We start from the raw sequence: 115,343 nt of genomic DNA, 5'->3' as shown, positions 1-115,343 counted from the left end.
GGCGCGCAGCACGACGACATTGGGGTGGTCATCGAGAAGGGTGAGCCCGTCCACAGCGCTGGCGCCACGGTTGAAATGGCAATACGCCTCGTCCATGACGGCGATCACGTCCTCCGGCACCCTCGCTAAGAACTCCTCCACCTCATCGGTGTGCAAGACGGTTCCGGTCGGGTTGTTGGGGGTACATAGGAAGATCACGCGGGTAAGATCGGTGATCGCGTCGGCCATGGCGCGTCAAGGTCATGACGCAGGTCGACGGTCAGCGGCACCTGGATCGGGGTGGCCCCGGCAACTTTGGTGAGGATCGGGTAGGCCTCGAAGGACCGCCACGGAAAGATGATCTCGTCACCGGCACCGGCGAAGGCATGCATGAGCTGGCTGGCTACCTCCGTCGATCCAGCCCCCACCGCCACCTGGCTCACGTCGACGCCGAAGTGACCAGCGATGGTCGAACGTACTTCCTCAGCACTCATCGACGGGTAACGGTTGAACCTCGGCAGCGTACGAGTGACAGCCTCGACCACACTCGGCAGTGGTTCGAAAGGATTCTCGTTGGATGACAGCTTCACAGCGTTCTCGCCGTGACTTGCCCCTTGCTTGTAGAGCGGTAGTCCTCGAACAACATCACGTCGGTCCTGACTCACGTCATCCTCCCATTCAACGTTCGCTAGGACTCCTTCACACTCCCCCGACAGTCGCTGTCGCGATGCTCTACCACATCTGGCACAGACCAGCCACGCTTTACTTGGCCCCGATCCTTCGTCCGACTCCCTCGGGTGATACGAGTTGTTCATGTATCAAAAATCCACTGCAGCCCTGCTGGCGCTGAAGCTTGCCTTAGCAGTGCCTGCTACCGCATCCGCCTCCCCAACCACATCTCCATCCCCCACTGCTAGTGGCAACAGTGACTTGAGACCCGAACAGGGTTCCGCCAAAGTCGCATCCAAAGCCGCTCCCTTCATATCGAAAATAGACAATCCTCACTATTCATCCAGTCATGCTGGAAGTGTCAATGTCCATGGATGGTGGCTAGATGATCATGGCAACTTCAGCGGAATGAAGGCCCGAGTTACGGTTTATCTGTGGGCCAAAAAGGGGTCACAGTGGGTCCAAGTGAACAAGATTCCTAGCAAGAAGAATCCGGTGACTGTCTATGCCGGTGGAGGCGGCGGCAAACGAGCCTCAGGATCAGTATCCTGTCGCAGCCACACACCTACATGGTATCATGGTCAGGTCGATGTGGACATTATTGGCGCCATCGACACACCCAACCGACCCAACTCACAAGACGTGAAATTAAACTGCCGACCATGGTAAAAGAACAACCCTCATGCATCATCGGCAACGTAGCCATCAGCACAACGCTCCACCTCGCACCCAATGACATCGGAGCATTCACCGACACCGATGAACTACGCATCCTCATGGAATCAGCTCGATCCCACGGCTACTTCAGCCCACCCCCACTAGAAAACCGAGAATACCTCATAGAAGAACCCATCGGAGTAGTCGTATCCGACACCAGCCAACCCGAATACCTCACCCTACGCCTAGACTGCCACCCTGAACACCACATCATCGGACGACCCGGCATGAAAATCATGCTCGTCCTCGCCGACGCCCTCCGACTCATAGGGTTATCCACCCCCCAAAGCATCGACGTCGAATGCGTCTATTTCAACCCCCACGACTGGGACCTCCTCAATCCAGACCCCGATAACCACATGCATATGATCGGGACCCTCAGCAACGAGATCTGCCGGTGGATGTCTCCCCACCTCACCTACACCTGGCACGCCACCACCACAAACCCCAACCTCGACCCTCAACTCACACGAAACACCATCAACCGCTGGTTCCCACCAGACTTCGAATACCCCTGGCTAGGACACACACCCCAAGCCCACCAAGAAACCCTCACCTGGCACATGCCCGACGACATCACAGCCCTAGGCTGGCTATTTGACCTCATCACCCTCCTCCAAGGCCAACCACCACAACACATCCACGCCACCCCAAATGAACAAAAAATCCGACCCTGGTAAACCCATCACAAACACAGATATAAATCAGGGAACTCGAAAATCCTCTACACAATCACAAGTACCTCACATCTCTTCACACGGTGAATAGGAACACTCTCTTTAATAGTCATACCCTCTATTAACCTTCTAGCAGCATGACCTACTCGAGAACGAAAAGGAGCCCCCGGCCTCCACAAAAGTTTCCCCGCCCCAACAGGACGCGATTGAACAATCGATACCCCCCTCAATCACGAAGGTGGTCTGGGCGCGACGGTAGTAACCCGGCCGCCCATGCTCACGGTCTCCTGAGCATCCCTGATCTCGATCGTGACGCTGCGTTTGCGGGGATCTACCCCATTTATGACCGGATCTAGAGCGGTCTACTCCTTAGTTCGTTTGCGTTGCACGATGATGGTGGGCGTAAGAGGGTATAGCTTCTTTGGGCGGCGCATTCCTCTCTTGAGCCTCTCCCGATCTGGCAGAACCAGGATCGCGCAGACCAAGTGAGAGCCTGACCGGCCGGGGTGGGTGACCGAATAGGGAGCGAGGGTTCTAGTCCCCTAAGACTCGACGTGGCCGAGCCGGATCTTGCAAGAGATCCTCTAAGTAGCCGAGAATTGCGCGTTTCCCGGTGGTGGTTAGTCGGTGACGTGGACCTTGCTTCCGGCGGCCCGGAAGGCGTCAAGCGTTGCCTGAGGCGCATCTTGCATGGTGACCAAGTCGTCGATGTCTTCGATGCCTCCGAAGCGAAAACTCGAGGTCCGTGAAAGCTTGTCGCTCGTAGCAGCCAGAATAACCCGGGCCGAGGATGCGAGGATGGCGCGTTTCACCAGGGCGTCTTGATGTGTCGTGACCGTCAGGCCCATGGCAGGAGAGGCAGAACATGTGCCGATGATGGCGACATCGGCCCGGAACGCACCTAACGCGCGTAAGCATGAAGCAGCCTCGTAGCGCAGGCTTTCGGGCATGAGCGTTCCGTCCGGCGTGCTTACGGTGGCTACGCCGCCTTCACCCAGGGACAGCGCGGCACGCAACGAGAGACACAAGGCCGTGATGGGACGTTCCTGAAGAGCCTGTGCCACGGCGACCATGGTCGAGCCATTGTCGATGATCACGGACATGTCGTCGGTCACGAGGCGGGAGACCAGCTGGGCTATGGCCGCCTTGCCGGCAGCGTTCTCGTCCGACCGCAAGGAGTAGGGCATAGGCATACCGCGCAGGTTCACCGTCACCGCCCCGCCATGCACCTTGCGTAACTGTCCGTGGCCTTCGAGCTCGGTCAAATCGCGGCGGATCGTCGCCGGCGAAGCGCCGGTAAGCTCTACGAGTGCATCCACCGAAGTCGGTGAGGCTCCGAGAGAGTTGATGATCATTTTCTGACGAAATAATCGTTGCATATGATTATTCAATCATACATGCTAGTTGCATGTTTCATACGTGGCAGCGAATTTGGGCCATCCTCAGTACCAAGGGCCTGGTCGTCACCGCAAGCGTGTGCCGCCAGGTGGCCGGGCAGGATGGAGGCGGCAATAACACGCACTGATTCACGACTGGCTGGTATCCAGGCGGTCCTGTTCGACATGGACGGGACGCTGGTGGACTCCAGCGCAGCGGTCGAATCTATTTGGTCAGCCTGGGCTGAACGGAATAGCATCCCCATTGCTGATGTCCTGGCCTGGTGCCATGGCCGGGATGTGGCCGCAACCATCACCCATTTCTTGCCGCATATCGACTCAGAGATCCTTCAGAGCATAGTGAATGCCCAGCTAGACCAGGAGTGCATACAGCTCGACAGCATCAAGCCGGCGGCAGGTGCCCTGGAACTCCTCATCTGGCTCGAGGCCCACCACATCCCCTGGGGCGTCGTCACCAACGCGCCGCGACGACTCGCGCTCGCCCGGCTCAGCGCTGCCACCATCGACCCACCGCTCTTGGTCACCCTCGAAGACGTCGCGCATGGCAAGCCAGCGCCCGACGGCTACCTCCACGCAGTCCGCTCCTGCGGTGCCACGCCAGCCCGAACGCTGGCCGTGGAGGACTCTGCGTCCGGCCTCGCAGCTGCACGCAGCGCCGGCACCGTGGTCGTTGCCGTGGGAGGACGCAGTGATGCTGACATCGTGTGTCACGACCTTGTCGACCTGCACCGCCTGCTCGCTCAGCCATACTTCGAATAGCTCGATCGAGAGAGCAGAAAACCGTGAACGTCACGACCTTGCAAACTCAGGGCGAGCAAGCGGTGGCCACCAGAACCAACGCCATCGAACCGTCAGCCCGCGACGGGGCGGCACGCTGGCCACTGAGCATCATCCTGCTGCCCCCACCGCCAGCAGAGAACATGCTGGCCGCCCTGACACAGGAAGCCGTCGGCCTCGCCGGGACAGACCACCTGCACAGCGGGGCTACGGACTGTGCACACGTCACCGTCCGAGCGCTGGAAAACCGGCGGCCGGTACCGCAGCAAGACCCGTTCGCGACCAGATGCGCGAGCGCGCTCGACCGAGCCTGTGCCCGTCACGCACCCTTGTCCATGAAACTCGAGCGCCTCCTGATAACCCCCGGAGGTGTTCTTGCGCTCCTGCACCCCACCAGCCCAGACGCCGACGAATTCCGCACCCACACGCTCGGCCAGGAACTCGGGCCGGACGCCTACCGGGAAGGTATCCTCAGTCCCCGGGATCTCTGGTACGTGTCCCTGCTCCACTTCCGCGGCCCCGTCGAACACCCCGAAAACCTCGTCACCTGGAGCCACCAACAACTCGCTCCGACCGTATGGACTTTCCCTGTCGCAACGCTGTGTACCTACGAAACCACCACCACGGCGATGCGTCCCAACATCTACCACACGGCCACGTTCGGGCGGACGATCCGACCGCACTACTTTGACGCGACCAATGGGGTGGGCGGTAGGCAGGTTAGTCGGTGACCCAACCACGTTTCCCACGGGGAGATCCTCGTGTCTTGACGAAGGCAAGTCTTTTTCCCCGACGTGAAAGAGGAACTCCATATCTTCTGGGAGAGATCCCTAACGATAACCTGAGGATTATGTTTTCAGTAGTAAAAAGTCGTTCCTCGTTCAAGCAACTAAAACTCGCTGGTCTGGTGCAGCACCTGGGGGCAATAGGTCGGGTCGCCCTGTTACAGATCACATATGGTAGTGCACAGACAGTATCCGTAGCTTAGATATACTCGGCTGTGACGCCGTGGGCGCGGGCTACGCCGTGCGCAACTTCTGGGATGAGTTTAAAAAGGCGGTCGCGAGCTTGCGGGGAGAAGGCGCGTAAGGTCGACTCGACGGTGGCGTCCTCAGGGATGACGTTGCGGGCCGTTCCGGCAATGATATGTCCCGACGTGACGACGACAGGGTCGAAAACATCGAAGCGCCGGGCGACCATCGTCTGCAACGCCAATACGAGCTCAGCTGCCGCTGGTACCGGGTCGTGAGAAAGATGCGGGGCTGACCCGTGTCCGCCGCAGCCTTCAAAAACGACGGTCGAGTTGTCGTTAGAGGCCATGACGGTGCCTGATCGACAGTGGTAGGTGCCGGCGTCGTCCATGCCCGACCACACGTGTAGAGCGTAGACGGCGTCGACTCGGCGTCCAGAAGCCTCTAAGACGCCTTCATCGATCATCCATTGAGCGCCACCTTCGCCCTCCTCACCCGGTTGAAACATGAAGACGACGTCGCCGGGGAGCTCATCGACCCGCTCACACAGCTCACGGACGGCCCCAACCAGACAGGTCATGTGGCAATCGTAGCCACACGTGTGCATATTGCCATTCGTGCTAGCCCATTCCAGCCCGGTGCGCTCCACCACCGGCAGAGCGTCCATATCGGCGCGCAATAACACTGCGCGACGTTCCCCAGTCGGGGTGCCACGTCTCCGCAACACCGCGGCGATTGAGCTCAACTCCTTGCCGGTGCTGATCTCCAGCGGAAGCCCCTCGAGCTCCTGCAAAATCCGTGCCTGGGTATGAGGCAGATTGAGGCCGAGCTCCGGTATGCCGTGGAACTCATGTCGCAGTGCGACGAGATCGTCTTTGAGGGTGTTGAGAAACCCGCTGCCCATGTGTCCTCGCTCTCTGTTAGGTTTCTTAACCTTCTCGAACCTCGAACAACGAGACGAAATATAAGATTGTTCACATATTGGACACAGGTAGAGTGCTGGGAAGATAGCCATTAATACTTCAAAGGAATAATGGCCCAAGTTCTCACAATACGCGATATTAAACTGCCAACCATGGTAGAAGAACAACCCCCATGCATCACTGGCAATGTAGCCATCAGCACAACGGTTCACCTCGCACCCAACGACATCGGAGCCTTCACCGACACCGATGAACTACGAATTCTTATGGAATCAGCTCGATCCCACGGATACCTCAGCCAACCCCAGTTAGAAAGCCGGAAATACCTCATAGAAGAACCCATCGGGGTAGTCATATCCGACATAAGTCAAGCCGAGTATCTCACCCTCCGCCTGGATTCCTACCCGGGGCACCATCTCATCGGAAGACCCGGCATGAAAACTATGCTCGTCCTCGCCGACGCCCTCCGGCTCATTGGGTTATCCACACCCCAAAGTATCGACGTCGAATGCATTGACTTCGACCCCCACGGCTGGGATCTCCTCAATCCGGACCCCGACACGCACATGCATATGATCTGGACCCTCAGCACCGAAATCTGCCGGTGGATGTCTCCCCATCTCACCCATACCTGGCACGCCACCGTCGCGAATCTCGCCCTCGACCCTGAGCTCTCGCGCGACACCAGTCAGTCGCTGGTTCCCACCGGACCCCGAATATCCGTGGTTAGGGCACACACCCCGCGGCGACAAAGAAACCCTCACCTGGCACATGCCTGACGACATCACAGCCCTTGGATGGCTATTTGACCTCATCACCCTCCTCCAAGGCCAACCGCCACAGCGCATTCACGCCACCCCAGGAGAACAAAGAATCCGGCCATGGTGAGCCCGTCACGAAACGCCGATGTCAGCGACATGTGGAGTAACACCGACAGAGTCGCCCATTGATTGATCTCGCATTGGGATCGGCAATCGTAAAACTGGCTTAGTCCCGCCGAATCATCACTTCTGACGCGAACTATACGTGGATCACGCGGCGACTACTGTTTACTAAATACCCTCTGACTAGGGCTTTCCTGGGTGGGCCTAACTGGACTTGAACCAGTGACCTCCGCCTTATCAGGGCGGCGCTCTAACCGACTGAGCTATAGGCCCAAAACCTCGACCAATTTCCCGGTTACGAGTGAAAACTCTACTGGACCACACGCCTAGAACCAAATCGGGATCTGATCGAGGTGCCGCGCCCGTATTAAAACGGCACTCCACAACGCACGATAACGTTCGAATGCGGGGTCGTCTCTCCCGTCCGTACCACGAAGGAGACACTGGGCAGCGTCTTCTTGAGGTCCTCATGACTGACCGTGTGAACCTCTTCGATCCGGTTTTTTACCCAAGATTCCGGCTCATGACCAAGGGCCTCATGAGCAATCGTGGCCCCTTCGACGACGACCTCGTCAAGGATGGCATCGAAAACCTCCTGAAACCTTGGGACTCCCAGTATCAGAGCAAGATCAATCACCGGGACGTCGCGAGGAATCAGCAATCCAGCGTCAGCCACCGCGAATGTCTGAGTATACCCCAGCCTGGCCACCGCCGCACATAAATGTGGATTGAGCAGTCCATTCTTTTTCATGCATGTTCTCCTCGACGAATATCCTCTACCTCCGCAGTACTGGGGTAAGAGGCCTGAGCTCCCGGCTTAGTTACCGTCGCAGTCGCCACCGCGGGCGCAAAGCGGCAACCCTTGAGAAGAGTACGGCCACGAGCCAGTTCCGCAGCCAACGCACCGACGAACGCATCGCCGGCACCGACGGTGTCAACAGCTTCTACTCTCGCCGCGGCTACGGAATCAAACCCTTCTGGCCCACCGACGATGCACCCCGCCGATCCCAAGGTGATGACGACGCTACGACACCCCAGACCCAGCAGCTCCCGCAAGGCGACATCGGGGTCGTCCTCCAAATGAGGAGTTGTTGACCCCAACGCGGCAGCGACCAAGGCCGCTTCATGCTCATTAACCACCAGCGGATCAGCCATACGAATCACGTCAGAATCGACGTCAATAACCGGGGCTAAATTGAACACGAACCGCTTCGCACGACGAGCCGCCTCGGCAATTCCGTCAGATGGGATCTCGCCTTGGCATACCACGATGTTAGCGCTCTCGACCCGCTCGGCTTGAGCACGGACGCTCGCAGAGTCAACGGTCCCATTGGCAGCAGAGATCACGATAATCGAATTCTCCCCCGAATCCGCCACCATAACGATTGCGGTGCCAGTCAGAATGTCCCTACGCACGACACCGCCAAGACCAACGCACTCCGAGAGTAAGGAGAGCGCCGTATCAGCCGTCGGATCCTTGCCCACAGCTCCGACCATCTCCACCCGAACGCCGCAGCGCGCCGCCGCCAGGGCTTGGTTCGCTCCCTTCCCGCCAGGGGTCAGCGTGGCCTTTCCCCCAGCCAGAGTCTCCCCCGGCCCCGGAAACCTCTCCACACCGACCCTCATGTCGGCATTAATTGACCCGACAACGACGACTTTCGCTGCCGCGGACTGGTCACTCATTCGTAATCCTTTGCGTTGTCCTTAGTCACCAGCAAGACCTTAATCGGGGTTGTCTTTGACACTTCTTTGCCATCCAGGATTTCGGCTGCCTGGTCCACTGCGGTCTTGCCCAACAAACCGGGCTGCTGAGCAATCGTCGCTCCGAGAGTCCCGGCCTTAACGGCTTTAATTCCATCGGCAGTGCCGTCGAATCCCACGACCTTGACACTCTTACCAGCCTTCGAACCGAGGGCGGAAATCGCACCGATAGCCATCTCGTCATTCTCAGCGAAGATGCCGGTTACCTTTGGGTGGGCCTGCACGAGGTTGGTCGTCACGTCGAGAGCCTTAGAGCGATCAAAATTGGCGGTCTGCTTGGCAACCACCTTGATGCCCGAGTGCTTAGCAATCTCGTCACTGAACCCCTTGCCACGGTCACGCGACGCTGAGGCACCTGGAGTCCCTTGCAGGTGGATGATTTCGCCCTTATCACTCATAATTCTTGCAAGCTCCTTGGCCGCCTCGGCACCACCGGCGACGTTGTCGGAAGCGATAAAGGATGCGACATCCCCGCTCGAGGAGCTGCAATCGACCGCAATAACTGGAATTTTCGCCTTGTTAGCGCAGCACGAGCCTGATCCCGCATCGGGCCCCAGCTAACCAGTCCACCACGGCTGGGGGTACGTCCCAGCATGATGTTCTCAGCGACTGACATCTGCGGAACGAGGTTGAGTTCCTGATGAATCGTCGCGACGCCCTGAGCTTCCGCGGCCTTGACGGTAGGCAATTCGACGAGGTTACCGTCAATAATAACCGAGCCAGAATCGGGGTGGTAAATGCCGCTCATCATCTTGATGAGGGTGGACTTTCCGGCTCTGTTCTCACCGAGCAGGACGCGCACCTTTCCCGGGATGACGTCCACCGACACGTCTTGAATGACCTTGACGGGTCCGAATGCCTTGTTGACGTGGTCGAGTCGAAGTACTGGTGTCACTGGTCCTCCTTGACCATTCGGGTTGACGCCCTGACGATGAGGTGGGTGTCCAAGCGAATAGAGCTAGTTGGCTCGCCTGACATAGCACGGTTGAGTAGGTCGACGGCGACCTTCCCCATGGCGTCGATATCCTGGGCAACCACGGTGAGGGCTGGGTTAGTGAGGCTAAACACCGGCAAGTCGTCAAAACCGACCAAGTCAATCTCGTCACCGATGCGGATCCCCTGGTCAATGCATGTTCGCAGCGCCCCCATCGACATGAGAGAGTCAGAGGCAAAAATGGCAGTTACACCACCGTCAAGTAGTCGTCGAGCACCCACGCGTCCCGATTCTTCCTGAAAGTCACCTTCGACAACGAGGTCCCTGTCGACCCCGTGCTCAGCCAACAGTTGACGATAGGCCTGGTAGCGTTCCAAGCCCGTCGAGGTTTGCTGAGGCCCGGTAATAAAACCGATCCTGCAATGCCCACGATCCACCAGGTGATCGACGGCCTCTCTCATGCCATTCTAGGGATCAGAAGTAACGGCTGACAGCGAAGACCTCGTGATTTCGCGGTCCACGCACACTACCTGGACACCGTCGTCAACTAATTCCGTGACGGCCCGCCCGCCACTGCTAGTCGGCGTCACAATCGCCCCGTCAACTCTCTGACGACGTAAAGTATCGACGTACCGGTTGAACTGGTCGGGAGACTCGTCGGCATTGCACAGCAACGTTGCCCAACCATGAGCGAGACACGCGTTCTCAACGACGGACGCCAACTCAGCAAAGTACGGGTTGCGGATATCTGGTACGACCAACCCGATGACGCCACTGTGGGCAGACCGCAACGACCTAGTATGAGCGTTCGACAGGTAGCCCAGCTCCTGGGCGGCGCTCCGCACCGCACTGCGTGATGCTTCCGAGGTCGCGGAATTGCCATTGAGAACCCTTGACGCCGTCCCCACTGACACTCCTGCCAGCCGCGCGACATCCTTGATCGTCGGTTTGCGATTCACCTTCCCCTCCTCTCATCGTCGAGTGCGAGGTGCCGGGGATCATTCCCCTGATTCACCTTATGGAAACGTTTCCATAAGTACGTGATTTAATGGAATCACATTGGACAACCAGTGCCAAGGGGCACTACGAAATCTGCACCGCGTCCCCGACAATCCTGCGGGTTCCTCATCAACCGTGGTTTTCGAGGCTGTGGCAATCCTGCGCACACCGCAGGGTTGTGCCATGCGAAGTGGCAACTAATCCGAAGACGAACACGTTTGCCACACCAAGTCCGCAGCTCTTGGCCGCCACAACGCACGCGCACTCAAACACACTGGTACACGACGCGGTTACAGCACCTACCAGTAGGCATATATGCATCGTCATAGCAAGCGCCACTAAGCATGGGATTCCGTGGCAATGCGCCGTATCGAAAGGTGCGAAGGATAAGTGGACGCGCGAGGCCTTGGGCACTGATGCATTCTGACTTGCGATCAAACCACTGATCCTCAAGGAGTTTCACGAGAGCGCCGCCGAGGTGCCCGCCGGTGCGGAAGCAGAACCTATACATCCATTGCAACACTGTTTCAGTTCGTTGCAGTACGTGCTAAGTAAGAGTACAGAAGCCTCACGATCTCACTGTCAAAGACGACTGAGGCACTAAGTGAGACGATGAAGACCAACGGAAGGATATCTATGTCAATCGCACCGCACCTCGTCGTCATTGGGATCGGCCACGTCGGCTCAGATGTCGTCACCAATGCCGCCGCCCTGGGACTCTTCTCGCGCATATCCCTTATCGACGTCGACGATAAGGTCCGTGAAGGCCAAGCACTTGACAACCACCAAGCCACCGCCGTCGCTCCCGTCACGACAACCACCATCACGGCAGCCGACTATGACGCATGCCGCAGCGCCGACGCCATCATCGTCTCCGCCGGGCCTTCCGTCTTACCCGACACCTATGGCGGCGATCATGACTCCCGCAATTCGCTGGCCCAGATCAACTCGAAGATCATCCGGGAGGTGATGGAAAACATCTGCCGCTACACCCACAGCGCCCCGGTCATCCTCATCACCAACCCCCTGGACGTCAACGTCCACATCGCAGCGACCGAGTTCGACTACCCAACAAACCTCGTATTGGGCACCGGTACCGCCCTCGACTCAGCCCGACTGCGCCGTCATCTAGCCGACTGGGCTGGGGTCAGTCCCGACCCGGTGCAAGCCTTCATGTTGGGCGAGCACGGCGCAACGGCGTTCCCTTATCTCTCGCACGCGACAATCGGTGGCCTCACCCTAGCCGAGGTGACGACCACTCTAGGTCTGCCGCCATTGTCTGCCGAGCAGGTGGGCCACGACGTCGTCCAATCGGCCTTCGACGTGCTCGAAGGCAAGGGATGGACCTCCTCGGGGATTTCAAAGGCGGCAGTGAGTCTGGCACGGGCCATGCTGCTCGACCAGCGGTCTATTCATCCGGTGTGCACGCTGGCCGACGGGGTCATGGGGTTCCACGGCGAAGTGTCTTTGTCCCTACCGACGGTGATCGGTGGTCGCGGGGTAGAGCACCACCTCGACATCGCCCTCAACGACTGGGAACAGCAGAAACTGCTAGCCTCGGCCAAAGCAGTGCGTGGGGTGTACGACTCGGTACGACCCACCTGAGTCCACCTCCCCACATCAGGGGATCCTCAATCACGGCAACGAGTTCGGTACGCCATGACGACACCGACTTCAGTCCTCAGCGAGGGTAACCTCCAAACCACCCATGACCTGAGCAGCAAGATTGTAAAGGAAGCTAAACAAGGTCGAGATCGCGGTAAACAGCACCGCATTGATGGCTCCAATAAGGGCTGTCAAACCTAGCACACGCCCGGTATTAACGTAATCAGATAGCTGGAACTTTGACGTCGAACTTGGCGAGCTGATGAGGTCGTTGACAACCTTATTCATGGAATCGAAGGCACCCGAAGCACCAATGATGCCCCAGATAATCCAAGTTGCGATGAAGAGAATCACCGCGCCTGCCACACCGAATAGCAGAGAGGTCTTCATGACCGACCACGGGTCGACGCGGGTCAGACGCAACCGGGCCTTGCGCGTGCGTCTCGCAGCGCGTGTCGGCCGATGCGCCTGGGGCGAACGATGTGGTTCTCGCCGGTTCGGGGCCTTCTCCCCCTGGGTAGTCCGCGAATTGGCACGCCTTACCGGGGTAGACGCCGTCGTCCGCTTGCGATCAGACTCCTGACGCGGATCAGGGCGTTGCTCGCCCTTCCCCTGGAAGGTACGGAGGGCATCACCGGCGGTCCAATGGGTTGCCTCCGGGTCGTCGGGACCGGGATGCGTCACCTTCGTCTCGTCACTCACCGTTGTCCTCCGGCTTCATGTCGTTTTCCGCCGTATCGGCGGCACGGTCGTCGTCCACAGTATCGCTTTGCAGCAGTACATCCCTGGATTCGGCCTGCGTGGCATCGCCTTCACCAGTTTCCACTAATTCTTCAGTAACTTTTTCCTCGACAGCGTGCTCGGGGTTGAGAGCAATAATCGAAACAGCGTCCTTCCCGCGCACGGAGACGAACTTGACCCCCATTGTGGAGCGTCCCTTGGCGGGAACTTCAGACACGGCCGACCTAGTGATTTGCCCTGACGTCTTAATCGCGATGATCTCGTCAGCCTCGCTCACCACCAGGCCACCAACGAGAGAGCCACGCTCCTCACTAAGGGCCATCGCCTTGATGCCGAGCCCTCCACGCCCCTGCTGACGGTACTCCGAGACGGCAGTGCGCTTGGCGTAGCCACCGCCGGTCGCAGTGAACACGAACCGATCGTCTTCAGGCATGTCGGAGTGGATGATCGACATCGACAGCAACTCGTCGTCGCCACGGAACTTCATGCCGGTAACACCCGAAGTAGCACGCCCCATTGATCGCAGCTGGTCGTCGCCGGCGGAGAATCGGATCGCCTGACCCTTGCGGCTGATAAGCAGCACGTCGTCGCCGGCGGAACACTGCTCAGCACCGATGAGCTCATCGTCCTCGGTACGGAAGTTGATGGCGATGACGCCAGCCTGCCGAGACGAGTCATAAGCCTTGAGAGCTGTCTTCTTAACCATACCCTTGCGAGTGGCCAGGAGGAGATATTCGGCATCCTCATAGGACCGCAGGGTCATAACCTGGGCGATCTTTTCGTCGGGTAGAAAGCTCAGCAGCCCAGCGACATGACCACCCTTGGCGTCCCGACCAGCTTCCGGTAGTTGCCACACCTTGGTGCGATACACCCGGCCCATATTCGTGAAGAAGAGGATCCACTGATGGTTGGTGGTGGTGAACAGCTGGGCCACCTCGTCGTCAGCACGCAAGCTGGCGCCGCGAACGCCCTTGCCACCGCGCTTCTGAACCCGATACAGGTCGGTGCGGGTGCGCTTGGCATAGCCGCCCCGGGTAATGGTGACGACGACGTCATCGTCGGGGATAAAGTCCTCTTCGGAGAAGTCCCCATCGGCCGCGATAATGCGGGTGCGACGCTCGTCACCGTACTTATCAACAATCTCGGCAAGCTCGGTGGAGATGATCTCACGCTGACGATCATCGCTAGCCAGAATTGCCTTGTAATCGGCGATAAGGCGCTCGAGTTCCTCAAGTCGGTCAATGATCTTTTGACGCTCCAGGGCGGCCAGGCGACGCAACTGCATATCGAGGATGGCGCGAGCCTGGATCTCGTCGATATCGAGCAACTCCTGCAACCCGGTGCTGGCGGCCTCGGTATTTGGGGAGCGACGGATGAGCGCGATGACCTCGTCGAGCATGTCGAGGGCCTTGACGAGTGCCCGCTGGATGTGGGCGTCCTTCTCGGCCTGAGCTAAGCGGTACTCGGTACGTCTGCGGATGACCTCCATTTGGTGATCAATCCAGTAACTGATGAACTGATCCAGTCTCAGAGTACGCGGCACATTGTCGACCAGGGCCAGCATGTTGCAGCCGAAAGTGTCCTGTAGCGCGGTGTGTTTGTAGAGGTTATTCATGACGACGCGCGGCTGAGCATCGCGCTTGAGGACGATAACCAGACGTTGTCCGGTACGAGCCGAGGAGTCGTCACGTATGTCGGCGATGCCGTTTATACGGCCGGAATTCACCAGTTCTGCGATCTTGGTGGCGAGATTGTCCGGGTTGCACATGTAGGGCAACTCAGTGACGACCAGGCACTGACGTCCCTTTTTATCCTCTTCCATATCGATGACGGCACGCATCGTCACCGAACCACGGCCAGTACGGTAGGCGTCTTCGATCCCCTGTCGACCCACGATGAGGGCGCCGCCGGGGAAGTCCGGGCCTTTAATGCGCTCCATGCATGCCTCGAGCAGCTCCTCGGAGGAGGCGTCAGGGTGGGCCAGCGACCACTGCACGGCCCTGTTGACCTCACGCAGGTTGTGGGTCGGGATGTTGGTGGCCATACCCACCGCAATACCCGAAGAACCGTTGACCAGCAGGTTGGGGAACCTCGACGGCAGGACAACCGGCTCGGTCTCCTTGTTGTCGTAGTTGGGCTGGAAGTCGACGGTGTCCTGGTCGATATCGCGCACCATTTCCATGGCCAGCGGAGCCATCTTGCACTCGGTGTACCGCATAGCCGCGGCGCCGTCGTTGCCTTGGGAGCCAAAGTTGCCCTGGCCTTGCACTAGCTTGTACCGCATGGCCCACGGCTGGGCTAACCGCACCAAGGTATCGTAGATGGCCGAGTCGCCGTGCGGGTGGTACTTGCCCATAACGTCGCCGACGACGCGCGAGCACTTGTTCCAGCCGCGGTCGGGGCGGTACCCGCCGTCATACATCGCGTAGATGACGCGACGGTGGACGGGTTTGAGGCCGTCACGCACGTCGGGCAGGGCTCGCCCGACGATGACGCTCATCGCGTAGTCGAGGTAGGCGTTCTGGATTTCGTCACGAATCTCGACCGGCTGGATCCCAACGTGACGGCCGGTCACCAATTCTTGACGGTCCGCCTGGTTCTGCTCGTCGGGCTTCTCGTCGTCAGCCATGGAGTGTCCTTTGAATAATCAGTGGATGAGGGAATGAATGCTCAGATGTCGAGGAAGCGAACATCCTTGGCATTGCGCTGAATGAACGATCGGCGCTGTTCGACATCCTCACCCATGAGGATGGAGAACATCTGGTCGGCCAAGGCGGCGTCCTCAAGGGTCACCTGAAGCAGCAGACGCTTGTCAGGGTCCATGGTGGTGTCCCACAGATCCTCGGCGTCCATCTCCCCCAGACCCTTGTACCGCTGGATCGGGTTGATCTGAGGCAGCTTTTTAGCGTGAGCTAGACCGTCGGCACGCAGTAGGTCACGCTCCTCGTCAGAGTAGGCCAACTCGTGAGGAGAGTTCGTCCAGCGCAGCCGGAACAACGGTGGCTGAGCTAGGTAGACGTGGCCAGCGTCAATGACCGGGCGCATGAACCGGAACAACAGGGTCAACAGCAGGGTGCGGATATGGGCGCCGTCAACGTCGGCGTCGGCCATGAGGATGATCTTGTGGTACCGCAGCTTGTCCAGATCGAAGTCCTCGTGGACGCCGGTTCCCAGCGCGTTAATAATCGACTCAATAGTCTCTGAACCCAGCGCGCGGTCGAGGCGGGCTTTCTCAACATTAAGAATCTTTCCTCGCAGCGGCAGGATCGCCTGGATGCGTGGATCACGGCCCTGAGAGGCCGAGCCACCGGCGGAGTCTCCCTCCACAATGAAAATCTCACACTCCTCCGGGCTAGTCGAGGAGCAGTCCTTCAATTTGCCGGGTAACGACGTCGACCCCAGCAGGCCTTTCCGGTTACGGGCCAGGTCACGAGCTTTGCGAGCGGCTACGCGAGCCTGGGCGGCGGCTTGGGACTTTCGGACGATGTTCTTGCCCTCATTAGGATTCTCTTCGAACCAGTCCGAGAGCTTCTCGTTGAGGGTTTTCTGGACGAAAGACTTGGCCTCGGCGTTGCCAAGCTTGGTCTTCGTCTGGCCCTCGAACTGCGGCTCAGTGAGCTTGATAGAGACGACGGCTGTCAGACCCTCACGGATATCGTCACCAGAAACGCGATCTTCACGCTTCTTAATGAGCCCCCAGGTCTCACCCCACCGGTTGACGGTGTTGGTGAGTGCGGCACGGAAGCCCTCCTCGTGAGCGCCACCCTCGATGGTGTTAATGGCGTTAGCGAAGGTATGGACGCTAGTGGTGTATGAGGTGTTCCACTGCATCGCAATTTCCAGGCCCATGCCCTCTTCGGGACGGTGGGACTCCAAGGAGATGATGGTGGGATTGATGACGTCGCGGGTACCAGTGAGGAAACGGACGTAGTCCTTGAGACCCTCTTTGTAAAGGAAATCCTCGTGGACCGGGTTACCCTCCTCGTCGGCGTGGTCGGCGCGACGGTCGGTGAGCACGATACGCAGGCCCTTGTTGAGGAAAGCCATTTCGCGGAACCGATTTGACAGCGTTTCGTAGCCAAAGACGATGGCATCGAAGATCTCATCAGAAGGCTGGAAACGCACCGTGGTGCCCTCACAGTCGTCGGGGCCTAGGGCTTCGAGCTGCTCCAGCGGACCGTCGGGTTCGCCCAGGGTGAAGGACTGACGCCAGTGGTATCCATCTCGCCGCACCTCAACGACGAAATGGGCCGCCAGGGCATTGACGACTGAGGAGCCGACGCCATGGAGACCACCGGAGACCTTGTAACCGCCGTTACCGAACTTGCCACCGGCGTGCAGCTTCGTCAGTACCAAGGTGACGGTGGGGATGTGCTCGACGGGATGCTCCTTGACAGGGATACCACGTCCGTTATCAGTGACCTGACACCAATTATCGTCGAGCAACTCCACCTGGATGGTGTCGCAATACCCGGCCATCGCCTCATCGACAGAGTTGTCGACGATCTCGTAGACGCAGTGGTGCAGACCGCGCTCACCGGTGGAACCGATGTACATGCCGGGCCGCTTTCGGACGGCTTCTAGGCCCTCTAGAACCGTAATCTGACCGGCATCGTAGGAACCGTCGACAGTCATCGGGGGAAGTTCCGAGTCCAGACCGTCAGGTTGATCGGTGGCATCAATAAGAAGATCCTCGGGGGTCTCCCCGTCGATCACGGACTCGGGCGTCTCGGGTTGGCTCACGGGCAATGCGCTCCTGTCTCTGCAGAGGTCACGGTGACCTCTGGGTCTAGCGTCCCTGCCGGATGTCATAATCCGACAGAGAGCCCAACGGCTCAATACTACCGCAGACCTGAGCGGTACCAGACATCGGAACCCGCGAGACGGACGTTGAGAGGGCCTGTGAGCGATTCGACCCCCTCACCCGACCACGGGGTACCGCGTGGGGGGTCACGACGTCAGCAGCGTTACGCCCTCCATTTAGGAGGCGTCCACCCCGACACTCGCCAGGAATCCACATCCCTGACCAGTCACCCTCACCTCATCCCCGGCGGCTAACCAGACGGATTGGCCACGGCTTAATTCGCAATCGTCAGTACCGCAGTGAGCCACTAGCTGGCCCTCTGTCACAAGAAGAATTCGCCCTAGCTTGGTGGCAGGAAGATCGAGGGTCTCATCGTGGTCTTTTAGCACCCACAACCGGAATTCCGGAAACTCTGTGTGATACAGGCCCACTCCTGGAGATATTTGCTGGGCATACTCTCCAACGCACGGTTCAGGAACCATGTTGGCGTGGTTTAGCAGGGCCTTGACGTCGATGTACTTGCTCGTCAGGCCACCACGCAGAACATTGTCGGAATTAGCCATAATTTCCACACCAGTGCCACCAAGATAGGCGTGCATCGTGCCAGCCCCTAAGTGAATCTGCTGGCCTGAGGCCAATTGCACCCGATTCATCAGCAAAGCAACAAGAATGGACGGGTCTCCGGGGTGGTCTTCCCATAATTCGACGGCAGTACTAGCCAGGCCACGGACAGCCTCGTCCGTGCCTTCTTCGAGGTATCTACGGGAAGCCGACACGACCCCTTCAACAACCGACACCACCGAAGCGTCACCAGATAGCACCGTCGCCACGACTTTGGCCAAGCCGTTGTCCTCGCTCAGTGGCGCCAACACTTCGTCTAGTCCGCCAACTTTACCAAGACCCGACAGCAACACCAGGGACGAGGATGGATCACGGAAGCCGCACAGGGCGGCGAAGTCGGTGAGGGCGACAATCATCTCGGGCTTGGGCCAGTCATCGCGAAAGATGCGGTTGGGGGCATCCACCGCCACCCCGGCTTCGTTCTCAGCAGCGAACCCCCTCTCGGCTTGCTCACGCGAGGGATGAGCCTGGATGCTCAGGGCGTGATCGGCCGACAGAATCTTAAGCAGGAAGGGCAGACGATCACCGAAGGCCTCGCGGCTCGGGCCTCCCAGCTCGTCGGGATGATATGCCAACCACTGATCCAAGGGCGTGCCGTCAGACAGGGTCGATGGAGCTTTGGGGTGGGCTCCCAGCCAGTACTCGGCCCACGGGGTACCGTCGGGGTTACCCCCCAGAATGGCCGGAATGGCGTCGGTGGAACCCCAGTCGTAGCGCTGCACATGTCCGATCAGTGGATACATGGCCCAATTTCATCACGTCAGTTGGGTTCGAGCCACCTGGATGAAGACGAAGGAGAGTCCCCCCAACGCGAGGAGCACGCAATCGATACCGTGAACCCACCGCGACCCAACAGAATCCGGCCCCTTGACGGCGACTATCACGCCGAGTACGCACGCGATTACGAAGATGACCCCATAGATATAAACGTAGACCGAGGATCCATCGATTTTCTGATTGAAATCAGTATTTCACCTGGCACATAGTATATTGTCTGGAGACTTCGTTCAGTAATCATGTAGCACCCCACGCATAAGATCGTAGATATAGCCCCCAGGGACACCGAGAAGAGATTCCCGCGTTTTGTGTAATCCGTAAGATATTCATTACCGCGACATCCAGCACCTCCACTTCAACAAGTCCAACCACGTCTTCAGAGAAGAAAACTGTCAAAACCCCTCCCACAACCCCAATCTCTCACCTGCGACGATGAGCCGTCAGGGTCCTACCAAAGACACCATCCACCACGACCGCGGGATCACCTTTCTCATCAACCACCAAAAGTCTGTCTTTGCCCTCTTATCCTCGTACTCATTCCTGCCACGTCCTATCGCGAAAGCCTTCGGTAGAGGAGGATTGCCAGCAGGAGCATTCCCGTCACCTCCACCATGTAGAAAATGCCCTCCAACAAGAGAGCCAGTACGGGATTTATGCTGATTGGGACTCCTCTTACCTGGTAGCTAAAGAATTTCATAAGAACCACGATGATACGGCTGGATGAAGTTCAGTCAATGTGACCGTGTACTCACGGTCACATTGACTGAACTTCATCCTCACCCATACGTATCTCGTGGACCTCTACCCGGTACGGAGCGTGGTCCGTGCTTCCAACTCGGTACATTCGGCCCTTCAATGACGACCTTGGTGACGGTTCCCTCCCCCAGACGACGATTAAGCTCGGCCACCAGCTGAGGCGCGATGGTGCGCAAAGACGTCGCCCACACCGTTGCCTCGGTCCGGACCGTCAAAACTGTGCCCTGGTATTTGATCGGGCTGGAATGCTCCGCATTAGTTGGCCCGACGAGTTCTGGCCAGCGCGAGAGTACCAGGTGCAGGTTGACCTGACGACCCCATCCCTTGGATTGCACCAGATGGGTAAAGGCGTCACCAAGAGCCATCGGGTCGCGGCCGTCCGCCCTAGGACCGGACCATGACGGGGTGCCAGAGCGACGACGGCGTTTCCTCGCGGTAGAACGTCGAGGCGGGGGCAGCAAAACTTCGCCATCATCGTCACGACGCGGGGTTCCGGCCGGTTCACCACGAGCAGCTCGAGCAATAGCCAAGGCAACGTCGACACCCTCGTCATCATGATCAGCCGCTAAGCGACGATCCTCTTCGGTCGGACCCTCATCAAGGCCATCAGACATCGTCACTCCTCTCATAGGCCAGCACCTGGCCACCCCCGACGTCAAACCTCTCCCCGTGCAGAATCTCGGGGACATCCGAGGCTACCGCGGCCGTCACAAGCACCTGATCGGCCTGCACCACCGATGCTGCCAGCCGGTCCCGGCGCGTGACGTCAAGCTCGGCAAAAACGTCGTCAAGGACCAGAACAGGTTCAATCCCATCGTCACGCAATAGTTGGAAAGACCCTAACCTCAAGGCCAACGCCAACGACCACGACTCGCCATGGGAGGCATACCCCTTGGCCGGCATCTCCCCGATCTGCAAGACGATGTCGTCACGTTGCGGACCGACGAGGGTGACGCCGCGGATGAGCTCGTCGGCCCGCCGTTGCGCTAACGCAGCAAGAAACCGATGTGCAAGCTCGTTGCGGTCAATCGGTTCGGGACTCTTCCCCTCTTGCGGAGGCGACCACAGCCCCTCAAGATCAATCGTGGACTTATACGACGCAGTGGCTAGATCGTTCACCGGGGCAACCTCGCGGTAGGCAGCTGAGGTCAGCGGCATCACGGCCGACAGAGTATCTAGCCGAGCCGAAAGCAGTTCGGCACCGATGGTGGCCAGCTCGTCGTCCCAGATGTCCATCGTCGCGCCGATTTCAGCCCCCGCCGATCTCCCTTTACCGGCCAGGGATTTAAGTAACGCATTGCGCTGCTTGAGGACCCGCTCATAATCGGACTTTACCGCCGCCATCCTCGGCCACCGCGTCACCACCAAGCCATCGAGGAATGCTCGACGATCCGACGGATCACCACGCACCACTGTCAGGTCATTAGGCGAGAACACCACAGTTCTCAGCACCCCGAGAATCTCCCGCGGACGGGGCAACGGAGCGCGATTAATGCGCGCCCGATTGGCACGTCGCGCATTAATCTCCACCTCCAGCAGTAAGCTGCGAGCGTCGTCGGCCCCGGCACGAACCCGGCCTCGTACGACAGCCTGGCCAGCTCCCAGCCTCACCAACGGGGTGTCATTGTTGACGCGGTGCGATGACAACGTCGAGAGATATTCCACCGCCTCAACAAGGTTCGTTTTCCCCTGACCGTTAGAGCCAATGAAAGTCGTCGCCCCTGCGGTCATGGGGACATCGACACGGACGTAGGAGCGGAAATCAACCAGTTCGAGGCGCTCGACGAACATCCGGACCTCCCCCGCATTCAGGGAATCAGGTTACCGGACAGGCATGCTCACAGCCACGGTTTACCGTGCAGGACGGTACATCCAGACGGCAACAGCGGGTCATCCCCGCTACGGATGGCGTCGATGACGGCTTCCGGCTCGGACAATGAACCAACCCCATCTCCTCCCCAGGTCAACGCGCAACCCCGTCCAGTACCGACAAGATGAAATCTCGGACCATCGTCGACCGCTGGCTCGGTGACGACGACGAGGCTACCGTCAACGACGGCCGTCAAGTCTACGTCAAGGACCCGCAGGAGATCGTCCGAACCATGGTCGCAGGCATCACAGGAACAGTCCGGGACGATGTCGAAAGGATCAGCGTCCGAGGTGACGGACAGCCCGACGAAAGGAACCTGATCGAAAGTCACCACCGACACGTGCAAGGGCAGCGTGTCACCGTGAGGGCTTGACCACCGCTGTTGTAACCGGCCCGGGCTTTTAGTCATGGTGTCGACGTCGATGTCACATAGTGCCTCAAGGACCGTCTGCCATGCCTGCAGACGCAACACGAGAACGTGATACCTCCCGGGGTCAGTGATCCTGCTGTACTCTTCCTCGGCCGCGACAGAACTACCAGTATGCGGATTCGGCCAGGAAGGCGCGCCAAAGGCATCGAAGACGCGGTCAATTTCAGTCCTGACGTCAGCGATGGTTGTCATGGGACCAGTGTGGCAACCCGTCTAGCAAGGCCACCTGGTACCCCATAGCACTTGTCCACCAGGGGCAGTGCTATAATCCAACACAAAAATGCCTTGTGAGACTGCTGGGCATGGCTTCTTCGTGACTCGAAGCCACGTCAGGAAGGCAACCTCATCAGCATGATGACGTGACGGTAATCCGTCTCCGGCTTGCCGTCGAGGTCATTGAGGCCAGTGACCAGGCAAGGTTTTCCGGGAGCGGTGAAGGAGAAGTGGACGTAGGGGGTATCCAAGGCGCCAAGGGCGTCAGACAGGTAGTGCGGGTTGAACCCAGCCGCGGTAATAGTCGGCTCCCCGTCAACGTGGTTCGTGACGACAGCCTCAATGGCCTCAGAAGCCTGGGCCTGGTCACCTGTGGCCGCCGACAAGGCGACCGAATCGTCATTGATGACCATCCGTAGCGGAGTGTTGCGCTCAGCAACAAGGGAAACGCGGCGTACCGAATTGATGAGCTCATCGGTGCGGGCCCGCACCGAACGGGTGGCCTTGATGTCCATGAGGTGACGCACTTTGGGGAACTCTCCACTGAGCAGGCGAGTAGTCATGCAACGCACACCGTTAGCGCCGTCACCTTCGAAACCGACGAGACCTTCACCGCTGTCGCCAGAAGAGAGGTTCATGGTGACGTGCTCGCCAGAGGTCATCGAGCGCGCAGTCTCATTGATGACCTTGGCTGGCACCAAAGCAGTGGCTTCGGCATCGGTGGCGCTGGGGTTCCAAGTGATCTCTTTGAGAGCCATCCGGTAACGGTCCGTGGCCAACAGTGAGAGGACTTCCCCGTTGATCTCGACGCGCACACCCGTAAAGACCGGCAATAGCTCATCGCGACCAGCAGCCACGACGACTTGGGCGACAGCCTTGGAGAAAAGACTGGCGTCAACAGTGCCCGTGGCCTCAGGCATTTGCGGCAGATCGGGGTACTCATCGACAGGAAGGGCTTGAAGAGTGAAGCGAGCAGATCCGCACACCAAATCCATCTTGGCAGGATCCGTCGTGATCCGAACCGGCTTGTTAGGCAGGCTGCGGGCAATATCAGCGAGCAGCTTGCCAGAGACGAGGGCTTCCCCTGGCTCGTCTACCTGAGCGGAAAGGGTAATTTGTGCGCTGGTTTCATTGTCAGAGGCCGACATCACCACCGAATCGTCTTTAGCTCGTACAAACAGTCCAGCCAAAATCGGCACTGTCGGCCGGTTCGGCAAACTGCGAGCAGCCCAGGCGACAGCTTCGGCCATGACATCGCGTTCCAAACGGATTTCCACTGCGTCCCCTTGACTTGGCGTCTCGCACTCCACGGTGCCTGCATGCTGATCATATCCATGCTTGCCGACCATTGGCACTCTCATGGTGATGACAACGTTGAGAGTTCTCTTGGTAGGGGATTCCTTTTCTTCGCGTTCGAGTTGTTATGCAAGAGGCCTTGTCCCCAATCCACACCCACAGACTTGTAAGAGATAAGGATGTATGTCTTTTCTTCGTACTCATAACCCTTGTGGAACTTGTGGATAACCACCAAAGCCCCTTGTCAGTGGCGTTCTTCGGCAGTGGATGACGACGTGGACCGGATGTGCGTGTCGATGGGGTGGCTGTGGATGTAGAAAGTTGTCCCATCGTTATCCCCCGGCTGTCCACTGGTTTTCCACATCTGGGTGTGGAGATAGACGTAATAGGTAAGAGAGATCGTGTGCATAGACAAGTGGCATGGACATAGCTGTCCCTGATGGCAGGCCGTGGTTCGGTACTGCCTAGCTCAGTACTGCTTGATGCGGTTGGTGATTTCGGAGACCTGATTGAAGATCTGACGTTGCTCCCCCATGAGGGCGCGGATTTTGCGATCAGCATGCATGACGGTGGTGTGGTCCTTGCCACCGAACTCGGCACCGATCTTAGGTAACGAGAGGTCGGTGAGTTCCCGACACAGGTACATCGCGATTTGCCGGGCTGTGACAAGAGTCTGAGCGCGTGAGGTACCCAAGAGATCATCCGCGGAGATGTCGAAATAGTCGGCGGTCTCGGCGATGATGCGCTCTGGCGTCACCGGAGTCTCGCGACCTTCCGGAATGAGGTCTTTGAGGACGACCTCAGCCAAAGAGGTATCCACCGGCTGCTGGTTGAGGCTGGCAAAGGCTGTCACCCGGATGAGGGCTCCCTCGAGCTCACGGATGTTGGTATGGATGCGGCTAGCGATGAACTCCAGCACGTCGGGCTCGACGGTGATTTTCTCGGCCGCGACTTTGCGCCGCAGGATGGCGATGCGCGTCTCTAAATCGGGGGGCTGGATGTCGGTGAGCAGACCCCACTCGAACCGGCTGCGTAGACGCGGTTCAAGGGCCTCCAATAGCTTTGGTGGCCGGTCAGAGGTCATGACGATCTGCTTTTGGGCGTTGTGAAGAGTGTTGAAGGTGTGGAAGAACTCTTCCTGGGTCTGGATCTTCGACTCTAAGAATTGGATGTCGTCAACGAGCAGAACGTCGACGTCGCGGTAGGAGCGACGGAACTCCCGAGTGCGGTTGGTGCCGATCGCGTTAATGAAGTCGTTGGTGAGTTCTTCGGTGGAGACGTACTTCACCTTGACGTTGTCGTAATACGACATGACGTAACGCCCAATGGCGTGCAGCAGATGAGTTTTACCTAGCCCAGAGCCGCCGTAGATGAGCAGTGGGTTGTACGACTTTCCGGGAGCCTCAGCGACTGCGACTGCGGCGGCGTGGGCAAACCGATTGGATGCACCGATGACGAAGGAATCGAAGGTGTACTTCGGGTTGAGCCGGTTGCTTTCGTCATCGTCGACAGTGTCGGCGGGTTGAGTGGAGGGCTCAGTTACTCTGACAGTGACTTTGGGGACGAACTGGGCGGGCAGAACCTCTTCTTCCTCGTCCTCACGGTCAGGGGCGCCAAGAGCCAATTCCAGATCGGGATCGATGGTGATGGCTAGGTGAATGGCTTTATGAAAATGGTCGGAGAGAAGTTCTTCCAGTTCGTAACGCATCTTCGATTCAAGACGGTCACGCGCAAATTCGTTGGGGACGGCAACCATTGCTGTAGAGGCGTGCATCGTTACCGGAGTGGTGTTGGATAACCATGCGCGGTTGGGCTTTGAAACCTTTGTGAGGATATTGCTCCAAGCTTCGTTGAGGGCCTCAGTGGGATCACTGTCAGCCGAGTGTGAACTCATCGGCGGGGGCAGCACAGCATCCGGATAGATCGGCGCGGGACGGGGGTGGTCGGCGTCATCGAACGGGGTGTCGGACATTCCACCACCTGTTCCCTAGAAGTTGTCGAGAGTTGTCCACACAGTTTTCCACAGCCGGTGTGACAAAGTACCCGAGGGGTACCACTGCGCTGAACGTTAGTGAGTCCTTAGCCTATCCGCAACCGGTTAAGTAGCTTGTCAGGCGGGTTAAATGACTACATGGATGTAGTTTCATGGGTGTCATTCGATGGCCTAGTGGGGCAGGGTTGTCAGTTTGCCGATGAGAACTCCGACAACGTAGAGTTGTCTAGTCGCTGTCTTCAGCGTCCACTTCCCCTGCGCCCATCCGGGCGCCCCGGAGGGACCGGCTCGTGTCGATTCCCCGGGTGATCCCCGAGACACAAGGGAGAACATCCCCGTGAAGCGCACTTTTCAGCCCAGCAATCGTCGTCGTGCCCGTAACCACGGCTTCCGTTCCCGTATGAGCACCCGCGCCGGTCGCAGCATCCTTGCTGCTCGCCGCCGCAAGGGTCGTGTCAATCTGTCGGCCTGAGTTCCTATGCTGCCTGCCCGGTCGCGGATGCATTGCTCCGGTGACTATCGTGCCGCGGTCCGCGGGGGTGTCAGGTCAGGTCGTCCGACTCTCGTTGTCCACGCTGGGCGACGCGCACAGGTCAGACTCGACTCGGTCGGTATGACCGAGTTATCCACAGGAGTTGTGGATAACTATGATTCGGCCGGGCCATTGGCGTCAACGACGACTTCTCGATCTGACCTTGGCGTTACGCCGCGGGTCGGTTTTGTCGTGTCCAAGGCCGTCGGTAATGCCGTAACGCGCAACCGGGTCAAACGCCGGCTGCGTCACCTCTGTCGTCCCCTCGTGAATGAACTTGAGGATGGCACCGTCGTTGTCGTGCGGGCCCTTCCGGCTGCAGCGACCCAACCTAATCGAGTCGCCAAGGACCTCGATGGGGCATGGCACCAGGCATTGCGGAAATTGCGATGATGGCTGTGGCAGTTCCCTCACGACGCTCAAGCGGCGATAGCGGCGTGAGGGTAATAGTGCGACGTTTCCGTCCCCTGACCTGGCTAGCTATTGAATTTGTCAAAGGGTGGCGGGCTTTTATCTCGCCACTCTACGGGGAGGTCTGCAAGTACCAGCCCAGTTGCTCGGCCTACGGCCTGCGAGCGTTACAGGCGCATGGAATTTTTCGCGCGACGCCGATGATCATCTGGCGGATTCTGCGATGCAATCCGTGGTCCTACGGTGGGTACGACCCGGTGTCGGGCACCCCCGAGGCGAGGCAATGGCGTGAGCTCCATCCGGAGACTGCGCGTTCAAAGAATGAACCGAGTCACGATTTGACGGGCGATGACCCGAAGGATCACGAATCGGCCTTACGAACCATCCCCGGACACACCGATCCGGGGAGTACCCATATGGGTACCCCTTCCCACACCCGAGGTGAGAACTAATGCTCAACCCGCTGGTCATACTTGGCCTAGGCGGCGCCCTGCACGCGATGGGTCACGCCATCATGGTGCCGCTGTACTGGGCGGTGTCCGGCCTGATCGTCCTCTTCCACTACCTGTGGTCGCCACTGTTCGGTCGCGACTCCGGTATCTCATGGACGTTGGCTATCGTCTGCTTGACGATTTTCATTCGCCTGTTGCTGGTACCGCTGTTTGTCAAGCAGATCAACTCTGCGCGATCTATGCAGCTTATCCAGCCCAAGATGAAAGCCATCCAGGAGAAGTACGGCGACGACCGGGAACGTGCCGGTCAGGAGATGATGAACCTCTACCGCGAGGAGGGGGTCAACCCGGCGGCGTCCTGTCTGCCTGTGTTGCTGCAGATGCCAATCTTCCTGGCGTTGTTCCGGGTACTAGATGGCGCCTCCCGTGGTATCCCCCGCGGTCACTTTTTCGCTGAGAACCCGAAGCTGATGGAATCCCTGCAGCACGCTAAGTTTTTTGGTGCTGAGTTGGCTGGTCGGTTCCTGCCCATGAACAATGGATTCGGCGGCACCCAGGTCGTCGCTCTCGTTCTCATCGTCGTCATGGTGGCAACGCTGTTCTACACCCAGCTTCAGCTGATGCGGAAGAACATGCCTCCGGAGTCGCTGACCGGCCCAATGGCCCAGCAGCAGAAGATGATGATCTACCTCTTCCCACTGATGTACCTGTTCAGTGGTGTGAGCTTCCCGATCGGCGTCATGCTTTACTGGTGCACCTCGAACCTGTGGACCCTGGGCCAGCAAGAAATCCTCATCCGTAACAACCCGACGCCAAATACTCCCGCCTACATCGATTGGCGTGAGCGCATGATCGCCAAGGGGAAAGATCCCGACGAAATCGAACGTGCCCGTCGTGAGAAGCGTCGTCGTAAGGTTGTTGCCCCCACCCCGGTAGCTACCGCCGAGGATGGCGAGAAGCCGATGGTGGCCCGGCAGGGTGTGACCCGTCAGACGGTCCGAAAAGACGCCGGTGGTGGTCGTCAAGTAATCCGTCGTCAGCAGCCTGCCAAACAGACACGAGCCCAACGCAAGAAGTAAAGGCCCTGGGCTCGAACTATTAGTTGATCTTTGAGAGGTACAGATGAGCGAAAGCAGCGAGCACATCGACGAGCTCGACGTTGATCAGGTTGAGGACCGCGGCAACCTCGAACCCGAAGAGATTGAGACTGAGGACCTCGATGAGGAGGATGGCAACCCTCTAGATGAGGAGGGTGACATCGCCGCTGATTATCTTGAAGAGCTCCTTGACATCGCAGACCTCGATGGCGATATCGACACATATGTGGAGGGCGGCCGCGCCCACGTGTCTATTGTCACGGATTCGCAGACCCTGGTTGGCAAGGATGGCGAGGTTCTGGAGGCTTTGCAGGAACTGTCACGGCTTGCTGTTATGACTGAGGTCGGGCACCGCTCCCGACTCATGCTCGACATCGCCGGGTATCGGGAGTCGCGTCGTAAGGAACTCTTGGCTTTGGCGACCGAGGCGATTCAGTCGGTTAAGGAAACTGGTGAACCAGCTCACCTTGCGCCGATGAATCCCTTTGAGCGCAAGATCGTCCATGACGCGGTCGCTGCAGCGGGGCTTGTCAGTGAGTCTGAGGGTGTCGAGCCTAAACGGCATGTAGTCATCACGCAGAAGCAGTGAAACGTAGTCCTCGAATGGGCGGGTCCGGCGAACACAGGCTGGGTCCGTCCTTTTTATGGTCGATGTGGGCTTGGCAGCTATGACGAGCTGGCGCGTTTCCATAAGATCTGCCTGAAAACTGCTGATGCGGCGTATTCATCGGTCGGCCGCTGGAGTATTCGAGCAGGGATGTTCTCAACGCTGATGGAAAAGGCGACGTTGCTGCTACACCAGCCTTCATCACCATCGAGGTATTCTGATGGCATCAGGGCGTTCTATGGCGCTTGACCACGGCAATGTCGGGGTGTGTGACTCAAATCATGATTTGTGCCGCCAATGGGACTGGATGTGTAGTCTATGAGTGGCATTGTCGCGGAAGTGGGTGCTCACGTTAAGATTGACCTCATCCAGTTCAAGGTTGGTGGCCGTGGATGCGTGGATAAGCGGTGGCCTTCTCAGGTGAGTGGGATAAGCTAATCAGCTCTTTACAAGGCTTTTAACCTGTGAGGCTGGACTATTCACCTGTCGTCGGGGTATCCCTAGACGAGGGCCGTGAGGTGGCTCGGATCGTCATGCGACATCCGTTGGCCTTGCGAGATATCTGGTTTTCCCATTTGGGACGATTATAGGTTCTCCATAATTCAAGGTGTAGTTGGGGTCTGAATTCTCCGGTCTGGAAAAAGATCTGGCGATGTAGTGGGTGAGGTTGGCGTTGTCTAAAAGCATTAGATATCCCGGTGAGGATGGGGGCGTCACTCGGCTGTGGCTGGGTGACGCTGATACTTACTGTGTGACAGTAGCTGTTCTTGACGTCCACTAGCTACCGAGGGGACTCCGGCGGGCTTGATGGATACATGGTCTGATGTCTGAAGGAACCGCGCACGGGGTGGCGTTATATGCACCAATCTGTTGGTTCCGTGTAGCTGTAGTTGGTTCCTGGAGCCAAAGCGGCTTATCGCAGTTGAGAGTGAATAGTTACTAGTCCGTTCATTGTTGCTGGGAAGCGAGCGGTATTTGATGAGCCGCGGTATATGCACTGCTTTCCGGTCTCTTGGGCAGACCTTAATGTCTCTAGTTTTTTGGGGGTGGACGTTGGAGAGCCGGCACAGATTGGCGACGAAGTGTCAGAATGTACATTGCGACGGCGACCTTTGACGAGATTTCGTTGGTGTGAAGTTGGTTGGTGCGGACCTCTTGTGATGATGTTGAGGGGGTGATGTGTTTTACTTCCTTGTGTTTGTGCTCTCCCCCCATGTTTGTTTTTTTATCGTGTGAGTTACCTCGTGTGTCGGGTAGATGAGGCGGTGCCCGCAGAGTGCTTACTAGGTGACGGATTTGGGTTGAGGTAGCTGTGGTGCTGTGAATGCGACACGGTCGTCTGACCCAAGACAGCAGAAGACCCTCGCATCTTCGCATTTGATGGTCGAATGAGCGTACATAGATATCGAACTTTATATAGATAAAATGCTAAATAGATGACGATGTGTTTCACGTGAAACGTGGACGTGACGTTGACCTTTTGAGGTTGAGTTTGGTTTGACTGGGTTACCGGAGAGGTGAGTTTGACCTGGCTGGGGAGTGGACTAGTCAGTGTTGAGAGGTCGTACGGAAAGCTTGGGGCTGCCTGGCTAGGCCAAATGGCGTGCGCTGCGAAGTGCTGCTCTGCTGGAAGGTTCTACTCTCGGAAAGATTGGGATTGTCTGAATCTTCTCCAAGGCAAGCACTGTGGCCGCTGAGGTTAGGGACTGGGTTGTACGGGCGTGAATGCGGCGAAGTGAGTGCGACTTCCTGTAGTGAGATGAGTAATTGTGGGGTAGTCCTTGTCGAAATCGGTGTGGCATGAAGAGAACGTGACAGCGTGGCTTGATACAATCGCGCTAGTCAAAAGACGGTCTTAGCAGGACCTGCCGACTCGCGTGAGCTAACCCGTGATGTGGACTCGGGTCAGCTGGATCGAGTCTCAACACGACGGCGAGAGGCTCCCGTGGTGGATTTGCATCGTTCATGGTTACGGAAATGACTACGACGAGGGGTCACCCCCTATATGAGTAAACCCGTGAGCTGTGGCCGGGGGCTCTGAAACATCTAGTCGTTTTGGACCCGTTGAGCGTCAACCGGGCGCAATCCGTCAGTGTCGGAGATCGCCAAGTTCGACGCGACGAGTCTTGCCCTGATTGAGCTTAAAGGAGAACCGAGTTGCCTCCACTCATTAGGGGTACTGGGGCTGAGAAAACAAGAGGATGGACTTGGCTCTCAGCTGCCTCGAGGGATTGTAGAGTCATCGAACGACGTCGCTGATTTTCTCGTCTGCACAACTAGTTGAATACCGACGGTATCGTGCTCTTGGATGATATCCCCCGGCCAAGCAATGGCTTCGACAACGAAACCTGCTAAGCCAGTTCACGAGGTGTCTACTGGGACCGGGTGTTGCTCGGGATCGCATGTTCGAATCGGGGTTTGCAGGGTTCAAGGTGGAACCGTAGCGGGTGAAGAGTTCGGGCCGGCGAGGCTATTGGGGAGATACTAACCGGATGCTGCTTTTGTAGAGCATCATTTTCCATCGCCACAGGCCTATAAGCGTAGCGTAAGGACTCGTTCCTCCGCCTTCGATGATGATCCTTCGTGAGCCTCGGTGGCGCAACCTGGCCGGTCTCACTACAGCGGCATGACGGAGGTGCTAAATCGACGTTGGTTGGGCGTCAGCGGCGCCGTCGAGGCTCAGCTGCTCCGGAAGCGAAAAAGGGGTGCGGTTGTGATCATGGACGACAATAAGGGTTGCACATTGCGATCATGACGATGAGTGCATGCAAGACCCTCTGATGTCCCGGATTGTGATCTACTCGGTGAGGTGTCCGTACACGAGTTACAGGTAGCGACTCGGTGATACGTGGGAGGCGTTGTATTGGGTTTGGCCATAGTCGAGCCAGAGGGTTGACACGGTGGAGGTGTGGGCAAAGAGCCGTGTTCGGGTCCTTCTAAAACGGAGGCGGAACCGTCGCGGATGGGAAGTCATGCTTCACTCCCTCATATGCCAACTCGCGTCCCCCCTCTTGTTGCGACTCGGGTGGGTTGCGCCTGGGGGATCGGCACGGGTTTTGAGGCTGGGGGAATGACCGAGTTAAGCGGTAGACGTGGCAGGATATTTGGCATGACCTTGGTGAGTGACGATGTCATCGCTACGAGACTCTATCGAGATAACTATAAGTCGATTCGGAGATATATCGATATATTGGCTTCTCGTGGAATGGACTGGGGTCTAATTGGGCCTCGCGAGATTGGCAAGCTGTGGGAACGCCATGTCTTGAATAGCGCCGCTCTTGAAAATTTGATTCCTGAGGGCTGCCGCGTTGCCGACGTTGGGAGCGGAGCTGGATTGCCCGGCATTCCTTTAGCGATTCTGCGACCTGACCTCGAGATGACTCTCATCGAACCTATGCTGCGCCGCTCTGATTTCCTGAATGAAACAGTTGAGGAGTTGGGTCTGGATGATCGAGTGACCGTTGTCCGGAGCCGGGCTGAAAATGCTGGCTTAGACGTTGACATTGTTGTCTCGCGTGCGGTGGCGAAGTTGGCCACGTTGATCGAATGGACGGCAGACATGATCGTGGATTCGGGCAGTCTTCTGGCTTTGAAGGGGCGATCGGCTGAGGATGAGGTTGCCAAGGCGAAGACTGAACTTTCGAAGCGCCGCTTATCTGCCGAGGTACTGCTGGTCCGAGCTGATCCGGCCTCAGAGGTGACGCGTGCGGTACGTGTTCGTCGTGTGGGCAAGCCTGGGTGAGTTTTGCTTTAGACGCCTTGTGATGCCGCCAGGACTTGTGTACGGTCTCGGCTGATGATTCCAAGCGGAATAGAGCGGGGAGCCGTCGAAGTAGGTAACCAAGGTGGCGTTAGCAAATGCTGTATTTGGAGCTTTGGTGAGTGCTGTGCGGAAGACCAAGCGTGTCGATACCTGTAAAACAAGTAGCTTGTCGGTGCCTGATGGTGTGGGCGACAGAGCTGATAATGGCGCTGGATTGAAGATGAGTGATTTAAGGTGTTAGTGACCGTGCGCTGGGACACATGTCAGACGGTAAGTGGTGCGGGCGTGATGAACGCACCGATGGATCGTACGATTAGTGATCGTGGTAGGTGATGAAGGAAGGCTGGCGTAAGGATGGTGGTGTTGAAGGGCTAGGTATGCCCACGACGGCCGGCCCGGGTGATCATCCAAATTGCGATGATGGGTTTTAACTGGGTATAGACGAACGTGGTGTTTCACGTGAAACACCACGTTGAATATCGGCGTCGGCATAGCGCAAAACTGACTCACGGTGCCTTAGCGTGACACATTGGGAGAGCTCGATGACTAAGTGGTAAGCCGATGTTCGAGCAAAGGCCCGGACGCTATAGCTTGCTCACTGAGCGAGATGATGATGCGGTAATGGGTTCGTGGGAGTTAACACAGTACGGAATAGTGTCTCGTAGGCCAGAGCCGGGCCGTTGAGGACTCTTGGACGAGACCAGATAAGGTAATTAGAATGAGTCACCGTGGAGTCCTCCACTATGGTTCTAGTGGAATCAGACCCCATGATGACTCTTAAGCTGTCCTGACCGTCTCTACCACGTCGCCGTTTGAATTGCGCCACATAACGAGACTCACCCCGGGCAGGGGAGGGCGAGCGTGCCCTGGTGTAATGAGGCGCGATACGCCCAATAAATTGGTAGCGTGGCAGTTCTAACTGGGCATCAGAGTACCCCGCCTTAGTTCACTTGTTGCAGTAACGTGGTGAGGACTGGAAGTCGAGAAACGGTATGGGCGAGAACTGACCACGGGATGCGCCACGTGTTTAGATACGGGAGTTATCTTGGGCAGGAAGACCTCACGAACCCGTCTCGAATGGTGGTTCTTCCCGAGAAAGATGGCGCTTATCGGGCCTCAAGCTCAGTGATGTGACTCCAAGAAGCCCAGGAACTTGCAAAGCTGGCTGTGTTGAATTTGACTGTGAGTGCCTTGCGACCATGATCAGAAACGTCAGCGGCAGGGTGATCACATACACCGGCGGAGTGGCCTTTCGCGGTAACGTTGGTTCGCCGAGTTGTCGTTAAGTGTGTCAAGCCAACATACCAGCGAGCGGTCGTTAGAGTCCATGGGAAAACATGTGGATTAGGCACGCACATAAATGTGAGGGGCCCAAGTTGTCCACCGGAAGTCGGCAGTTATCCACAGGTGGCTGGGGTTCACATGCGTAGTTATCCACAGCGATGGAAACGGCTCCGGCTCTGACCGAAATGGCCAGTAGAGTAACCAAGCGTCAGTGTTTCACGTGAAACATCACACCGCTCGTGACTGAAAGGATGCGCATGACCAACGAGGTCCCCATCTATGACGGAGCGCCCAAGCGGGCGGCATTTGATGGCCCTGATACGCCCGAGGCAACCGATCCGTCGGTCAGCAATGCCGACGAATCGATAACACCAACCGTGCCTCTGACACTCCCCCGTCCCAAGACACCAATGACCATCGTGGTAGCCAACCAGAAAGGCGGCGTTGGTAAAACCACGACGGCAATCAACTTCGCGGTGGCGTTGGCTATGAGCGGGCTCAGGGTGCTTGTCATCGATGCTGATCCGCAGGGTAACGCTTCGACGGCACTCGGAATCGACCACGAAGCGGGAACGCCGGGAACGTACGAGGTGCTGCTCGATGAGGAGGATATTGGCCTTGTCGCGAAGCAAAGCCCAGAAACTCCTGGGCTTGAAGTAGTCCCGGCGACGATCGACCTTTCCGGCGCTGAGCTACAACTTGTCGATGTGAAAGGGCGTGAACGACGCCTCCGTAAAGCATTGCGTAAGTATCTGAAGACTCATGACGTGGACTATGTGATTCTAGACTGTCCACCATCGCTAGGGCTGCTAACTCTCAATGCTCTGGTGGCTGCAGACGAAGTGCTGTTGCCGATTCAGTGCGAGTATTACGCTCTGGAAGGCGTTACTCAGCTCATGCGAACGGTTGAAGCCGTTCGGCACGCAATGAATAAGGAGCTACGTTTAGGCTCGATCCTTATGACGATGTTCGATGCTCGGACACGACTCTCTACCCAAGTGGATGAAGAGGTTCGCACTCACTTTGCGCGTGAGACGATGACGACGCGCATACCGCGCTCTGTCCGAATCTCGGAAGCGCCCAGTTACAGCCGCAGTGTCCTGACATACGAGCCAAAGTCAGCGGGAGCTATTGCGTACCGTGAAGCTGCTGCCGAATTTGCGAAGCGGCACACCGGCGATGGGCATACTACAGACAACAGTGGTGCGGAGTATCACGATGCTTCTGACACCCAGAAGGGATGATGATGGCAACAAAGCACAGTGGTCTGGGGCGGGGATTCGGTGAGCTTTTCCAACGTACGGATCTCGATGACGATGATGACCAGCTCATCGATGACATAAGTGCTGACGACGATACAGCTGGGAAAGCCGTCGGGGGCTCAACATTCAGGCTCATCTCCGTCGATAAGATCCAACCGAACACTCACCAGCCACGGAAAACATTTGATGAACATGAGCTGGCTGAACTCTCGGAGTCCATTCGGGTTGTTGGAGTTTTGCAGCCCGTGGTTGTGACGCCGATCGATGATGGATACGAACTTGTTATGGGCGAACGGCGGTGGAGGGCTGCCAGCAAGGCGGGTCTAACAGCTATCCCCGCGATCGTGCGCACTACAGCGAGCGAAGACATGCTGCGGGATGCTTTGCTCGAAAACCTCCATCGCGTCCAGTTGAATCCTCTCGAAGAGGCCGCGGCCTACGAGCAGATGCTCAACGACTTTGGATGCACCCAAGATGAGCTTTCGGAAAGGATTCAGCGTTCTCGGTCACAGATCGCAAACACCATCCGTCTGCTTAAACTTAGCGCGGGTGTGCAGAAACGCCTTTTGGAGGGTGAAATTACCGCTGGTCACGCTAGATGTCTCTTGGCCATTGGTGATCCTGACCTACAAGTCAGCACAGCGAAATGGGTCGTAGATGAGGGCTTATCTGTTCGTGCAACTGAGGAGCTGGTCCGTCAGACTCTGGATGATACGACGGAAGTTAAGCCACATCAGCGGAAGAAGCCTGGTAGGGATACTGAGGCCGTGAAGCTGGGCGATCAGCTGTCTGAGCAATTCCATACCGCAGTCAAAATACGGCGCCGCAATGGCAAAGGTACGATCACCTTTCCATTTAATGGAGATGAAGAGCTAGAACGACTTATCGACATATTGTCTAACTGAATGGGTATCGTACCGAGGTCTTTGACCAGCGTGCGGTGGGACGGTGGCAAGAGGCGTCTTACCAACCTGCGATCATGGTTCACGTGGCGTCCTGCGCCATTCTAGGCGCGTCGCCACCGGACGTGGGCAGGTCGCACCTGAGGTTGGCCTAGGGCCGACAGTCAGCTATAGCTGGGCGCTAGACGGAATTGGGATCCGCTGTGACGAGGACGATGCTTCAGTCACAGCAACGGAACGGGTGGTGAGAAGGTAGACGGAAAGCCGTCACCCATTTGGTACGCCGTGATCGGCCCAGTAGGTTGTCGCCTCGTCAATGCGGCGGTTGACGTCCTTCCGGGCGAAGTACTCCGCGACGAAGGACAGAAACGGAACTGTTCCGGCCAAGGCGATGAAGAGAAGGCGCGTCAGTGGCCAGCCAGCCTTGCGCCCTAATAAATAGGCGGCGATTAGCAGTATGGGGTAGAGCCATCCGTGGGAGATTCCGACGACGTTGACCATCGTCGGCTTGCCCGCCGCGTACTTGAGTGGCATCGCCACGCAGACGAGGACGATTAAGAATGTCCCCACGACGTACGCCATGACGCGATAGCAAAGCAGTGCCTTACGAATCCCTGGGATGTCATCAGGCTCTATCCATGGTTCGTTCTCAGTCTCGGCTGCATTTTCGGCACTTTTTGCGCGGTGGGAGCTCACTAAGTGATTGTGGGCGGTCTCAGTGCCAGCACGAGTGTCATCGGAGATGCGGGCTGGCGTCTCGTAAAAGTCGTCACTGGTCACGTCGTCGCTGTGTTCCACGTGAAACAGAGTACTGACGCGTGCCAACCGGCGCTGCATCGAGTAGGGCATCAATCTTTGCGGCTGCCTGCTGCTCGAGCGAAGGCGAGAGACATCGCTACGGTAAAGATCGCAAAAACCCACCATTGCAATGCGTAGCTGCGATTACGTTCGCCACCGTCACCCTTCGGCAGTACCGGTTGCGCTGGTGCGAGTCCATGAGAGTGCGCATATTTGTCATCTAGCGTGAGGGTTGCTGGCACCAGAGGTTGAGGCCACGTTTGGGTCAACACTTCCAACCGCAGCGAAGGGAGTACGGCGGCTGGCATCTGTGGATTACGACGACCATCATCAGCCTCAGATGCCGCGAGCACACCCGTCAGGGTCGTGGAGCCCGTAGGCGTAGCCGGGACTTTTTGGCCGCTCGAGAGCTGACCGCGGACCACGGCGATCGTTTCTCCAGATGTCAGCGTTACTCCCGTAACCACGCGTAATGGCCACGATGTACCGACCAAGGTTGTGGTTGATGGTTGGAAAGTGCCCGTGACCGTCACCCGGCGTCCGTACTGGGCCATAACCTCGACCTTCCTAGGCGCCTCATTCCACGTGATGACTGGCTCGTTGATACGCGCCTGCGTCGAGTCGTCCCGTTGGGACTCGAAAACGTTCATCTGCCACAGACCGAGAAAGACCATCACCCCGGCAAGAGCGATGCCGAGGAGGATGATAAAAACCTGCTTGATGCGCACAGTGGGGCGAGAATCTTCAGTGTGCACACCGTCAGCCATGGCTGTGAGCGATATCGTCGACGAGTCGGGAGCACACCTCGCCAAGATCGAGGTCAGCAGCTTTCATGGCCACAGGCACAAGGGACGTGGCAGTCATCCCTGGCGCGGCACCGGCCTCCAAGAAAACAGGACGACCGGACCCGTCCACGATGGCATCGACGCGGGAGATCCCGAAGAAATCAAGCTCCCCCTGCACGACTCGGGCCATCTCAGTCGCTGCTTGGGCAACCTCATCGGTAATCTCCGCCGGGGCCGTCAGTCGCGTCTCACCGCCGGTGTACATCGCCGAGTAATCGTAGACGCCACCGACGGGGCGGACCTCAACGGCTGGCAGCACCTGCGTACCCTCAGAGGTTGTGATCATACCTATTGCGAGCTCAGTGCCTACAATGAACTCCTCAATCACAACCATGTCGTCGTAGGCGTAGGCGTTCGCAATGGCCTGAGGAAGAGCGTCGATATCGTCGACCCTTGTGACGCCGAGGCTTGACCCGCCACGTGCCGGCTTGACAATGATCGGAAGGCCAAACTTCTTAGTGATCGAATGAATAACTGGTCGGGTGCCGAGCTCACGGAAAATGTCATGGGGCAGTGCAACCTGCTGTGGTGTCGCAACGCCAACTGCGGTCATGATGCGAGACGCGATGGACTTGTCATACGAGATACGGCAGGCTGCTGGGCCAGAGCCCACATAGGGAATGCCCATGAGTTGAAGTACCTCAAGCAGGGCACCGTTCTCGCCAAGGCCACCGTGCAACATGGGAAACACGACGGCAACGCAGGGTCTCAATGAGGGACGAGTCGATGTCGGCTTCCACGACCTCGTGTCCAACCCGCCGCAGCGCCTGTGCGACGGTGCGTCCTGACTTCAGAGAGATGTCGCGCTGGTGGCTGAGTCCTCCGGCGAGGACAACGACTGGTTGCAACATACCCTTATTCAACCAGCGCCCGAACGATGACGACGTAACCGACCCTCCCGATACCGACAGACGGTGACAGACGACAGCAGCAGATTAGGAACGTCCTGGAGGAACGTCCGCTAGAGGTGGGATTAAGGCCAGTTTGGCCCCTTACCACAAGTGGTTCCCGTCACCACAAGTAGTTGCCAAGTTGCGCCGTCGTAAAAGGGGAAGAGTGAACAAACCCTGCTACGGCAAACCCGCTACAAACCGAGCTTAAAAATACTCCAGGACACCACCTGGCGCATGTAATCAAATCGACATAACAACATATCGATGAAGGATAGGTCGGAGGCGTATCCCGTCGAAACTGACCCGTACCACTCCCCAGACCCAACCCGTCGTGGTGTCACGCCAAGTTCGGACCAGGCCCCAGATCGCGAGAATGACGCCGCCCGCCGTCCAATCCGAACGTCTCGGCGATGTCCAGCTCCTGACGCATCACACCGGCAAGCCTCTCGACGCCGACCTTGATGCGCTCGGGAGTTGGGTAGCAGAACGAGAGGCGAATATTGCGCTGGCCACGGCCATCCGCATAGAACGCCGTCCCCGGAGTATAGGCGACGAGATTCGTTACAGCTCGTGGCAGCATCGCGGCAGAATCAACCGCTCCCGGCATCGTCAACCAGACAAAGAACCCACCAGATGGGTGAGACCACGTCGTCCCTTCGGGCATGGTCTCGGCCAACGAGGCCAGCATGGTGTCACGACGGGTGCGATACATATTGATGAAACTGTCCACTTGAGCACGCCAATCCCAGTGGGCCAGGTAGCTCGAAACGGCGAGCTGGGAGAAAACCGGCGGGCACAGGGTCGCGGACTCCTGGGCAAGAACCAGCTTGTCGCGCACGAAAGGAGGTGACAGCACCCAACCAATGCGGAAGCCTGGTGCAAAGGTTTTGGAGAAGGACCCAAGGTAGACGACGTTATCGGGATCCATCGACTTCAACGTCGGCAACGGATCACCATCGAGGTTGAGCAGTCCGTATGGGTTGTCCTCAACCACCAACAGATCCAGCTCGTCAGCCACGGCAAGAATCTCCCGACGGCGCTCGGCGGATTGCGAGATACCCGACGGATTCGAGTGGTTAGGGACTGTGTAAAGAAACTTCACCGACCTGCCGTCGCGACGCACCGTAGTTACTTTCTCACGCAGCGACTCCGGCACCAGTCCGTTGTCGTCCATGTCGACGTGAATAACCTCAGTTTGGTACGAGGCGAAGGTGTTGAGCGCCCCGACGTAAGCTGGCGACTCAGCCATAATGACGTCGCCTGGGTTGCAAAAAATGCGCGTGACGAGGTCAAGGCCCTGCTGGGAACCACACGTGACAGTGACTTCCTCAGGATCTGCGACGAGCCCCTCCACGGCCATCACTTTGCAGATATGCTCGCGGGTTTCGGGCTCACCCTGCCCCGACCCGTACTGCATGATGACCGTGCCGCGTGTATCGACGAGCTCCTTCAGTGACTCACCGACGACGTCAAGGGGAAGATCAGCAATATTAGGCATACCACCGGCCAAAGAAACGACCTCGGGACGATTCGCTACCGCGAAGAGGGCCCGGACAGGGGAAGTTTTCAACCCGAGAGAGCGAATGGAATACCGATCGTGGAACTTGTCAAAGGTGGTATCGACCCGGTGGTTGGTGGTGACCTCAGCGGCCTCGGGAGCAGCAGTGGCGTTGATGCGCACGTCATCGGTCGGAGGGACGGCTTGCTTGGTGATGTGGTCTATGCTGCTCACCCTCCCACTGTGCCCCACCGGAAACCCGGAAACCTAGAATGACACTCATCCAGGTGTGGTCTATTTCACCCATCGAACGTCACAGTGAGCATGATAAGGAGCCGTCGTCGAGCCACTGTACGGCCACAATTGGGCGCATCAGGAGGAGGCATTTGTGCGAGTCAGGCATTTGACGACGCTAACGCGGGAGGACTCCCGGATTTTGGGAGCTACCACCCAGCTGCGCCCATGGAAGATTGACCTTGATAAGCCCCTGCCAGAGTGGGCTGATCAAGCCTGCCAGCGGTGGGGATTCTTTGGAGTCGCGAGTCGTCACGGCGACGAGGTCGAGGGCATCCTGCTCATTGCCTCTGAGACCTGTCTCCCAGCAAACCATCCAATGTCAAAAATTCCCCGTACGCCCAGGGGCGCGGTCCTGGTGGGCTTTCTTCCTCATCGCAGCGACGCTTCTTGGGGGAGGGTGCGCACGTCCTTCTTGGCAGCCCGCCTACACGGATCTGCACCAGCTATTGAGGCTGGTGGCGTCGTTGGGCCGTGTACCGATCCTCGCGTCGCACCCATCACCTGGTTAGAGTCGTGGGGATTCCAAGAGGTTGACTCTATGAACGCCGGACCGATTCATCGCATGAGGTTGGACCTACGGCGGTCAGTTAAGGCGGAGGAGACCTGGACGGAACGCTGGTTTGGGTGGTTGCGCGGCAACGATTTAGTCCCAGCTGACGTCGGACGGTTGCGACGGCCGATGGGTTCAGCACGCCATGATCACGACGGTCCAACGACCGTGGTTCAGACCAGTACGCAATCCCCGCAGCAGGCTATACGAGAACCACTGGCTTGGTAATAGAGGCAGCAGCTGCGGCGGCGGAAGCCTGGTCCGGTAGTGATACCGGGACGTGGGTCGACCAAGACCAACATGTCTGTGGCGGCATCAATGGCGGCTCGGCGTAAGTCCGGACGGCAGCGGGTCACCATAATGACCGAAGTGCTCACCGCTGAGGCCAGGTTGTCCCAGGCGATAATTTTGCTCAGTCCGGCGGCGACGAAGGCATGAGTAATCTCTTCCACCGCTGAGCCGGCGATTTTCGCCGGTCCTGGCTGCCAAGCCACCGACACGGGAACCGGAGCGGGGAGCACATCGCGGAACCAGAGGTCCGCAAGCCGGGGAAAATCGACGTCATGCCCGAGGGCCCGGGCTGCGACGACCGGAACCACCAACCTAGCGACGATTCCTAGCTGGGTTGCCGATAGCGCGACACGACGGGAGACCGGGCCATCAACGGCTGGGACGTCGTGACCATGACCCGCCTTCCCCTCATGGCGCTGGGTGAGGAGAGCCTCGTGGGTGTGGTCGACACGGCGGGTGAGGGTTTCAGGAGTGATGAGCTGAATCGCTGGAAGCCAAGAATCAGCAGGGGTGTCGCTAGGTCGGTGATTTTCGACACAGACCCACTCGTCGAAACTGGCCGCAGCGAGATTAATAGCGTTCACACTCCTATAGTGCTGCTTCGCGCCTCTGGCGACAGGGAAATCGGGTGGCGTGAGGTGCGAAAAACCCGCGACGGTGAAGGTCGAGGCACTTAGGTGCCCTGGCCCCACCCGAGGCGGGATTTTTCGACACAAGGATCGAAGGGTCTGGATACGTCACAAGGGCCCTGGGGCCCAGATACTTCACAGCGATGCAGAGGTAGCGGGAATCCGGGATACCGGGCGTTAGCACAGGAAACTGGGTTACAGTCGATCGGCTCCGGGTGATACCACGCGGGGCCGACCAATCTCAGCGGAAGTTGACCTGGCGACCGAGGGTCCCCACCAACTGCTGACGGTATTCAGCCGACACAGCGCGGTCATGGAACCAGCGAACTTGATCCAGGCGGGCTTGGACGTCGATCTCTTCGCAGGCAGTCGCGTTGCGCGGGTCGGCCATGAACTGCTCAAGGTGGGCGATGCCCTGTTCAGAGCGGCGGACGTCTTCAGCCTGCTTAGCGTCGAGGCGCTCGGCGTACCAGTCGGAGGTTAGTACCGACTCTCTGGTGAACGTTTCACGCAGCTGGGGATCATTGAGAGTCCAGCCTTCCGAGGAGGTCCCGCTGGCCATGATCTCCAGGAGAGCCCGAATCGGCGGCACAGCCAAGGAAATCGTTCCATCGTCGAAATAGGCCTTCGCGACCCGAGCGTGGGTCGCTGAGATGGTGCGCACCGAATCGGCGAAAATCTCGGCGTCCTGTAGCTCCGGACGCAGCATCTCAGGGGTGAACACAGTGTCAGGGTGCAGGAAGATACGCCCGAAGTAGGTGCGCATGAACTTCTCGGTCATGCGGTAGCCCAGACGCGAGGCGAGAATGAGTTCGCCGTCCTTGTCGTAATCCTCCAGCTTCTCGAGATAGCCCCCTTCAATGAGGGTCTTGGCATCCCTTTCTTGTGGCGACATCCGGCAGAAAATCTCCGGGACAAGCAGGGAAATATCGTGTGCCACCTCAACCTTCGGGCCAATGAACCCGGCCGAGGACAACCAACCGTCGTACCCTGACAGCACGAAGGACAGAAAGGACGAGTTAAGGTCGAAGACTGCCGGTAGGGCGTTGAACGGCGCCTTTGTCAGGGCTCCCTCTGAACCGGCGCCCGTCGTCGAAGGGCTCTTGCCGGTCATCGACGAGATGAACTCCATGAAAAGTTCTGGCAACTCCATATAGTGCAGCGGGTTGTACGCACACAAGGCTGGAATCTTGTCCTCAGGCGGGTTATTCCGACGCCCGGCAGCCACGACATCAACCGGGAGCGACAGTGGCTTGTTGACTCGCAGCCCATGGTATAGGTGACTTGACAGATCGGCGATCGCGGTTTCGCGCGGGTTGGCGATGTCTGGACGTACCTGCAGATATCGCGGATTGCGCGAACGTGCCCCGTCGATGAGACGAGGATCGGCGCTGGAGACGGCGAAGTCCGGCATTTCCGATGGATCGGAATCGGCGAAGTCGGATAGGAAGGTGCGCATCGGCCGGGTGAATTTCGAGAAGGCCACCACGTCGTCCCGCATCTGCTTGACTTCGTCGCGGGTCAGCGGCTGGTAATTCGAGATGAACAAATCATGCCCGCTCATGTCGGACTCGGTCTGGGTGTCATATCCGCGGTAAATGGCATCGTCGGGGCGCTGGAAGAGCAATGCCTCGCAGTTGGCGATGATTTTGCGCGACAGACCCTTGGGGCCGGTAACCATGCCCGGAGACGTCACGATCGATGCCGTCATGTCATCCTCGGTCTGCACCTTGACAGCCGGGGCGTAGTCGTGACGCAGGGTGAACAATCGCCATGAGCCATCGGGTTCGAATCCCACGCGCGCCATGCTCACCAGGACCTTCTGGCCGTCAAGACGGACCATGTTGCCGTGACGACCGTTAGTGGGAGCGACGCTGAAGTGGGAGCGCCAATCGTCACCCCATTCCGGCTTGTAGTAGCGCTTGATGGTGAAGACTAACTCTTTGCGGAATGCCGGGATTGATTCGATCCAGTCGTTGTACCAGTCGCTGAAGTCCGAGGACGGGGTGAGTAACTTGATGACCGAGCCTACCGAACGTTCCGTCGAGAGAACCGGGCGGTGATCGACACCATTGAGCTTCGGATCGGCGAATCGCGTAGAGAAATCTCGATGCAAGATGTCATCGGCGGCGTCCATGTCCGCGTCGAAGTCCGGGGCGTAGGCATTGCCCCACAGGAAGGTGTCCGAGATGGCCTTGGAGATCTCGGATTTCCCGCCACCGGAAACCGTGCAACACTTGTGCAGGGTCGTCGAGTCACCATAGGTTCCCTCGAGGTACCACTGGTCGTCGGCATCGTTGTGAATCATGCGCATCCGGTAGCCGTCCGGGGAAACGTACTCAGTGTCGGCGCGCATGCGGATGGAGTGATCGTTGTCCTCCCAGCTGACTGTACCGTCGCACAGGCTGAACTTGGCTCCGCCCGGTACGAGGACGACGTCGTCGATACCAAGTACCCGGGCATGGCCGTCGTCGAGCATCTCAAAACGATCCGGATTTGCTGCGACGACGTCGGAAACCGTCCGCTCGCAGGTCGGAGTGGCAAATTCCTGGCCTTGGTTGTGGGAGGTGTAGGCGCGGGCGCCGCCGGAATGCTCCTCCTCGGCCAAACCGAACAAATTCGCGGAGTAGGAGATTTGAGTCTTGACCTCCTTCTTGCAGTACCCAAAATAATTGTCGGCGACGATGGTGAGGATGACCCCAGACTCGTCACGGGCACATAGCTTGAAAGGTTTGCCCTCGTTGTAGAGTTCGGACTCTTCAGACCAGCACATTCCGTCGCGACGCTGGCGCTCAGTAGCCTGGTCGATGTGAGGCAGGCCAAGGTCGACCTTGCGGGCGAGGTTGAGATGCGGGGCTAAAATAACGCAGCCACTGTGCCCAGTCCATCCGGTGGGGGCTAGAGCAGAGTCATTGCTGGGCAGCAGCGGGTCACCGGCGTTGCCGAAAATCCCTTCGACGAAATCAAGATTGGAGACCAGACCGCCGGGAGCGAAGAAGCGGACCTCCATGCGACGCTCGGAGACGAAGTTTGACACTTTTGGCACCACGAGGGGGCGCAGCAGTAGAGATACCCACGTGTAGGCCTGACGCTCAATCGGCTGAGTGGAGGTGTACGGCAGCAGAGTGTGTTCCGGTGGTGCCTGGAAGGCAAGGTCGAGAAGACGAGCGAAGACGTCGATTGGGACGGCTTTCTTATCGTCGGGGATAGCCAAGCCCCCCTCGGTGACGTGGAAAACCCCGGCGGTGGTGCGCCGGTCATTTCGGGGGTTGTGTAGGACGCCGTTAGCTACCCGGTAGCTGGCCACGAGGTCGGAGGTGAACTCATCGCTGTCAACGGGTAGCGAAAGAGCCCGTGCAAGGCCGGGTTCGTCGAGGGTCAAAGTGGTTTCGGGTAGGCGGGGACGGACAGGGGAGTTCTCGCCTAGGTAGCGGTCGATGAATGCCTGGATACGACGGTCGGCGGGGCAGAGGAGCTCGGGAATCTCCCGACGCAGCTCTCGTTGTCGAGCTAGTACCGGGGCAACGACGTCAATGTCAGAAGCGCGCGCAGCGGTTGGCAGGGGCAGACCGTTGAGCGCCAGTCTGAGATTCACGGAGTCAGTATGAGCTTGGGTGGCCATGGATCCATTGTCCCCTGAGGTCGTGAGGTTTCCATGAAGAGTGGTCAGACGGGCAACCGGCCTGAGCGGGGGTGCGCGTAAGGGCACTTGCTCTCATGCGCACTGGATTGACTGTGGGCTGGAATCATTCCTCGATACCGCGCCACCTCTTGCGGAACTGGAGCGCGGCCGACTTGGGCTGGCGATCCCGGGTGAAGACCTTTTCGGTTGCCCCCAATGCGCATCGTCCCGTTGGTGATCGCGAAGTCCGCGAAGTTCCAGATCTGCTCGCCGATGACGGCGTCGAAGGAATCGAAGACCCGCTCGTTCATCTTGAGCACCTCGACAGGGGTCTCGTCAATGACGAGCAAGCCGTGACGGTCGGCGTAGTCGAGGATGTGCTCGGAGTAGGTGTAATGGGGGTGCGCAGCGAGTTTGCCCCGATCCACTCCAGGCAGGCGGCGTCGCGCAGCATAAGGGCATTGTTGTGGGCCTTGCCGATGGTCTGGTGAGCCTCGTGCACGCCGAACCCGGTCAGATGAACAGGCTCGCCGTTGACGAGAAGGCGGGCGCCGTCGACGCAGATAGTGCGGACACCGAAGGCCTGCCGCTAAGAATCAACGACTTGATCGCCGTTGTCGAGGGAGATTTCAGCTTCGTAGAGGTAGCCCCGGCCTGACTGCCAGAGGTGAACCTGTGGGATGCGGGCCTGGGCGTTTGCACCAGTTACCTCAGCGGCCACTGCCTTCGGCGTCGAAAATCGCCACCCGGGTCGTTAAGGGGTCAGAATCGTGCGAAATAACTGACCAGGTGACGCTTCCGTCTTCTCCGTCAATGTCAGTGGTGATGGTGACGTCCTCGACGTGGGCCTGGGGCAGTTGCGCAGCCACGCGTCGCGGTGAATGCCGGTGTAGTTAAAGAAGTCGTGCCAGTACTTCTGTCTCGAACCCTCGGGGGAGACGACAATAATGCCCGGCGGAATGGTCTGGAAGGACAGTCAATTGTCGACACGAACCATGGGTCGGCATTTTTCGCCAGTGCGGACGTGCTCAGTGATATTGGCTTCGAAGGGGAGGTACCGCCAACATGACTGACGACCTCGACATCGTTGACCTAGACGGTGGCGGCATGGGTTGCGGATTCGAAGTAGGCAACGATGCGGTCATCGGCGTCGAAGGCGAAATCCCACATTACCGACAGACATTTCGTGTCCCGGGTGGTGGTGCCCTGAGGTCGCAGCATCGTGATCTCCTGGTGCTTTTAGTTGTGGCGGTCGGTTACTAGTCAGAGGTGGCGGTTTTGACAACGACCTCGATAGTGCGAGTGTCTCCCGGGCGAAGAGCGAAAGCCATAGTTCCCCATGGTGGTTGGTAATCGCCTTCGACGTGAGTGTGGACTGTCACTGTGGTGTCGGCGTGATCGGCGGTCCAGGTGAGCCAATACCCATGACCCTGTCGATAACCGTAGGTGTGGCCGTCGTCGTCGAAGAAAAATCCCTCCGAGTGGCCGTTGCCGTCAGGAAGGTAGAGGACGATCGTGTGCGGGGAATTATCGACCGTTTGCGTTGTGACGATCTCCTTGGAAGGTGCAGGCAGCTCGCACTGCGGAATCCCTGCCCCGGCGCGGACTAGCAGCGGTAGACGGTCCAGCGGAGCATCCAGGGTGACGGTACCCGCGTCGTGATGGGTGCCGGTGTCGAACTCGAACCAGCCGTCGGGGACGTTGGGCAAGGTGACGGTTCGCGTAACTTGGCCCTCTTCGACGACGGATGCCACCAACAGGTCGCGGCCAAGCAGGAAGTCGTCGGACTCCTCGAGAAGGGCGTCGTCGAGACTGAACACCGGGTTAACGATGGGTTCGCGTCGCTCCGTCGCCAAATAGGACAAGGTGTACAGGAACGGGATGAGCCGGTAGCGCAGTCGGATCATCTCCCGGACGATGTCGGTGATTTCTGGGTACATCCACGGTTCATTGACCGAGCCGTCGTCATGCCAAGAGTGGATCGTGAAGCGCGGGTGCATCACCCCATTGGCCACCCAGCGAGCAAAAAGTTCCGGGCTGGGTCGGGCGGTGCCGGCGAACCCGCCGACGTCATGGCCGAAATTCACCAGCCCAGACATGCTCATCCCCACACCCATCCGGGTGTTGTACTTCAGGGTGCGCCAGGAGGTGGAATTGTCACCACTCCAGGTCTGGACATAACGCTGTAGACCCAACGGCCCAGACCGGGAAATAAGAAGGGACGCTCAGCAGGGGCAGCCTCGCGTTGGGCTTCAAAAGACGCGCGGTTCATGAGAAGGGCCTGCACCGGGCGAATGAGGTCCAGCTCGACGGGGTGACCAAAACCGTCACACGTGGCGTCCTCTGACCACAATTCGTACTCGTTGTTGTCGTTCCAGGTGGATTCGATTCCCATGTCGATGAGTTGGTGGCGGACGTTGTCTTTCCACCACTGCACCCCGAGCGGGTTGGTAAAGTCGACGTTGCTGCCATGACCGCCCCAGAACATCGACGTTGCCGGTTTCCCAGTCCGGGAGGTGGTGACAAAAATCCCCGCCTGCGCCGCATCGCGGTAATAGGGGTGCGTCGTTAGTAGAGCGGGTTTGATATTTGCCGCCAGGTGGAGGCCGGTCTCACTGAAGTGCCCCGTGGTCTCGGTGGGCTGGGGAAATTTGTCACGGTTCCAGGTAAAGACGTAGCGACGTGAACCGATGGTGGTGTAGCCGGACGAAAGTTGGAAGGAGTCGCACGGGATGGCGTGCTCGCGCAGCAGGTCGATGAATTTCAGTAACTGGTGGGAGGCGTCAGGGGCATCGGTGTAGTGCATCGTTGAGCCCGAGTACCCCAGGGCCCAGCGCGGTAGAAAAGCCGGGTCGCCGGTAAGACGCAAGATCTGCGGGGTGAGACTAGTGACGCGCTCGGCAGTCATGACCCAAAAGTCGATGTCGCCGTGGTCGGCCTGCCACGAGGTGAAAGGGCGGTGGTAGTTGTCGACTTCTGCTCCCAGATTGAACCGTGATGCCGAGAGGTTGTCGTAGAAGATCCCAAAAGCACCGTTGGTTGTACGGGTCATGAGGAAGGGCACATGTTTGTATAGCGGGTCGGTGCTACCAGCGTCGTATCCCAGGGCGTCCAGGCACTTCATGTCGAAGATGCGTCCGGTGCGCTCCAGGTCGCCCGACTTCTCACCGAGACCGTAGTAACGGTCGTCGGAATTGCGGACCCTGTGGTGGGCGACTCGTCCGGTGCGAGTCGATCTCGTAAGCTCCGGTGGGACGATCCTCGCTGACGGTGACCCAGCCGTCAGCCTGGCGCTGCCAGGTCATCCGCAGCGGGCAGTCGCGGATGATGACCCGTAGCGAGTCCGTGCCAACGATAAAGGACTGCTCGTCTGGGTCTGGAGAGTCGATTGGCTTGTCAGCGTAGACCCTGGAAAATTCCGGGTGGCTGGCAATCCTATCGGCGCTGGCAGCGACGGTCGTCGTCACCTTCAGATCTTCGACGGGCGAGACATCGCGGGAATTGCCCTCCCAGGCCGGGGCAGAGGAGTGGTCAAGGAGGACATGGGGACCCAGTCCGGTCCGCGGGGTGACGTCGGGGCCGAGGCTGATACTCCAAGTGCGGTCGGGCTGGGGACCAGCCGCGTCGAAAATTCGCACGTGAGCGATGGAGCGCGTCACGAAATCGACGGAGGCACACCATCGATCGTCAATTTTGAACCGGATACCTGGCGAGGTCGTCGAGTGGCCGGTGATTCGCATGAGCGTGTCCATGATGTGCCTCCGTGGTTATGTCTCAGAAGATCTGCTCGGCCTGTGCTTCGTGACGGCGAGCCAACTTGTCGGCATTGGCGACCACCTTGTCGCGGGTGAGCGGGTAACCCAGCATGAGCAGGGCGGCGCCGAGGCAGCAGATTGTCGGGATGGCGGTCGCGAGGGTGTACAGGTGATTGACGACGGACTCCGACTGAGCGGCACCACCCTGGGAAGAGGACTGATAACCGATCATTGTCAGCATGACTCCTCCGATCCCACCGGCGATGGCTTGGGCAAGTTTGCGGGCGAAGGAGTTTACGCCGTAAATGACGCCGTCTTCACGCTCCCCGGACATGACTTCCTGGGCATCAATGACGTCGGTAATAAAAGCCCACACCATGAGGTTGAAAACACCGGCTCCTAGCGAGCCAAAGAAGAGGCCAACGAGGAAGATCCAGGGGCTGTGGGTGTGGATGATGAGCATCAGACCGTATATGGTGGCGCCGAAGAACAACGCTACTGTTGTCGACTCTTTCCGACCGAATTTCCGAACCATGGTCTGCGCGAACGGAGCCACTAAGATAACAGTTGTGAAGTTGAATACCAAGGCAATAGACATCGCTGTCTTGTTCTGGAAATAATCATTAAACAGGTAGGTTAGTGTGACGCCAGAAAGATTCTGGTTAATGACGACGACGATGTCGATAAAAACTAGCATGACGAGGGCTTTGTTGCGTGCCATTTCAGAGAACATCTTGCCCAGGGGGACGCGCTCTGTCTTGTCAATGCGAATACGTTCAACGGTCAGCGTCGTCAGGCCGATGTAGCAGCACAAACCGAGGATAGCGAAAATGGCCGCTCCCATGAAGAACCGATGTGGGTTGATCTGGTGGGAGTTGCTGCCGTACATGATGAGCGGCACGACATAGCTGACGATGGCGGCGCCCGACGCCGAGCCGATGCTCCGTGCGGTGGACAGCGAGGTCTTGTCATGCGGCATGCCTGAGATGGCTGATGCCATGGATCCATAGGGGATATTGACGAAGGAGTAGAAGATACCCCAGGCCAGATATGTGGCGAACGCGTAGATCACACGTGTCGTCATGGGAAGATGGCCGGCGGCCGGCAGGAAGAGAAGAATAGCAGAGGCAGCCAGTGGAAACTTCATGCGCATGACCCATGGGGTGAACCGTCCATGCGTGGTCATCTTTGAGTTGTCGATGAGGCGGCCGACTATGATGTCGACGAAGGCATCAACGAGACGGGCAGCCATAAACAATGCACCTACCATTGCTGCGGCAAGACCGAAAACATTGGTATAGAAGATCATGAGGAACGAATTCACCAAGTTGAAGGTGAAATTGTTGCCTACATCGCCGAGTGCGTAGCCAATCATGTCGCGAACGTCGAAATCGCGAGCATTCACCGCCTCAGCTTTCTGGCCTTTCGTTGTGATGGTCGACATTGACAACCCTCTATGCTATTCGGGCTGCGACGATCATCGTCACAGCATTGTGGACAGGCAACATCGCCTTGTCTAAAGATTCGCATCGGGATGTCAGGCATCGCGATGCTTTGCCACGGTTTGCACCCTGTGTATTACGGGCCTAAGCAAGGCTGGTTGGCGGTAGAATCAGACTATGGGGGCAGGCGAGGAGTCCACCGCACCGGTTACCATCAGCGACGTCGCGCGGGCTGCCGGTGTTGCTCCATCTACTGTCTCTCGGGCTTTTTCTCGTCCAGGGCGGGTGAGCGTCAAGACGTCAGAACGGATCTTTCAGGCTGCTCGACGGCTTGGATACCGTCAGGACGAGGTGATGAGAGTCTCGACGAGCAGGACTCATCAGCTTGTTGCAGTCTGCGTTGCTGACGCTATGAATCCAGTGTTTGGGGCCACCGTCAAGGGGATTTTCGCAGGGGCCCGTAAACGCGGTTATATGGTCGTCCTAATCGACTCCAATGAGTCCTCCGAGATCGAGTCCGAGACCACCAAACGATCCCTGGCTACCGTCGATGGTTTCATTTTTGTCGGTTCGCGCATGTCGGACGCCGGTTTGCGACACCTGGCCGGGATAAAGCCGGTGATTACTGTTAATCGCAAGGTTTTAGGAGTGTCGTCGGTGACACCAGCAGCCGAGGAAGGGCTCGGAGACGCTCTCACCCACTTAATTGGCGAAGGACGGTCCACAGTGACGTATCTCGCCGGGCCGGTGGCGTCTTGGCAATCGGGGGTGAGATGGCGCAGTTTGCTTGACCGGGCTCGTCGCGACGGCAAGGTCACAGTGCATCAGCTTGCCTGCCCGACACCCACGATCAGGGGTGGCATAGAGGCGTTCGATATGTGGAAGGCTCATCCGACTAGTGCCGTCATCGCTTACAACGACCTCATTGCGATCGGATTCATGCGTCGAGCTATGGCCTGTGGCCTTAAGATTCCTAACAACGTTGCCGTCGTTGGATTCGATGACATCCCGTTCTCTGCCCTGGTCTCGCCGACGTTGTCGACGGTTCGCGTCAATCAGTTCCAGATGGGGGTTGTGGCCGTCAACCGGCTACTCGACATGGTTGAGAAGCCGAGTCATTATGAGCACCAGTCACCCAGCGAGGATGTCGTCCCGGTGTCATTTGTGGTGCGTGAATCTGGATAGCTAAGTAGGGCAAGTGACGGCAACTTGTTTCGGTAAAACTTAGGACGGGGCACAGTCGATGTCATGTCGACGCCGACTCTCACCCTCTGCGAAGATCGTCTGCTGCCTCGCGAGCCTTCCACCTTGGCCGCCGCGCGCGAAATTTACCGGGCTACGAGGGGCCTGCCCATTATTTCTCCCCACGGACACGTTCCGGTGTCATGGATCGCCGATGACATGGCCTTCTCTGACCCGACGAGCCTCCTTATCACTCCTGACCACTATGTAAATCGCCTGCTGCATGCCAATGGTGTTGATCTCGAGGACCTGGGGGTCGGACGCGAGGCCATGGGCGAGACAGACAACCGAAAGGCCTTTCGGATTCTGTGTGAGCACTGGCGTGATTTTGCCGGCACGGCAATGCGCTACTGGCTGGTCGACCAGCTTGTCGGCATTTTTGGCGTTACTGAACGTCCTAGCCCTGAGAACGCTGATCGCATCTACGACACCGTCGCTGAGAGGATTTCCCAGCCGGACTTTCGGCCTCGCGCTCTCATGGACTTCTTCGACATCGCCTTCATCGCGACGACCGATGACCCCTGCGACGATCTTGATGGGCACGCTCGACTGGTCGACGACGAGACGTTCACCCGGCGCGTTGCCCCCACCTTCCGCCCGGATAGGTACTTGGAGCCGGCTACCGAAGGCTGGACGGGTTTGCTTGCGAAGCTGTCTGAGGCTAGTGGTTGCGAGGCGATGACGCTGGATGGGTTTACCGAGGCGATGGAGAACCGCCGCGTCTATTTTAAGCAACATGGCGCGGTTTCCAGCGACCACAGCCATCGCGACTTGGGCACCATCATCCTCGACCATGATCGTGCGGCGTCGATTTTTGACGCCTCGGTGGCAGGTCGGGCCACTGTCGAGGAGATGACCCTCCTTCGTCGGCATCTCTTCACCGATCAGGCGAGGATGGCCAGCGAGGACGGCTTGACGATGACCGTCCATCCAGCGGTATACCGCAACCACGACACTGCCGCGTTCCATCGATTTGGCGCCGATATTGGTTCCGACGTTCCGGTGACGCTGGAAGTTGTCGACTCCCTCCACCCCTTGCTCGACAAATTTGGCAACACGGACCTCAAGCTGGTCGTTTTCACGATCGATGAGACCCTTTACTCGCGCGAAATCGCTCCCTTGGGCGGGTGGTATCGCAGCCTCTATATCGGTGTGCCGTGGTGGTTTATTGACGCACCCGAGTCGGTGATGAGATTCAAGCACGCCGTTACTGAGATGGCCGGGTTCAGCAAGGTAAGCGGCATGATTGACGACACCCGGGCTTTCTGCTCAATTCCGGCACGTCACGATATGAGTCGGCGTCTTGATGCCGCCCACCTCGCCGAGCTGGTGGTTTTGGGCAGGCTTGATCTAGATGAGGCGGTCGAGATCGCCCACCGGCTTGTTGTAGAGCAGCCCACCCAGGTGTTTGATCTGTGATGATCCGGAAGGACGACATGAAACTTGATCTCGACGCACTAGGCGGCTGCGCGTTGGCGGACGCCGGGATATCCTTGCCGACCTTCGACATTGACGAGATGCGTAGTCAGGCCCATGATCGGCCGCGATGGATGCATATCGGACCAGGGAATCTGTTCCGTGTCCATATCGCTCGGCTGGCCCAGGACATCATGAACTCCGGGGCTGAACAGTGCGGCATTGCCGCTATCGCGCCCCGCAATCCGCTACGCCTCGATCGCGGCCTCGGAGGCCACGACCTGCTGACCCTTGGTGTGACCTCTCATGCCGATGGTCACACTGACTTCGGGGTTATAGCGTCGATCAGCGAGGGGTTGGCATACCACCGTGCTGACGATTTTCATCGCATCATCGAGATTGCCTGCGCCGAGTCTCTGCAGCTGATTACTCTGACGATCACTGAGAAGGGGTACCAGCTCAACGGATCTGACGGTTCGTTCCAGGATGCCGTTGTCGAGGATCTCGGTTGCGATCCCATGACCGACCCCATGTCGTCGACAATGGCCCTGGTTGCTGCCCTGCTCGTACGACGCTTCCACGCTGGGGCGACGCCGGTGGCCCTCGTTTCTTGTGACAATTTTTCCCACAACGGTGACAAGTTGCGCTCTTCAGTGCTGACGATCACCGCAGAATGGGAGAAACGAGGCACCATCGGCCACGAGGTCGTCGAGTGGATCACGGAAAAGGTCGCCTTTCCGATCTCGGTCATCGACAAGATCACCCCGGTCCCCTCGCAGAAGGTTGCTGACCAGTTGGCCTCGATGGGATTCGACGACATGACCATCGACCCCGACGCTGAAGTGGCGGGATACGCCAACACCGAACCGACCGAGTACCTCGTTATCGAAGATCGCTTCCCGAATGGGCGTCCGGAATTAGAGAAGGCCGGAGTCTGTTTTACAGACCGTGAGACCTGCGACCGGTTTGAGCGGATGAAGGTGACGACCTGCCTCAACCCGCTCCACACTGCTCTGGCAGTTACCGGGGTATTATTGCGCAAACCCACTATTGACGAGGCCATGAGGGACCCAAATTTAGCAGGGTTGGTGCACCGATTAGGGTGGCAAGAAGGACTCCCTGTCGTCAGTAATCCGGGGATTGTAGACCCGAAAGAATTCCTGCGTGAGGTCGAGGAGGAGCGTTTTCCAAACCCATTCCTCGGCGATACTCCTAGTCGTATTGCTACTGACACGTCGCAGAAGATTCCGATCCGCTTCGGAGAGACTATTAAGTCGTATCTTGCCGATGATTCCTTCGATGTCGCATCACTGCGGGCGATTCCCTTCGTTTTCGCCGCTTGGTGCCGGTATCTCATGGGCATTGCTGATGATGGTGAGCCAGTCGAGCTGTCCCCTGATCCGCTGCTTGCTGACCTGAAGTCCGTTGTATCAGAGGTCCGCTTTGGCGACGATGATCCAAAGGTTATCGCCGCCATTCTTAGTCGCGCCGATATTTTTGGAGTGGATTTGACGAAGACGTCGTTAGCTGAAGTCGTGGAACGATTCTTTATCCGCTTGACGGCCGGCCCTGGCGCCGTGAGGTCGGTTCTGAACAAGGAGTTTGCGCATTCATGAAGATGACGTTTCGATGGTACGGTCCGGAAACTGATCCCATCACATTGGAGAACATCCGTCAGATTCCCGGAACCAGTGGAATCATGGGTGCAATGGACTGGATACCGGTAGGCCAGGTGTGGTCTGATGAGGAGATTTCTTCCTATGTCAAGAAAGTCAATGATGCTGGCCTGGAATGCGAAGTCATCGAGTCGGTGAACGTCCACGAGGACATCAAGCTCGGTAAACCGTCCCGCGACACTTACATTACGAACTATTGTAAAACATTGGAGACTCTTGCTTCCCATGGAATTAAAGTCGTTGTCTACAATTTCATGCCGGTCTTTGACTGGTTGCGTACCGAGCTTTTCCACCGTAACGAGGACGACTCTACCTGCCTTTACTATGACCACGAGGAATTAGAGGGCCTAACTCCGCAAGACATCGTCAAGACCACCCTGAACTCGTCGGCGTTCCCGCTTCCGGGGTGGGAACCTGAGCGACTTGCCGACCTCGACGAGGTCATGGCTCAGTACACAGACATGACGCCGGACCAGCTACGCGACAACTATCGCTACTTCCTTGAAGGCGTTGTCCCGACCTGTGAGAAGATCGGTATTCGCATGGCCGTCCATCCTGATGACCCAGCGTGGGATATTTTCGGGATTCCTCGTATCGTGCACAGTGATTCTGACCTTCAGAAGGTTGTGGATCTGGTAGATTCTCCCGCGAACTCCCTGTGCGTGTGTGCTGGATCCTTGGGATCTAATCCCGACAATAATGTTCCCGTCATTTTCACAAAGTACGGCAATATGGGACGAGTTGCCGCGGCTCATGTCCGAAATGTGAAGTTTTTGGGGCACAAGAAGTTCAAGGAATCCGCGCATCTTTCTAGCGACGGATCCCTGGACATGTATGGCATCATGAAGGCTATCCACGATCATTGCCCAAACGTTTACATCCGACCGGATCACGGCCGGATGATTTGGGGCGAGATGGGTCGTCCGGGTTACCCGTTGTACGACCGAGCTCTGGGTATCACCTACCTTAATGGCTTGTGGGAGGCTATCGACAAGGCGTCCACTGCGCTGAGCAGATCACACAGACAAGCGGGTCTGTCCTTGCCAGACCCGTGGCAGGGAGGCCGTTGACGCGGTATCCTTGCCGCTGGTGTCGAAAAATCCCGGCTGAGGAACGATCCAGGCGCCTCAGTGAAGTGACCTGAGGTGGGGCGGGATTTTTCGACCGAGTAATGCGAAGGGCATGGTGGAAAGACGTAGCGGGTGAGATAGCGGAAGCGGAAAGCCCGGTGGACACCAAGAGGGGTAGAGGGATTGGGTCAGTGGGGTCGTCGAGTGCACTTTTACCCTGATGTCATAATCAGCTGGGCGAGCGATGAGGCACGGTAGTGCCCCAGCCTCCACCCGCTCGGCAAAAATGTCACGCGGTGATGACCTGCGTTTTCCGGGGGGAGGGTCCGGGCCGAAGAGGTACTCGGGATGGCTTAGGTGCGCCAGGCCCTGGTTCCACCCCACCACCTCGGACCCGGCGACATTGCGATCGCTTCCGACGCCGTTCGGCCCTGAGGTTACGGCGCGTGGATTCTCGTCGCAGGAGCCGAAAAAGGTCGGTTGGCACAGTAGAAGCCCGTTGCACAGCTAGGATTCTTGCGAGTTCACGATGACGGGAGACGGTAGAGTCATGGCTGACGGAGCGACCACGACCTTCAAGAGTCAAGACGGCCCAAGAGCGCGTCAGCTTGCGATCGCCGAGGCTGTCGTCCGGGCAGGGTCGGTCAGTGTTGAGGACCTCGTCGAGGCTACGGGCGTCTCCGCTATGACGATTTATCGCGACTTGGCGTCTCTTGAGGCCAGCGGGGTGCTTCAGCGCCATCGCGGCCGAGTCGTTGCGGTTGCCAATGGTCTGCACGAGGCCGACGCCACCTTCCGCCTGGAGCAGAGCTCGACCGATAAACAAGCGGTAGCCGAGCTCGCTGGTGAACTCATCGCCCCGGGAAGTTCGATCATGCTCGATGACTCGACGTCGGGGGTGTGGTTGCTGCGATCTTTGGGAGACCACTCCCCGCTCACGATTGTCACGAATTCGTTGCTGGTGGCCGACGAGGTTATCTCCAGCGGATCGGACAAGCTTGTGGTGTCAGGCGGGGAATACCAGTCTTGGGCGAAGTCACTAATGGGCCCTGCCGCGGTCCGAATGATCCGCTCGATGCACGCCGATCTGTGCTTTCTGTCGGCCTCGGGGATTTTCGAGGCGGGGTGCTACCACCCTTACCAGGGGGTCGTTGAGGTGAAGCGGGCCATGCTCGAGTCCGCTGAGAAAAGGGTCCTCTTGTTAGATCACACCAAGTTTGGACGACGTGCACTGTTCAAGTTCGCAGATCTCACGGAGTTTGACCACGTTGTCGTTGATGCCCACATCCCCCGTGGAATCCTCGATCAGCTGCGTGATCTTGGGGTTCACCTCATGGTCGTCGGGGAGGATGCGAACGACTCCTGAGGGCTCCGGATCGTACGGGCATCGTTGTGATGAGGTTACTCACAGATGATGTGTGAATTCGGAGTCACACGCACACTCGTGGAACGGTACGACGCTGAGTTGCCTCCCTGCTTGCCTGCTCTCCCGTGCACTCGGGATCTACGTGTGGCGAAATCCACACCATAAACCCTTACTTTTCACATAAAAAGTGTTAATGTTCCCACTATGGGTCGTTGCTTCTCGCATTTGCGAATGAGACTCTCAACACAGGGCAACGAAGCATGGAGGGATCATGGGACTGAGAATTGTCGTCGCCGCAGACCCGGCGGCAGTGCAGTACAAGGACGTCATCAAGGCCGACCTCGAGTCTGATTCGCGAGTCGACGAGGTGATCGACGTCGGCGTTCAGGTTGGTGACGACACCTTGTACCCGCACATCGGCGTCAAGGGAGCCCACGTCATCAAGGACGGAAAGGCTGATCGAGGAATTTTCTTCTGCGGCACCGGGATGGGCATGGCCATCACGGCCAACAAGGTGCCCGGTATCCGCGCCTGCACCGCCCACGACTCCTTTTCTGTAGAGCGGCTCATTATGTCTAATGATGCTCACGTGCTGTGCCTCGGCCAGCGTGTCATCGGTTGTGAACTTGCTCGTCGTCTAGCCCACGAGTTCATCGGGTACACCTTCGACCCGAGTTCCCACTCCAAGGTCAATGTCGACCTCATTAACGCCTATGAATCAGGTACCGGAGAAACTACCCCTGGCAGCTGCTGATACCGATTGGCGCGGGTGCCGAAGCTCGCGCCATGCTCCAGCACGTTTGAGCCACCCCATCTCTGGGCTGGCGTCCAGAGATGCCCAGAAATACCGCACTCGTCGTTGCGTGTGGATCACCGATCGCGGGAACACCCCGCCCTCATAAAGGAACACTGATGTTCACCACCTCAATCGGAGTTTTCTTCTTTGGGCTCCTCGCTGCCATCGCCGGCGGCGCTGTCGGAGCCGCCATCGGCGGCAACTACGCCTTCGTTCTCACCGGTTTCTGCGTGCTGGCCTCCTGGGGAGTCTTTGCCGCGACCGGAAGCACCTTTGGCCTGGACTACTTGGCCTTCGGGCCCTTCATGGGCCCGCATATTGCCTTTGCTAGCGGCGTCGCGGCAGCCATCTATGCCCGTTACCGCGGTCGACTTGATGACGGCAAGGACGTCAACACCCCGCTAGCCGGTATTGGCCATCCCGACATTCTGATTGTCGGTGCCCTCTTCGGTATTTTTGGTTACCTGTGTCAGATCGGCGTCTCGAACATCCCGTGGTTCGGCAAGCATACCGACCCAGTCGCCCTGACGGTGCTGCTGTCCGGGCTGCTTGCCCGCCTCATCTTTGGTGGGGCACCTGGCAAGGGGCTGTTCCACGGTTCCCTACACAATCCGGAACGCTTTAACGACAACGCCACCAACTTCCCAGCCAAGATCAAGCCAGGCCCCAACGGGCGGTGGATGGAGTGGCAGGAGAAGCCCAGCCAGCTCCTGACGATCGGCTCCCTTTTCGGTATGTTCGCTGGCGGTGCCTCGCTGTTCCTGGCCGCTAATGTCGGAGCTTATCTGACCAAGCAGGGAGTTGGTAACAACCTGGCCGCCCTCAACGCCAACAGCTTCTGCTTCGGTGTATCGGCCGTCATCATTCTGTTCCTCATCACGAACCGCAATATGCCGGTTCAGCACCACGTGACGAACATTGCTGGTCTCGCCGCCGTGCAGTTTTTCCCGATTCTCATGGGTAAGGACATCTTCACCTACACCTGGACCTCCACCTCAACGTGGGACTCCCATACGTGGGCGATGGCCGCTCTGGCCCTCGTTGTCGCGGCGCTCTTTGGCATCTTTGCCGCCGGTCTTGGCGAGTTCTGCGCCCGGCTTTGGTACAACCGCGGCACCAGCCACATTGACCCGCCTGCTGCTGCGATCTGGTTGAGCAACACGGTGGTCGTCAGCTTGGCTTCCCTGATCGCGTGATCTAGTTGAAGGAAGGTAGCAACCATGCATGACGTCATCGACGTACCAACTGAATTCGCAAGGGCCTATGTCTTTGACATGGACGGCACCATTTACCTCGGTGAGCACCTGCTGCCGGGTGCTCGTCGGATGGTCGAGGAGCTGCGTCGTCGCGAGATCCCGGTGAGGTTTCTGTCGAACAATCCGACGAAGAATCCGAGTCAGTACGTCGAGAAGCTTACGAAGTTGGGTCTGCCGACCGCTACCGAGGACATCTCCAACACCGTCGTGACGACGACGCGCTGGTTGGTGAATAACCATCCTGACGCCAAAGTTTTCGCGATCGCCGAGGAGCCCCTCAAGCGGAGTCTGCAAGAGGCTGGAATCGAACTGTGTGAGGACCCCGAGAAGATTGACATCGTCATCGCTTCGTATGACCGCGCATTCGACTACCGCAAGCTGCAGATCGCCTTTGACGCCATCTGGTACTACCAGCGCGCCTTCCTCATTCAGACCAATCCGGACCGGTTCTGCCCCTTCCCAGGCGGTCGTGGCGAGCCCGACTGCGCTGCCATCACTGCAGCTATCGAGGCATGCACCGGGAAACAGTGCAAGGTTAGCTTGGGTAAACCTTCCCCGGTGATGCTCACGGAGGCACTGTCCGGCCTCGACGTTGACCCGGCAGACTGCGTCATGGTCGGTGACCGGCTCCAGACCGACATCCAGATGGCTCTCGACACCGGTATGAAGTCGGCCTGTGTGCTGACCGGCGAGGCCACTGCCGACGATGTCGCAGCCCTTGATGCAGAGCACCGTCCCACCTGGACTTTGGACCGCATCGACCGGTTAATCCCAGCTTCGGTATGGCAAGAACTCGGTTGGGCCGAAAACAACGACTGATAAGACGAGTGAGCTGCGCGCACCGCTGCCGCAGGACTCAAGATATATTTACAGGAGACAACGATGTTGAACAATGGCCCCTACCTCTTGGGCATCGATTATGGCACCGAGTCGTGCCGAGTCGCGATCTTCGACCTTGAGGGGCGTCCGCTTACCTTCGCGGCAACCCCGTACAAGACCACCCATCCTCATCCCGGCTGGGCCGAGCAAGATCCCGAAGAGTGGTGGAAGGCACTGCAGGCATCCTGCCACCGCGCCATTGCGGCCGCTGGAATTTCCCCGGCAGCTATCGCTGGTATCTCGTATGACGCTACGACGCTCACCATGGTTGCCATGGACGAGCGCGGCAACGAGCTGCGTCCAGCCATCATGTGGATGGATGTCCGCCCCACTGAACAGGCGGCCCGCGCTGAGGGATCCGACTCGGTTGCTCGCCTCTACAACGGTGCCGGCACTTCTCCGGCCACTGCCGAGTGGTACCCCTTTAAAGCGGCATGGCTGCGCGAGCATGAGCCGGAGACCTACCGCAAGGCTGCTCACCTCGTCGACGCTCCGGACTGGGTGACCTACAAGCTCACCGGCGAGTGGACGACCAACATCAACTCGGCGGCTATCCGGATGTACTACAACCGTGATAAAGGCGGTTGGCCGGAGGACTTCTACCAGACCATCGGCTGCGGTGACGTCTTCGACAAAATCCCCGAACGGGTTCTCGATCTCGGCACTCCGGTTGGTATCCTTGGCACGATCCCGGCCCAGTTGCTGGGTTTGCGTCCGGGAATCCCGGTTGCGCAGGGGCTGGGAGACGCCTGGGCCGGGCAAATTGGCCTGGGGTCCTCGGACCCGGGTCGATGGCCCTTATTACCGGTTCCTCTCACGTCCTCACTGGCCAGTCGACCACCGAGATCCACGGCCAGGGTTTCTTCGGTGCCTATACCGACGCCGTCATGCCCGGCCAATATACGGTCGAGGGGTCGGGGGTGTCGACCGGTTCGGTGCTCAAGTGGTTTAAGGACAACTTCGCCGTTGACGTTACCAGCGCTGCCGAGAGAGTCGGGCTCAACCCCTACGACGTTCTCAACGAGCAGTCCAAGAACATCCGCCCCGGATCCGACGGGCTCATTATCAACGAGTACTTTCAGGGTAACCGCACCCCGTACACCGACTCGAAGGCCCGCGGCATCATCTGGGGTCTGTCCCTCATGCATACTCCGGCGCACTTCTACCACGCTATTCAGGAGTCAGTCTGCTATGGCACGGCCCACAACCTGCGCGCCATGAACGCTGCTGGATTCGAAGTTGACCGCATGGTCGCCTGTGGGGGCGCCACCAAGAGCCGCGACTGGATGCAGATGCACGCCGATGTAACTGGTGTGCCGATCGCCCTCACCGAGGTTGGAGATGCTGTGGTGCTCGGAACGTGCATGGTGGCCGCTGTCGGCGCTGGCCTGTTCAAGGATCTCCCCGAGGCTGCCGCACAGATGGTCCATGAGATCGACCTCATCGAGCCGGACCAGGAGCGTCACGAGGAATACCGATACTACGTAGACAAGTACTGCGACACATATCCACGCTTGCGCCCCATGATTCATGACATGGTCGATCACGAGGCCGCCAAAAACTGACGATCACACTGATCAGAGGAGAAGTAATGTCCGAATTGATTGATAAGGCGTTGGCTGATTGCGACGACACTGACGTCGTGATTATGGGTCACAATGTGCTCGGCGAGACCGGCCGCGTGTTCAAGAAGCTATTCGGTGACGCGAAGGCCATCATTATCGCCGATGAGAACACGTGGGCGGTCGCTGGTGAGCAGACCAAGGCGTCTTTCAAGGCTAACGGGGTCGAGACCGTCGAACCGATGATCTTCCCGGGACGCCCCACGGTCTACGCCTGCTACGAGAACATCGAGAAGATCCGTGACCACATCCGTGACCTCGACGGGGTGATCGCCTGTTCGATCGGTTCGGGCACCCTTAACGACATCACCAAACGAGCCAGCGACGAGCTAGGTCGGCGCTACATGAACGTGTGCACCGCTGCCTCGATGGATGGATACGCCGCCTTTGGCGCCTCCGTCACCGAGAACGACTTCAAGCACACCATGAGCTGCCGCGCCCCGCAGGCCCTCGTCGCTGACCTTCCGACGATGGCTGGTGCGCCCCAGCGATGCACCGCCACCGGTCTGGGAGACCTCATCGAAAAGGTCCCGGCCGGAGCCGACTGGATCATTGCTGACGAACTGGGCATCGAGCCGATTGACGGGGAGTCGTGGAGTCTCGCTCAGGACGCTCTGCCCACCGCCATCAGTGATCCAGAGGGTTTGGCCAACGGTAACCCGGAGTCCTTCGTTGGCCTCGTTGAGGGCTTAGTGTTGTCGGGCTTGGCGATGCAGAAGTACCGCATGTCCTCGCGTCCGGCCTCAGGTGCGGGCCACCAGTTCTCCCATCTGTGGGAGATGGAACACCTCGGCATGAATCAAGACCCGCCGTTGACCCACGGGTTCAAGGTGGGCCTCGGCACGATCTCGGTGCTGGCGCTGTGGGAGAAGGTGTTGGAACACGACTTCGCCACCCTGGACGTCGATGCCGCTGTTGCCGAGTGGCCGTCAGCTGAGGAGATGGAAGCTAAGGTTCGCGCCAACTTCACCGGGGATATGCTTGAGCCAGCCGTCAAGCAGACCATGGATAAGTATCTTGACGCGGACGCCCTGCGTGAACGCCTGGAGCTTGTGAAGTCGAAGTGGCCGACCATCCAAGAACGCTGTCGTGCCCAAGTGATGCCCGCGACCCGCGTCGAGGACATCATTAAGGCTGTGGGGGGTATTTACCACCCGGCCCAGATCGGTCTGACTCGGGAGCGCTTCCACGACACCTATTACCGGTGTCAGATGATCAGGTCGCGTTACACCCTACTCGACCTCTTGATTGAGACCGGGACCATCAGCGATTTCGTTGAGCCGCTATTCGAATCTGACGGATTTTGGGGGCAGCGTCCCTGGCCGCAGGACTGATACCAGGACTATGCCGGGTAGGGACGGTCACTCGTCCCGGTCCCACTCGGCCTCCTCGTGAGGAGGGCACTATGAACAACAGCTATTTGATGGGACTGGATTTCGGTACGTTGTCCGGACGCGCTGTCATTGTGCGGGCCAGCGATGGTGCCGAGATGGGGACTGCCGTGCATGAGTACCCCCACGGGGTCATGGACCGCACCCTGAGTGCTGCCGACGGCCGTAAATTGCCGCCAGACTTCGCTCTCCAGGACCCCGCTGATTATTTGGGAACTCTTGAGGTGATCGTCCACAAGGCCGTGGAGGACGCCGGGGTCGATCCCGGCCGGGGTTTGGACGTCACTTCTGCCACCGTCGTCGCTGCGACGAGGAATGGCACCCCACTCTGCCAACTTCCCGAATTCCGGAACGAACCCCATGCTTGGGTCAAGCTTTGGAAACACCACGGCGCCCAGGACCAAGCTGACCGTATCGTCAAGCTGGCCCAGGAGCGTCGGGAACCATGGCTGGCACGGTATGGGGGAATCCTGTCTTCTGAGATGCTCATGCCCAAGGTATTGGAGACCTTGGAACGGGCCCCGCAGGTGTACCGGGCCACTGATGTGTTCTGTAACGCATTGGACTGGCTGACGTGGAGGCTGACCGGGGTACTGACGTTCTCCGCGGGCGATTCGGGGTACAAACGCATGTACCAGGACGGGAAGTATCCGTCCCGCGACTACTTGATGAACCTAAACCGGGAGTTCGCCGACGTTTTCGCCGAGAAGATGAACGCTCCAGTGCTTTCTCTAGGAGCCCGGGTCGGTGGCCTGACCCCGGAGTTCGCCGAGCGTCTGGGATTGCCTGCCGGGATCGCGGTGGCCAGCGGCAACATCGATGCCCACGTTACCGCGGCGGCCGTGCAGGCAGTGGAGAACGGTCAGATGACCGCGATCATGGGTACTTCGGCTTGCTACGTCGTCCCCGGGCCTCAGCTCAAAGAGGTTCCCGGAATGTTTGGTGTCGTTGACGGGGGGATCGTGAACGGCTCGTGGGGATTCGAGGCCGGACAGACGGCGGTGGGCGACATCTTTGCGTGGTTCATCGATAACTGCGTTCCGGGCTCGTATTTCGGTGAGGCCGAGCGCAGGGGCATCAGCATCCACGATCTGCTCACCGAGAAATGTGCGGGACAGGAGGTTGGTGCTCACGGCCTCATTGCTCTGGATTGGCACAACGGCAACCGGTCGGTGCTCGCGGACGCGAATTTGTCGGGAATTATCTTGGGTCAGACTCTTACCACTACCCCCGAGGACCAGTATCGCGCCCTGCTGGAGGCGACGGCTTTCGGGGCGCGCACCATCATCGAGTCGTTCCGGAAGTCCAATGTTGAGATCAACGAGTTGGTGATGGCTGGGGGACTGACGAGGAACACCTTCTTTATGCAGCTGTTCTGTGACATCTGCCGGGTTCCTTTGAGCGTCGGGACTGTCAAGCAACCAGGCTCGCACGGATCCGCGGTGTTTGCGGCCGTCGCCGCCGGCCTGTACCCCGACGTTAAGGCTGCCTCTGCTGCGATGGGGGCGAAGGAAGAGGGGATTTACCAGGTCAATGAGGAGCGGGCCGCGCAATACGACACCTTGTACGCCGAATACGCTCGACTCCACGATTACTTCGGCCGTGGCGGTAATCAGGTGATGCACCGCCTCAAGGAGATTCGACGGCAGGCCCTTTTGCGGGCACGGGAGTCGACGAGTGCGGTGAATGGCGGCAGCGGTGCACACTTGTGACAACAGTAACGGCACAAGTGCATGGCCACCGAGGTGTGAATAAGGTTGTTGTGATGATCTGCCCCCACCCATCGCCGTGACGAGCGAAAACACATCACACAGATCAGGCCTATAAGCCAAGACGAGAGGAATATCGTGGCAACCGAACTGACGTGGACCGACACCGACAAGCTCGCTGTCGACACTGCTCGAGTGCTGGCGGCCGATGCCGTTGAAAAGACCGGTAACGGCCACCCGGGCACCGCTATTTCCCTAGCCCCGCTGGGCTACCTGCTTTACCACAAGGTCATGTCCATCGATCCGGCTGACCCGAACTGGCTTGGACGCGATCGCTTCATCATGTCGGCAGGACATTCCTCGCTGACCCAATACACCCAGCTGTACCTGGCCGGGCTAGGGCTCGAGCTATCCGACCTGGAGTCCTTACGTACATGGGGGTCCCTGACCCCTGGACACCCCGAATACGGCTTGACGAAGTTCGTCGAAACCACCACTGGCCCGCTCGGCGCTGGTGTCGCTAATGCTGTCGGTATGGCTATGGCAGCTCGTCGTGAGCGCGGTCTACTCGACCCTGACGCTGCTCCCGGTACGAGCCCCTTCGACCACTACATCTACACCATTGTCGGTGACGGGTGCATGCAGGAAGGTATTGCCTCGGAGGCTTCGTCTTTGGCGGGGACCCAGGAGCTGGGCAACCTCATCATGTTCTACGACGACAATCGGATCACCATTGAAGGTGACACCGCTATCGCCTTCTCGGAGGACGTCGAGGCCCGCTACGAGGCCTACGGTTGGCATGTCCAGCACGTTGACTTCACCAATGGCGGCACTACCTACGAAGAGAATGTTGTGGCTCTGATGGAGGCTATCGACAACGCCAAGGCCGTCACCGACAAGCCGTCCTTCATCCGTCTCACCACCGTCATCGGTTGGCCGATTCCGGTGCTCGCCGGTCTGGCTCAGGTTCACGGTGCGAAGATTGGCACCGAGGGGGTCAGTGCCCTGAAGGAGAAGCTCGGTTTTGAGGACAAGCCCTTCGCCATCGACCTTGAGATGGTGCAGAAGGTTCGCGCCGCTTTCACCGAGCGCAGCAAGGGTCTGCGCGAGGCTTGGGACGAAAAGTTTGCCGCCTGGCACAATGCCAACCCCAACGGTGCCGCTCTGCTCGAGCGGATGCTTGCCCACAAATTGCCTGAGGACCTCGACATTCCCACCTTTGAGCCCGGCAAGATGAGCACCCGCAAAGCGTCGGGAGCTGTCCTTAGCGCACTGGGCCCGCAGCTTCCCGAGCTGTGGGGTGGATCGGCCGACCTCGCCGGATCAAATAACACGACTATGAAGGGGGCCGACTCCTTCCTGCCCGAGGATCGTTGCTCCGAGAAGGATCCAGGTGGTCCGTACGGACGTACCATCCACTTCGGTGTTCGCGAGCACGCCATGGGTGGCATCCTCAACGGCATTACCCTGTCTGGCCTGACCCGCTGTTACGGCGGAACCTTCTTTGTCTTCTCCGACTACATGCGTCCGTCGGTACGTCTTGCGGCTCTGATGAAGGTCCCATCGATCTTTGTGTGGACCCACGACTCCATCGGTGTCGGTGAAGATGGACCCACCCACCAGCCGATCGAGCACCTGGCCTCTTACCGAGCCATCCCGGGCCTCGACATCGTGCGTCCCGCTGATGCCAACGAGACCGCGGTGGCATGGCGCACCATTCTGGAGCATACCGACCATCCCGCCGGCCTGGTGCTGTCGCGTCAGGGCCTGCCGACGATCGACCGCAGCGAGTACGCACCTGCCGAGGGTGTCGCCAAGGGTGCTTACGTAGTTTCCGAGGCCAGCGCCGATCCCAAGGTCATCCTCATCGGTACCGGGTCTGAGCTGTCGGTGGCCTTGGAAGCACGCAAGAAGCTCGAAGGCGAGGGGGTCCCGACTCGCGTCGTCTCGATGCCATGCCAGGAGTGGTTCGACGAGCAGGACGAGGAGTACCGCGAGTCGGTCTTGCCCAGCTCGGTGACTGCCCGGGTGAGTGTTGAGGCCGGTATAGCTTTGGGGTGGACGAAGTACGTCGGCTGCAAGGGCGCCTCGGTGTCTCTGGAGCACTTCGGCGCTTCGGCCGCCGGGTCGCTGTTGTTCGAGAAGTTCGGATTCACCGCAGACCACGTCGCAGAGGTCGCTCATACCGTGCTGTGATACGGAGTGGACCATAGCGATGTCGAACCGACGCCGGGCAAGCCAAGACGAGGAGATGCTCCATATCGCGGAGATGTACTACTTCGAACAGATAACCCATGCCGCTATCGCCCAGCGGCTCTCCATGAGCCGTTGGACTGTCGGCAGGATCCTCGAGGAGGCTCGTCGCACGGGGATGGTCAAAATCACCATTGATCATCCCCTCGCCCGGTATCACCGGCTCGAAACCGAGTTGGTTGACACTTTCGGGTTGCAATCAGCCGCCGTCGTGCCCATCCAGGCTAGTGACGAACTGACTATGGAGTTCGTCACTCGGATGGCAGCGCAGCGGTTATCCGAGTGGCGGCCACGACCAAGGGTGGTCGCAGTGAGTTGGGGACGAACGACCGCCCATGTGGCCCAACACTTGGGGTCGGGTTGGAACCCTGACGTTGTCGTCGCCCAGACCAATGGCGGGGTTGCCGTCACCAGGAATGATCTGGTGGGACGTTCCGTTGTGAGGATGGCTGAACTCGGCCCAGGTCGGTCCCTCACCTTGCAGGCCCCGACGGTTGTGGAATCAGCGGATCTCGGGGACATGCTGCGTCAGGACATGTCTGTTTCGCGCCCTCTGGAGGCTGCTCGGGAGGCGGATCTCGTAGTGTATTCGCCCGGAGCGGTGAGCGCTGACTCGATTCTGGTAACGGCTGGCTATGTGACGACCGACGGTATTGAGCAACTGCGCAGCAAAGGGGCTAGTGCAGACATCATGAGCCACTATGTTGACGTTCATGGCCATGTTGTCGATGAAGAATTGGATTCTCGCACGATCTCAGTAGATCTGGATTGCGTGAAAGTCAGGGACGGCAAGGGTCACAGCCGCCCGCGGGCTCGGAGGGTGCTGGTCATCGCATCTGGGGCCGAGAAAGCTGAGGCGTTGGGGGCAGCCCTGCGCGGTGGTTTGTGTACCGACCTGGTTGTTGACGCCAGTGTCGCGGAGCGCGCCCTTCGGTGAAGGAGAGGGTCGGGGCCGTAATGCACGGAAGTGCAGGGTTTTGACGAAAGTGGGAATCGCGTGTCGCCCAACGTTAGCGTGAATTGTGTCGGGTCCACAGTCAGGCCACAACCCAGCTTCGGAGGTACGAAGATGCTCAGGATTGCAGTGCTCGGTGCAGGTGTCATGGCCACCGCATTGACCTTCCCCGCCATCGAGAACGGTAACGAAGTCCGCCTCATTGGCACCCAACTTGATGACGAGATCATCGATTCCATTCAGGTCACCCGGGAACACCCGGTCCTTGAACTCAAAGTCGACGAGCGCGTCAAGGCCTATCATTTTGTTGATGCTGCCGAGGCCATTGAGGGCGCTGACGTCATCATGAGCGGCGTTAACTCATTCGGGGTCGATTGGGCGGGAGAGCAGCTGACAAGGCTAGCCAAGGCCGGGCAGATCATCCTGTGTGTAACCAAGGGTATGCAGGCCGATGAGGACGGCACCCTCCACATCTTGCCGGAGGTGTTGAAGAAGCATATGGGGGATCTTGCCGACAAGGTCCACTGGGCAGCCATTGTTGGACCGTCGATCGCCGGTGAGCTGGCGGTGCATCGCGACACCTGCGTCGTATTCTGCGGCGAGGAGCAGGAAGTCCTCAACCGTCTGGCGGCGGCATACCGCACCGACTACTACCACGTTTGGACATCTACCGATTTCATCGGCCACGAGGTCAGCGCGTGCATGAAGAACATCTTTGCCTTCGGTGGCGGCTTTGCCGCCGGCATGCTAGAAAAAGCCGAGCAGGCCAACGCCAAGTACGCCATGTACGACTACACCGCGGCGCTGTTTAGCGAAGGTGCCCGCGAGCTCAAACAGATGGTTGCCTTCATGGGCGGTGATCCGGAGGTAGCGACTGGTCTGGGAGGAGTTGGCGATATGTTCGTTACCACGATGGGCGGGCGCAATGTGCGTGCCGGAACCTACGTCGGTGCTGGGGTGCCGTTCTCGCAGATCCGCAATGTCAAGATGAAAGGCATCACCCTGGAAGGGGTCGCCGCCGTTGGCGTAGTTGGCGAGGCGATCGGAAAGTTAACGGAGCGCGGGGTTATCGCTGAGACCGACTACCCGTTGGTGCGGGCCCTCTATGACATCGTCTCCCACGATGCTCCCCTCGAGCTGCCCTGGGAGAAGTTCTTCGGCGGAGAAAAGTGACGTTGGTCCGCTAGGGGTACGTTTCTGCCGAGGCGATAGTAACTCAGATCTCCCCAGCGAGGTGGGTGCGAAAAATACCGGCCTAGGTGAGGTTTGGGCACTGTGCTGCCCGATGCCGCCTTGTGTCGGGATTTTTCGCACCAGGTGGTGGCTGCGGTTCAGGGTTTTCATGCGGCAGCCCGAGAATCCGCTCGGTCATCGTGAACTTGAGGTGCCCTTCAAGCTGCCACGATTTAGACTCGTCTAGTCGTCTTAGAAAGGCTGTCATGAACAACGTCATCGAGGTCACCGACGCGACCTTCGCATCCGAGGTTCTCGGCGCTTCCAAGCCGGTCCTCGTTGACTACTGGGCTGACTGGTGCGCCCCGTGCAAGCAGCTCTCCCCGATTGTCGAGGAGCTTTCCGGGGCTTATGGCGATCGGATGGTTTTTGCTAAGGTCGACACCAACGCCAACACTCGGATCGCCGCGGAGCAGGAGATCATGTCCCTGCCCACCATCCAGGTTTGGCAAGGTGGCCAGCTCGTCAAGTCGCTGCAGGGCGGCAAGACAAAGAAGGCGCTGGTCAAAGTTATCGAAGAATTTGTCGCCTGAGGAGGGATCATGCCGTCTGCCACGAAGAAGATTTCTCTGGTCCGTCGTAGTGAGGGCCACTACACCGCCACCAATGCGCGTGGCGGGCAGATTCGGTTTGGGTCAGGGCAGGACGCGGAGTTCACCCCCGTGGAGCTGCTGCTGGCGGCTATCGGTGGGTGCTCGTCCATTGATGTCGACACCGTGACAAGCCGTCGCGGCGAGCCCACCCAGTTCACCGTCTCCGTGTCGGGTACCAAACGCAGCGACGAGGAGGGGCGGGCATCCCTGGGCGACGTTGCCGTCGATTTCCAGTTGAGTTTCCCAGACACTGAGGAGGGTCGCGAGGCCGCCGGGCTAGTGAACCGGGTCGTCACAATGTCGCGCGACAAAAATTGCACCGTCTCACGGACCGTTGAGGCCGAGACCCCGGTGGCTTTCAGCATCGCCGGTGAGCCACTGGACTGAGGTTTCTTGACGGGGCATTCTCGCACCGTGCCTTCACGTGGAGCACGTTCAACAGAGGTCTTCCACGGTGGCCGGACCCGGTGATGAAAAATCCCGGGCCCGGCCGTTTTACGTCATTAAGAGATGAGATCTCGCAACTAGGCGATGATTTTGTCTTCGGCCTTGACTTCAGTGGCAAGTGCTGCCAGTAGCTTGTTGCAGGCAACCCTGACCCTCGCTCACCCCAACTGTCCAATGAGCATCACTGCACCGAAGTGACCAGTGCCGGCGTACTGCTTGTACCGGGGCTGAGCGGCCTCTCGCGGGGTTGTTGACATGAGTTCGCTCCTTCGGAGGCACAGGTTGGACCGTTCTTCGCAAAAGCCTAGTAACACTAGGCTTTGTAGAACATGATCCTGCCGTGGTCGACATTTGGGGTGGCTCGGACACGGTAAAAGTCCAAAAATCCCGTTCCAGCAGGAGCTCAGGCACCGCTGTGACCTGGCGCTCCGTGAGCCGGGATTTTTGTTCACCGGATGGGAAAGGCGGGGAGGGGAGCGTGGCTGACCGTAGGCTGGCGTGGTGCCCCGGTCTCCCTTACCACAACGTCACGGTCTGGAATCGGCGTGGGTTCACACCCCCGATCATGGGCAGTGCCGTCGGTTGGCGAAGGAGCGCGGAGTCGATGGTTGGCCATGGCCGACGATGCGCGCTTACCTGGTTGAGAAGCTCCTGAGGGTGGGTGGGCCGCGCGTCGACGAGATGCTCGATGAGGGAAGGTTCGTTGATGATGCGGGGCGTGCTTTCCGGCAGGATTCCCCTTTCACCCCGCAGACCTTCGTCTTCTTCCACCGCGATCTGCCCACTGAGACTCCCGTCCCGGCCGGGATCGGCATCCTCTATTCCGATGAACGCATCCTCGTGGTCGACAAGCCACACTTCCTGTCCTCGATCCCGCGGGGACGCCATGTCCTCGAGTCGGTTGTCGTTCGACTGCGCACCCAGTTGGGTTTGCCAGAACTGACGATGGCCCATCGCCTCGATCGTGTGACCGCTGGGGTGCTGCTGCTGACCCGGGAGCGACAGTGGCGTCGACCATACCAAGAGCTATTCGAGCGTCGTGAGGTCGTCAAAAAGTATCGGCTCGTGGCACCAGCGGTGCACGATCCAGCTGGAGAGGGGGCTGTCGTGACGAACAACGGCTGGCAGGTGAGGTCTCGGATTGTTAAGGAGAGGGGGATTTTGCAAGCCCGTGAGGTTCCCGGGGAGCCGAATGCTGTCACCGATATCGTATTGGTCAGTGAGCATGGTGGGTTAGGGCTGTATGAGGCAAGCCCCCGAACTGGCCGCACCCACCAAATTCGCCTCCATATGCAACGTTTGGGCGCTCCAATCGTGAATGACCCGTTTTACCCGATAGTTCTCGGCACCCAGATTGACGACTTCACCCATCCGCTGCAGTTGCAGGCGTGGCAGATGGGATTCACCGACCCCGTCTCTGGCGACCCGAGAGCTTTCACCTCAAGATTAGAGTTGGCTTCCTGGGTGTGAGGGCAAGACTGGGGCCGATGGGGTGACAAACGGTCAGTCCAGATGAGGGGGCTCTGGTTGTGCTTCAGCCCTTTTGAGGGCTGCTTTCGCAGTTGTGTGCTTCTTATCGCCCATGTGCTTCCCCTGATTCTTCCCGGGTCGTACTCGTTCTGGTCCCGCCTGGTTTGGGTAAACTGCCCCCGCTTGGCCTGGGCGAACTATCACCTCGCGGTGATTTTTACCGGTACGACGGGAGTGGGGCCATTGTGGTGCTCGGAACCTTCCGGGGCTGACAAAAATCGTCACATGAAGGCATTGTTCAGTATTGCCCGTCCCCGGCGCAGACTGATGAAAAAGCCTGAGGGGTCAGGCAGCGGGGAGAAATCTGCACCGCATGCTGCGTACCGACACTGTGATCGCATCCATGGGCCTCAAGCAGCATTTCGCTGCACCATTTCGTGTGCGGGTGATGCGGTGAATGTCGAGTACCTCAGTGACCGAGCTCAGCCAGGAACCTCTCGGCATCCAGGGCAGCACGGCACCCGGACCCGGCTGCGGTGACGGCCTGCTGGTAATGGGAGTCGACCAAGTCGCCGCAGGCAAAAACCCCCGGCAGGTTGGTGCGGGTGGACGGCTCGGCGCACACGACGTAGCCAGCCTCGTCTAGATCGACTTGGCCACGAACCAGTTCGGAACGCGGATCGTGGCCAATGGCCTCGAAGACTCCGGCGACTTCGAGCTGGCGCTCCTCGCCGGTCTTGGTGTCGCGTAAAGTCACCGACTCGAGTTTCGAGTCACCTTGCATGGCGACGATCTCGCTATCCCATGCGAAGGTGATCTTGGGATCGGCAGTCGCACGGTCGGCCATGATCTGTGAAGCACGCAACTGGTTGCGGCGATGTACGAGAGTGACCGAATTGGCGAAGCGGGTGAGGAAGGTGGCCTCCTCCACAGCAGAGTCCCCTCCTCCGACGACGGCGATGTCTTTTCCGGTGAAGAAGAATCCGTCACAGGTGGCGCACCATGACACGCCTCGTCCCGACAGCCGGGCCTCGTCCTCAAGGCCGAGCTTGCGGTAAGCCGAACCCATGGCGAGGATGACGACACGGGCCTGATGGGTCTGACCGTCAGTGTCGGTTACCTTCTTGATCTTTCCGGTCAGGTTGACCCTGGCGACGTCATCGGCGATCAGCTCGGCACCGAACCTTTCCGCTTGGGCGCGCATTTGCGCCATGAGGTCCGGGCCCATGATCCCCTCGGAGAAGCCTGGGTAATTTTCGACCTCGGTGGTCTGCATGAGGGCGCCGCCGGCATCTACTGAGCCCTCGAATACCAGCGGCTTCAGCCCGGCGCGGGCGGTATAGACAGCGGCGGTATATCCGGCTGGCCCAGACCCGATGATGATGACGTCTCGCGGCTTGTCATCATCCCGAGTGTCGGCACCGATGGTCTCGGGGAAGGGCTGGGTGATGTCGGTTTCCGAGGAATCGGACAGCGAAATGTTGCCGAAGATGGTGCTGGGCGCAAGGGGCTGGGTGGTCATGGCGTCTCCTGGTCGGTGTCTGGTTCAGGGATCAACCTATCTAGCGCACGAAGCTGTCATGACATTCCCGTAAGGATTTAGCACTGGGTGCTGGGACCTCCGGTGCTTTCCCTGATGACGAGGTGCCACGGTACGAGGGTGCCGGTTCCCGGTTGTTCCAGTCCCGATTGTCCGATGTGTGGGGTGAAGATCTTCAGGGTGTCTTCGACAAGGGTGTCAAGGTCCGGGGCGATAATGGTTATGGTCGGGGTCGAGTAGGCCCCTTCCTTGGTGTTGTCAAAGCCTGTGATCGCTATGTCCTGGGGGCCCCTCACCCCAGCTTCGTGACAAGCGCGGAGGGCGCCGATGGCCATGGTGCCGTTGAAACATAAGACGGCGTCGGGCTTGTCCGTGAAGTCGAAGTATTGGCGCGGAATTCGGACCCCTGACCAACCTTCCTCCTGCCAGCCACCTGACCACGGTCGGATAGATCGGCTAGCTGCGTGCCACCACGGCGTCGTTCCCCTCCGCCGACAGCAAATCTCCCTGTGCGATCCGGCAAATGTTTGACGGCATCGTGGACACTGGAAACCATGAGTGAGTCGACAAATGGTCCCCGAGAGCCTCGTGACCCCAGTTCCTTCCGGCATTCCAGCACTGAGGGCGGATACTCCTCGCGCCCTGAGGATGCCCGCCAGAACTGGGCACAGGATTCTTATTGGTCGCGCAGTCACGATTCCTGGTTGAAATCGGAAGATTCAGCGTCTTCCCAACGACAGCCGTGGGAATCATCTGAACAGCTCACCGCCGCGGACCCGAACCTTGGTAACAAAAATGCCGACTCACCCCAGCCCTCGTCTCGATCGGACCGCAGGGGCTTCCGTGGTGGGACTATTGTTCTCGCTGCGTTGCTAGCCGCGGCCGTGGGCGGGGTCTCAGGAGGCCTAGTTGATCGTTCCCTGACAAAAAATGACACTCCTGTGGTTGCTTCGAGGTCTGCCGTTCCGAGCACCGTCACCAAGGTCGTTCAGGGCTCGTCCTCTGCCCCGGAGTGGACGGCCACCGCTTCCGCCATCTCGAACTCCGTGGTCTCCATCACCGTGACGACCGGTGACGGAGGTGACGAGGGGTCTGGCGTCGTGGTCGATTCCAACGGCAACATCGTTACCAACAACCACGTCGTCTCTGACGCCACCTCTGGCGGCCGACTGACGGTATCTATGGGTAACAAAACCTATGACGCCAAGGTGGTTGGCACTGACCCATCAACTGACCTGGCTGTCATCCGGGTGACGAATCCACCCGAGTCCATGAAGCCGATTGAGTTCGCTGACTCTAGCAAGTTGGCCGTCGGGGCCCCGGTCATGGCCGTGGGCAACCCACTAGGTCTATCTGGGTCGGTGACGACCGGCATCATTAGCGCCCTCAATCGCCCGGTCACGACCATGAACCGCGATGACTCGGATGGCCTGTTGGGGTCATATGACTCCTCATCGGGAGTCGTTGTCACCAATGCTATTCAGACCAGCGCTGCGATTAACCCAGGCAATTCCGGGGGCGCGCTGGTTAATGCCAATGGCGAGCTCGTCGGGATCAACTCCTCGATCGCTAGTCTGCCGTCGGCGGGTCGCTCTCAGTCGGGCAACATTGGCATCGGGTTCGCCATCCCATCGAACTTGGCCAAATCGATTGCTGACCAGATCATCCAGACCGGCAAGGCCACTCATGCCTTCCTAGGCATCTCGGTTCGTGACGCGGCTACAGGTAAGGCCGGCGTCAACATTCAGGGCGCTGGGATCGCGGCGGTCACGCCGAGCTCGGCCGCTGACAGGGCCGGCCTGCGTCGAGGTGACGTCATCACTAAGATTGACGACACTGAGGTCCCTTCGGGGGAGTCTTTGGTGGGTCTTATTCGATCGTTTAAAGCTGGGCAGAAAGCGACGATTAGCTATATACGTGGTTCCCAGGAGGCGACGGTTGACGTCACTATGGGTACGGCGAAGTCTTGAACTCGGCAGCGATACCTCCTGCGGCCGATGCGCTGCGGGAGTTTAGTACTGAATTCCTAGCCGCGTTTTCACATGAGGTCGAGGACAGCTCGGGCGGTAGCGTCATCAACGACGAGGTCCGTCGCGACTCTGGCTCGGAGGGCAGCTAGCAGCCCGACGGCTTTAGCCCGTCCCGCGACGACGCAGAGCCGACGCGGTATGCGCTGCAATTGGAAGGGAGCTAATCCAGTTGCCCTCTTATTGAACTCGACGTCGTAGGCACCGTCTGCCTTAAGGAAGACAGTGTTGACGTCACCGACGACTCCGGAATGTACCAGATTCGCCTTTTCTTCATCGGTGATGTAACCCGCCGAATAGACATGGGAGGGGACTGGGCTGTCAAGAGCTCCGACGCTGAAAACAGCAAGATCAAGTTCTCGATGTGCCTTGAGGACGGCCTGGACGGAACGCTCCTGCCACATTGTGGCCTTTGTCGATGCGCTGTCGAAGAAGGTTGGGACCGGGAAATGAATAACCTCACCACCAAATGCGGCAGCCATCCTTGACAGGATCGATCCGACATAGGGGATTCCCGAACTAGTGGGATTTGCCGACCCATTCATCTGGATGACGCTGACCCCTTTGACATCCTTAGGCACCACATAGTGGGTGACGGCGTCAAGAGTCGTGCCCCAGGCGATACCGACGGCGGAATTGTCCTCGACCATATCCGTCACCATTTGTCCTGCGATCCTGGCAACCTGATCGAGGCGGTGAATTTCGGTGGTCCCTGACTTCACAGGCACAACCGTGGTGTTTACCCCGAACATCCTCGTTAGGGTGGAGTCCAGCCCGCTTCGTAACCCTGTCGGCTCCGACAAGGTGATGCGCACAACCCCGGATTGACGTGCCTGCTTGAGAAGTCGAGACACGGTTGAGCGAGATGTACCGAGATGGCTGGCGATGGCATCCATTGTCTCGCCCTGCATGTAATACATGGACGCAGCTGTCCAGACGTCATTGGACAATTCGTTCATGCCTCCCCCCTTGCCATGCACATAAGTGCAGAATCGCGATTCCGTGGGGCCGTTGATGTTTGATTGAGTCATGTCCAGCCCCCACAGGGGCGGGACGACGGTCCCCGTTTCCCAAATTCTACGGGATCGGCCGCCACCGGCGAGTAAACCGGTGTCAACGGATGACACCACGACGAAGGAGTCCTCATGCTTCTCGAAACTGCGGTGCCCGCCGCAACGATCTTCGGGTCGGAGTTTTTGGGCACCTTGATCCTCATTCTCCTGGGTTGTGGCGTCGTCGCCAACAACCTCCTTCCCAAGAGCAAGGGCCACGCCAACGCTCCCGGTACCCTTCAGATCAACTGGGGATGGGGCTTTGGCGTGATGTTCGGTGTTTACGCGGCCTACAAGACCGGTGGACACCTGAACCCTGCTGTGACCGTCGGTCTGGCGGTCGCCGGCAAGGATCTGGCCCCCGGCATTCCGGCCACCGCTAGCAACATCACCATTTACATCCTCGCTCAGTTCGCCGGAGCTTTCGTCGGTGCTGTGCTGTGCTGGCTGGCCTACAAGCAGCATTATGACAAGGATTGCGACCCCGCCCTCAAGCTCGGCACCTTTGCCACCGGCCCGGAGATACGCAACCCGCTATGGAACACCGTCACTGAGGCCATCGGTACCTGGGTCCTCATGCTGTGGGTCATCATCTCTGGCTTCACCCAGCGTGTGACGATCGGCCCGCTGGCCGTCGGCCTGCTCATTGTCTCCATCGGCGCCTCCCTCGGCGGCCCCACCGGATACGCCATCAACCCGGCCCGTGACCTCGCTCCCCGCATCGCCCACGCCGTTCTACCTATTAAGGGCAAGGGTGGCAGCGATTGGGGGTATGCCTGGGTCCCGGTCGTGGGCCCGCTGGTCGGGGGCGTCCTGGCCGCTCTCACCTACATTGCGTTCTGGTGAGTGGGGGTATCTCTGGTGACACACTGATTGCGCATCAGCCGTAATCTTTCAGACACGTCAATGCAGACAAGAAAGGCAACCAACATGAGCGATGAGAAGTTTGTACTCGCCATTGACGAGGGCACCACTTCCGCCCGTGCCATCATCTTCAACCACGCCGGCCAGATCGTGGCCGTGGGTCAGCAGGAGTTTGAGCAGGTCTTCCCGCGTGCCGGATGGGTTGAGCACGACCCGATTGAGATCTGGGAGGCCGTTCGCGACGTTGTCGGGCTCGCTCTGACCAAGGCCAACATCAACCGCCACCAACTGGCGGCCGTTGGTATCACCAACCAACGTGAGACCGCAGTGGTCTGGGACAAGAACACCGGTGAGCCGGTGTACAACGCCATCGTGTGGCAAGACACCCGTACCCAGAAGATCTGTAACGAGCTGGCCGGTGACAAAGGTGCCGACCGCTACAAGGAGATCTGTGGTCTCGGCCTGTCAACGTACTTCTCCGGCCCGAAGGTCAAGTGGATTCTCGACAACGTCGAGGGAGCCCGCAAGAAGGCCGAGGCTGGCGATCTACTCTTCGGCAACATGGACACCTGGGTGCTGTGGAACCTGACTGGCGGTACTGCTGGCGGCATGCACATCACCGATCCGACCAACGCCTCCCGCACCATGCTCATGGACGTCCGGAAGCTGCAGTGGGATGACTCGATGTGCGAGGTCATGGGAATTCCGAAGTCCATGCTCCCTGAGATCAAGTCCTCCTCCGAAATCTACGGCTACGGTCGTAAGAACGGCCTGCTGATCGATACCCCGATTGCTGGCATCCTCGGCGACCAGCAGGCCGCCACCTTCGGCCAGGCCTGCTTCCAGAAGGGCATGGCGAAGAACACGTACGGCACCGGCTGCTTCATGCTTATGAACACCGGCGAGGAGGCCATCTTTTCCGAGAACGGCCTGCTGACCACTGTCTGCTACAAGATCGGTGACCGCCCCACCGTCTACGCTCTGGAGGGCTCGATCGCCGTTGCCGGATCGCTGGTCCAGTGGCTGCGCGATAACCTCAAGATGTTCGAAACTGCCCCGGAAATCGAGGCCCTCGCCAACACCGTCGAGGATAATGGTGGCGCTTACTTCGTGCCGGCCTTCTCCGGTCTGTTCGCCCCGTACTGGCGCCCAGATGCTCGTGGTGCCCTCGTGGGCCTGACCCGCTACGTCAACCGTGGCCATATTGCTCGTGCCGTGCTCGAGTCAACCGCCTTCCAGACCCGCGAGGTTCTTGAGGCCATGAACGCTGACTCCGGTGTGCCGCTCACTGAGCTGCGCGTCGACGGTGGCATGACCGCCAATGAGGCCCTCATGCAGTTCCAGGCTGACCAGGTCAACGTGCCGGTCGTTCGCCCCGTGGTTGCCGAAACTACTGCTCTGGGCGCTGCCTACGCCGCTGGTATCGCGGTTGGCTTCTGGCAAGGCGAGAATGATGTCATTGATAACTGGGCCGAGGACAAGCGTTGGGAACCCAAGATGGACGAGGACGAGCGCGAGCGTCTGTTCCGCAACTGGAAGAAGGCCGTCACCAAGACTTTTGACTGGGTGGACGACGACGTCAGGGAGTGATGCGCCCATCCTGGTGGATCGTTGATAGGTGGTGCCCCGTGCCTTTGAGTGCGGGGCACCACTGTGTTCAGGCCCCTGCCGGTGCAGGACACGCGAGGTTGCCTGACTGCATTCGGTTGCGTCAGGTCCATTGCGTCACTGGCCCGTTGAGTCGGGCCCCATCGTGTTGCGAGCCGAGCAGTTACTCGTGACGAAAAATGCCAGCTCGGGTAGAGGTCGGGAAATCCTGAGCTAGGAGTGTTCGTGAGGCGGGAATTTTTGCACGGGGCGGCGTCGTTGCTGCTAGGTTGCAGACTGATGCATGAACCGACACGGCCGTGGTCGAGTGGCGGCGCTGTGATGCGTCAGCCGGAGTCCAGCGTTTCAAGCCACATCAGGAGCCGGTAACCGAAATATCGGCGATCCCGCCCTGAAAGCGGGTGGCTGATTTGAGGGGAAGCTTGGTCAGATACACCAAAAGGTGTCTGGTCTTAGCCTTCGCCGACGGCTTCAATGTGACCGTTGTCCCAGCCCCCGATACTGCCGCGACGCGAGTCCAATCCTTGATTGTCATCATTGGCGGCTGACCCGAGGAAACATCATTCGTTGGCTCCCATAGCGAAATACCGGTGCCGGAACCCACCAGACGTACCTTTACCGAGATGACTTCCGTCATGCGGCCCAGATCGACGACAAGACCGACTCCGGGCTTGAGGTTTCCGAGCTTCGCCGAGTTGCGATAGACGACGGTGTGCCACGCTGTCAACGGGTTACCATCGACAGCAAGCTTTACCTGGTCGTGGTTCTCCTTGGCGTCGCCACCGTCCTCGGAGGGATCAAAATCCCGAACATGCGTCAGCTTAACAGGTGTCGGATCATTGGTCGTTTGGGCGCCGCTGCCGGAATGGCGCACCCTGACGGCAATGAGACACACAACCGTGGCGACAATCACTACAGCCACAAGGATCGGTGGCCAGCGCCGGCTATGGAGGCGGGTCGCGAGCACCGGCTCGTCTCCCATGTCGTCGTCTGGCCAGTCCTGAGGGGATAGCTGGGTGGTATGAGGGTCATTACTGCTGGACCACGGTGCAGGTCCGAGGCGGCCCCACTCGCCGGCAGCAGCCTCCGGAGACCAGTATCCCTCCTCATCAGGACCGTATTCCTCAATCCGCTTAGGCTCATCGAGATCCCGAAGCGCCACCGACGTCGAGGATTCGTCGGACCGCCACGGTTCTTCCCCGGTACGAGACTCCGGGCCCACTGGGAGACGGATGCGACGCTCCAAGTCAGCGGTGGCGTCGGCGGATCCTAGGGTCCGTTTCAAAGACTGCGCGATCTCGTTGGCGGTGCGCAACGGGACCTCGTCATAGTGAGGAACTTGCGAGAGGATTTGGTCGCAGAGGATGTCGAGGGCGGGGGAGACCCCGGCGCGCACCTCGCGTGGGGTGAGCCAGCCACGAGCATCTGTAGGTGCCGGCGGCAGGCCCCACGACGTCGTTGGCGCCGGCTTCACGGAAGGTCGGTGCCCCTGTCCGTTCGGCCATCGGGATACCAGGCAGGCATAGAGGACACGGCCAATATCCGTCACGTCAGCGGCCTCGCGGTCAGGCCAAGGACGGGAATTGTCCCCTGGCCGGGGATGCAGTGCGGCCTCAATGAGGAGACCACTGATCTTGAGGTTTCCTGTTGAGGTGACCAGGATGGTCCCAGGGCTGATGCGCTCGTGGAAGACCCCCTGAGCGTGCAACGGTGCCATAGCATCGGCGATCTCATGGGCGATCCATGCGGACTCCAGTGCTGAAAGCGGGCCGGTTTTTAGCAGCTCCTCGACTGACCTGCCGGGCGCGTACTCGCTGACGACCCACGAGGCCGGGTCTCCCGGCCCGGCGGCGACGGCGTCAAGGACCCGCAAGAAGCGAGAATCAGTAGCAACAGCGGAGCGTCTAGCAGCGTCGAGGACAGTAGGGGTATGACGACCATGTGGGGCGAGGGCGTGGATAAGGACGGGGCGGTGGAGCTTAGTGTCGAAGGCCCGCCACGTCAGTGAGGATTCCGAATGTGAGAGCTCCCGGTCGAGGCGGTAACGCCCTCCCAGAAGCGACCCCGGGGAGAGGTTAGGAAGATCGTCCATTTCATAGGAGCCCGAGTCACATGGATCGCGGTAGCGGTCGGTGGAGCCTTCGAAAGACACTGCCACCTCCTGCCCGATCGATCCGAATGTGCATCGACAACGATACCGATCCCTCCCCGGAACTCTGGGATTGTCACGCGGTGGGGTTGTCGGTGTCGGTGGGAGAACTCGATGCAGAATCATCGCTCGAGGCCACTTCCGGATCCGTTTGTGCGGGCATGGCTGGCGTGTCGTCAGATATGTCATCAAGTTTCGTAGCAGGTTGCTCAGCATCTGGCGCCGCAGTTTGGGCAGAGCGGCGGGAACTCGCCGTCACCTGTCGAATTCTTAGCACCGTCGCGATGATGAGCACCAATGCTGACACGACGATGATGATCCAGCCGACGTCATCCATCTGGGTAGCTTTAACGACGAATGTTGTCTGAGAACCCAGGAGCCGTCCCGACGGAGTCGACAGGTGAGCCTGCATCTCAACGACACCATTTGAACTCGCCTTCGGAGCGAACTTGATGGTTTGCGTCTCTTCGGGCTGTATCGAAACAACCTGGGTGTCAGGGATGTCGATGCGTTGCGGGTTTTCTGAAGTGACTACGACCTTGACACGAACCGTCTGTGCCAGCGAGTTCGTGATTGTGAGCGGGAAGTCGTTACGTGACGACGACATCACAAAGTGGGAAGCCGAGTGTAGGACCAGACCGTTACCGGCAATGACCTCCGATGCCGGGCGTGTAACGTCGGCAGCCCACGCCTCCCGATCCTTGAGTGACGCCGACAGCGATCTACTGACAAATTTCGCCGAGGTCAAAGAAGCCGTCTCTGGCGAGGCTCCGACCAAATCTGACCAGCCGTCAGCATCAATGCGTACATCGTGCTGAATCTGCCACCACGGATCTTTGAGGATCGTGTTTCCGGCATGACTTTCCGACAGATGCAGACCAGGCTTCGCCCCGTTGAGAATTGTCGACAAGTTCTGCAGGTGAAGCCAACTGACGGGGGCAGTCGCCTGGACGTCGTCCACAGTGGTCGCGAGGGTCACAGCGGGGATTGACTCATGAGTCATGAGCAAGGCCTGGGATAGCAGCATTCCGCGATGTTGAGGATCACTGTTCGACTGGGGACGGCCGCCGGTACGGACTGTGTCGGCCAAACCGATGATCTTCACCCCAGAGTCCTCACGAATCCCCTTACGAACTGATGCTGCGCAAGTCAGTACGACCGAGGGGGAGAGCTCTTTAGCCAAGGTTTTGAACGACGACTTGTCGAGTTCAGCGGCGGGGTCGATGATAGCCAAGGGCAAATGCGCCGCCGGGTTGGAAGGGTCGACGGCGTGCTTGACCGTCGCTAAAAGACTGGGGCGTCCCTGCCGTACTGCCCCGACGACGTCAGCATTTCCGTAGGGCAGGCGGTATGCCCGGCCTGACGATAAGAGAGGTTCGACGAGATTGAGCCACTCCTTGGCTCGCTCCTGGCCAGTCCCACCGACGGTACGTGAGCCCCTGCTAGCTACCAGATAGCCCGAGGCCATGGCACGAACCTCGTCGATAAGACTCGGATCGACGAGCACGGTGGCATTACGGGTATGTGCTGCTTCGGCAAGCGATTTCAACCGATGAGTGATGTCGTCAGATAGAGATTCGTCAGTGAAGGCGCCATCGATACGTCGCGATGGTGGGGCGGACAGCACGATAACGGGCGTCAGGTTCGCGCTGGTATGTGCGTCCGAGAGCACAGTCAACACCCGTGCCCGTCCGACAGTTCGCCGCGATTGATTCCCCGGAGACGCTTGTACGTGAACCCCGATTGCGTAGACGGCATTTGGTGACGTCAGACCCATCTGAGCGGGTGTACCGGTGACAGAGAACGACCCGGTGTCTTCCGGCTTAAAGGTCTGGCTGGCCTCCGGGTCCGTGATGTTAAAAATTGACGCTTCGTTCGGTTCTTGATACCAGCGCATCCCTACCGGCACGGTAGCTGGTGAAGCTAGGAGGTCAGAGAGGTCCCGAGTATCGTTGATCTCATCCTGGGAACGCCAAAAAGACACCTGTACCCACGTCATAGACACCGAGGACGTGTTCGTGACCGTCCCCTTGATAGTGATGGGAGTTTTGGGATCACCGGTCGGTGGTGTGACCGAGGTAATCGCCACCTTGACTAATTCAGAGGCAGCCCGCGCCTGAGCAGGAGATGGCCCCGCCATAACGGTCGCCAGGACCATCAACAGACCCAACAACCAGGCGGCTGGCCGGAGGCGGGAAGGAAAAGGCACGTGTGCCATGGTAGTGGGCCGACTTAGTTCAGCTGTGACCATCAGAGAGGTTTAGTGATCCTGCTGTGCCCACCAGGCCAGCAGTGCGCTCTTCGCCTCGTCGGGAGTGTGCGGGCCTTCATCCAGGCGAAGGTTGAGCAGGAATTTGTACGCCTTGCCAACCTCTGGTCCGGATTTGATGCCTAAGGTCGCCATGATCTGCTGACCGTCGAGGTCGGGTCGAATGGCGGCGAGTTCCTCCTTAGCGGTGAGATCGGCGATGCGCGCCTCCAAATCGTCGTAGGCGAATTCCAGTCGCTCAGCCTTGCGACGGTTTCGAGTCGTGCAGTCAGACCGGGTAAGGATGTGGAGGCGCTCCAACTGGTCGCCAGCGTCGCGGACATACCGACGAACCGCCGAGTCTGTCCAGCCCTGATCGCCGTACCCGTGGAAGCGCAGGTGCAATTCGACGAGCTTGGCGACGTCCTTGACGACCTGGCTGGGGTAGGCGAGGGCCTTAAGACGTTTTCGCGCCATTTTCGCCCCGACGACGTCATGGTGATGGAAGCTCACCTTGCCTCCGGGCTCGAACCTGCGCGTCGGGGGTTTGCCAATGTCATGCATCAGGGCCGCGAGACGACCCGTGAGGTCCGGGTTATGGCCGCGACGCTTCTCCAAGTCGATCGACTGATCCAAAACCGTCAAGGAGTGTTCGTACACGTCCTTGTGATGGTGGTGCTCATCTCGCTCGAGGCGTAGTGCTGGGAGTTCGGGCAGCACATAGTCAGCAATCCCTGTAGTCACGAGGAGGTCCAGCCCCTCACGGGGGTGGTCGGTGAGGAGGGTCTTGGAGAGCTCGTCGCGGACGCGCTCGGCCGAGATGATCTCGATACGAGAGGCCATGTCAGTCATGGCGGCACGTACGTCGCCAGTGACGGTGAAGCCTAGTTGAGAGGTGAAACGTGCCGCGCGCATCATCCGCAGCGGATCGTCGCTGAAAGACCTCTCCGGGGGAAAAGGTGTGCGTAAAACTCCCGCCACGATGTCGGCTAGGCCTGCATAAGGGTCTGAGAACGTTCGGGTAGCGGCGTGAAGAGCCATCGCATTGACGGTGAAGTCGCGGCGGATGAGGTCGTCCTCCAGAGTCTCGCCATAGACGATCTCGGGCTTGCGTGAATCCGGATGGTAAGCGTCAGCTCGATAGGTCGTGACCTCGACTACCCAATCGTTGATTTGGGCGCCTATTGTTCCGAAAGCCCGGCCGATGTCCCAGGTCGCGTGGGTGCGCTGACGGAGGATCGCCTCAGTGTCGTCGGGACGAGCGTCGGTCGTGAAGTCGAGGTCGTGTCCTAGACGGCCCATGAGGGCGTCACGAACAGATCCACCAACGAGATAAAGATCGTGACCAGTCTGTGCAAAAGCCTCACCCAGTTCGGCCACCAACGGAATATGTTCGAAAAGCACGTGGATGCGGTGTTCAAGCAGTTGCGGCACGGTCATCCCAGACTCGTCGGGGGCGGGACGCAGGGCGGCGGGCAGCATCGTGGTGCTCTTGACATTGTTCTCAGACATGGCGGCAAGTAGCCTACGCGATGTTGGCGTCGGAGCTGGTGGGCAGTAGAAGCATACGGAGTGTATTCGGGCAGGACTGAGAGTCGCAGGAGCCTGATCAGGTCAACAGGAGCCTGGTCAAGACAATTTGCGGCCGCTCGAACTGTGGACAGCGGTATTGCGAGACTTACCAATGCGTGCCAGGGTGCGCACGCGCGACCACTCGCAGAACAGCGAAAATAGCACGACGCATGCCAGCGTTATACCAGCTGCCCAGCCGGGTAAATGACGGTACGCGGCTATCCACAACACGAGGGCAAGAACGCTCAGGGACAGGTAGGCGCGATTCACCATGACCCCGAGTTTACGGGTTGTGACGAAAAGTATCGGCATCGTGTGTGTTGGGGCGAAGAAGTGATGGCCTCGGGCCGATGGCGGGAAAATGCTCTTCGAGTGGGGGAGCTGGTGACGGACCACGACCTGCTGGCATGCCATGGTGAGAACATGCGTCCTGATCCGAATGCGTCGGTGGTCGTAGCAGTTGACTCGTTTAAAGGCTCACTGAGCTCTGGGAAAGCCTGCAGAGCGGTTCAGCGGGGGTTTTTCGCGGCTGATCCGGACCGTGAGGTCATCACGATCCCGGTTGCTGATGGCGGTGAGGGGACTGTTGAGGCGGTTCTAGCAGCTGGCTTTCATGCTGTCACCGTCAAGTGTCATGGAGCGACGGGAGATCTTGCGGAAGTCGACTACGCCATGCGTGACCACCATGCCGTCATCGAAATGGCGACCTGCTGTGGTCTAGAGCGGGCGGATCGGGTATCCGGGCCTCCGACCTCCCGGCGCGGCCGGGTGGCATCCAGCCGCGGCCTTGGTGAGGTTATTGCGGCCGCCCTGCGTAAAGGGGCGACTGACATTACCGTCGGGGTCGGTGGATCAGCGTCCACTGATGGTGGTGCGGGAATGTTAGAAGCCCTAGGTGTGCGTCTGCTTGACAGAAACCTCGCGCCGATTTCTCCCGGCGCAGCGGGGTTAAGGGACCTCTCGCGCCTCGACCTGTCCGGACTCAATCGGAAATTGTCGGGGGTCAAGCTGACAGTTGCCTGTGACGTCACGTCTCCGCTGCTGGGACCGGAAGGTGCAGCCGCTGTGTTTGGCCCTCAGAAGGGCTTGGACGACGAAGGCGTCGCGGTCGCTGAGGCCGGTCTGACAAGGCTTGCCGACTTCATGGAATCCGCTATCGGCAGTGCTTACCGCGACGATCCGGGATCTGGCGCCGCCGGCGGAGTTGGTTGGGCGCTCCGATGCCTGGGAGCTAAGTATCGCCCGGGGGCAGCTGCCGTGCTCGGATGGGCCGAGGTAGTGTCAAAAATCTCTGAGGCCGGACTCGTCGTCACTGGCGAGGGCCGACTTGACAGGCAAACCTTGCTGGGCAAGCTTCCTGACACCATCCGCAGGATTGCTTTCGACGCCGGGGTGCCGGTGTGGGCAGTGTGCGGTAGATGCGATCTCCCCGAGGACAAGCGGGGGGCATTCCGGCGGATCATATGTTTGTCCGATATCGAGCCTGATCCACAGGTTTCGATGGCCCGTGCTGGGTTTTTGCTGAGCCAGGCGGTGGAGCAAGTGGTGCGGGAAGAGGTTGGTCGCTGACCCGGTGACCCCGCCGGAGGGGGCGCCCGAGGTCAGTGGCGTCGAAAACTGTCACATCGTAGGGGAGATGCGGTTTCTCTGCCCACGGGAGTTGCGTCGTGTCATTTTTCGGCGAGACCGCATCGTCGGATCAGAAAGCCCCGCGGATCCGTGCTGCGTCGAAGGCATCCTTGCATTCGCGGCGCAGGGCTCGCAGCACGCTGTGATGCTGGTTGGCAATGCACTTCGTCATCACCTGGAACGTCATCGTGTCGCCGGTGATATCGCCCACGCCCAGCACCAGCGGTTTATCGAGCAGAGTGCCCTCAAAGTCAGCCTCGAGGTCGTCGAGGACCTTGCGGATGACACGAATCACCTGGTTGGGGTCTTCCAAAGCATGCACCTTGATGTCGGTAAATGAGATCGTCCAGCCTTGTGTGACATTGCCCACCTTGGTGATCTCACCGTTGCGTAGATACCAAGCCGCGCCATTCCAGTCCCGGATCCGGGTCACGCGCAGGCCGACATCCTCGACGAGCCCCTCCACGTCATTGATTTTCACCGCGTCACCGACGCCGTACTGATCCTCGAAGATGATGAATAGTCCCGCCAGGATGTCTTTGACGAGCGTCTGTGCGCCGAAGGCCAGCGCCACGCCAACAATTCCCGCAGAAGTGAGGATTGGAGTGATCTTGATACCAATAGTGCTGAACCCCGACAACAGGGCGACGATGATGATGATCGCCACACCAACATTCGACAGAAGCCCGCCAACTGTTGCGGTGCGCTGATTTTGTCGGTCAACACTAGCTCCAGTTGCCTCGGCGAGGATGCGGCGAGTGCGGCCCGGCATCGTCGCTTCGCGTTTCTCGGAGCGCGACACCATGAGATGAATTGTCCAATCAACGCCCTTGCGCAGCAGCCAGCGGGCGGCGATCGCCACAGCGATGATGATGACGATGTGGATGAGTGTGTCCCACGTCCACACGTCAGACTTCAGCGGAGTCATGGTCTCCCCTCGCGGTCGGGTTCAGATGGTGGATGTGCTCTCAGTAACACTTCCACCCTCCCACCTCGGGCAAGAAAAACCCGCCCTGGGCACGCCCGAGCCACCAACGTGACAGGATCGAGGTATGAGCGACGAAAACGTCTCCCCCGCAGCACGCCTTCCTGGCAGTGACGAGCTAACGGCTGAGCGACCGCTGGACCCACAAGACCTGCCCGAACATCTGGCCGAGCCAACGCAGATGCCCTCGACTGGCCCTCAGGTTGCCCAGGCGGTAGTCGAGGCGGTCGGTGGCACTCCCCGTGCAGATGGGATGGTTGACGCCGCCGAAGAGGTGCGTATTGATGTTCTGGCTTTTGCCGATGCGCCCGCGCCGGGCTGGTCGACCTGGTCAACGGTGAGTCTGCACGCAGAGCCCAATGCCGTCGCTCTCGTTGACGGCACCAGCAGTGACATTCGCGCCGAGCTTATGGTGGTGGGCGCTCCCGGTTCCGACGTCATGGGCAAGGTCCTGGGATCGTGCGCCTTTGCCGTGCTGCGTGACCACTGGTCAATGGCTCCCGGAATCGTTTTCGGTGATGTCGTGTCGATGTACGCGCCGAATTCCACTACCCCACACCTGATGTGGTGTCATCCCTTCACCACTCCCCAGCTCGATCGGGTGGAAATTGACGACATGAGGGTCCATTGGTTGCTTGGCGTACCGATCACTGAGGCCGAGCGTCAGTGGCTGGAGACCAATGGGTTCGATGCTTTTGTTGAACTCCTTGACGCCAAGGCCATCAACTACACCGACCTGCAACGCCCATCGGTGGTCTGACGGACGGTTTAGGCGGACTTTCTGGGTAGTACGAGGTGTCGCTGGAGGAGTTCCTGGCCGCGAATCTGTGCGACGACCATGTCTGCTAAGGCGACTCCTGTTGCCCTGGCGTCGCTGCGCACTGTCGACAGCGGGGGATCGCTGAGAGCCGCGATTGGTGCATCGTCGAATCCAACAATGCCAACGTTCTGTGGCACCTGCCGACCTGCTTCGTTGAGGGCTTGGATCGCCCCTGCGGCCAGCAGATCTGAGGCCGCGACGACTCCGTCGAGATCCGGGTGGCGCTCGAGGAGCTCCGTCATTGCCCGCTTGCCGGCGGTGAAGGTCCATTCATTGACTGTGGTGTGCCCTAGGGCGGCATTTTTCGCACCTTGGTGGAACCCGTCGAGACGCAGCTGGGTGACCGGAGCCCACGACGGCCCTCCGATCGCGACTAATTTCGACCGACCCGTGGCTAGGAGCCGCTCGGTGATAGCCCGGGAACCTCCGATGTTGTCGGTGTCGGCTGAGGGGATGTCAGATCTTGGAAATGGCGTGGATGCGGTTACGAGGGGAATATTCGTGGCCATGAGGCGCGGGACCAGTGGGTCGTCGTTGCTCATAGCGACCAAAATTGCCGCGTCGAAGGATCCCCCGGCAATCAGGGGCCCGACCCGGTTAGCGGAGCGGGGAGAATCGACGAGGGCTAGCAGCATTTGGTATCCGTGCTCAGAGAGGCGAAGGTTTGCCCCCGATGCCATCGGCGACAGCGTTGGCTCGCTGTAGAAGACGTCGACTTTTTCGCGGGCTACGAGTACCACAGTGTCGGTGAATTGGACTCGTAACGACCGTGCTGCCCGGTTAGGTACGTAACCAGTGGTCATGATTGCGTCGGCGACAGCTCGTGCGGTTGCGGGAGCAACATTGGTGTGGCCATTGAGGACCCGCGACACTGTGGCATGGGAGACGTCGGCGACTCGAGCCACGTCGTGCATAGTGGGTCTGCCTGTGTCCGCGCTCATCGACAATCCTCCTCATTATTCCGGTTCGTCATCGTTGACGCTTCGATTGTGTGACCCACTTGTCGAGGGTGGGCCGTGAGTCGTAATGTACACGTGTACACAACGCTGTGACGGAATCTAAGGCGGTATCCAATACACGCTGGTCGGCAGGATACGGGTCCACCTGTAGCCCGTTACTCAAGGAAGAGGGTTGACATGATCACACGCCGTACTCGCCTGATGGCTTCTATTGCTGCAATCGTCGCCGGAACACTTGTGCTCGGTGCCTGTAGCAATTCCTCTGGGGGATCCGGGTCGCCCAGCGAGGCCTCGTCGCAGTCTGCGACAGCCTCCGGCCCGGTCACGATCAAGTACTTGCACCGTTTGCCCGACGGGGAGGATATGACAAAGGTCGCTGACATCGTCAATAAGTGGAACTCGGAGCACCCGGACATCCAGGTTGAAACCACGAAATTCCCAGGCAAAGCCAGCGAACTCATGCCCAAGCTGGAGGCTGACGTCAAGGCTGGGACCGCACCCTGCTTGGTTCAGGCGGGATATTCCGAGATCCCAGACATGTACGTCAAGGGCTTGGTGCAGGACGTCACCAGCGAGGCCGAAAAGTATAAGGGCCACTTCTCGGGCGCCTACGGGCAGATGTCTGTCGGCGGCAAAATTGTTGGTCTGCCCCAAGACACTGGTCCATTGGTGTACGTCTACAACGAGGCCGAGTTTAAGAAGCTCGGCATTGAGGTTCCGAAGACCTCTCAAGAGTTGCTTGCCTCCGCTAAAAAGGCCGCTGCCAAGGGCAAGTACATCCTCGGATTTGAGCCCGACGAAGCCCAAAACTGGCTATCCGCCCAAGCTGGTGCTGCGGGCGCTGTCTGGTATTCCGCCGAAGGGGATAAATGGAAGGTCGATACCAATGGCGACAAGAGCAAGATTGTTGCTGACTTCTGGCAGAAAGCCCTCGACGACAAGAGCGCTGTCACTGCCGCCCGTTGGAGCGACGCGTATACGAAGAACCTTGTTAGCGGGAAACTTATCGGCAATATTGCCCCGGCCTGGGAGACTGGCTTCATGCTAGATGCCCTTGACAAGACCAGTTACCACGGTCAGTGGCATGTCGCTCAGCTGCCATCCTTTGGCGGATCAGACGTGACTGGACCTGACGGCGGCTCCGGTGTCGCCGTCGTCGAGGGCTGCAAGTACGCTGCGCAGGCGATGCAGTTCAACGACTGGTTCAACACCCAGGTCAACGATCTCGCTACCCAGGGTCTGGTCCCTGCTGCTAAAGGTCAGGTGACTACCCCTGAGAAGATGAAGAAGCAGTTTGGCGGCCAGGACGTCATGGCAGAGCTCGCTAAAGCTAACGAGAGACTCGCCCCGCAGTTCGGATATATCCCCGGCTTCGCTGTCGTGGGCACGAAGATGAACGAGAAGGGTGCCGAGGCCGCGTCCGGCAAGGCCAAGGTCGCTGACATCTTCCAGACTGCGCAGGACACCTCGGTCCAGGTTCTCAAGGACGCCGGGCTCCCCATTAACGGGTGATTCTGACGGGATCGGGGGCGAACTTTGGCCCGGGTTAGGCGGTGGTAACGACGTGCGCAATCTGGGCCGACCATTTTTACCGGTTCGGGGCTTCCTATGACCCAGGAGGGCCCGGCCCCACCCCAACTGACAGTTGTGATCCGTTATCGACGCAGTCCGTGGCGATCGTCATGGTCGCCGAACGGTGCGCGGAGATTCGCACCGTGACATTTATTTTCAGGAGACGGCATGTCCTCAGCCACGATGGCTAGTCGCAAGGCCACACACGATGCGTTAACTGGGTGGTTATTCGCGTTGCCATTCACCATCGCTTTCGGCATCGTATTCGTTGCTCCCATCATCGAGAGCATCCGAGCTGGCTTTCACAAGCAAGTTGCCGAGGATGGCGGCCTTTTCGGTGGAGGCCGGACAGTGGAGAAATTTGTTGGCCTGGAGAACTTCCAGGACGTATGCACGAATCCAGCCTTCTGGCACGGCATCGGTCGCGTCATGCTGTTCGGCGTCTTTCAAATCCCGATCATGATCCTTGCGGCGCTGTTCCTCGCTCTGGTTATCGACTCATACCTGGTGCGCCATCCCGGGTTCTGGCGTCTCTCATATTTCTTGCCCTACGCGATTCCAGGGCTTGTGGCTGCGATTATGTGGACCTATCTCTACGTGCCCGAGATCTCCCCTTTCGCGGGGCATTTGAGCTTCAGTCTGTTGAATTCCCACGTCATCCTCGCCTCAATGGCAAATATGACGACGTGGACCTTTACCGGATACAACATGCTGATCTTCCTTGCTGCCCTACAGGCGATTCCATCGGATCTGTATGAGGCCGCACGTATCGACGGTGCCTCCGGGTGGGAGATTATGACGAAAATAAAGATCCCAATGGTTCGAGGTGCGGCGGTGTTGGCAGTTCTGCTATCCATCATCGGCACGGTGCAGTTGTTCAACGAGCCGACGGTTTTGGCTACCGTCGCGACTTGGCTGCCGCGTGATTACACGCCCATGATGATGGCCTACAACACTATGAATGGAAATATCAGCCCGGGTGGTGCCGGTCCGGCCTCGGCGGTGTCCATCATGATGGCCTTGGTTGCCGGCGTACTCGCAATGATCTACGTCCTCGTCCAGAGGAAGGCGGACTGACATGGCATACGGTAAGACTGTCGTCACCAAGGATGGCATCCGTGCCCCTCACTAGCTGGCCTTCCTCCTCGATCGATTGCTCCCTCCAAGGCAGCCCGGACAATCACATTGGTGATCTTGGCCTTTGTAACTTGCTATTTTTTGCTGCCCATCGTCTGGCTTGTTATCGCATCTACCAAGAACAACACTGATCTGGTGAGCACTCCCGGGTTCGCCTTCGGCGAGCTCAACTGGGCCGCCAATTGGCGTTCCCTTATGGCCTGGACAAAGGGAATGTTTCCGAGGTGGGTGCTCAACTCATTGGTGTACTCGACGGTGGCAGGTGCCGTTGGGACGCTCTTTTCTGTCGCCTGTGGGTATGCAATAGCTAAATTTCAGTTCCCGGGGCGCCGGGTGCTGCTAGTCATCATTATGACGGGCCTGCTCATGCCGGTGGCATTGCTTACCGTTCCGTTGTACCTGCTGTTTGTCAAGATGCACCTGGTCAATACCGTGTGGGCGATGATCATCCCATCAATGGTCAGCCCGTTTGGGGTGTTTCTCGGCAATGTTTACGCTGATTCGTCAGTGCCGACAGAACTTCTCGAAGCCGCCCGCATTGACGGGGCGGGCGAATTCCGGATCTTTTCCACCATGGTGCTGCGTCTGCTGGCCCCTGCCATGGTGACGATCTTTCTGTTCATTTTCGTCGCAACGTGGAGCAACTTCTTGCTGCCGCTGATGATGATCACCGATGAAAGATTGCAGCCGGTGACCCAGGGACTGTACGGCATGATGGCCTATTTCGCCCCGGACAAGGGAGCTGTGATGCTCGCTTCCGTCATCGGAGTCGTCCCGCTGGTCATTTTGTTCCTCGTCCTCCAGCGTTACTGGCAGTCCGGGCTTGCTGCCGGGGCTGTCAAGGGGTGATGCACCACACGTCCGGTCTCTATGCAGGTCCTTATTAGGGTGGGTTTCCCACTCCCTGGGGTCGCGTTCAACTTACAATTTTGATGAATCTCCTTGTTTCCGAGGCAGCCAATTTCTGGAGTTCCCCTTTTTCACGCCCAGGCTCCCTGTGCACAAAAACGTCGGGCCGGTCACTGCATCAACAGTGGCCGGCCCGACGTGTCGCCGTGGCGACGAAAATCATTCAGCGGCGCTGGGATGGGTCATGTCAGCGGGGACGACCCATTTATCGAAGTCCTCCTCGCTCATGCCACCGACCGTTAGAGCGGACTCACGCAGGCTGATACCCCTGTGGTGAGCGTTCTTGGCGATCTTCGAAGCTAGGTCGTAACCGATGTGACGGTTGAGGGCCGTGACCTGCATGAGGTTCTTGTCGAGGTTCTCCTTGATTTTGTCGGGGTTCGGCTCGATGCCATAGGCGCAATGCTTGTCGAAACTGATGCACGAATCAGCGATGAGGCGGATCGACTCCAGGCAGGCATGAGCCATGACGGGCTTGAACACGTTGAGCTGGAAATTGCCCTGGGAACCGGCAAAACCGACCGTTGCGTCGTTGCCGAAGACGCGGGTGGCGACCATTGTCATGGCCTCGCACTGAGTCGGATTGACCTTGCCAGGCATGATCGAAGACCCGGGCTCGTTCTCGGGGATAAGGAGCTCGCCGATACCGTTGCGGGGGCCGGATGCATACCAGCGGACATCATTAGCGATCTTCATGAGAGCGTCGGCAAGAACGCGCAGCGACCCCGAGACTTGCACTAGGACGTCGTGGGCGCTTAGTGCAGCGAAAAGGTTGTTGGCCTGCTTGAACTCGATGCCAGTCTCCTCGGTCGCGTGCTTGGCGACGGTCGGGCCGAAATCGGGGTGGGCGTTGAGACCGGTGCCGACGGCGGTGCCGCCGATGGCCAACTCACGGGCACGAGAGTCGGCGTACCGGATGCCATCAAGGGCGAAGTCGATTTGCGCGACCCAGCCGCTGATGACCTGGCCGAGGCGGATTGGTGTCGCGTCCTGCAGATGGGTGCGACCGACCATCACGACGTCGTCGTACTTCCTCGCCTTCTCGTCGAGGGTGTCGCGAAGCCGTTGGACGGCGGGATAGAGGCGCTCGTTGAGGGCGCACACGACCGCGATGTGCATGGCCGTGGGGAAGGTGTCGTTAGAGGATTGTCCACGGTTAACGTGGTCGTTGGGATGGACGGGCTTCTTCGATCCGCGCTCGCCACCGGCCAGCTCAATGGCGCGGTTGCTAATGACCTCGTTGGTGTTCATGTTGGATTGGGTGCCCGAACCGGTCTGGAAGACCACCAGCGGGAACTCGTCGTCAAGCTTTCCGGCGATAACCTCGTCGGCGGCCTGGACGATGAGGTCGGCAACGTCGCCCGGCAATTCCCCAAGTTCCTTATTGGCCAGTGCCGCGGATTTCTTGAGAGTTCCGAGAGCACGGATCATGTCTCGGCCCCAAACGAAGGTGTCACGGCCGATCTCGAAGTTGTGAAGGGAACGCTGGGTCTGGGCGCCCCAGTAGTGCTCCGCGGGTACTTCGACCTCGCTCATGCTGTCTTTCTCGATGCGCATCTCTGCCATGTTGTAAGCCTACTTTGCACGGGAATGACGGAGGTGACGGGGTGGCGGGATTTTTTGGTGAGAGACTGCGGCTACGTGGGGGTAGGGGCCGTTACCATTGAACCAGCCGGGCTTACCAAGGGAGGCCGCGAGCCTATAGGGGTAGAGGGTGTGGTCACGGACTCGGCCCGTTGGGGCATGGCTTTAGGCTTGCGAAATAACGGGTGGTGTCGCAGGGAGTCAAACCTGTGGACAACTCAATGGGTTCGGCGGCCGTTATCCACAGAGTCGAATTGGGTGACGAAAAACTGGGCTCGAAAACGACAACTGAAGGTATGGAGTTAGCTGACATTTTGGAGGCCAACGGCGGTGTGGCCAAGATCAGTTCAGTGGGACGAGTCGCTAGGCAGGCGCGGCGTGCGGCGCGAGAGGGCCATGTCATCCGACCCCTGCCCAGAATTGTCATGACTACTACCGCCGCCAGGTACCCAGAGGCGTGGATACGCGCCGTTAGTACGCGCCGTTAGGTTGTGGCGCCCAAGCGCGGTCTTCACCGGTAGAGCTGCGTTGTACCTGGCCGGAATGAGAGACCTCAAGGTGACCGAGATTGACGTCATCGTCCCACATTCAATGGCGCGGTGCTCGCGTCGACCATGGCTAAGGTTTCATCGCGGCACGAGTGAGCCCGTCATCGAGGATCGCTACGGTGTGCGTACCACCTGCGCCTACACGTGTTTTTGGTTGGCGCTGCGTGGGGAGTGGGAGGCAGCCACGGAATGCCTTCGGACAGGCTACGTGATTCCCGATGATCTTCGCGAGGTTCGCCGTAGGGTGGCGAGGAAGGCTCCATCCAGTGTTGTCAGACAGGTGTTGCGGCAGTTGTTGGACCGTCCGTGGTCTGTCGCTGAGCGAGAGATTCATGCTTTATTCCGCCGTCACCGGATCAGTGGGTGGAAGGCGAACGAGAGGTTATGGATCGACGGGGACGCCGTTTTTCCGGATCTCTGGTTTGAGAAGGAGAATGTGGTCGTCGAGGTCGACAGCTATGTCTTCCACGGGGGACCAGCAGACTACGAGGCGATGGCCAGGCGTCACGCGCTTTTGGTGGGAGCTGGATTGCGCGTCATTCGGATCACCCCGACCATGATTCGCGATAATCCGGAGCTGGTTCTCAACACCGTCAGGTCAGCACTCTGGGGCCGGCACAGGGGTGTGGTTGCAGCGGTATGAAGTGGTACCTCGGTGGACCAAGTGCATACTGCTTGCTGGAGGTTGTTCTCACGTTGGAATTCGCGTTCGTTGGAGTCCGCCTCACACGATTGCGAAAAACGTCGATACGGCGGGGACTCGGGCAGGATCGTACCCGACCTGCGGGCGACCAGGCGTAATTCGCGGCTCCTCGCGATGGGGGCCGCGAATGGGCGAGCCTCCGGTCACTGCTACACGAATTTAGTCACCGCTACGCGAAGAAGGACGACGTGGACAGGCACGAACCGTTGTCGCCGGGTACCTCGTGCAGCTTCGTCGTGGCCGACTCGCGAGTCAAGGAGATGGCTGCCGATCCGCTTTGGTAATCACCGAATCGGCTGTCACTGGCGATTTTTGCCGGGGCAGCGGTTGATGCGGTTTCCTGAGCGACAGCAGAAGCCACGGCCGTGGGTTTTGTGGCCTCGACCAGCGGCGCAGTGAAAGCCGGAACATCGGAGGCAGGTTTGGTCAGCGGCTCGATCCCGGGCAGAAGGTTCTTAGGCGGGAGGAACTCGAGACCCTCGAAATCCGCGGAACCCGGCGCCTGAGGGGACCCGGGGGCTTGAGGTGAGGGATGAGGTACATGACCTTGATGCTGCGAATACGCCAGTTCTGGGTGGCGTTGCTGAGGACGCGCGGATTCAAGGTGATTACTAGGCTCATCAAAACTGTCGGACAATGCATCGGTCAGAGCAGCGAAGGAGCCACCGAGCAGGCCCTTATCCGGCGGGTCGGAGAGCTTGTCCGCCCGGCCTGCTGGTGACCGAGGTCTGCGCTCAATAACATGCTTTTGCTTCGTGGTACTGCGGTTCACAATCCCCAGGTCCTGCTCGTTTGAGGCGGACTCGTGGTACCCGCCACTCTTGGATCGTGTGGCCTTGGCCCTCTGCCCCTGAACGACCCATATGACGATCGTCACGAGCAGCACTAAACTGAGGACCACGTCTAAGGCACTGCTCCGAGTAACGAAGATGAGGATGAGGAGGAAGACGATCGCCGAACTGTATGTACTCGCTGGCGATTTCTTGCTTGAAGCGCCCTTACTACCGGTGGCCATGCCGCCAGGATACGTGATTGATGTGTCCCACGGCCAACAGACAAAAATGGAAAAGGATCATCTGAAGTGACCGGATGTTGCTCTACCCGCGCGCGGACTCGAACCGATTCCTAGGATTGCCCACATGACACACGATCCCATGGCACAACCGGTTCCTCACAAGGTCGTCATCATGGCGCGTGGTCTGGGAACGCGGATGCGTAAATCTGCCGAGGGAGTCTCTCTTACAGCAGACCAGGCAGCCGCTGCCGCAGCGGGTGTCAAGGCGATGATCAGTCTTGGTGGCCGTCCATTTCTCGATTACGTCATCTCCGCGCTGGCCGACGCCGGCTTTGACGAATTTTGTCTGGTGATCGGCCCAGAGCACAACGTGATCAGGGACTACTACGATTCGTGCGAAAAATCGCGATTGTCGATCGTCTATGCGATCCAAGAGCGTCCTCTGGGTACTGCGGACGCCGTTGCAACCGCCGAGGATTTTGCCGGCGAAGATCGGGTACTGGTTGTGAACTCTGACAATTTTTATCCGGAAGATGCGGTTGCCAGACTTCGCGAGGTTCCCGCTTCGGGGACCCTAGGTTTCACAAAACGCGCCATGATCGCCCAGTCCAACATCGATCCTGAACGCATTCATGCCTTCGCCCTGCTGAATTCTGATGATTCTGGTCAACTCAGGGATATCATCGAAAAACCGGACCCCCATATCGTTGATGCTGTCGGCGAGACCGCACTGGTGTCTATGAACTGCTTTCTGCTCACCCCGACGATCTTCGAGGCGTGCCGCTCGATCGAGAAGTCAGAGCGTGGGGAGTACGAGATTGTTGATGCAGTGCGTTGGATGGTGGAGCACGGCGAGCGTTTTGATGTCGTTCCGGTCGAGTCGGGAGTTCTTGACATGTCGAACCGCGGCGACATTGCGTCTGTGGTGGAGGCTCTCAGCAGTCGTGAGGTGAAACTGTGACACGTTGGTTCGTTCCAGGACGTATTGAAGTCCTCGGCAAGCACACTGACTACGCCGGCGGGTCCACATTAGTGGCCGCTGTGGATCGTGGGGTGAGGATTTCAGTCGAGCCAGGTGACAGTGGGATAACGGTGTCGACGGACGCCGCTCCCGGTGAGCTCTCCTTAGGTGCGGGCCGTGATCCAAAATTGCCGGCTGGGCACTGGGGTAGATACGCACAGGCTGTTATCGACCGTCTGACGGCAAATTTCGGTGATTTGGCCCCCGCCAGGATTCGGTTAACGTCCGATTTGCCGCTAGCCAGTGGGATGAGCTCTTCCTCTGCGCTCGTCAGCGCGATCGTGTTGGGCCTGGCTGATTTCAATGGGCTGCCTGATACCTGCACGTGGCAGGACAACATCACTGACGATGTCGATCTGGCCGGATATCTGGCCTGCCACGAGAACGGTATGACCTTCAAGAGCCTCGCAGGTGCCGCAGGTGTGGGCACTTTTGGCGGCTCAGAGGACCACACAGCAATGGTGTGCAGTGAGGACGGGCAGCTCGGTCAATTTCGCTTTTGCCCGATTCGATTGCAACAGCGGGTCCCATTCCCTGCTGACATGTCTTTTGTCGTCATCGTTTCCGGAGTGGCGGCTGAGAAGACCGGAGCTGCTCGTGATCTCTATAACGCGGCATCGTTGGCGACGCGCGAGATCATCGAGCGGTGGAATTCGACCACAGGTCGTCAAGATGCTGTTCTCGGGGACGCTCTGGTGGTCGACCCCGATGCTGAGAAGCTGCGCGAGGTGGTGAGCGATCGTGAAGACCTCACTCGACGCCTCGATCATTTCCTTGCTGAGTCCGAAAGCATCATTCCGGAGGCGTCGAAGGCACTGGCGTGCGGTGATCTCGACGGATTCGGGCAAATCGCTGATGAGTCACAGCATGCGGCCGAAGACCTCCTTGGCAATCAAGTGCCACAGACATCGGCTCTCGCGCGCACCGCTCGCGCGCTTGGAGCGACTGGGTCCACCTCGTTCGGGGCAGGATTTGGTGGTTCGGTGTGGGCCCTTGTGCCTACCGCTGAGGCCTCGGAATTCGCCAGCGCATGGCTTGGTCAGCACCGCGATGAGTACCCGGAGGAAGCTGCACGGGCCATTACCGTGGTTACGCGACCAGGGCCTTCTGCACGGCGCCTGGACTGATTAGTTCGGCGGCGCGCTCATCGCATTTCTGCTATCGCGCAGAAGCGATGAGCGCAGCTGCTAGGAGGCTGGGGTTCGCAAACGGGTAAGGGTTTTTCGACCTAACCTGTGAACTATGGCGGACGAGATTGAATTTGGCACCGGCGGCTGGCGAGCTATCATCGCGGACACGTTCACTCGCTTCAATGTTGAGCGGGTCGCTCAGGTGCTTGCCGACCGTATACACGACGAAAACCAGCAACATCGCCCTGTCGTCATCGGGTATGACCAGCGCTTCCTCTCCCCAGAATTTGCCTGGTGGGCGGCGGAGATACTCGCCGGTAACGGCATCACTGTGCGAATCATCGACCGGCCTGCCCCGACCCCAATGATCATGTGGACTGTTCGGGACCTCGACTGTGCCTACGGTATGGCGGTGACAGCCTCGCACAACCCTGCCACCTACAACGGTCTCAAAGTGTTCACGGAAGGTGGCCGTGACGCCAAGGTCGAGATCACTGAACCAATTCAGTGCCGTGCCAATTCCATCAGCTCAAGAGACATTAGGCGCATAAACTGCGCCGATGCCCTTCATGACGGCGCAATTGAGGTGCAGACGTCAATGAACTGGTACATTGACGCGATCCTTGACCACGTCGACCTGGAGGCTATTCGCCACGCTCACCTCAAAGTCGTCCTTGACCCCATGTTCGGCGTTTCCCGCACGTGCCTCCAGACCATCCTTATGACGGCCCGCTGTGACGTCGACACCATTCACGAGCGTCACGACACTCTCTTTGGCGGACGCCTTCCTTCTCCGAATTCGCGAACCCTTCAGGCCCTGACCCAGGAGGTTGTCGAGCGTGGGGCTGATATCGGCATCGCAACCGATGGTGACGCTGATCGCCTCGGCATTATCGATGACCAGGGGAAGTTCTTGCACCCCAACCAGATTCTCGTGTTGCTGTACACCTATCTTCTTGAGGACAAGGGTTGGCAGGGACCTTGCGTGCGTAACCTCGCGACGACCCATCTGCTTGACCGTGTCGCCGAAGCTCACGGGCAGACCTGTTACGAGGTGCCGGTCGGATTCAAGTGGGTGTCGTCCAAGATGGCCGAGACCAGTGCCGTCATCGGTGGTGAATCTTCCGGCGGTTTAACCGTCAAGGGGCACATTGCAGGCAAGGATGGTATCTACGCCGGCACTCTACTGGTGGAAATGATCGCCAAGCGGGGGAAGAAGCTTTCGCGGATCTATGCCGACATCGAGGAGCGTTACGGTCGGCTTGAGATGGTGGAGGACGACTTCTCCTTCTCCCCCGAGGTCAAGAAATACCTCAAGAAGCGTATTTACCAAGACAAGGACCTGCCCGACTTCGGCTTAGAGGTCGATCACATCAGCGACATAGACGGGGTGAAAGTCTATTTCGCCAACGGTGGTTGGATCATTGTTCGGTTTTCTGGCACCGAGCCTCTCCTGAGGGTCTTTTGTGAGATGCCTGATGCGGAGACGGCTCGCGAATGCATTGACAAAGTCGTGAAGCATTACCACTTGGAGTGAGTAACCAGCACTGCTCTCCTTACATCCCTGTGCGGGTGGAGAGGGCGGTGACCCGATGACGATTTCTCCCGATTTGAACGTGGTTCCGGCCCTCACGTGACCGGACCTCTACCGAACCGGGGATTTTGACAATGCGAGGCAGGTGGTGGCGTTCGGTGGCTAGAAGAGCACTCTTCTCCAGCCACCGCACGATGGTTAGCTTTGACGCATCATTGTCCGACCCAGCGCCGATCTACGCGTTTGGAAATGGCGCAGGTGATCTCGTAGCTGATGGTCCCGAGAAGCTCGGCCATGTCATTAGCAGACAGAACTTCATCCCCTTGGGTCCCAATGAGCACCACCTCGTCTCCCACCGTGACGCTCGAATCAGGGCCAAGATCGACCATGAATTGGTCCATGCAGATCCGACCGACGATGGGACGAACCGACCCTCCAATGAGGACGTGTCCTTTATTTGATAAGCCTCGGGACAATCCGTCGGCGTAGCCGACGGGGATGGTGGCGATTTTTGTCGTTTCCCTTGCGGTCCACGTCCTGCCGTAGCCGACGGTATCCCCCGGATTGACAGTTTTAACGAAGGTGACGTGACTGATCCAGGATAGGACAGGGTGTAGGGCGGCACGATCGGCATGAAGGTCGGGGTCGTATCCGTATCCAACGATTCCGGCGCGCACCATGGAGGTTCTCCCCAGGTCGTGTCCGAGGATGGCGCCGGAATTCGCCAGGTGAACTAGGGGGAACGGTCCACGATCAGCTTCCACCTGAGAGACAGCATTCATGAAGGTGTCGATCTCATGGTGGGTGAACTCGTCTCCTTCCGGGACGTCGCTGATGGGCAGGTGGGTGAAGACGCCTTCAACTTCGATGCCTTCAGCACAGTCAGCGGCGGCCGTGAGTTCAGCGAGGCATTCGGGAGGCAGACCGATGCGTCCCATGCCGCTATCGACGGCGATATGAACTTTGGCAGTGACTCCTAGTTGTACAGCGGCTCTACTTACCGCGTCCAAGGTGTCGAAATCCACCACGGTGAGACGCATCCCGGATGTGATCGCAGTATTCGTGTCCCAAGGATCGGCGGGGGAGAGCTTGAGGATGGGCAGGGTAATGCCGGATTCAACCAGTTCCTGGCCTTCAGCGACCGTGGCGACGGCGAGCCAGTCGGCGTACCGATGTTTTTCGACATAGCGTGAGATCTCGACTGCCCCATGGCCGTAGGCGTCGGCCTTGACGGCAAAGAGGACCTTGCGGTCGCCTGCGCGCTTCCTCACCTCGGTGAGATTCGCAGCGATAGCAGACAGATCAATAATGGCGTGGGAAGGCGATGGACAACGTGGCATGTGTCATAACTCCTTTGAGCTGTCAGAAATGGCAATAGGTCGGGCTGACCTGGAGGTCCGGCAAACAAGTCCGGGTTGATCCGGGAGATGCTGAGCCGAGCGAAGCCAGATCCCCGGGAAACGCCGGGGAGGTTGGTTGATGGGGACGGATAGCGGACAGAAGGGCGAGGATTTAGGGTTGGTCATGGAGGGCCGCGGTGCGGGCACGGTGTTCAGGTGAAAACGCCGGGGCACCTGACGATTATCGTCACTTAGCTATCTCCCTTCGAATGGGCATCATCGGTGCCTACGTCGTCATGGGTGGTGTGGTGCCGGTCGAAGAACCAGCCGATTCCGAGGATGATGAACCATATTGGTGTGAAGGCCAGGGCTCGCGCAGTGTCGGCCTCTTGGGCTAGCAGCACGAGGATAAACACGAAGAACACCAATATGGCCCAGCACATACCGCGTCCCCCAGGCATGGGGTACTTTGATGCGGCATGGGCCGCAGGAACAACCTTGCGGTATTTCATGTAGCTGATGACGATCATGCTCCAGACGAAGATGAACAGTACCGACGAAATAGTCGTCACGAGGGTGAATGCTTCAACAAACGATTCTGAAGCGGCTAAGAGCAGTGCCGTGCTCAGGACCAGGACAGTGACGACGAGGCCCCAACGGGGGACCCCGTTCTTACTGAGCCGGCCGAACAACCTTGGCGCCATGTGCTTGTGGGCGAGTCCGAAAAGCATTCTTGAGATGGAGTAAATCCCAGAATTGGACGATGAGGCTGCCGATGTCAGGACGACGAAATTCATCACGCTAGCCGCACCAGCGAATCCAACCAGTCCAAGGACTTGCACGAATGGGGAGGAATCTGCCCGGACCTCGTCCCACGGGACGACGGTCATGATCGCGAGCAGGGCGCCGACGTAAAAGATGAGGATTCGGGCGGGGACGGCGCTGATGGCCCGGGGGAGGGTTTTCTCGGGATCCCGTGTCTCGGCGGCGGTGGTCCCGATGAGCTCAATTCCGACGAAGGCGAATGCTGCCATCTGGAAACCAGCGAAGAATCCACTCCAGCCGTTCGGCATGAAGCCACCACGGTTCCATAAGTTGGCGATGGATGCCGTGCTTCCAGAAGGAGACTGGAACTTTATGGCTACCAGCACGATGGCGAGGACGATGAGGGAAGTAATCGCGATGATCTTGATGAGCGCAAACCAGAATTCCAGCTCTCCAAACATTCTTACAGTGAGTAGGTTCAAGCAGAGTAGAAGAAATAATGTAACGGCTGCTAATAGGGTCGAGAGTCCTTCATTCTTAACCCAGAAATTCCAGTAGGTCGTAATTCCAATGAGCTCGGCCATACCAGTGACGATCCAACAAAGCCAATACGTCCACCCCAGAAAGAATCCGGCCCAGGGGCCGATAAGGTCAGCTGTGAAGTCCTGAAAACTCTTGTAGTTAAGGTTGTACATCAGCAGTTCGCCCATAGCTCTGACGACGAAGTAGAGCATGGTACCGATGATGAGGTACGACACAATAATGCTGGGGCCAGCTGCGCGGATGGCCTTGCCAGATCCTAAGAACAGGCCGGTCCCGATAGCCCCACCGATAGCGATGAGTTGGATGTGACGGTTGTTTAGGTTGCGATGTAGATGTGTTTCTGACGGATGGTCGGTCGGTGACGACTCAGCTGCTTGAACGATGAAGCTGTGGTGCTCGTTTGGTGCCGGTGCGTGCAGGCGCCCCTCCCCGTCTGGAATCTTGCTAGAACCAGTCATATCAGTCGCCTCCGTAAAAACGGTCGCCAGGATCAGGGGCGCGATGAGGTTTCATCGACGATGATTCAACCTGCCATAACGCAATTTAATTGCAGTGTAACACCGGTGGGTAAGTGTGCGGTGGAGTTGAATAGGGCCGGGACGAATAATTGCAATCTAAGAAGGTTTCACAGCTGTCCGACTGCACATATTCGTGAGTTTTTCGCGCGGGAGGAGGTCGATGTGTACCTGGGAGGACAGATGCGGCCGACCAAGCCTGTCGCATTACGCACCTCATCACCTTGGGTCGCGTGAAAAATCCCCGGGTCCCGGCCCGGCGAGCACTTGGTGTGCCTCCGGGGCCGGGTCGCTGGTAATCATTAGTGCAATGCTTCCTTACGCTGCTCACGGCGGCGGTACACCAAGTACATCGATCCGATGAATACGAACCAGATGGGGGTGATAAGCACTGCGATCCGAGTGGTCGGGTCCAAGGTAAGAATGACCAGGCTGATGACGAAGAAGGCCAGCACAACCCAGCATATCGGCACGCCACCAGGCATCTTGTAGACGGACTTTTCGTGGAGATGAGGACGCTTGCGACGGTACACGATATAGCAGACGACGATGAGCGACCAGGTGAAAAGGAACAGGAGGGCGGCAACCGTCGTTACCAGGGCAAAGGCCTGCATGATTGAGTCGGAGGTGTAGAGGAAGGTGATGCCGCATAGCAACAGCAGGCACGAGGCGACGAGGGCGTTGCGCGGCACGTTGTTTCTCGACAGTCTTCGGAAGAGGGAGGGAGCCTGACCGTCGAGGGCCAAGCCATACATCATCCGAGAGGTCGAATACAGGCCGGAGTTATCCGAGGAGGCCGCAGCAGTAAGCAGGACAAAGTTCATCACACTGGCAGCTGCACCGAAGCCCGCCAAGCCGAACAACGACACGAAAGGACTCACCCCGGGCACCACTTTGCGCCATGGAATGAGGTGGTGATGGCCAGCAGGGCTAGCACGTAGAAGAGGGCTAGCCGCACCGGGATGGCATTGATCGCCTTCGGGAGAGTGGTACATGGGTCCCTGGTTTCAGCCGCAGCAGTACCGACGAGCTCGATACCGACGAAAGCAAAGAACGCGATTTGGAAGCCACCAAGAAATCCCATCAGGCCGTTGGGGAAGAAACCGCCATCATTCCACAGGTTGACGATGGTGGCGGGGTCACCGTCAGGAGAGACGAAACGGCTTACCAACAGCGCGACGGCGACGATCACTAGTGCGACAACTGCGATGAGCTTGATGAGGGCGAACCAGAACTCGGCTTCACCAAAGAACTGCACAGCAATGATGTTGAGGGCGAGCAGGACGGCGGCCAGGGCGGTTGCGGGCAGCCACTTCGGGATATTTGGCCACCAATATTGGAAGTAGGCGGTAATAGCGGCCATGTCGCCCATGGCGGCCACGATCCATGAGAACCAATACGTCCACCCGGCGATAAAGCCACCGGCTGGGCCAAGTAAGTCCTCAGCGATGTCCCGGAAAGACTTGTAGTTGAGATTGGATAGCAGCATCTCGCCGAGGGCCCGCATCATGAAGTAGAGGAAGAACCCGATGAGGGCGTAGACGAGGGCACTTGACGGGCCAGCAAGGTGGATGGTGCTGCTGGATCCCATGAACATTCCCGTGCCGATGGCGCCGCCCAGTGCAATGAGCTGTAAATGACGGTTAGTCAGCCCGCGTTGTAGCTCGCGCTCCTCCGCGGGGCTTTCACGGAGAGTGGTTGATGGGTTCTTCACGGGTCTGGACAGGGCGCTGCGACGCGGTGCGTCGACGGGTTGCGTTTCTCGTGCTCTCACGGGAACTCCTTTGTTCGGTGAAGGTGATGACGGAGCCTCACAGGCGATGGGGAGTGGCCGCTGCCTTCCACACAGCAGAGGAGGTGGCGGTAGCAAATAAGCCGGCGTAGGTGGGCCAGAATCTCACTTCGGTGCCAATCTCGACGGATTCGGCAGAGTCGGTCACATCAACGATGAGGTGATCCGAACTGGCTCCTAGCACAATGTGGCCGGGGTCAACGGGCGTCAGATCGGACGGATTGACGTCCTGACGACCGAGATTACAGATAGCACGTAGTCGAATACCGCGATCAGTGAAGGTGACGTGTTGACCGAACGCATCTTCGCCGGTGCGCCCCAGCGGAATCGACGGTTTGCGCTCGAGTTCGATGATCTCGGCGACGACCTCGACGGCGTCCTGACGGGTCTGCGGCCACGGCGACCGATCCAGGGTATTGCGCCCTAGGATGATGGCCTCACCGATGCGCAAGTTGTTGATTTCGGACGGCATGGCGCCACTCATCATGAGGGGAAGATTTGCCGAGTTCCCGCCCGAGATGAGACCCAGCTCAAGGCCAGTGGCCGCGCGTGCCATGTCGCGTAGCTGCACCAGGCGAGTCATATTTTCGACGCTCGGTTGGACTCCGCCGTAGCAGGCAAGGTTGGTGCCGACACCTTTGACGTCGATGCCGCGCAGGGCTGCTGCTGAGGAGACGACATCGACGAGGTGGTCGGGCCATACCCCTTCACGCAGGTCACCGACATCGACCATGACAATCACTCCATGGCGGGTCCCAGCTCGGACAGCAGCGTCCGATAAAGCAGTCATCGTCGTGAGGGAGGAGTTGAGAGAAATGTCAGCGAGCTGGACAGTGTCGTCAATGTCGTGACGTCCAGGGGCTCGCAATAACATAGTTGGCAGCGGGGTGCCACATGCGGCGATCTGGCGCAGGTTTTGAAGGCGAGAATCGGCGAGCATCGTGATGCCGGTGTCATCCAGGGCCCGGAGGAGCACTGGGTGGGCGTGTAACACTTTGGTGACGGCTGCAACCTGAACACCGTGTTCGGCGCATTGATTGACAATTGTCTGTGCATTGTCGTGGATACGGTCGGCGAAAATCTCCAACCGAGGAGTGGGGCCGTTCATGGTATGCCTCCCCTCCGGTGCGGGGTGTCGTTTTTTGTCATGTCGGGCGGGGCGGCGTCATCATTGACGCCTGCCCCCTCGTCGCTGGGTAGTTTTGTGCCGCTAGTGACGGATTCGATCCAGGCGGCGAAGGTACGACGGACCTCGTCGGGATAGCACTGGGCTACCGTCCCGAGGGCTGAGAATCGGTAGTCGCGGTCAATGATGATGGTGGCCTCAGGATTGGGTAATAGTTGAGAACCAGCTCCGGTGCAAATTCGACGAAGAATGTCCACACCGCCGGGCACCCGGGTTAGGGCGCCACCGGTTCCTACCACCCAGCGGACCGCGCTGAGGTCCTTGCCGCGTACCACCTGGGTTTTGCCAGTGGAGGTGAAGACTTCTGTCACGGTACCGGCATGACGGCCCATGCCAATGTCGACGGCCTCCCTGGTGAGCCACTGTGTAACCTCGGCCTCGCGCTCGTCGCCTGGAATGGCGCGCAGCCACTCCAGGCGCTTCTCGTCCTCACCTTCATCTGTCATGGCTGCGACCCGACGAGCGTTGACGAAAACTCCCAGGTCCCCTTCCACAGTCCTTTTGGTGCGAGGTTCGGGGTCGATGACCCGGGCGGTCCACTCCGACGACCCGTCGGTGACGCTGTGGACGTCAGTCGTGGCACCACCAACATCGACCACGACGGCATCCCCCACCGCGTCGGCGAAAAGCTCGGTGGCACGAAGTACCGCTCCTGGGGTGGGAAGGATCTCGTGGTCGGTGAGTTCCGCCAACCCGTGCATGCCAGGGGCAGCGGTGATGTGGTTGTTAAAAACGTCGTGGATGACGGCACGCACGGGTTCGACGCGTAGCACGTCGACGTCGGGAAAGACATTGTCGACGCATGTCAGCGGTTGGCCGGCGTCGGCAAAAATGTGCTCGACCCGCCTCCTCACGCGGGAATTTCCGGCGTAGATCACCGGGACTCCCAGCCGGGCGGATGCGATTACGTGGGCGTTCTCGACGACGATGCGTTTCTCCCCGTCGTCGACACCCCCGGCCAACAAAATGATGTTGGGGTTGTCCTCTTGAAGATCCTCCAAGTCGAACTCGTCCATCGCCCCGACGGTGGTCATAGTGACGATGGCCCCGGCACCCAGGGCCGCCTCACGGGCAGCCCTGGCCGTCATGGACCGAGTGAGACCATGGACGCTCATGCGCAGCCCGCCGGCCGCCGAGGAATTCACGAAGATCTCTCCAGCGTCAAGTGGCAAGCCGCAGTGCTCACGCATCTGGGCAATCGCGGCGTCCGCACCAATACGCACGTCGCCGGCGGTTACTGAGGTGGGGGCAAACCCCTGCCCAACGTGGTGCAACAGTCCGGACTCCAACTTGAAAACGTTGGCCTTGGTGATGGTGGAGCCGATTTCCAGAGTCGTGAGTACGGTCATGTCGATCAGGCTTCCTCGCGGGCCTGCATGGTACGGACGATGGCGTCGAGGACGTCAATACCCTTGGTGCCACGTCCGAAGGTGGCGTCGAGACCAGTCTCGGCGGCCATCTCTCGGCTCACCTGGGTACCACCGGCGATGAGGACGACTTTGTCGCGTATGCCCTTCTCGGTGGCCAGATCAGCCAGTTTGCGCATCATCGTGCGATGGATATCGTTGTGGCTGATGATGGTCGAGATGAGGATGGCGTCGACGCCGCTTTCGATGGCCGCATCGACCATCTTTTCTACCGGCACTGAGGTGCCGAGGTAGCGGTACTTGACGCCATACTTCTCGATGCCACCGTGCTTGATGTCGAGGATTTCACGCAGTCCGACGCTGTGCTCGTCCTCGCCGACGGTGCCGGCGACGACCGACAGTTCGTGGTCGGTAACGTACTGGCGCAGTTCATCGGGAGGAAGCAGCTCGATCTTTTCGGGAATCGTCAGTTTGGACGGGTCGACGTCGATGTGGGTCGCCTGGCCCTTGACCTCCACGAAACATCCTTCGGCGGGGTGCAGCACCTGCAGGTTGCACACCTGAGGGTCAGTGATGCCCATTTTGCGCGCCATCTCGACAGCTGCCTCGCGGGCGATGTCTTCAGAGGCGGGGATGTTCATCTGTATCAGGACGACGCCGTCGCCGGCCCACTCAGCCTCGGGTCGTAGCGCCGTTCCGTCGCGGAACGGGCGGGTGCGAGCCAGACGGGTGGCAGCCGAGTCGTTGGGGTCGAGCTCGTCGATGTAGACGATTTTCCCGGGCCTGCACAGGGTGCAGCCGTCGATGAGATCACATGGCTTGCTGAGGTCCTCGGGTAGGTTGTTGTTACCGAAATGGTCGCAGACCGGGGCGAGGTAGTCGGGGCCACGTTCGACGACGGTTCCCTCGGCGATCCCGCCTTGACCGTCACGGGCGATGCCGTCGTGGTTGCGCTCCGGGAATTCTGCCGAATCGACGAAGAAGCCGTCCTCGATGGCAGCGAAATAGCCACCGACGTGGAGCATCTCGGTAAGAAACCCAATGGCCCTTTCCTTGAGGTCGCGGGCCATATCGCCCAGCGGCCCCTCGCGGTTGATGGTCACCATTTTCTTGATGCCATCGAGGGCGGCCCAGGTCTGTTTGACCGTTTGGACGCCACGGACGGAGTTGTGGTGCCAGGGCAGGTTGCGGCCTTCGTCAGGGGTGATGGTGCTCTGAATGTCCGCGCTGGTCAGCATCGAAATGAGAGTGTCGATGGTGTGGGTGCGAATAGCTTCGGCGAGGTCGGACTCGATATACCGGGTGTTTTGCTGGGCGCGCATCTTGTACTCGCTGAATAGATCGCGCAAGGCCACCGCGTACGGCAGGTCGTACCAGAGTTTCGGAGCCGGGGGAGCGCTGGGCGGGACCGTCGACAGGCCGATGAGGTCCTTTGGCATTCCTACCAGCACCGAGAACATGCAGTTGAGACCGTGCTGGACCATGAGCTCAGGCATGACCTTCCAGCCGTGTCGGGCGGTGGCATTGGCGTTGTGGGCGCCGTCGATCTGGAAGATCTGTGCTCCCGCCATCACTTTCTTCGCCTCGCCGGCGTCAACATAGCTGCGGTAGGCGTTGATATTGCGATACAGCAGGTTATATTGCGGGTCTTGGTGAGCGCCATTGACCCCCTCCTCAGCGAAGAGCACGGCCACTTCGGGGCCGGCGACCCCAGAAACGTAGGAGTGGAAGTTGATGGGGCGTCCCACCTCGTCCTCAATGAGGTCGCAGGCCTTGCGGCTAGCGCGCAGCTGTTTTCGGGTGATCGGAACACCGCCGATACCCTCCGGGGTGCCCTCTAGCAGCCCGTCAATGTGGCTCTGCCCTGTGGTGCGGATGACCATGATGTGGTCAGCTCCGTGCCACGCTGCCATCCTCATGCGGCGCAAGTCGTCTTCGAAATGCCCGGAGGCGATCTCGGAGGTGACGACAGGTGCCGGCTGGGGACCAATGTTCTCGAAGTACTCCGCGGCGGGCAGGGCCACGCTCTGTTTCAGCGGGGTGGACATGTCCCGGTAGTGGAAGTCGCCCATGTCGACTCCCTCTTCAGGCACGTTCCTCCAAGTCCATCCTTTGCGACGAGGATGATAGTGCTCAAGGTCGGTGAGGATCTCCTTGATGTCGAGTTTGGTATTCGGGTCGGGGGAGTCCTGTTCGGCGCGTGGCTCAACAGGTTCCGAAGGCGTCACTAGCTCGTTGATGAGGTCGATCTGCTTGCACTCGTGAGCGTGCTTGTGGTGCAGACACCGGTCTTGGATAGTCATGCCGAGGCTCCTTCCTTGGCATCGGCGGTCACTGTCTTCGCAGGTGGCAGCGGACTGCCGTCGAATAGTCCGTCGAGGGCTTTGGGGTCTTCGGCTATGCGGGCAGCAGCCTCGCGTAGATTGATGCCGTCACGACGAGACAATCGCAGTACAGCGTGGCCAGCTCCTTTGCCGCCCAGGCCGGCGGCGAAGACGTTCTCAACGACGGCGTGGGTTGTCACTGAGTCGATGCCCATACGCAGTAGGACGGACCGTTCAATGGACGGGGTGGTGTGGCTGCGGGCAAGGTCAACGACCGGAGTCATGACCTCCTCGCACAGTTGCCAGAAGCGCTCCTTGAGGGCGGCGTCGTCGAGATCGGCGAGTTCGGCGCGCAGAGCGTCATAGCGCTTGACGCGTTCCTGATCCGGGTTGGACATCATGCTCCTTTCGGGTGCGTGGCCAGGTCAGTGCCGATTTGGCGGACGTCATCAGTGGTGGTGTTGGTCTCAGCCGCCAGGAACTCCAACTCGGCGTCTCCCCAGTGCATGGGTGCCACGATCTGACTCGCGTGGCGCAGGTAGCTGTGACGCAGCTTGTCGAGGTCGAGTGGGTGGACGCTTACCTGATCGAGACGTTCGGGAATGACAATCGCCTTGCCCGGAACATTGCCGGCAGGATCGCCGCGGTGAACCTCAATACCGCGCGACCGCGCGAAGGACAGCTGGCTGTTGTGGTGCTTTCCAGCGCCGGTGTATTCGGTCTCTTGGACGACAACGATCTGGTCGCGATCCATCTGACGGGCCATGGCGACCGCGGCCGTCAGACTGGTGTTACCGGCCGGTCCGCGCTCTAGGCCCTCGATCTTGGTGAGCAGCTCGGTCATGTAGAAGACCTCGCCTTGGGACACCAACTGATAGCCGTCCATGTAACGCAGCGGACGTGCAGCATTGCGCGGAACGTCGACACGGTCGGGCCAGGTTGCAAAAGGCACACCGAAACCGGTGTGGCCGGTCGTAAACGACTTGTTGTTGAAGTCGTGGTCGGAGGCCATGTGCAGCCCAGTGAGATCTACCGATACGGCGATGACCTGGGTTTCGTCGCATCCCACCTTGCGCAGGCCGCGGGTGGTCCCGGTGATGTTGCCGCCACCAGCGTGAGTGACGACGACAGCGTCGGGCTGACGTCCGTAGCGTTGCTGCACTTCACGGCCGATCTCGGCGCCGAGAGTCTCAATGCCAGCGATGCCGTAGGGGGTGTAAAGGCTGGCGTTGAAATACCCGGTGTCCTCCAAGGTGCGCAACAACACGTAGAAAAGTTCCGGGCCGACCGTCAGTTTGATCACTTCTGCGCCGTAGGCTTCGCAGGCTCGGGATTTTTCGACAATCTCAGGCTGGCCGATGTGTTGGGAGTCGTAGATTTCCTGGATGACGATGCAGGCCAGCCCGCGCTGAGCGGCTTGAGAGGCGACGGCAGCGCCGTAGTTTCCACTGGTCGCCGTCACCATGCCGGCGAACCCTTTAACTTGGGCTTCATGGGCGCTCAGAGAGGCACGACGAGCCTTGAAGCTGCCCGACGCATTGACGGCTTCGTCTTTGAGAAGAATCCGGGCTCCCTTTCCGGGGCCGGCGATTTGACGGACGGCCTCGGTGAGACGATGCAATTCGTATAGCGGGGTGTGGCCAACCTTGGTCTCGGCCTGGATGCGCGCAACGGCATCCAGGCCGTAACCAGTGGAAGACATCAGGGCGTCGTAGTCAAAAACCAGGTCACCGCGCTGAAAACTGTCGTAGTCCAGGGCGAGGGAGCGCCGCATAATGTCGCTGCGACGAGCCATGACGTCGTCGTATGAGTTACTCATAACCGGTCCTCCTGCCCGCGAGACGTGATGGGTTCGTGTGTGGTGCCGATGGTCAACAGCTCGGGCACAGTGTTGCCAAAACTGTGGCTGTAACTGGGATTGATGCAGTCGAGGACGCCGATATGACGTCGTCCGATAATTGAGGTAATGGTGACCTCATCGCCGATGCATGCTTTTTTGTCGAGGAATCTGCTAATCCACTGCACGAGAGGGGTGGCGGCGGTGTCTGCTGGTACCGCGGCGGCCCGCTCGGAGGGCTCCAGGATGGTGATACGAACCTCGACCCAGGTACCCTTCGGAATGAGGCTTCCCGCCAGTGGGGCGGTGCCAGGGAAATCTGTCATGATGACCTCGCTCAGCGGCGCTCGTAGGCCGACGGTCCCATGAGGGCACACGGCGAGGGCAGGTCGATGATGCGCTTGAGACCGGGGGTGGCAGCGAGGATGCGCGGGACAGTGTTGACGCAAATTCCCGCGGTGGCCTTGCCGCCAGCAATTTCTGGACCCGTCGACATCGAGATGTCGGGAACGCCAGTAATGGCGATGAAATCGCCGGTCTCCTGGCCTTCGGCCTCTGGGGCAACCTGTTGTGGATGGATGAGCCGGATGACCTCCTCGCCTGCACGGCGGCCGACGGCGGAGTGGTTGCAGCCAGCGACCTGCCCTGGTTCGACGGTGCGGTCGCGGGCGGGGCGGGTGACTTTGGCGATGATGGGCTCGATGTGTTGCTCGATCGAGTCGACTCCCAGACCGAGGGCGTCGCTGATGAGTCGGATGGACTCGGGGAAGCCCACGTGGCCAACAATGGATCCGTCCGCGACTCCAGCCTTGAACTCCTCTGGAGTGGTGCCGACACCCTGGGTGCGTAGCACGGTCTGGCCATAGGGGGCGAGGTCGTTGACGCGGCGGGCTTCGATATGGGTAACTTCCTGGCTTCCGGAGCAGAGGGCGACGACGAGATGGTCTAGCACGAATCCAGGGTTGACGCCGACGCCTACGGCCGAGACGCCGTGCTTCTTGGCGAGTTCGTCAAGTTCCTTGGCTATGTCGGGGTTCTGGGCCTCGGGGCAAGACATCTCTTCGGCGATGCTCACGACGTTGATGCCAGCGGTGATGATGGTGCGCAGATCGGCGATCTGGTCGCGGATCCACGAGGTTGTGGCGATGGTGACGACGTCAACCTTGTTGGAATCGAGGATAGAGGCCGGGTCGGTGGTGACGTTGACCCCAAGCGGATCGGTGCCGAGGACCTCGCCAACATCCTTGCCGTCCAGAGCCGGATTGACGTCGATGGCTCCGACGAGATCGAGTCCGTCCTTGGCCGCGATGAGTTTGGCCATGCCTTGGCCCATCGCTCCCAGGCCCCACTGGACGACTCGGATGGGATTAGTGGCGGTCATTGCGGTTCCTCCTGACGACGGTGTTTGGTGCTGTAGCGAGCCGGCTTCCTTGCTGTGGCGTCACTGTCAGCTACAAGCGCTGTACTGGCAGCTTTTTACAGTCAAAGGAGCCTGCCCTGACCTGCGGCTATGCAGGTCGACGGTTCTTCGTTGATCCGTTCGGCTCCTACCTTGGCATTGGGAGTTCGTGCAGCGACCATTGCGACAGATGTGCGCACAATTGACAAGGTGGGTGCACGTTATTTCCAACTGAAGTGAGATACTTTTGAGGATCTTCCCAGCGTCGGCGAAGGAGCCACATGTACGAAGAGCTTGACCGACGACTCGTCAACGTTTTGCAGATCGACCCGCGTGCCAGCTGGGCCAAGGTGGGCAAAATTTTGGGTGTCTCACCGACAACCGTCGCCCACCGCTGGCAGCGTCTCGTCGATGACGGAATCGCTTGGATAACTGCTTGTCCGAATCTCAACCAGCAAATGCGGCCATCGTTGAGGTTGACTGTCATACCGAGAGTCTTCCCCAAGTCATCAAAACACTATGTGCGAACCCCATGATCGTTAGCGTTGACGAGACGACAGGGGACCGCGATCTCCTCTTGACAGTCGTTGCGCCTGATCTTCCCACCCTGTCAGACATGGTTATCGACTGGATCGGAGGGCTGCGTGGGGTTCATGGCTCGCACAGTGCTTTGGTGACATCAGTTGTTATCGACTCGGACTCCTGGCGCATCGATGCGCTGAGTAAAACGGAGAAAACCCTTGCCAGGGGCCCCGACCAGGAGAGTTGTGGATGCTACCTCCCGACGACCTGGACCGGGAGTTGGCTCGGTTGCTTGCTGTCGATGGACGTACTAGCGCCACCTCACTTGCTCGTACTCTCGACGTCCCCGCTAGCACTCTGCATCGCCGGCTGCAGAAGTTGCTGACCAACCGGCAGATCGAATTGCGGTGTGACGTCGCTCCAGAATTGGGTGGGTGGAATCTGGAGTGCACCTGGACTGCCACTATTCCTCTTAACCACAAGACGCGGGTACTGGAGCTGTTGCGCCACCAGCCGGCACTGCGCTCATGTATGTGGACCACGGGTAGTAACAACCTACGAGTCAACTTCCGAGTAGGGCATCAGAACGGAATCGGTATGATTGAATCCGCGGTTGCTGAGGCGATACCAGGTCTAGCCCCTGCGGAGACGATTGTCTACATGCGCAGCCACAAATCTATGGGGTGGATGTTGGACCGGAATGGCCGTGCCACCGGAGAATTTGTCTGCCCGCCGCTCATCGGGGAATCCGAGAGGGTTGATCACTAGCACTGCCGGTAGATGGATGGATCCCGAGGTTTGCGGGGCCAATTTGGAAAAGTCGAAAGTTCCCTTGCCATGCCGTGGTGCCGGGACTGCGGCGATGCTTATCCTCGTGGTGTTATCCGCGGCTCGTTGACGATGATGTCGACGAGCACACTGTCAAAGGAGCAGAAGGTATGCGTGTTGGTGTTCCTGCTGAGGTTAAGAATAATGAGTTTCGTGTGGCTGTGACGCCGGCGGGTGTTCATGCGTTGGTGGGTCATGGTCATGAGGTGTTGGTTCAGGCT

Annotated in this window: 82 protein-coding genes, 1 tRNA gene and 16 pseudogenes (1 of these 99 running past the window's edge); 47 read left to right on the top strand and 52 right to left on the bottom strand. The window is 59.0% G+C overall.

Features of this window, described 5'->3' with window-relative positions; all coding sequences use genetic code 11:
* A protein-coding gene (locus tag F1563_RS15020; protein WP_002528441.1) for an aminotransferase class I/II-fold pyridoxal phosphate-dependent enzyme crosses the window boundary here: on the bottom strand, positions 1-228 show its 5' end (the start). The gene continues 414 nt to the left of window position 1, outside the view; the window shows 228 of its 642 coding nt (coding positions 1-228); it begins with the start codon at positions 226-228; its stop codon lies off the left edge, out of view.
* The gene (locus F1563_RS15015; protein ID WP_023033838.1) at positions 195-644 is read right to left on the bottom strand and encodes an aminotransferase class I/II-fold pyridoxal phosphate-dependent enzyme; all 450 of its coding nucleotides are present in this window, start codon (positions 642-644) and stop codon (positions 195-197) included. Before F1563_RS15015 ends, F1563_RS15020 begins: the two co-directional genes overlap by 34 nt.
* Before the next feature lie 199 nt (positions 645-843).
* Here F1563_RS15015 and F1563_RS05095 point away from each other — a divergent pair, with 199 nt between their 5' ends.
* Both F1563_RS05095 and F1563_RS05090 read left to right on the top strand, forming a co-directional pair.
* Positions 844-1,317, top strand: coding sequence for a hypothetical protein (locus F1563_RS05095; RefSeq protein WP_002528440.1), 474 nt, complete (start codon positions 844-846; stop codon positions 1,315-1,317).
* A complete protein-coding gene (locus F1563_RS05090; protein ID WP_149302584.1) occupies positions 1,311-2,045 on the top strand; it encodes a hypothetical protein in 735 nt (244 codons plus the stop codon). Before F1563_RS05095 ends, F1563_RS05090 begins: the two co-directional genes overlap by 7 nt.
* 44 nt (positions 2,046-2,089) lie before the next feature.
* Here F1563_RS05090 and F1563_RS05085 read toward each other — a convergent pair.
* Both F1563_RS05085 and F1563_RS05080 read right to left on the bottom strand, forming a co-directional pair.
* Positions 2,090-2,522: pseudogene (locus F1563_RS05085) on the bottom strand (hypothetical protein).
* Positions 2,523-2,662: 140 nt separating this feature from the next.
* The gene (locus F1563_RS05080) at positions 2,663-3,421 is read right to left on the bottom strand and encodes a DeoR/GlpR family DNA-binding transcription regulator (protein ID WP_007434290.1); all 759 of its coding nucleotides are present in this window, start codon (positions 3,419-3,421) and stop codon (positions 2,663-2,665) included.
* A gap of 132 nt (positions 3,422-3,553) precedes the next feature.
* On the opposite strand from F1563_RS05080, the gene F1563_RS05075 reads away from it, so the two are divergent.
* Complete coding sequence (locus F1563_RS05075; protein ID WP_172623628.1) at positions 3,554-4,198, top strand: HAD family hydrolase; 645 nt, start codon at positions 3,554-3,556, stop codon at positions 4,196-4,198.
* 353 nt (positions 4,199-4,551) lie between these two features.
* Entirely contained in the window at positions 4,552-4,947 is a 396-nt protein-coding gene (locus tag F1563_RS13535) for a hypothetical protein (protein ID WP_050748897.1), read from the top strand.
* Positions 4,948-5,200: 253 nt separating this feature from the next.
* On the opposite strand, the gene F1563_RS05065 is transcribed toward F1563_RS13535, so the two are convergent.
* Positions 5,201-6,091, bottom strand: coding sequence for a M20 metallopeptidase family protein (locus F1563_RS05065; RefSeq protein WP_002528434.1), 891 nt, complete (start codon positions 6,089-6,091; stop codon positions 5,201-5,203).
* Between the two features lie 171 nt (positions 6,092-6,262).
* On the opposite strand from F1563_RS05065, the pseudogene F1563_RS05060 reads away from it, so the two are divergent.
* Positions 6,263-6,998, top strand: a pseudogene (locus F1563_RS05060) (hypothetical protein).
* A 195-nt stretch (positions 6,999-7,193) separates the two neighbouring features.
* Here F1563_RS05060 and F1563_RS05055 read toward each other — a convergent pair.
* The 6 genes and pseudogenes from F1563_RS05055 to F1563_RS14075 form a co-directional block, all read right to left on the bottom strand.
* Positions 7,194-7,267, bottom strand: a tRNA-Ile gene (locus F1563_RS05055).
* A 94-nt stretch (positions 7,268-7,361) separates the two neighbouring features.
* Positions 7,362-7,745 carry a D-ribose pyranase gene (gene rbsD, locus F1563_RS05050; protein WP_002528432.1) on the bottom strand — a complete coding sequence of 128 codons (384 nt, stop codon included), beginning with the start codon at positions 7,743-7,745 and terminating at the stop codon, positions 7,362-7,364.
* Entirely contained in the window at positions 7,742-8,677 is a 936-nt protein-coding gene (locus tag F1563_RS05045; protein WP_002528431.1) for a ribokinase, read from the bottom strand. The genes rbsD and F1563_RS05045 overlap by 4 nt, the downstream gene beginning before the upstream one ends.
* Positions 8,674-9,276 (bottom strand): annotated as a pseudogene (locus F1563_RS05040) (substrate-binding domain-containing protein); the annotation flags it as partial. The gene F1563_RS05045 and the pseudogene F1563_RS05040, both read right to left, overlap by 4 nt.
* Positions 9,270-9,650: pseudogene (locus tag F1563_RS05035) on the bottom strand (ATP-binding cassette domain-containing protein); the annotation flags it as partial. The pseudogenes F1563_RS05040 and F1563_RS05035, both read right to left, overlap by 7 nt.
* Positions 9,647-10,648 (bottom strand): annotated as a pseudogene (locus F1563_RS14075) (LacI family DNA-binding transcriptional regulator). The pseudogenes F1563_RS05035 and F1563_RS14075, both read right to left, overlap by 4 nt.
* 652 nt (positions 10,649-11,300) lie before the next feature.
* On the opposite strand from F1563_RS14075, the gene F1563_RS05020 reads away from it, so the two are divergent.
* Positions 11,301-12,293, top strand: a complete 993-nt coding sequence (locus F1563_RS05020; RefSeq protein WP_002528425.1) for a lactate/malate family dehydrogenase — start codon at positions 11,301-11,303, stop codon at positions 12,291-12,293.
* A gap of 69 nt (positions 12,294-12,362) precedes the next feature.
* On the opposite strand, the gene F1563_RS05015 is transcribed toward F1563_RS05020, so the two are convergent.
* The 9 genes from F1563_RS05015 to dnaA form a co-directional block, all read right to left on the bottom strand.
* Positions 12,363-12,995 carry a DUF3566 domain-containing protein gene (locus tag F1563_RS05015; protein WP_007434283.1) on the bottom strand — a complete coding sequence of 211 codons (633 nt, stop codon included), beginning with the start codon at positions 12,993-12,995 and terminating at the stop codon, positions 12,363-12,365.
* Positions 12,988-15,663: a DNA gyrase subunit A gene (gene gyrA, locus F1563_RS05010; RefSeq protein ID WP_002528423.1), complete on the bottom strand. Its 2,676-nt coding sequence runs from the start codon at positions 15,661-15,663 to the stop codon at positions 12,988-12,990. Before gyrA ends, F1563_RS05015 begins: the two co-directional genes overlap by 8 nt.
* Positions 15,664-15,704: 41 nt before the next feature.
* Positions 15,705-17,777, bottom strand: coding sequence for a DNA topoisomerase (ATP-hydrolyzing) subunit B (gene gyrB, locus F1563_RS05005; protein WP_002528422.1), 2,073 nt, complete (start codon positions 17,775-17,777; stop codon positions 15,705-15,707).
* A gap of 237 nt (positions 17,778-18,014) precedes the next feature.
* The gene (manA, locus tag F1563_RS05000) at positions 18,015-19,202 is read right to left on the bottom strand and encodes a mannose-6-phosphate isomerase, class I (RefSeq protein ID WP_002528420.1); all 1,188 of its coding nucleotides are present in this window, start codon (positions 19,200-19,202) and stop codon (positions 18,015-18,017) included.
* Between the two features lie 810 nt (positions 19,203-20,012).
* Positions 20,013-20,606 carry a DciA family protein gene (locus F1563_RS04995; RefSeq protein WP_002528416.1) on the bottom strand — a complete coding sequence of 198 codons (594 nt, stop codon included), beginning with the start codon at positions 20,604-20,606 and terminating at the stop codon, positions 20,013-20,015.
* On the bottom strand, positions 20,599-21,783 hold the full coding sequence (recF, locus tag F1563_RS04990) for a DNA replication/repair protein RecF (protein ID WP_002528415.1): 1,185 nt from the start codon (positions 21,781-21,783) through the stop codon (positions 20,599-20,601). Before recF ends, F1563_RS04995 begins: the two co-directional genes overlap by 8 nt.
* A gap of 47 nt (positions 21,784-21,830) precedes the next feature.
* A complete protein-coding gene (locus F1563_RS04985; protein ID WP_002528414.1) occupies positions 21,831-22,484 on the bottom strand; it encodes a DUF6226 family protein in 654 nt (217 codons plus the stop codon).
* 137 nt (positions 22,485-22,621) lie between these two features.
* Positions 22,622-23,782 (bottom strand): DNA polymerase III subunit beta, encoded by a 1,161-nt coding sequence (dnaN, locus tag F1563_RS04980; protein ID WP_007434279.1) that lies wholly within the window; start codon positions 23,780-23,782, stop codon positions 22,622-22,624.
* Between the two features lie 488 nt (positions 23,783-24,270).
* Entirely contained in the window at positions 24,271-25,773 is a 1,503-nt protein-coding gene (gene dnaA / locus F1563_RS04970; RefSeq protein ID WP_002528411.1) for a chromosomal replication initiator protein DnaA, read from the bottom strand.
* A 358-nt stretch (positions 25,774-26,131) separates the two neighbouring features.
* On the opposite strand from dnaA, the gene rpmH reads away from it, so the two are divergent.
* The 8 genes from rpmH (at position 26,132) to F1563_RS04930 (ending at position 36,107) form a co-directional block, all read left to right on the top strand.
* Positions 26,132-26,266 (top strand): 50S ribosomal protein L34, encoded by a 135-nt coding sequence (rpmH, locus tag F1563_RS04965; protein WP_002512704.1) that lies wholly within the window; start codon positions 26,132-26,134, stop codon positions 26,264-26,266.
* Between the two features lie 6 nt (positions 26,267-26,272).
* A complete protein-coding gene (gene rnpA / locus F1563_RS04960) occupies positions 26,273-26,719 on the top strand; it encodes a ribonuclease P protein component (protein ID WP_036958385.1) in 447 nt (148 codons plus the stop codon).
* Entirely contained in the window at positions 26,716-27,189 is a 474-nt protein-coding gene (gene yidD / locus F1563_RS04955; protein WP_166806749.1) for a membrane protein insertion efficiency factor YidD, read from the top strand. The genes rnpA and yidD overlap by 4 nt, the downstream gene beginning before the upstream one ends.
* Positions 27,189-28,268 carry a membrane protein insertase YidC gene (yidC, locus tag F1563_RS04950; RefSeq protein ID WP_002546572.1) on the top strand — a complete coding sequence of 360 codons (1,080 nt, stop codon included), beginning with the start codon at positions 27,189-27,191 and terminating at the stop codon, positions 28,266-28,268. The genes yidD and yidC overlap by 1 nt, the downstream gene beginning before the upstream one ends.
* Before the next feature lie 43 nt (positions 28,269-28,311).
* Positions 28,312-28,875, top strand: coding sequence for a Jag family protein (locus F1563_RS04945; RefSeq protein WP_149302578.1), 564 nt, complete (start codon positions 28,312-28,314; stop codon positions 28,873-28,875).
* Between the two features lie 3,118 nt (positions 28,876-31,993).
* Positions 31,994-32,635, top strand: a complete 642-nt coding sequence (gene rsmG / locus F1563_RS04940; RefSeq protein ID WP_172623625.1) for a 16S rRNA (guanine(527)-N(7))-methyltransferase RsmG — start codon at positions 31,994-31,996, stop codon at positions 32,633-32,635.
* 1,556 nt (positions 32,636-34,191) lie between these two features.
* Complete coding sequence (locus F1563_RS04935; protein WP_002528398.1) at positions 34,192-35,184, top strand: ParA family protein; 993 nt, start codon at positions 34,192-34,194, stop codon at positions 35,182-35,184.
* Positions 35,181-36,107, top strand: coding sequence for a ParB/RepB/Spo0J family partition protein (locus tag F1563_RS04930; RefSeq protein WP_002528397.1), 927 nt, complete (start codon positions 35,181-35,183; stop codon positions 36,105-36,107). Before F1563_RS04935 ends, F1563_RS04930 begins: the two co-directional genes overlap by 4 nt.
* Before the next feature lie 264 nt (positions 36,108-36,371).
* Here F1563_RS04930 and F1563_RS04925 read toward each other — a convergent pair whose 3' ends face one another.
* The 4 genes and pseudogenes from F1563_RS04925 to F1563_RS04905 all read right to left on the bottom strand — a co-directional run bounded on the left by F1563_RS04925 (position 36,372) and on the right by F1563_RS04905 (position 40,321).
* Positions 36,372-36,941, bottom strand: coding sequence for a DUF3817 domain-containing protein (locus F1563_RS04925; protein WP_172623624.1), 570 nt, complete (start codon positions 36,939-36,941; stop codon positions 36,372-36,374).
* An 11-nt stretch (positions 36,942-36,952) separates the two neighbouring features.
* On the bottom strand, positions 36,953-37,669 hold the full coding sequence (locus tag F1563_RS04920; RefSeq protein ID WP_149302575.1) for an SURF1 family protein: 717 nt from the start codon (positions 37,667-37,669) through the stop codon (positions 36,953-36,955).
* A pseudogene (locus tag F1563_RS04915) lies at positions 37,662-38,598 on the bottom strand (D-alanine--D-alanine ligase family protein). Before F1563_RS04915 ends, F1563_RS04920 begins: the two are co-directional and overlap by 8 nt.
* A 379-nt stretch (positions 38,599-38,977) precedes the next feature.
* Positions 38,978-40,321, bottom strand: a complete 1,344-nt coding sequence (locus F1563_RS04905; protein WP_172623623.1) for an aminotransferase-like domain-containing protein — start codon at positions 40,319-40,321, stop codon at positions 38,978-38,980.
* A 205-nt stretch (positions 40,322-40,526) separates the two neighbouring features.
* Between F1563_RS04905 and F1563_RS04900 the strand changes: the two genes are divergently transcribed.
* Entirely contained in the window at positions 40,527-41,213 is a 687-nt protein-coding gene (locus F1563_RS04900) for a hypothetical protein (protein ID WP_002528390.1), read from the top strand.
* Here F1563_RS04900 and F1563_RS04895 read toward each other — a convergent pair.
* From F1563_RS04895 to F1563_RS04855, 7 genes and pseudogenes are all read right to left on the bottom strand, one after another.
* Entirely contained in the window at positions 41,159-41,860 is a 702-nt protein-coding gene (locus F1563_RS04895; RefSeq protein WP_007434273.1) for a (2Fe-2S)-binding protein, read from the bottom strand. The genes F1563_RS04900 and F1563_RS04895 overlap by 55 nt on opposite strands.
* A 286-nt stretch (positions 41,861-42,146) precedes the next feature.
* The gene (locus F1563_RS04890; RefSeq protein ID WP_002528388.1) at positions 42,147-45,527 is read right to left on the bottom strand and encodes a PPi-type phosphoenolpyruvate carboxykinase family protein; all 3,381 of its coding nucleotides are present in this window, start codon (positions 45,525-45,527) and stop codon (positions 42,147-42,149) included.
* 124 nt (positions 45,528-45,651) lie between these two features.
* Positions 45,652-46,748, bottom strand: a pseudogene (locus F1563_RS13530) (glycoside hydrolase family 2 TIM barrel-domain containing protein).
* Positions 46,749-46,786: 38 nt separating this feature from the next.
* Positions 46,787-48,333 (bottom strand): annotated as a pseudogene (locus F1563_RS14750) (glycoside hydrolase family 31 protein).
* A gap of 243 nt (positions 48,334-48,576) precedes the next feature.
* Positions 48,577-48,786: pseudogene (locus F1563_RS14865) on the bottom strand (hypothetical protein); the annotation flags it as partial.
* Positions 48,692-49,279: a hypothetical protein gene (locus F1563_RS14745; RefSeq protein ID WP_002528380.1), complete on the bottom strand. Its 588-nt coding sequence runs from the start codon at positions 49,277-49,279 to the stop codon at positions 48,692-48,694. The gene F1563_RS14745 and the pseudogene F1563_RS14865, both read right to left, overlap by 95 nt.
* A gap of 22 nt (positions 49,280-49,301) precedes the next feature.
* Entirely contained in the window at positions 49,302-50,726 is a 1,425-nt protein-coding gene (locus tag F1563_RS04855) for an MFS transporter (protein WP_002528379.1), read from the bottom strand.
* A 175-nt stretch (positions 50,727-50,901) separates the two neighbouring features.
* Here F1563_RS04855 and F1563_RS04850 point away from each other — a divergent pair, with 175 nt between their 5' ends.
* The 17 genes and pseudogenes from F1563_RS04850 to F1563_RS04760 all read left to right on the top strand — a co-directional run bounded on the left by F1563_RS04850 (position 50,902) and on the right by F1563_RS04760 (position 72,098).
* Positions 50,902-51,909: a LacI family DNA-binding transcriptional regulator gene (locus F1563_RS04850; protein ID WP_002528377.1), complete on the top strand. Its 1,008-nt coding sequence runs from the start codon at positions 50,902-50,904 to the stop codon at positions 51,907-51,909.
* A gap of 63 nt (positions 51,910-51,972) precedes the next feature.
* The gene (gene uxaC, locus F1563_RS04845) at positions 51,973-53,385 is read left to right on the top strand and encodes a glucuronate isomerase (RefSeq protein ID WP_002528376.1); all 1,413 of its coding nucleotides are present in this window, start codon (positions 51,973-51,975) and stop codon (positions 53,383-53,385) included.
* Between the two features lie 17 nt (positions 53,386-53,402).
* Positions 53,403-54,998, top strand: coding sequence for a mannitol dehydrogenase family protein (locus tag F1563_RS04840; RefSeq protein ID WP_172623599.1), 1,596 nt, complete (start codon positions 53,403-53,405; stop codon positions 54,996-54,998).
* Positions 54,995-56,128 (top strand): mannonate dehydratase, encoded by a 1,134-nt coding sequence (locus F1563_RS04835; protein ID WP_002528374.1) that lies wholly within the window; start codon positions 54,995-54,997, stop codon positions 56,126-56,128. The genes F1563_RS04840 and F1563_RS04835 overlap by 4 nt, the downstream gene beginning before the upstream one ends.
* Before the next feature lie 550 nt (positions 56,129-56,678).
* On the top strand, positions 56,679-57,494 hold the full coding sequence (locus tag F1563_RS04830) for a DeoR/GlpR family DNA-binding transcription regulator (RefSeq protein WP_007434270.1): 816 nt from the start codon (positions 56,679-56,681) through the stop codon (positions 57,492-57,494).
* A gap of 271 nt (positions 57,495-57,765) precedes the next feature.
* Positions 57,766-58,248 (top strand): RpiB/LacA/LacB family sugar-phosphate isomerase, encoded by a 483-nt coding sequence (locus F1563_RS04825; protein WP_002528372.1) that lies wholly within the window; start codon positions 57,766-57,768, stop codon positions 58,246-58,248.
* 158 nt (positions 58,249-58,406) lie between these two features.
* Positions 58,407-59,486, top strand: a complete 1,080-nt coding sequence (locus F1563_RS04820) for a DUF7973 family transport facilitator (RefSeq protein ID WP_002528371.1) — start codon at positions 58,407-58,409, stop codon at positions 59,484-59,486.
* Positions 59,487-59,510: 24 nt separating this feature from the next.
* Positions 59,511-60,365 (top strand): HAD-IIA family hydrolase, encoded by an 855-nt coding sequence (locus tag F1563_RS04815; RefSeq protein ID WP_002528370.1) that lies wholly within the window; start codon positions 59,511-59,513, stop codon positions 60,363-60,365.
* 63 nt (positions 60,366-60,428) lie between these two features.
* A pseudogene (locus tag F1563_RS04810) lies at positions 60,429-62,033 on the top strand (FGGY-family carbohydrate kinase).
* On the top strand, positions 62,017-63,381 hold the full coding sequence (locus tag F1563_RS04800) for a sn-glycerol-1-phosphate dehydrogenase (protein WP_002528367.1): 1,365 nt from the start codon (positions 62,017-62,019) through the stop codon (positions 63,379-63,381). The pseudogene F1563_RS04810 and the gene F1563_RS04800 overlap by 17 nt, the downstream one beginning before the upstream one ends.
* Before the next feature lie 71 nt (positions 63,382-63,452).
* Entirely contained in the window at positions 63,453-65,150 is a 1,698-nt protein-coding gene (locus tag F1563_RS04795; protein WP_002546579.1) for a ribulokinase, read from the top strand.
* A gap of 135 nt (positions 65,151-65,285) precedes the next feature.
* Entirely contained in the window at positions 65,286-67,343 is a 2,058-nt protein-coding gene (gene tkt / locus F1563_RS04790; RefSeq protein WP_002528365.1) for a transketolase, read from the top strand.
* 19 nt (positions 67,344-67,362) lie between these two features.
* A complete protein-coding gene (locus tag F1563_RS04785) occupies positions 67,363-68,337 on the top strand; it encodes a sugar-binding transcriptional regulator (RefSeq protein ID WP_002546580.1) in 975 nt (324 codons plus the stop codon).
* 132 nt (positions 68,338-68,469) lie between these two features.
* Positions 68,470-69,528, top strand: a complete 1,059-nt coding sequence (locus F1563_RS04780) for an NAD(P)H-dependent glycerol-3-phosphate dehydrogenase (RefSeq protein ID WP_002546581.1) — start codon at positions 68,470-68,472, stop codon at positions 69,526-69,528.
* A gap of 266 nt (positions 69,529-69,794) precedes the next feature.
* Entirely contained in the window at positions 69,795-70,121 is a 327-nt protein-coding gene (gene trxA, locus F1563_RS04775) for a thioredoxin (protein ID WP_002528361.1), read from the top strand.
* A 9-nt stretch (positions 70,122-70,130) separates the two neighbouring features.
* Positions 70,131-70,568 carry an OsmC family protein gene (locus F1563_RS04770; RefSeq protein ID WP_002546582.1) on the top strand — a complete coding sequence of 146 codons (438 nt, stop codon included), beginning with the start codon at positions 70,131-70,133 and terminating at the stop codon, positions 70,566-70,568.
* Positions 70,569-71,252: 684 nt separating this feature from the next.
* Complete coding sequence (locus F1563_RS04760; protein ID WP_002546583.1) at positions 71,253-72,098, top strand: pseudouridine synthase; 846 nt, start codon at positions 71,253-71,255, stop codon at positions 72,096-72,098.
* Positions 72,099-72,567: 469 nt separating this feature from the next.
* On the opposite strand, the gene trxB is transcribed toward F1563_RS04760, so the two are convergent.
* Positions 72,568-73,620 (bottom strand): thioredoxin-disulfide reductase, encoded by a 1,053-nt coding sequence (gene trxB / locus F1563_RS04755; RefSeq protein WP_002528355.1) that lies wholly within the window; start codon positions 73,618-73,620, stop codon positions 72,568-72,570.
* 77 nt (positions 73,621-73,697) lie between these two features.
* A complete protein-coding gene (locus tag F1563_RS04750) occupies positions 73,698-74,249 on the bottom strand; it encodes a substrate-binding domain-containing protein (protein WP_227432007.1) in 552 nt (183 codons plus the stop codon).
* On the opposite strand from F1563_RS04750, the gene F1563_RS04745 reads away from it, so the two are divergent.
* Entirely contained in the window at positions 74,193-75,608 is a 1,416-nt protein-coding gene (locus tag F1563_RS04745; protein WP_007434265.1) for a S1C family serine protease, read from the top strand. The two genes, F1563_RS04750 and F1563_RS04745, sit on opposite strands and share 57 nt — an antisense overlap.
* 68 nt (positions 75,609-75,676) lie before the next feature.
* On the opposite strand, the gene F1563_RS04740 is transcribed toward F1563_RS04745, so the two are convergent.
* The gene (locus tag F1563_RS04740; protein WP_002528351.1) at positions 75,677-76,624 is read right to left on the bottom strand and encodes a sugar-binding transcriptional regulator; all 948 of its coding nucleotides are present in this window, start codon (positions 76,622-76,624) and stop codon (positions 75,677-75,679) included.
* A gap of 186 nt (positions 76,625-76,810) precedes the next feature.
* Between F1563_RS04740 and F1563_RS04735 the strand changes: the two genes are divergently transcribed.
* Both F1563_RS04735 and glpK read left to right on the top strand, forming a co-directional pair.
* Positions 76,811-77,563, top strand: coding sequence for an MIP/aquaporin family protein (locus tag F1563_RS04735; protein ID WP_002528350.1), 753 nt, complete (start codon positions 76,811-76,813; stop codon positions 77,561-77,563).
* Between the two features lie 60 nt (positions 77,564-77,623).
* Positions 77,624-79,171 carry a glycerol kinase GlpK gene (glpK, locus tag F1563_RS04730; RefSeq protein WP_002528349.1) on the top strand — a complete coding sequence of 516 codons (1,548 nt, stop codon included), beginning with the start codon at positions 77,624-77,626 and terminating at the stop codon, positions 79,169-79,171.
* A gap of 373 nt (positions 79,172-79,544) precedes the next feature.
* Here the strand turns inward: glpK and F1563_RS04725 are convergent, their stop codons facing one another.
* Both F1563_RS04725 and F1563_RS04720 read right to left on the bottom strand, forming a co-directional pair.
* Positions 79,545-81,281, bottom strand: coding sequence for a protein kinase family protein (locus tag F1563_RS04725; protein WP_002528348.1), 1,737 nt, complete (start codon positions 81,279-81,281; stop codon positions 79,545-79,547).
* A 133-nt stretch (positions 81,282-81,414) separates the two neighbouring features.
* On the bottom strand, positions 81,415-83,337 hold the full coding sequence (locus tag F1563_RS04720) for a DUF6049 family protein (RefSeq protein ID WP_172623598.1): 1,923 nt from the start codon (positions 83,335-83,337) through the stop codon (positions 81,415-81,417).
* On the opposite strand from F1563_RS04720, the pseudogene F1563_RS13510 reads away from it, so the two are divergent.
* A pseudogene (locus F1563_RS13510) lies at positions 83,336-83,602 on the top strand (DNA-binding protein). The gene F1563_RS04720 and the pseudogene F1563_RS13510 sit on opposite strands and share 2 nt — an antisense overlap.
* Here F1563_RS13510 and F1563_RS04715 read toward each other — a convergent pair.
* Both F1563_RS04715 and F1563_RS04710 read right to left on the bottom strand, forming a co-directional pair.
* Complete coding sequence (locus tag F1563_RS04715) at positions 83,599-85,098, bottom strand: CCA tRNA nucleotidyltransferase (protein ID WP_002528346.1); 1,500 nt, start codon at positions 85,096-85,098, stop codon at positions 83,599-83,601. The pseudogene F1563_RS13510 and the gene F1563_RS04715 sit on opposite strands and share 4 nt — an antisense overlap.
* A gap of 117 nt (positions 85,099-85,215) precedes the next feature.
* Positions 85,216-85,470: a hypothetical protein gene (locus tag F1563_RS04710; RefSeq protein WP_036958413.1), complete on the bottom strand. Its 255-nt coding sequence runs from the start codon at positions 85,468-85,470 to the stop codon at positions 85,216-85,218.
* Positions 85,471-85,581: 111 nt separating this feature from the next.
* Here F1563_RS04710 and F1563_RS04705 point away from each other — a divergent pair, with 111 nt between their 5' ends.
* A complete protein-coding gene (locus F1563_RS04705; RefSeq protein WP_227432010.1) occupies positions 85,582-86,727 on the top strand; it encodes a glycerate kinase in 1,146 nt (381 codons plus the stop codon).
* Between the two features lie 130 nt (positions 86,728-86,857).
* Here F1563_RS04705 and F1563_RS04700 read toward each other — a convergent pair whose 3' ends face one another.
* Entirely contained in the window at positions 86,858-87,715 is an 858-nt protein-coding gene (locus tag F1563_RS04700) for a mechanosensitive ion channel family protein (RefSeq protein WP_149302572.1), read from the bottom strand.
* Between the two features lie 124 nt (positions 87,716-87,839).
* Here F1563_RS04700 and F1563_RS04695 point away from each other — a divergent pair, with 124 nt between their 5' ends.
* Positions 87,840-88,532: a suppressor of fused domain protein gene (locus tag F1563_RS04695; protein WP_002528343.1), complete on the top strand. Its 693-nt coding sequence runs from the start codon at positions 87,840-87,842 to the stop codon at positions 88,530-88,532.
* An 8-nt stretch (positions 88,533-88,540) separates the two neighbouring features.
* On the opposite strand, the gene F1563_RS04690 is transcribed toward F1563_RS04695, so the two are convergent.
* Positions 88,541-89,506, bottom strand: coding sequence for a LacI family DNA-binding transcriptional regulator (locus F1563_RS04690; protein ID WP_007434259.1), 966 nt, complete (start codon positions 89,504-89,506; stop codon positions 88,541-88,543).
* Between the two features lie 246 nt (positions 89,507-89,752).
* On the opposite strand from F1563_RS04690, the gene F1563_RS04685 reads away from it, so the two are divergent.
* From F1563_RS04685 to F1563_RS04670, 3 genes and pseudogenes are all read left to right on the top strand, one after another.
* Positions 89,753-91,063: an ABC transporter substrate-binding protein gene (locus F1563_RS04685; protein WP_002528341.1), complete on the top strand. Its 1,311-nt coding sequence runs from the start codon at positions 89,753-89,755 to the stop codon at positions 91,061-91,063.
* A 243-nt stretch (positions 91,064-91,306) separates the two neighbouring features.
* Positions 91,307-92,200, top strand: coding sequence for a carbohydrate ABC transporter permease (locus F1563_RS04675; RefSeq protein WP_172623622.1), 894 nt, complete (start codon positions 91,307-91,309; stop codon positions 92,198-92,200).
* A gap of 1 nt (position 92,201) precedes the next feature.
* Positions 92,202-93,109, top strand: a pseudogene (locus tag F1563_RS04670) (carbohydrate ABC transporter permease).
* Between the two features lie 219 nt (positions 93,110-93,328).
* Here the strand turns inward: F1563_RS04670 and fumC are convergent.
* Positions 93,329-94,735: a class II fumarate hydratase gene (fumC, locus tag F1563_RS04660; protein ID WP_002546585.1), complete on the bottom strand. Its 1,407-nt coding sequence runs from the start codon at positions 94,733-94,735 to the stop codon at positions 93,329-93,331.
* 314 nt (positions 94,736-95,049) lie between these two features.
* Between fumC and F1563_RS04645 the strand changes: the two are divergent.
* A pseudogene (locus tag F1563_RS04645) lies at positions 95,050-95,944 on the top strand (endonuclease domain-containing protein).
* 229 nt (positions 95,945-96,173) lie between these two features.
* Here the strand turns inward: F1563_RS04645 and F1563_RS04640 are convergent.
* On the bottom strand, positions 96,174-97,019 hold the full coding sequence (locus tag F1563_RS04640) for a hypothetical protein (RefSeq protein ID WP_002528334.1): 846 nt from the start codon (positions 97,017-97,019) through the stop codon (positions 96,174-96,176).
* A gap of 124 nt (positions 97,020-97,143) precedes the next feature.
* Between F1563_RS04640 and F1563_RS04635 the strand changes: the two genes are divergently transcribed.
* From F1563_RS04635 to F1563_RS04625, 3 genes are all read left to right on the top strand, one after another.
* Positions 97,144-97,980 (top strand): nucleotidyltransferase family protein, encoded by an 837-nt coding sequence (locus F1563_RS04635; RefSeq protein ID WP_002528333.1) that lies wholly within the window; start codon positions 97,144-97,146, stop codon positions 97,978-97,980.
* The gene (locus F1563_RS04630; RefSeq protein ID WP_002528332.1) at positions 97,977-99,167 is read left to right on the top strand and encodes a galactokinase family protein; all 1,191 of its coding nucleotides are present in this window, start codon (positions 97,977-97,979) and stop codon (positions 99,165-99,167) included. Before F1563_RS04635 ends, F1563_RS04630 begins: the two co-directional genes overlap by 4 nt.
* 115 nt (positions 99,168-99,282) lie before the next feature.
* On the top strand, positions 99,283-100,707 hold the full coding sequence (locus tag F1563_RS04625) for a phosphoglucomutase/phosphomannomutase family protein (protein WP_002528331.1): 1,425 nt from the start codon (positions 99,283-99,285) through the stop codon (positions 100,705-100,707).
* Positions 100,708-100,916: 209 nt separating this feature from the next.
* Here the strand turns inward: F1563_RS04625 and alr are convergent, their stop codons facing one another.
* The 10 genes and pseudogenes from alr to ord all read right to left on the bottom strand — a co-directional run bounded on the left by alr (position 100,917) and on the right by ord (position 113,754).
* Entirely contained in the window at positions 100,917-102,044 is a 1,128-nt protein-coding gene (gene alr, locus F1563_RS04620; RefSeq protein ID WP_002528329.1) for an alanine racemase, read from the bottom strand.
* Positions 102,045-102,295: 251 nt separating this feature from the next.
* Positions 102,296-103,810 (bottom strand): amino acid permease, encoded by a 1,515-nt coding sequence (locus F1563_RS04615; protein ID WP_002546586.1) that lies wholly within the window; start codon positions 103,808-103,810, stop codon positions 102,296-102,298.
* Positions 103,811-104,169: 359 nt separating this feature from the next.
* A pseudogene (locus F1563_RS04610) lies at positions 104,170-105,581 on the bottom strand (amino acid permease).
* A 97-nt stretch (positions 105,582-105,678) separates the two neighbouring features.
* The gene (locus F1563_RS04605) at positions 105,679-106,767 is read right to left on the bottom strand and encodes an alanine/ornithine racemase family PLP-dependent enzyme (RefSeq protein ID WP_002528325.1); all 1,089 of its coding nucleotides are present in this window, start codon (positions 106,765-106,767) and stop codon (positions 105,679-105,681) included.
* Positions 106,764-108,194: a glutamate mutase L gene (locus F1563_RS04600; protein WP_002528324.1), complete on the bottom strand. Its 1,431-nt coding sequence runs from the start codon at positions 108,192-108,194 to the stop codon at positions 106,764-106,766. The genes F1563_RS04605 and F1563_RS04600 overlap by 4 nt, the downstream gene beginning before the upstream one ends.
* 5 nt (positions 108,195-108,199) lie before the next feature.
* The gene (gene oraE / locus F1563_RS04595) at positions 108,200-110,515 is read right to left on the bottom strand and encodes a D-ornithine 4,5-aminomutase subunit OraE (protein WP_002528323.1); all 2,316 of its coding nucleotides are present in this window, start codon (positions 110,513-110,515) and stop codon (positions 108,200-108,202) included.
* Positions 110,512-110,937 (bottom strand): D-ornithine 4,5-aminomutase subunit OraS, encoded by a 426-nt coding sequence (oraS, locus tag F1563_RS04590; protein WP_002528322.1) that lies wholly within the window; start codon positions 110,935-110,937, stop codon positions 110,512-110,514. The genes oraE and oraS overlap by 4 nt, the downstream gene beginning before the upstream one ends.
* Positions 110,934-112,355, bottom strand: coding sequence for a 2-amino-4-oxopentanoate thiolase subunit OrtB (gene ortB / locus F1563_RS04585; RefSeq protein WP_002533992.1), 1,422 nt, complete (start codon positions 112,353-112,355; stop codon positions 110,934-110,936). Before ortB ends, oraS begins: the two co-directional genes overlap by 4 nt.
* Entirely contained in the window at positions 112,352-112,699 is a 348-nt protein-coding gene (gene ortA / locus F1563_RS04580; protein ID WP_002528319.1) for a 2-amino-4-oxopentanoate thiolase subunit OrtA, read from the bottom strand. Before ortA ends, ortB begins: the two co-directional genes overlap by 4 nt.
* A gap of 11 nt (positions 112,700-112,710) precedes the next feature.
* On the bottom strand, positions 112,711-113,754 hold the full coding sequence (gene ord / locus F1563_RS04575) for a 2,4-diaminopentanoate dehydrogenase (RefSeq protein ID WP_002528318.1): 1,044 nt from the start codon (positions 113,752-113,754) through the stop codon (positions 112,711-112,713).
* Between the two features lie 299 nt (positions 113,755-114,053).
* Here ord and F1563_RS13820 point away from each other — a divergent pair.
* Positions 114,054-115,062 (top strand): annotated as a pseudogene (locus F1563_RS13820) (Lrp/AsnC family transcriptional regulator).
* 170 nt (positions 115,063-115,232) lie between these two features.
* Positions 115,233-115,343, top strand: a pseudogene (locus F1563_RS04555) (alanine dehydrogenase); the annotation flags it as partial.

Origin of the sequence: Cutibacterium modestum (assembly GCF_008326345.1) — a bacterium.
GTDB classification, from domain to species: Bacteria; Actinomycetota; Actinomycetes; order Propionibacteriales; family Propionibacteriaceae; genus Cutibacterium; species Cutibacterium modestum.
The sequence above is the reverse complement of the archived record's forward strand: the minus strand, read 5'-3'. Positions and strand labels throughout refer to the sequence as shown.

Coding starts and splice junctions, on each gene's coding strand:
- F1563_RS05020 (WP_002528425.1), top strand. CDS start 11,301: ATGAAGACCAACGGAAGGATATCTATGTCAATCGCACCGCACCTCGTC.
- oraS (WP_002528322.1), bottom strand. CDS start 110,937: ATGATGTCCAACCCGGATCAGGAACGCGTCAAGCGCTATGACGCTCTG.
- F1563_RS04760 (WP_002546583.1), top strand. CDS start 71,253: ATGCGCGCTTACCTGGTTGAGAAGCTCCTGAGGGTGGGTGGGCCGCGC.
- F1563_RS13535 (WP_050748897.1), top strand. CDS start 4,552: ATGAAACTCGAGCGCCTCCTGATAACCCCCGGAGGTGTTCTTGCGCTC.
- F1563_RS04605 (WP_002528325.1), bottom strand. CDS start 106,767: ATGAACGGCCCCACTCCTCGGTTGGAGATTTTCGCCGACCGTATCCAC.
- F1563_RS04840 (WP_172623599.1), top strand. CDS start 53,403: ATGAAACTTGATCTCGACGCACTAGGCGGCTGCGCGTTGGCGGACGCC.
- F1563_RS04600 (WP_002528324.1), bottom strand. CDS start 108,194: ATGACCGTACTCACGACTCTGGAAATCGGCTCCACCATCACCAAGGCC.
- trxA (WP_002528361.1), top strand. CDS start 69,795: ATGAACAACGTCATCGAGGTCACCGACGCGACCTTCGCATCCGAGGTT.
- F1563_RS04830 (WP_007434270.1), top strand. CDS start 56,679: ATGGCTGACGGAGCGACCACGACCTTCAAGAGTCAAGACGGCCCAAGA.
- F1563_RS04615 (WP_002546586.1), bottom strand. CDS start 103,810: ATGACTGGTTCTAGCAAGATTCCAGACGGGGAGGGGCGCCTGCACGCA.
- ortA (WP_002528319.1), bottom strand. CDS start 112,699: ATGACAGATTTCCCTGGCACCGCCCCACTGGCGGGAAGCCTCATTCCG.
- glpK (WP_002528349.1), top strand. CDS start 77,624: ATGCAGACAAGAAAGGCAACCAACATGAGCGATGAGAAGTTTGTACTC.
- F1563_RS04855 (WP_002528379.1), bottom strand. CDS start 50,726: ATGTCGACCATCACAACGAAAGGCCAGAAAGCTGAGGCGGTGAATGCT.
- F1563_RS04945 (WP_149302578.1), top strand. CDS start 28,312: ATGAGCGAAAGCAGCGAGCACATCGACGAGCTCGACGTTGATCAGGTT.
- F1563_RS04785 (WP_002546580.1), top strand. CDS start 67,363: ATGTCGAACCGACGCCGGGCAAGCCAAGACGAGGAGATGCTCCATATC.
- F1563_RS04925 (WP_172623624.1), bottom strand. CDS start 36,941: ATGCAGCGCCGGTTGGCACGCGTCAGTACTCTGTTTCACGTGGAACAC.
- F1563_RS04750 (WP_227432007.1), bottom strand. CDS start 74,249: ATGCCGGAAGGAACTGGGGTCACGAGGCTCTCGGGGACCATTTGTCGA.
- yidD (WP_166806749.1), top strand. CDS start 26,716: ATGATGGCTGTGGCAGTTCCCTCACGACGCTCAAGCGGCGATAGCGGC.
- rnpA (WP_036958385.1), top strand. CDS start 26,273: ATGCTGCCTGCCCGGTCGCGGATGCATTGCTCCGGTGACTATCGTGCC.
- F1563_RS04690 (WP_007434259.1), bottom strand. CDS start 89,506: ATGCACGACGTGGCTCGAGTCGCCGACGTCTCCCATGCCACAGTGTCG.
- F1563_RS04710 (WP_036958413.1), bottom strand. CDS start 85,470: ATGCCGATACTTTTCGTCACAACCCGTAAACTCGGGGTCATGGTGAAT.
- F1563_RS04735 (WP_002528350.1), top strand. CDS start 76,811: ATGCTTCTCGAAACTGCGGTGCCCGCCGCAACGATCTTCGGGTCGGAG.
- F1563_RS04740 (WP_002528351.1), bottom strand. CDS start 76,624: ATGAACGAATTGTCCAATGACGTCTGGACAGCTGCGTCCATGTATTAC.
- F1563_RS04715 (WP_002528346.1), bottom strand. CDS start 85,098: ATGTCTGAGAACAATGTCAAGAGCACCACGATGCTGCCCGCCGCCCTG.
- F1563_RS04890 (WP_002528388.1), bottom strand. CDS start 45,527: ATGGCCACCCAAGCTCATACTGACTCCGTGAATCTCAGACTGGCGCTC.
- F1563_RS05045 (WP_002528431.1), bottom strand. CDS start 8,677: ATGAGTGACCAGTCCGCGGCAGCGAAAGTCGTCGTTGTCGGGTCAATT.
- F1563_RS05080 (WP_007434290.1), bottom strand. CDS start 3,421: ATGCAACGATTATTTCGTCAGAAAATGATCATCAACTCTCTCGGAGCC.
- F1563_RS14745 (WP_002528380.1), bottom strand. CDS start 49,279: ATGGACACGCTCATGCGAATCACCGGCCACTCGACGACCTCGCCAGGT.
- F1563_RS04995 (WP_002528416.1), bottom strand. CDS start 20,606: ATGTCTGATGGCCTTGATGAGGGTCCGACCGAAGAGGATCGTCGCTTA.
- trxB (WP_002528355.1), bottom strand. CDS start 73,620: ATGACCACCCAGCCCCTTGCGCCCAGCACCATCTTCGGCAACATTTCG.
- F1563_RS04705 (WP_227432010.1), top strand. CDS start 85,582: ATGCGTCCTGATCCGAATGCGTCGGTGGTCGTAGCAGTTGACTCGTTT.
- F1563_RS04700 (WP_149302572.1), bottom strand. CDS start 87,715: ATGACTCCGCTGAAGTCTGACGTGTGGACGTGGGACACACTCATCCAC.
- F1563_RS04930 (WP_002528397.1), top strand. CDS start 35,181: ATGATGATGGCAACAAAGCACAGTGGTCTGGGGCGGGGATTCGGTGAG.
- F1563_RS04725 (WP_002528348.1), bottom strand. CDS start 81,281: ATGGACGATCTTCCTAACCTCTCCCCGGGGTCGCTTCTGGGAGGGCGT.
- F1563_RS04985 (WP_002528414.1), bottom strand. CDS start 22,484: ATGACAACCATCGCTGACGTCAGGACTGAAATTGACCGCGTCTTCGAT.
- F1563_RS04800 (WP_002528367.1), top strand. CDS start 62,017: ATGTCCGAATTGATTGATAAGGCGTTGGCTGATTGCGACGACACTGAC.
- rbsD (WP_002528432.1), bottom strand. CDS start 7,745: ATGAAAAAGAATGGACTGCTCAATCCACATTTATGTGCGGCGGTGGCC.
- F1563_RS04675 (WP_172623622.1), top strand. CDS start 91,307: ATGGCTAGTCGCAAGGCCACACACGATGCGTTAACTGGGTGGTTATTC.
- F1563_RS04720 (WP_172623598.1), bottom strand. CDS start 83,337: ATGACGTGGGTACAGGTGTCTTTTTGGCGTTCCCAGGATGAGATCAAC.
- fumC (WP_002546585.1), bottom strand. CDS start 94,735: ATGGCAGAGATGCGCATCGAGAAAGACAGCATGAGCGAGGTCGAAGTA.
- yidC (WP_002546572.1), top strand. CDS start 27,189: ATGCTCAACCCGCTGGTCATACTTGGCCTAGGCGGCGCCCTGCACGCG.
- manA (WP_002528420.1), bottom strand. CDS start 19,202: ATGTATCCACTGATCGGACATGTGCAGCGCTACGACTGGGGTTCCACC.
- uxaC (WP_002528376.1), top strand. CDS start 51,973: ATGTCGACGCCGACTCTCACCCTCTGCGAAGATCGTCTGCTGCCTCGC.
- gyrA (WP_002528423.1), bottom strand. CDS start 15,663: ATGGCTGACGACGAGAAGCCCGACGAGCAGAACCAGGCGGACCGTCAA.
- oraE (WP_002528323.1), bottom strand. CDS start 110,515: ATGACTATCCAAGACCGGTGTCTGCACCACAAGCACGCTCACGAGTGC.
- F1563_RS04770 (WP_002546582.1), top strand. CDS start 70,131: ATGCCGTCTGCCACGAAGAAGATTTCTCTGGTCCGTCGTAGTGAGGGC.
- ortB (WP_002533992.1), bottom strand. CDS start 112,355: ATGAGTAACTCATACGACGACGTCATGGCTCGTCGCAGCGACATTATG.
- recF (WP_002528415.1), bottom strand. CDS start 21,783: ATGTTCGTCGAGCGCCTCGAACTGGTTGATTTCCGCTCCTACGTCCGT.
- F1563_RS04825 (WP_002528372.1), top strand. CDS start 57,766: ATGGGACTGAGAATTGTCGTCGCCGCAGACCCGGCGGCAGTGCAGTAC.
- ord (WP_002528318.1), bottom strand. CDS start 113,754: ATGACCGCCACTAATCCCATCCGAGTCGTCCAGTGGGGCCTGGGAGCG.
- F1563_RS04625 (WP_002528331.1), top strand. CDS start 99,283: ATGGCGGACGAGATTGAATTTGGCACCGGCGGCTGGCGAGCTATCATC.
- alr (WP_002528329.1), bottom strand. CDS start 102,044: ATGCCACGTTGTCCATCGCCTTCCCACGCCATTATTGATCTGTCTGCT.
- F1563_RS04850 (WP_002528377.1), top strand. CDS start 50,902: ATGGGGGCAGGCGAGGAGTCCACCGCACCGGTTACCATCAGCGACGTC.
- F1563_RS04685 (WP_002528341.1), top strand. CDS start 89,753: ATGGCTTCTATTGCTGCAATCGTCGCCGGAACACTTGTGCTCGGTGCC.
- F1563_RS05090 (WP_149302584.1), top strand. CDS start 1,311: ATGGTAAAAGAACAACCCTCATGCATCATCGGCAACGTAGCCATCAGC.
- F1563_RS04745 (WP_007434265.1), top strand. CDS start 74,193: ATGAGTGAGTCGACAAATGGTCCCCGAGAGCCTCGTGACCCCAGTTCC.
- F1563_RS04635 (WP_002528333.1), top strand. CDS start 97,144: ATGACACACGATCCCATGGCACAACCGGTTCCTCACAAGGTCGTCATC.
- F1563_RS04815 (WP_002528370.1), top strand. CDS start 59,511: ATGCATGACGTCATCGACGTACCAACTGAATTCGCAAGGGCCTATGTC.
- F1563_RS04795 (WP_002546579.1), top strand. CDS start 63,453: ATGAACAACAGCTATTTGATGGGACTGGATTTCGGTACGTTGTCCGGA.
- F1563_RS04695 (WP_002528343.1), top strand. CDS start 87,840: ATGAGCGACGAAAACGTCTCCCCCGCAGCACGCCTTCCTGGCAGTGAC.
- F1563_RS05065 (WP_002528434.1), bottom strand. CDS start 6,091: ATGGGCAGCGGGTTTCTCAACACCCTCAAAGACGATCTCGTCGCACTG.
- F1563_RS04780 (WP_002546581.1), top strand. CDS start 68,470: ATGCTCAGGATTGCAGTGCTCGGTGCAGGTGTCATGGCCACCGCATTG.
- F1563_RS04640 (WP_002528334.1), bottom strand. CDS start 97,019: ATGGCCACCGGTAGTAAGGGCGCTTCAAGCAAGAAATCGCCAGCGAGT.
- dnaA (WP_002528411.1), bottom strand. CDS start 25,773: ATGTCCGACACCCCGTTCGATGACGCCGACCACCCCCGTCCCGCGCCG.
- F1563_RS04835 (WP_002528374.1), top strand. CDS start 54,995: ATGAAGATGACGTTTCGATGGTACGGTCCGGAAACTGATCCCATCACA.
- F1563_RS04935 (WP_002528398.1), top strand. CDS start 34,192: ATGCGCATGACCAACGAGGTCCCCATCTATGACGGAGCGCCCAAGCGG.
- F1563_RS04820 (WP_002528371.1), top strand. CDS start 58,407: ATGTTCACCACCTCAATCGGAGTTTTCTTCTTTGGGCTCCTCGCTGCC.
- F1563_RS04920 (WP_149302575.1), bottom strand. CDS start 37,669: ATGGCTGACGGTGTGCACACTGAAGATTCTCGCCCCACTGTGCGCATC.